This window comes from Undibacterium sp. 5I1 (genome assembly GCF_034314085.1).
Taxonomy (GTDB): Bacteria; Pseudomonadota; Gammaproteobacteria; order Burkholderiales; family Burkholderiaceae_D; genus Undibacterium.
In genome coordinates, this window is sequence record NZ_JAVIWI010000001.1 from 3,114,090 (window position 1) to 3,229,432 (window position 115,343).

The window sequence follows — 115,343 nt, forward strand, 5'->3', positions numbered from 1 at the left end:
CAATTTCTTCCAATAACCAAGTCCGAAACGCTCTGACTTGCGGCCGTTCCAAAGCATTCGCCGGATATACAAGGTAATACGACACGGGGCTGGGCAAGATAGTGCATTTAAACAGACCGAAGGTTTTAGCAATATACCTTCGGTCTAGCTTTAACTGAGATATGTAAGCCAAGTCCAAGTGCGCCGCACACGATGTTACACTTGCGCCCTATGTCTGCCATCTCCACCTCTCCTGTTTCTTCCCAGCTGCGCATCATTGATCGTGGTATTGAAGACTATCAAACCACCTATGACGCGATGCGCGCTTTTACCGATGCACGCACCGAACTGACGCCCAATGAATTCTGGATTGTTGAGCATCCGCCAGTGTTTACTCTCGGCCTTGGTGCAGATCAATCGCACGTGCTGGCAGCACATGAAATTCCGGTGATTCAAACTGATCGTGGCGGCGAAGTGACTTACCATGGCCCAGGGCAAGTGGTGATTTATCTGCTGATGGATTTACGCCGTGGCCACCCCAAAGCGCGCCTATTCGCGCGTGAGTTCGTGAATAAAATCGAGCAAGCGGTCATCAACACGCTGGCAGCGTATAATCTTGCTGGTGAACGCAAGCAAGGCGCGCCCGGTATTTACGTCAGCGATGGCGTCTGGCAAGGCGCAAAAATTGCGGCGCTTGGCTTAAAAGTCCGCGGCAATGGCTGCACTTATCACGGCGTATCACTCAATGTGACGATGGACCTGACCCCTTTTTCTTGGATTAATCCTTGCGGTTATGCCGGTCTTGCGACGATTGACATGACGACTCTGGGCGTCATCGTCCCGCTAGCCGACGTGCAACATGCGCTGGCGACTAATTTGCAAGACCTTTTGACCGTATCCTGACATAGCAACTGATCAGCACCATGACAACAGAAAACACTCCCGTCTCTACTCTGGCTCCCGCCTACGATCCAACCGAAAAACAAAAAGGCGCGAGCAAAACCGCGCGTATTCCCATCAAGATTATCCCGATGGAACGTTTGCCAAAGCCGGATTGGATACGGGTTAAAGCAGGCTCGCCGACGACACGTTTTTATGAAATTAAAGACATCCTGCGTGCCAACAATCTGGTCACGGTCTGTGAAGAAGCCTCTTGCCCCAATATCGGCGAATGCTTTGGCAAAGGTACTGCAACCTTCATGATCATGGGCGACAAATGCACCCGTCGTTGCCCATTCTGCGACGTCGGTCATGGCCGCCCAGATCCGCTAGATGTCAACGAGCCGCTCAATCTGGCAAAAACAATTGCACAGCTCAAATTAAGTTATGTCGTCATTACTTCAGTAGATCGTGACGATCTGCGCGATGGCGGTGCAGCCCACTTTGCAGAATGCATTACCAAGATCCGCGAACTCTCACCTAAAACCCGAATAGAAATTCTGACGCCGGATTTCCGTGGTCGTATGGATCGTGCACTAGAAATTTTGAACCTAGCACCACCCGATGTCATGAATCACAATCTGGAAACCGCACCGCGTCTGTATAAAGAAGCGCGTCCGGGATCGGATTATGAATACTCATTAAATTTGCTAAAGCGTTTTAAAGAGCAGCATCCAAATACCCCGACCAAATCCGGCATCATGGTTGGTCTGGGTGAAACCGATGAAGAAATTCTGCAAGTCATGCGCGACATGCGTACCCACAATGTCGATATGCTGACGATAGGCCAGTACTTATCACCAAGCGGCCACCATCTGCCAGTACGTCGTTATGTACACCCGGATGTATTTAAAATGTTTGAAGAAGAAGCCTATAAAATGGGCTTCGCGCATGCTGCAGTCGGCGCGATGGTGCGTAGTTCGTACCACGCTGATCAACAGGCACATGGGATAGGGTAGTTTTTAACTACCAACAATCAGTGACATCACTTGTGAAACTCTCTCGCCCATCTCGCCTGGTTGCAGCGTTTCTAACGCTGTTTAGTATGCTGTTTATGCAGCTTGCTTTGGCGTCGTATGTCTGCCCTGGCAAGATGATGGGTAATGTATCGAACGGTATGAGTGGCATGAGCAAAAGCGTCAGCACTATGCCGATGCTGAACTGCGAAGGTATGGACAGCGAGCAACCAGCGCTGTGCCACGCCCACGCAGAAGATGCACTCAGCAAACAATTTCTGGATAAGCCAATAGCACCGGATGTACCTGCCTTTATAATGGCCGGATTGGTGCTGACGCTCACAATCATCGATAGCGCAGAATTCCCGCAAGAACCTGAACCACAAAGTCTATTGCTAATGCGCTCTACCGCGCCGCCCATCGCTATCCGCAATTGCTGTTTCCGCATTTAAATCTCCAGATCGCTTAGCTTGTTGCCGTACGTCTTTTTGACGACAGTGCCGTTGATCGTTCTCTGGAGATTCCATGTCTTTCCCAATCTGCGTACCTTTACTTGCGCGCCTTAATGCTGACCATCATTCTAAGCTGGTCAATACTCTATCCCGTGCCGGAAAAATCGGCAAAATAATCACCGTGTTCGTGATTACGCTGTCGTCACTCAACGTCAAGGCCGCGGATATATCACTAACTATGCCAATGACGTCGCAGACTGCGCCACTCACCGTGCAGCTAACTTTGAGTCAAGCGCAGCAACTTGCGGTCGCCCGGTCACATCAACTGATTGCACAGGATTTAGCTGTTACTGCCTCGCGTGAAATGGCGATCGCGGCAGGACAATTACCTGATCCAGTATTAAAAGCCGGCATCGATAATCTGCCCGTCAACGGCCCTGACCGTGGCAGCCTGACCAGCGATTTTATGACGATGCGTCGCATCGGTGTGATGCAAGAACTGACCCGAGGCGATAAGCGCCAGTTGCGCGCCCAACGCTATGACCGGGCAGCCGATAAGTCGCTGGCAGAAAAATCCAACCTCATTACCGCTATTCAACGCGATACCGCGATTGCCTGGTTGGACCAATACTATGCAGAACGCATGGCTATCGTAGTCGCAGAGCAAGCAACCCAAGCCAAGCTTGAAATCGATGCGGCGGAAGGAAATTATCGCGCTGGTCGCGGCAGCCAGGCAGATATCTTTAGCGCCCGTAGTGCGCTAAGTATGGCGAATGACCGCAGCAGCGATATTCAACGCAAACTGCGCAACGCCAAGACGATGTTACATCGTTGGACCGGTGTTAACTCAGAGCTGAGCTCAGCGGAGCAACCTCAGCTTGAAACCATACGTCTGGATCAATCAACGCTAGACACTTCGCTCGCCCATCATCCACAGATCGCGGTATTGAACAGGCAAACAGAGCTGGCCGAAGCCGATGCCAAACTGGCAGAGGCGAATAAAAAATCGGACTGGTCTGTCGAGGTCGCTTTTCAGCAACGTGGTTCTGCCTATTCAAATATGGTGTCGGTCGGCGTATCGCTACCGTTTCAGTGGGATCAAAAGAACCGCCAGGATCGCGAGCTCTCTTCCAAACTAGCAATGGTCGAACAAGCCAAAGCCGAGCGTGACGAAATGCTGCGTGCCCACGTCGCCGAGACCAAAGCAATCATAGATGAATGGCAAACCGCGCTTGAGCGCATCGCCCGCTATGAGCGCGAATTAATCCCGTTGGCAGCAGAGCGGACGCAAGCCACGATGGCGGCATACCGGGGCGGCAAATCCAGCCTATCTGAACTCTTGTCTGCACGCCGCAATGAGCTTGATATGCGCCTGCAAGCGCTGGAACTTCAATCCGACACTGCCCGTTTATGGGCACAACTGAATTTTCTATTTCCGGCCGAAGTGTCAGGCATCCATTCGGCTCAGTCCATGAACAAGGATATCCAATGAAAAATAAAAATATCATCCCCCTCACCGCAGGACTCGTTGCTATCGGAATGTTGGCAGGATTTGGTCTCTATCGTCTCGGCCTCAGCCAAGGCATGAAAGCCACCGCAACACCCCCGACAAATACAGCGATGGCAGCAGCCCCAGGTAAAGATAAAAAGGTACTGTATTGGCACGATCCTATGGTCCCCACCCAAAAGTTTGATCAACCGGGCAAGTCACCGTTTATGGATATGCAACTGGTGCCGGTCTATGCCGATAGCGATAACAATAGCGGCAATGACGGCAATGGTGGTAGCGAAAACTCAGTCAGTATTAGTCCCCGTGTGCAGCAGAATTTGGGGATACGTACCGCACAGGTGGTCAAAGGCAATCTGAGCCTGGCAGTAGCCGCGGTCGGTAGCGTTGCCTACAACGAGCGTGAAGTAGCGTTAGTGCAGGCACGCAGCAATGGCTTTATCGAAAAACTGTATGTCCGCGCGGCCTTGGATATGGTCAAAAAAGGGCAAGCTCTGGCCGAATTATATGTGCCGGACTGGGTTGCAGCGCAGGAAGAATTTCTGACAGTAAAACGAATGCAGACGAGCGGCATAGAGGGATTACTAGAGGCCGCTAAACAACGTATGCGTCTGGCCGGCATGAGCGATGAACAAATCCATTTGGTAGAAACCAGTGGCAAGGTGCATCCACGCATCACCATCACAGCGCCGGTCGGCGGCGTCATTACAGAATTGTCCGCACGCGAAGGGATGACCGTCATGACAGGCGCACCGATGTTCCGCATCAACGGCCTGGCGACGATCTGGGTCAATGCTGATATTCCGGAAAATAGTCTGGCGCAGATACGTCCGGGTAATACGGTGGAAGCCAGCACCCCCTCCTTACCCGGCACAACCTTCAAAGGGAAAGTCAGCGCGATCTTGCCACAAGTCGATATCACGACCCGGACGCTAAAAGCCCGTATTGAACTGAACAATCCTTCCGCTCAATTGGTACCCGGTATGTTCGCTACTATTAAATTTAATTCCGACGCACACAACGATATTTTGCTGGTACCGACAGAAGCCATCATCCAGACTGGCACTCGCTCGGTCGTGATGATTGCTCAGGATAACGGCAAGTTTATGCCAGTGGATGTTGAGACCGGCATGGAAGCCAATAGTCAGACCGAAATCCGCAAGGGACTAGAAGCCGGGCAAAAGCTGGTTGTTTCGGGTCAGTTTTTGGTCGATTCAGAAGCTAGCCTGAAAGCGACAACGACCCGTATGAGCGACGCTTCTGCCAACGCTGCAATGACAACGACTGTGCCTGAACTTCCATCAGGAGCCAAAAAATGATGGCGAAAATAATCCGCTGGTCTATCGCAAATCGCTTTCTGGTATTGCTAGCGAGCTTGATGATGGCCGCATGGGGTATCTGGTCACTGTCACGCACACCCTTGGATGCGATTCCAGACTTGTCCGATGTACAGGTCATCATCCGCACCAGCTACCCGGGTCAGGCACCGCAGATCGTTGAAAATCAGGTGACGTATCCATTGACCACGACCATGCTCTCGGTACCGGGAGCCAAGACGGTACGCGGTTATTCTTTTTTTGGCGACTCCTTCGTCTACGTATTATTTGAAGACGGTACAGATATGTACTGGGCACGCTCACGTGTGCTGGAATACTTAAATCAGGTGCAGTCGCGTTTACCACCGCAAGCGAAAGCCTCGCTTGGCCCTGATGCTACCGGCGTAGGCTGGGTATATGAATACGCGCTGGTAGATCGCAGTGGCAAGATGGATTTATCGCAGTTACGCGCCTTCCAGGATTGGTTTCTGAAATACGAATTGAAATCCGTTCCTAACGTATCCGAAGTCGCCAGTATCGGTGGCATGGTGCGGCAATATCAGGTGCAACTCGATCCTGACAAAATGCGTGCGTATAACATCCCCCACGGCAAAATCGTAGAGGCGATACAGAAAGCGAACCAAGAAACCGGTGGCTCGGTATTAGAACTTGGTGAGGCCGAATACATGGTGCGCGCTTCCGGCTATCTCAAAAGCTTGGATGACTTTCGTAAGATTCCTCTGACTACCACCGACGCTGGTGTATCGGTGCGGCTAGGCGATGTAGCGCGTGTCCAGATCGGACCAGAAATGCGGCGTGGCATTGCCGATCTGAATGGCGAAGGCGAAGTCGCAGGCGGCGTGATTGTGATGCGCTCCGGCAAAAACGCCTTAGAAACCATCAAGGCCGTCAAAGCAAAATTAGAACAATTAAAAGCCAGCCTGCCGCCTGGGGTTGAGATCGTTACCACCTATGACCGCTCGCATCTGATCAAGCGTGCAGTCGATAATTTGCAAGAGAAATTGATAGAAGAATTTATCGTCGTCGCGCTGGTCTGCGCGATTTTCTTATTCCATTTGCGCTCAGCGCTAGTCGCTATCGTCACTTTGCCGATGGGTATTTTGATTGCGTTTACGGTCATGTATTACCAGGGAGTGAACGCCAACATTATGTCACTGGGCGGGATCGCGATTGCTGTTGGTGCCATGGTGGATGCAGCAGTAGTAATGATAGAGAACGCACACAAACATATCGAGGCCTGGAACCATACCCATCCGGACAAAAAATTATCCGGCGAGGAACATTGGCGGGTCATCGGCGATGCAGCGGCAGAAGTCGGTCCCGCACTTTTTTTCTCGCTATTAATTATTGTGCTGTCGTTTATTCCGGTATTTACGCTAGAGGCGCAGGAAGGACGTTTATTTGCACCGCTCGCTTTTACCAAAACTTATGCCATGGCTGCTGCTGCCGTGCTGGCGGTGACACTGATTCCGGTATTAATGGGTTATCTGATCCGCGGCAAAATTCCGGATGAACAAAAGAATCCGCTGAATCGTTTTTTTATTGCACTCTACCGCCCCTTGCTGGGTGTGGTACTGCATTCACCCAAAGCGACTCTGGTCGTAGCCGCCTTAGTCGTCGTTGCGACTCTTTGGCCAATATCACGTTTGGGCGGTGAGTTTATGCCGCCGCTGGATGAAGGTGATCTGTTGTATATGCCCTCTGCGCTACCTGGGATTGGTGCCGGTAAGGTATCCGAATTACTGCAACAAACCGACCGTCTGATCAAGACCGTGCCAGAAGTACAAACCGTCTTTGGCAAAGCGGGACGTGCCGAATCAGCAACCGACCCCGCGCCGTTGGAGATGTTTGAGACCACCATACAGTTCAAACCACGTGATCAATGGCGTGCCGGCATGACCACCGACAAGTTGATAGAGGAACTGGACCGCATCGTCAAAGTCCCCGGCTTATCTAACATCTGGGTGCCACCGATCAGAAACCGTATCGATATGCTGGCTACCGGCATCAAGAGTCCGGTCGGTATTAAAGTTGCCGGTGCCAGCTTAAAAGAAATCGACCGCATTACCGCCGACATTGAACATGTCGTCAAAAATGTAGCAGGCGTATCTTCAGCCTTGGCAGAACGCTTAAACGGCGGCCGCTACATTGACATCGATATCAACCGGGATGCAGCAGCTCGTTATGGCTTAAATATCGCGGATGTACAAAGCATCGTTTCAGCGGCCATCGGTGGCGACAATATTGGAGAAACCGTCGAGGGCTTACAACGCTTTCCGATCAATGTCCGCTACCCCCGCGAGCTACGTGACTCGGTAGAAAAATTACGCCAATTACCGGTACTGACCGAACGCGGCGCGCAGATCCAATTAGGCGATGTAGCTCAGATCCGCATCAACGATGGACCACCGATGTTGAAGAGTGAAAATGCACGCCTGTCGGGCTGGGTTTATGTCGATATCCGCGACCGTGATTTAAATTCGACGGTGCATGAGATGCAGCAAGCAGTCGCCAAACAAGTGAAACTACCCGCTGGTTATTCAGTCACCTGGTCAGGTCAGTTTGAATATCTGGAACGCGCCACCGCCAAGCTAAAAGTGGTAGTGCCAGCGACCTTACTGATTATTTTTGTGCTGCTGTATATGACGTTTAATCGTATCGATGAGGCCGCACTGATCATGGCGACCTTGCCGTTTGCACTGGCTGGCGGGATTTGGCTGCTTTGGTTACTTGATCATCACTTATCCGTTGCCAGCGGGGTAGGATTTATCGCTTTGGCTGGGGTCTCGGCAGAATTTGGCGTGATCATGTTGCTCTATCTTAAACAAGCGTGGGATGCTCGCGTCTATATCGGAAAAGAAACCGAGCAAGATTTATTAGATGCGATTCGTGAAGGCGCGGTGTTACGGGTAAGACCAAAAGCCATGACAGTAGCGGTGATTATTGCCGGGCTAGTGCCTATCATGTTAGGGCAAGGCACAGGCTCAGAGGTCATGCAACGCATCGCCGCACCGATGGTAGGCGGCATGATCACCGCGCCTTTATTGTCGATGTTTGTGGTACCTGCGGTATATTTTTTATTACGTCGAAAACAAATCAGAAAATTGGCAGAAACATCGGCAAGAACATCAGCAGGAACATTAGCAGATACAACAGAGCGACAAGGCTAAAGAGCCACCTAATTATAAGTTTGTAACACTTAGGTTTAGAAATCGCAGTTTAGCTATGTATGTGAATGTTAATATGATTTTCTAAGGTAACTCTCACGGGACAAGTTCTTATGACTTTATTAGCGAATATTCGAGTGCGCGATATGAGTGTAAAAACTCGTTTAACCTTGGCAGTCGCCTTATTTTTTACTCTGGCATTTGCCCTGCTCACCGTATTCTCTATATCCGTATTTGAAAGAACCTTAGAAAAAGTCATCGACGTTCGTCAGTCAAGTCTCATACAAAACACCGCAGATGAGATAGATCAAAAATTTGAATTGAGAAGAAGCACCTTAATCCGTCTGGCGGTTGACCTTGGCTCAGTGCCGAGGAATAACGACAACTTACAAAGTTTTCTTGAGCAACAACATAGCCTCGACGGCTTGTTTGATAATTTTGCGATCTTCGACCTCAAAGGAGACCTAATCGCAAATATGGATAGGCCAGAAACCCGCGGAAAATTAAATATCTCGACCAGAGACTATTTTCAGAAATCGATTGCAGAGGGCAAAGTCGTCATTTCATCACCGTTAAAAAGTGGTGTCTCAGGACGACCAATTGTCGTGATCTGCGTTCCTATTTTTGATCCTAGGGGGCAAATGATCTTGACCTTATTGGGCACCATAGAATTGACTGAAGACAGTTTTTTGGCCAACTTTGCTAATGAGAAAATTGGTGCTACAGGATATTTTTATATCGTAACTGCTAAAGGCTTTTTTGTAACTCACCCAGACCAGTCACGTATCTTAAAGAACACCAGCGATATTCCCGGTAAAAGTTACTCGCTAGATATGGCATTGAATGGGTTTGAAGGGACAACTATGTCCACTACACGGCAGGGACAAGATGCGATATTTTCTTTCAAACGCTTGAAATCTGTGGACTGGATTGTTGCCGCTGTCTACCCGTCTGAGGAAGCATTTAGCCCCATCGTAGAAGTCAAGCGCAGCGCTATTTTTGTCAGCATAACTTTATTAGTGATTCTATTGCCACTTGCCTGGTGGTTTATGTATCGGCAACTAGCGCCGTTACAGAAATTACGCAATAAAGTTATTAACGCAGACACTGATTTTGATATTAAGTTACGCCCAAAAAGCTACCCCAAGGATGAGATTGGAGAACTCGCTAAATCTTTTGACGATACCATGGCCAGACGGTTGCTGGCTGAATCCGCCTTAGTCGCAAGTGAGAATAAATTACGATTAATCGCAGATAATATGTCCGCCTTTATCGGCTACATTGACTACAACGAGAAATATACCTTCGTCAATAAACAAGTTGAAAAACTGTTTGGCATCTCTGCTAAAAAAGCCATTGGCAAGACCATCAAAGAAGTGATGGAGCCTGCTTTTTACAATCAAAATAAACCGTTTATCAATCAAGTCCTCAACGGTGACTGGACACGGTATGAACGTCAGGCGCACAGAAATGGCAATGCTGAATGGGATCGTGTGACGTATGTCCCGGACGTTAACGCAGATGGAATGGTCGATGGATTTTTTGTACTGGTTGAGGACATTACAGAATTTAAACGCATTCAGACAGAATTAACTGCCAGCGAAAAACGTACCAGAACTATTACCGATAATGTACCGGCACTGATTGGCTATATTGATGCTAATGAACGCTATCAATTCTGCAATCGGTTCTACAACATGATTCCAGGTTTAAATTCTGAGATGATGATAGGCCAGACGGTCAAAGACGTTTTTGGCGAAACGCCGTATCTGGAATTGAAGGAAAATATCCAGCAAGCACTGAAAGGAAAAGCGGTCTCTTTTGAGCGCTTTACCACCGAGCGCGGTCTCGCCAGATATCTGCAATATGAATATGTGCCCGACGTTAATCTTGATGGTTCTACGGTCGGTTTTTATACCATGGTCATTGATGTAACTGATCGTAAAGAGGCGGAATTAAAACAGCAGTCCAGCGAGGGATTGTTGCGTGCGATTGCAGACAATATCCCGGCATTCGTCAGCTTTATCGATAAAGAAGATCGCTTTCAATTTGTGAACCGGCCATACGAAGCCTGGTTTAATCTGCCACTTGCAGAGATACGCGGGCGCTCTGTGTTGTCACTACTGACTGAGCCAATTCAGCAACTACACACAGAGCATTTTCTGATTGCGCTTGCAGGTGAAAAAACAGAGTTTGAATTACAAATCAGTATCTCCGGGATTTTTAATCATTACAAAGCGACTTATGCACCGCAACGCGATGAGGCTGGAAACGTGATCGGCGTTAATTCATTAATTAATGATATTACCGACGCCAAAGCGATAGAAACACAACTTCTCGCGCTAGCAAGATTTGATACCTTAACCGGTTTGCCCAACCGTAATCAACTCAACGAAAGATTAGCGGAAGCTACCGCCAGATCAACACGAAATCAGCGATCCATCGCTGTCATGTTTCTTGATCTTGATCGTTTTAAATCCATCAACGATACCCTTGGCCATCACGCAGGCGATCTGGTCCTCAAAGAATTTGCGTTCAGATTAAAAGGCTGCATCCGCCAGACCGACATGGTCGGGCGCTTGGGCGGTGATGAATTTGTGATTGTTCTTGAGGGTTTAAATAGCCAGGAAGAAAGTGAAATTGTAGGATCAAAAATCATCCAGGCAATGACGACTCCCTTCAATATTGATGGCAACTCCAGAATCATCACTACCAGTATCGGGATTGCGATTTCTAACACCAAAAATTCCAGTGGCGAAGATCTCTTGAACAAGGCTGACGAAGCCTTGTATCTGGCTAAAAAAGCGGGACGGAATATTTTTAGAAGTCTTGAACTTTAACGGATGAAAAGGTAGACGTCACCACTCGTTAGCGATGCTTGGCGAGGTTTGCGAGTTAAACCCAGATTTTCCATTAGACCGCTACCACTTCGCAAAAAATGCAGACGGCGTGCGGTCTTCAGAGGGATAGCACCACCGCGATTTGAGTGGAAACGCTAAAGCGACAATTGCACCTTTGGCGAACTGCCTGGCGTTGTTCCAATGGAAAATCTGGGTTAAAGCAAAACTATCACTCTATAAGCAAACAAACAGGCAACTGATAGCAACAAACAAGCAAAGCTAGTTTGTATCATCGTCTCACTGAATAATCTGGCAGCACGTCTGCCCAGCAGCATGCCAAGTATCGTACTCAGTACAAAAAATGTTGTGAACTGCAAAGGGATTACCGCGCCATGTAGTACAGCGCTACCTACCCCGGCGCTGCCGACTAAAGCAATCACAAATAAGGAAGTCGCAATCGCGCCATGCATACTGAGGTTGGTGTAGTGCCGCAACATCGGGACGATAACAAAGCCGCCGCCAACGCCCAACAAACCCGTGACTAAACCTGCGATACCGCCGATTGAGGCAATGACTACGCTGGTAATCCAGGTCAATTCAAAACGCCCGGTGCTACTGTTGATACAGACCCGGGTTGGTGAATGCTGACCGGCAGCGGGATTAATTCTTCGGCTGAATAAGCGGCTGGCCACAAAAAATAAAATCGCAGCGAATAAACCCATCAACCAGACTTGTGGCAAGCGCTGTGCAGCTAGTACACCGACCGAGGTTAAGGGCATACCAACCAAGGCCATCAGTAATGCAGCACGGTAACGCACTAGATTTTTTCGAAATCCTTCTATTGCACCCACCGCAGCGCCAGCGGTGACGGCTAACAATGCCACGGGCATGGCTTGCTGCATTTGCCAGCCCATTGCCTCAACCAAAGCGGGTACCGCCAAAATGCCGCCACCTGCGCCAGTCATGCCCATGACTGCGCCGACGGTTACACCAATAATCAAAGCAATAAGCTGGAGCATGTGAGTATAGCCAGGTGGGTAGAATCAAGTGAAAATCGTCATAGAGGTTGGATCAAATAGCCAGGTTCAAATAAGCAAAGCTGTTTTTATTGATCAGATTGTTTTCGTGTAGAAGCATAGAATTTTTCTAACCAAGTAAACACCTGCATGCCGACCAGCATCGCCAGCACAAACAAGGCGCCTTTGCCAAAGCCGCCACCCAGCAAAACCAGCGCCGGGCCCGGGCAAATTCCGGCGATTCCCCAACCCATACCAAACAGCAGACTACCGAAAATGAGACGACGATCGATCTGCGTGCCAGTCGGAAAATGTATAGGCAAACCAAGCAGCGACTGTTGATGTTGGTGCTGATATTGACGCTGACGTCGACGCGCAAACCAAAATGCACCACTAGCTACCGCAATCGCACCCGCCATCACCAAGGCCAATGATGGATCCCAAGCGCCGCCCAGATCTAAAAAACCAAGCACTTTGACCGGATCAGCCATGCCCGCCAAAATCAGTCCCAGACCAAAAATCAGTCCCGCCAATCCAGAGAAAAATAGCGGCATCATAGAACTCCGGTTAAATTGGTCAAACCATGCCGGAGGATGAAAACGGTGACAAAACCGGCTGCCATAAACGCGATGGTTGCCATTAAAGAACGTGGCGATAAACGCGACAAACCACATACGCCGTGCCCGCTGGTACAGCCTGAACCATAACGTGTACCGATGCCGACCAGCAAACCGGCAATGATGATGGCCGGCCAACCAGACTCAATTTTTATTATAGGCAAAGTGGCAAATACGCCGTACACCAAAGGCGCGCTCAGTAAACCCAGCACAAACGCCAGACGCCACCACCAATCACCCCGCACCGGTCGCAACAATCCGGCAACGATGCCGCTAATGCCAGCAACCCGACCATTCATTAAGATCAGCAGCGATGCGGCGAGACCGATTAAAGCACCGCCAAGCAAAGCAGAAACCGGGGTAAAAACGGCCCATTCAATATTCATAAAAATAGTCTCATAAAATATACTCCCCAATATTTTCTTCAAATAATGCCGATCGTCCAGATAATACCTGGACAATTGAAATATACTAACCCTGAGTATATTCAGGACTTAGGACAATACAGGTCATACAAAAGCTGCAATAAATGCAGTACTTTTGGGTCGGCGACAGAGTAATAAATGCGCTTTCCGTCACGCCGCGTATCGACTAAACCTTCGGTTCGCAGCACGCCCAATTGCTGCGACAAGCTGGGTTGATGCAGATCTAGCAGCTCTTCCAGCTGGCTGACAGACTTTTCACCCTGACTAAGCTGGCACAGCAGCAGTAAGCGATCTTCATTGCCCAAAGCACGCAAGGTGCTGCTGGCAGCTTGCGCAGCGACACGCATTTGCGCAATATCAAACGCATGTCCGGCTGGCTCTGTTGATTCTGTTGATTCTGTTGATTCTGTTGATTCTGTTGATTCTATTGATTCTGTTGTTTGGGTAGTCATAGCAGCTCGTTACAATTTACTTGATTACATTATATAATTTGATATTATGTAAGTCAAAAGAATATTTACCCCCGATCATTAGGAATGAGGAAATCATGTCCGTGCAATTACAAAGCTTCTTTGATGCCACCACTTGCACCGCGACTTATGTGGTCTTTGATAAGGTAGCAGGCAAAACTAGCGGTCATGCTGCCGTGATCGACAGCGTCCTCAATTACGATCCCAAATCCGGGCGCACCAGTACCGCAGGTGCAGATCAGATTGTGGAATTTATTCGCAGCCAGCAATTGCAACTTGATTGGATATTAGAAACCCACGCGCATGCCGATCACTTATCGGCTGCACATTATTTGCGCCAGCAGTTAGGCGGCAAAATTGCGATTGGCGCACATATCCGTCAGGTACAAACAGTATTTAAAAAGCTATTCCATCTGGAGCCGGACTTCGCGGTTGATGGTTCGCAATTTGATGTGCTGTTTGAGGAGGATGAAGAATTCCAGATCGGCAATTTGACCGCCAAGGCCTTATATGTGCCTGGCCACACCCCAGCAGATATGGCATACCAGATCGGCGATATGGTTTTTGTCGGCGACACTTTATTTATGCCCGATGTCGGCACGGCGCGTTGCGACTTCCCGGGTGGCGATGCGCACTTACTGTATCGCTCCATCCAAAAACTATTATCGCTGCCGGAATCGACACGCCTCATGATGTGCCACGACTACCCACCGACCAACCGCGCAATCCGCTTAGAAACCAGTGTGGCCGAGCAAAGGATTAATAACATTCACGTACATGACGGCATCAGTGAGGCCGCGTTTGTAGCAATGCGCAACAAGCGCGATGCGGGTTTAGAGATGCCAATATTAATTTTGCCGTCGGTGCAAATCAATATCCGCGCTGGTGCTTTTCCGACAGCGGAAGAAAACGGGATTAGCTACTTAAAAATCCCGCTCAATGGCATATGAAGTTTTCTACATATAGTTTTCTACATATAGTTTTTTACTGCAGCGTCGCCAGATTTATTCACCAGTTTTATGTGCTCTCGACGAGCTCTTTAGGATAAATTCTGACCAGCACTATCCGTGGGCCATTCATTTTTTTCACTACCGCATCAAATTGTGGGAAGCCAATTTTTTGGCCCTCAATCGGTAAATCGCCCAAGGTATGCATGATTAAACCGCCGATAGATTCGACCTCTTCGCTATCGATGTCGATGCCGAGTGCAATGCCCAGAGTAAACAAAGGCAAACTGCCTTTGCCCATCATAGTACCGTCGTCCAACGTGACCCAATCGTTTTCATTCAAGCGGAATTCGTCACGGATTTGTCCAACCAAAGCGCCTAGCAAATTATCTAAAGTCAAAAAGCCCAGCGGCTTATTGTCTTTGTAACCGACGATCGCAAAATGCGGCGCACCTTTACGAAAGCGCCGGAATAATTCCAATGCCGGCATGGTCGGCGGAACAAATTCTACATAGCGCAAATGGCTGGTTAATTCATCTAACGATTTACCGCTTTGCTGCGCCAGAAATAAATCCTTCAGATGCAACATACCAAGGACTGTTTTGCCATCTGCCTCCAGATACGGATAACGGCTGAAGCGATTGCGATACGCAGTTTCCATATTCTGCGCCAAGGTTTTGTCCTTATACATCGCCACTACTTCGCTAAATGGACGCATCAGGTCAGAGACTTCCAGATCACCAAAATCCAGCATCTGCGCCATGATGCTCCACTCATCTGGCGTCAGTTTTTTACTGCCATGGCTGCCGCGCAAAATCAGCTTTAGTTCGTCCGGCGAGTAATGTGTATCGCCACCATGTGCGGCATCTAAGCCAACCCAGGTCAAAACTTTATTGGCGCTGGCATTGAGCGCCCAGATAACCGGGTACATCGTCCAATAAAATAAATACAGCGCGGGTGCAGTCCACAACGATACGGTCTCTGGCATACGGATCGCCATCGATTTTGGCGCCAGTTCACCAATCACAATATGTAAAAAGGAGATGACGAAGAAGGCAAAAATGAAGGAAATGCCATGAATCAATTCTACCGAGACGACGCCAACGGCAACCAGCAGAGGCTCAAGCAAGCGGGCAAACGCGGGTTCACCTATCCAACCCAGACCCAAAGACGCCAGCGTAATACCAAGCTGGCAGGCCGATAAATAAGAATCCAGATGTTGATGCACGGTACCAAGTAAGCGTCCACGCACGCCGCCGGTTTTGGCAATACTGCGCACTCTGGTTTGACGCAATTTGACCAACCCAAATTCGGCGGCCACAAAAAAACCATTCAACACCACCAAAAACAAGGCGGCGATTACGAGCAAAAGATTATCCAACACAAACTTTCTGTCAACGAACCAACCGCTAATGTAGACTAGATTGAGGGAACTTGCCTAGTAATTGAGGTGTCAATATGCGCTTACTAAGCAAGTATCGCTTGAAAATTGCTATGGTCGCCAATATATACTCGGATCAAGTATATTTAAGTTGTCCATAGAATCACTGGACAGTAGGCATATTTTTCAATAAAAATAGGGGAGTATATTGAAAATACTAGAAAAAACCGGCTCGGACAGATTAAATCAGATAGCATAAAAATACTGGCAGCAGCGAACATAGACAGACGTCGCATTCCGTAGCTGCAAGCTTGGCGTACAGAAAAATTCGGACTGTATCCTTAGGACTTTTACTGGTTTCGCGACCGCTCTCTACTCATCCCTGAGCTTACTTCCGCACATAATTATCGGCACTTAGTTACAAGCAATCGTGCCAAGATGACATAGAATCCGACAAAGCTCATCCGCAAGAAAGAAATGGAGAAAACATTGTCTATCGACAGCATCCTTATTCGCATCTCTCAAATCAGACAGCAAGACCCACTCTATCGAGATATAGATTGTTTGCGTGATCTGGTCGCAGCGCTACGCCCTCCTCGCGTCCACAATATTGGGCAAGCTACCGACAATATCCGTGCGCTGTGCTACCTGTTAAAGCAACATCCGGATTGGGCGCGCAGCCTGCGTGAATACATCGCGCAAGTGATCACGACCCGCAAATTGGTACATCTGTTTACCGACACTGGCATCACCCAAAACAAAGGATTTTGGGGTGCCGCCTGGCATCAATTGGCAGAGAAATTTTTGCCGCCGCTGGTCAATGACGACTACCTTAAAGATTTGTTCGGTCAACTATTTAATAACGCCAACGACTATCGCTGGGTATCGGGCGTCAGTGATGAAGTCTGGCTAGAGTTATTCATGAGTCTGGGTTTTAGAGTCTCCAACCCACGTCCGATCTATGCCGCAATGACGCAAGAAGTACTCAGCGCCGTACAAGTCTTGTCTTACCGTATCACTACGATTGGCCTAGAGGCAGAACTGGTCAGAAATTATCCAGATATAGAACGTTTTGAATCGCCATTTTTACGCCAGAACGACGCCATCAACGATTACATTGTTGGTCATAGTGATTGGTTAATCGATAAAGAAATAAGCCGCGAAGACAGTTTGCATATCGAAGTGTTACTGACGCAGTGTGAAGAAGTCGTAATCAAAATCAGACGTACCGCAGCGATGCAAGGCGTGTCCGTCAGCCTGACGCGTTTGCTGTTACGCCTGACACAAAGTATCGAGCGCTTACGGATTTTATTAACACTGCTGGATACCCGCAGCGCCAAATCTGCGGCGATGATCGGGGTCGCGCTGTTAAAAGAACTGGTATTAGCCGATAACAAAAACGGCAGTATCCGGGACCTAATCCAAACCAACACCGAATTACTGTCATTGCAAGTCACTGAGCATGCTGGTAAGAGCGGTGAACATTACGTCACGACCAATCGCAAAGAATGGTACGAAATGATGCGCTCGGCAATGGGCGCGGGATTTATTGTCGGCTTTATGGCGATGATCAAAATCCTGTTTGGCAAATTGATCATGGCACCGTTTGGCTATGCCGTTTTATATAGCCTAAACTATTCATTCGGATTTATGTTTGTGCATGTCTTGCACTTTACGATTGCGACCAAACAGCCTGCGATGACCGCTGCACTCATCGCCAAATCAATTGATAAAGGCAAGCAAAAACTCGATGAACTAGTCGAGCTGATTGTACAAGTATTACGTTCACAATTTATTGCGATTCTCGGTAACGTCGGGATTGCGATCCCGACTGCCTTTGCGATTGCCTGGGCATGGTTTGCGATCTCTGGTCATCACATGGTGACGGTCGATAAAGCCCACCACTTACTGCAGGATATTGACCCTATCCACAGTCTGGCACTTCCGCATGCGGCAATTGCCGGCGTGTGCTTGTTTTTGTCTGGATTGATTTCGGGCTATTACGATAATAAAGCAGCCTATTCGCGCATACCAGAACGCTTGCGCCAATTACGTTGGTTAAGAGCGATTTTGGGCGAATCACGCTTGCATAAAATGACCAACTATATCGGCAATAATCTGGGGGCATTAGCAGGTAATTTTTTCTTCGGTGTGATGTTGGGTACGATCGGTCAGTTGGGCGTGTTCTTTGGATTGCCGATTGATATTCGCCACATCACTTTCTCCAGTGCTAACTTTGCTTTTGCACTCGTGGCGATGGACAACCATATGCCTTGGCAAGTTGTGCTCACTTCACTTTCAGGTATTTTATTGGTAGGTCTGACCAATTTAGGTGTGAGTTTTTCACTCGCGATGATGGTTGCCTTACGGTCTAAGCGCGTGAGTTTTGGCCAAGGCCGGGCTCTGAATAAAATGCTGTGGAAGCGGTTTTTGTCAGGCACCAGAGACTTCTTCTTACCGCCGAAAGAAACACATAGTAGTGCAGCAGAAACTGTAGGTGAGCTAACTACAAAGGAGCAACATTCTGAAGACGAAAAATCGATTGATCAAAAATAACGTCAAAGATCATAAACTAAACGCTGTCCCATAATTTGGGATCTACGCAAAAACTGAAACCCATGACCACAGAGGCTCAGTGACACGGATGCACATAGATATAGAGTAACAACAGAGCAAGAGAAAGGTTGGTTTTCACTGTTCTCTTGCTGTTCTCTTGCTGTTCTCTGTGCCGCTGTGTTGAAAGGTCTTGATGTAAAAGCAGGTTAGAGTTTTTGATACTCAAATGATGGCGACGAAGAGTGATTTTTCTAAGCCCTCAGCTTGCTAATCTCCATAATCCGACACGAGAATGCCGGGCCAGCAGTGTAACCTGTCTCAGGCTGAAACCTGACGATCACATGGGATTTACCAGCACTGAGTGCTTCAGGAATAGTATAGGTTTGATCGAAAAATACACCCGGCTGGCGTCCATTAAGTTCAACTTTAGCTATTTCTTGTTGGTCGACCAAAATCGAGAAGCGCCGGTTGCGTTCTTCGCCCCAATAAGTTGCTTGTAATTCCAGCTTACCTGGTTTTACTTTCATCTTGAACGAAAAGAATCCGCCTGTGCGCGCATCCCGCCCATTGCGGCCACGATAAGAAACCGGATAAGAGATAGCTGATTCCAGTTGATGATCTCGTTCTGCCTGCATCTCGCCCAGATGCATGATATCCACTGATCGTTCTGCGATCGCCTTCAATTCTGCCAGTTCTTTGTGATATTGATCGGCCGCGACTAACCACTGGGCATCGGTAAAACGATTAAAGTAGACTGCTGCGCGTCGCTCATACATCGCATAAAACGGCTGCAAGCGCAAATCTTCCGGGCGCATGATGCCAGTGCTTTGATATTGCGCTTTGCTGCCATCCACCGGAGTGATTTTTTCTAATAACTTCGCACCTACCAATGCTGGTGCCTGCCCTTTGTAGTCTTTGTCTGCTGCGCCGAGATCCGCTGCCATCACAAGTGGTCCACGCACAAATGCGACGATACTTTCATCTTCTTTTGCTGGCTGTCCCAGCGCGTTTTCAAAACGCATGGTGATCGGTAATTGTAATCGTATCTTATCGTTCTTTTTCCAGCGCCGGTATATCAAACAATAGCCATTTTGCAGAGAAGGCTTGATGATTTCATCATTGACTCTTAACGAGAAATCCTTGGCCCAGCCGGGTATCCGCAAGGCGATTGCAAATGGTTTTGCTTCTTGCGTTTTGTCGAGATTCAGCTGGATATTGCCCTCGAAAGGATAATGTGTTGTCATCGTCAAGTTGACCGCCTGTTCGCGCCAATTCAGGCTCGAAGGGATATACAGATTGACGAATAAACAGTCTTTATGTGACCAGTAAATACTGTCGCCATGTTTGGCATGACTTTCCATACCGGATAACACACAACACCAAAAACTGTCTTCTTCTGTCGAAAACTCGCGCGGCATGCCCGACATCAGCGGCGTCATGTAGGTGAACATGCCGGTCTTAGGATTTTGATGCGCAAGGATATGGTTGATATGACCGCGTTCGTAAAAATCAAAGTAGGCTGCATTCGGACGCCAGCTAAAAAGGTGGCGCGTCAGCTTTAGCATATTGTAGGTGCCACACGCTTCACACGTTTGTTCAGAAATATGCTGGTGCACGGTGTCTGGCGCGTTAAAATATTCTCGGTCACCGTGCCCACCGATGACGTAACTATGATGTTGGGTCACACTTTCCCAAAACTGGATAGCGGCTTTTTCATAACCGCGCTCGCCAGTAATTTCAGCAAGACGGGCGAGACCAATTAACTTAGGAATTTGTGTGTTGGCGTGCAAGTTTGCTAGTTCGTCACGACCTTCACGCATCGGTACCATGGTTTTATTATGGTAGAGACGCTCTGCCAGTTTTAGCCAGCGCACATCTTTGCTGCGTACATATAGTTCTGCGAAACTCTCATTAATACCGCCATGTTCGCAATTAAGTACTTGTTGCACTTGTTCATCGTTGAGGGCAGCAAATACTTTATCAATGTAGGCAGCGAGTTTGAGTGCCACCGGTAATGCCTGGGTGTTGCCGCATAAAGATTGAGCATCAAGCAAACCCGCGAAAAGTTTGTGCCAGTTATAGAAAGGCACCCAACATCCGTTTAAATCGAATCCCGCTGAATGAATGTTTCCCGCCATAATTTCAGGGAAAATTTCTTTACCGTCGACGATCTCACCTGACTTTCGTTTGCGCATAAAGCCGGCAATGTAGCCCGCACTATCACCGCTGCCTTGAGCGTTTTGCGCAAGTTCTAGTTCGTTGAAAATATAGTCCACTCTCTTACGCATCTCGCTGTCGCCAGTTTGCGCGTACATCAACGAGAGTGCCGTAAGGTAGTGTCCCAAAGCTTCACCCGCAATGGTGTCTGCTTCCCAGCCACCATAGGCTTTATCTTTTACAGGCAATCCGGCAAATTGATGATAATTGTGTAAAAAGCGATCTGGCTTAAGGCGCAGTAAGTAAGCCTTATTGGCGACTACAGCATCATAATAAGGTGAGGGCAATAACCTGACTTGCTCTAGTGATATCGGAGCTGCTTTTTTGGGTAACTCAAACGGATAAGTTAGTTTGATGACTGGCGACGCGCTCGCAAACGACGTGAGAAAGGCACTGCCAGCGATACCTTGAAGCATTTGACGACGTGGCAGGTTTTTGGGCTTAGCCATAATTTATCAACTTTCTTATTTACCGGATAATTTTTTAGATTAATGAATTTGCTTCACCTGGAGATCTCCACATGAGATTTTAAATGAGAGTTGTTTTAGTGCAAGCTAATTTAATGAGATACCCCCCCGGCTTTGCTGGAGGTAGTTTAATTTCAGGTGAACAAGCATCATATGGAAAGCGTACTATCAGTGAGTTAGAAACGAAGTTGAAAACTAAGTAAGGAACTAAGTTAGAAACGTTTTCACTTAAAAGACCATGATATTTAGCGGCGTTAGTTTTTCAAAAAATATTAGTAATATTAGTAATAAAACGTCAACCTGAATGAGCATGATCGCGTTATTGTCGTGGCTTCATTTTTACGTATGCCCAAGCCTTAAGCATTGCACGGGTATCACGTCCATTACAATTCGACATCAAGGATTTTCATGCAAAGATCTTCTGCCGCTATCCTCGCAACCAGCCTTGCAATAAGCCTTACCGTCAGCTTGTCTGCACTGGCATCCCAATCCGCACTTGCCAGCGACTATTTGGCTTTATTTAAAGCAAAAAAATATGATGAAGTGGCGCGTGTCGCCAACGCAAAACTCAGCGTCGAGCCGAATAATGCAGATGCATTAATTGCCAAAGCCAAATTGATTTTAATCGAGGGTAAAGAAAGTCGTTTAGACGAAGCAGCAAAGCTAGCTGAGCAATGTATTAACGCCAATCCAAGCAATTCGGATTGTCAGGAAAGTCTGGGTGAAGTGTTAGGCACCAAGGCCATGCGCGGCGGGATTATGTCAGCGATTGGTTACGCTAGCAAAATACGTGATGCCTTCCAAAAAGCAGTCGAACTTAACCCTCAAAACATAGAGGCACGCAGCTCCTTGATGGAGTACTACATGCAAGCGCCAAGTATCGCTGGTGGCGGCAAAGGCAAAGCTGAAAAACTCATCGCAGAGACAGCCAAAATTAACCCGGCAGCCAGTACCTTAATGCAAGCCAAGCTGGATATCGCAGACGAAAAATTCAGCAAAGCAGAAGCGGCGATCTTGTCAGTTAATACGGCCAACTCCGAAGAACTTAGCGGTATGCAAGCCAACCTGCTACAAAGCCTGGGCAGCAATTATGTGCAGCAGAAAAAATATACGGATGCAAGCCGCGTGTTCCAAGAATCACAACAACGCTTCCCGGATAAGCAAGGCGGCTTTTATGGTATGGCTAGAAATCTGCAAGAGCAAGGCAAACACAAAGAAGCCATCACATTTTTTGAGAAAGCCCTCGCTATTGACGCGCAATCCTATACTTACTATCGCATGGGTCAATGTCTGCAAGCTTTAAGCGACAAAGCCAAAGCGATTGTGACATTTGAAAAAGCATTGAGCTTTAAACCAGAATTACCTAAAAAAATTAAAGAAGATGTTGAGGCACAGTTGAAACTGTTGAAGGGCTAGTATGTTTGAGCCGTAATTTTTCACAAACTTAATACTAAAAAAATCGTTCGTCGCGCTGTAATGCGTGACGAACGATTTTTTTATATCTTAGAACTTATAGCGCAGCACATAAAATTTAGGCATGCAACAACCGAATAAATCGTGGACCAATATACTTGCTCAACAGCCTTGTCTCTATCCCTTAGTCTGACCATATGACAATCATTACCATATCTTTTTTGCCATTTCTCTAAGCATCATTTACAGCGAAAAATTTTTGCTAACTTCAAGCCTAAATTGCTTGTAAATCTCCTATCAAAAATCACTCAAAAAAAATCTGCTAATTCTTCGAAAATAATCATGTAAACGATTTTTTGCTGAATTTAGCGACTAATAAGCACTTAATAACTGTCATTAACGAGTAATAAATCTGTGCATCTTAGAAAATTGTTTTTATTTAACAACGGTTTGCATCAACTTTTATTAAAAAAAACCCCAAATCCTTGACTTGATTTCCTCCTCATCGGTTAATGAGCAATCGTTTGCGCAAGCGATTGCTTTTTCTGATTTGCGAAATTCTTTTTCACGAAAGACAGCACGTAATCTAAAAACAGGCATTTGTTCGTAGAACTTTGGCGTCGACGTTGTTGGAGGAGCTTTAGAGTCAGTTATCGGCTCAGCGATAGGGACAAAGCAGTAAGCCATATTGATGTCGTATTAGTGATGTAAAAAAGTAAAAGATGTAGAACACAAAAATAACAAGAATAGGTCTGCAGCGAAGTATGTTGTCCTTCCCTTCTGACCGTAGCAATCTTGTTGCAGTTTTTTTATTAACTTGCTTCAGATTTACTTAACTTATTCGGTCCAGAACACATCGGACTTATTGATTAGCCATCTCAAGGGAGAAACAACTCGTGCATAACTCTACTAATAATTTCCATCACCGTATCAACTTAAAATCACTCGCTTATCAACTCAGTCTGATCTTCGCTTTAGGTGTGGCGGCAAGCGATAGCGCCTTTGCCTCGTACGCCGATCATCATGAATTTGACGCTACCTTACATGTACCTTTTCGTGCAGATGCCAGTTTGCGTACTGGCAATGAATCACGCTATTTCACAATGGAATTTGAATTTCCGCTGCTACAACAAGAGCAATCCGTTACCTGGCGTCTGGAACTATTAAACCCGGCCGGTAAAGTTGTTGATCGTTGGTACGGTGTAGAAAAACTCCTGAAAAAAACTATCACTACTAAAGTATTGTGGACGGGTCGCCGCTATGGTGCCAGCAGCTTACCTGACGGCTTATACCAAGTACGTTTGACTGCAACATCTAATGATACGACAAGTATTGCATCGTTGGCTTCTGGTAATAGCGCACAAGATAAATTGGTAGAGAGCGTCTTAGCGAAGTCCAAAACCGAAATCGTTACCCAGAACTGGCCTATGCAGGTAGGGACGCTAGTAATGCCATCAATGCCAAATTTTAAGGCATTACCTACCAAGGTAAAAGCTAACGGCACCGTGACCACAAATGCTAAAGCGCTTAGTACAATGGGCTCTGGCGGTACAGTTAGTTCTTTGGCTGTTACGGCACCAAGCAGTTTGCCGTACACCGTCTATTTCGGTAACTTGCATAGTCAGACAAATCATAGCGATGGTGGTGGCGCTCTGAGCTCTTGTACCGGCGCACAAAATCCGCAATCTGCTGCGCTTGGTCCGACCGATGCTTACCAATATGCGTTGAACCGTGGTCTGGATTTTTTGATGACCTCGGAACACAATCATATGTACGACGGGTCTGACAGCACCAATGCTTCTGCTGTACCAGCGACTGCAAAAAATCTATATCAATCTGGACTAACGGCGGCGACCAGCTTCAATTCTGCACATTCAAACTTCTTGGCTATTTATGGTATGGAATGGGGCGTCATTAGCAATGGCGGCCATATGAATATTTTCAATTCCAACGAATTACTGGAATGGGAATATAACAGCAGCAATCAGTTGATTGGCGACACCTACACAGCAAAAAGTGACTATGCCGCGCTGTATACTTTGATGCGTCAACGCGGCTGGATCGGCCAATTTAATCATCCAGCAGCTACAGGCCAGTTCAACGCCGGTGGCGTTGATTTGGGCTATACCGCTGATGGCGATCAGGCGATGGTAATGTGCGAAGTGCTGAACACTTCTGCGTTCTCAACCAATACCACCGAGACCGAAACTAGCCGTAGCAATTACGAAGCGGCCTGTAATAAAGCGTTGGAAGCTGGTTATCACGTTGCCTTCAGCACAGATCAAGATAACCACTGTGCTAACTGGGGTGCTTCTTACACCAACCGCACTGGCGTGTTGCTACCAACCGGAACGACCTTAAACACAGCCAACTTCCTGGCTGCATTAAAGGCGCGCCGTGTGTTTGCGACGATGGATAAAAATTCCCAATTGGTCTTGACTGCCAATGGCCATTTGATGGGCGAGCGCTTTACCAATACCGGTGCGTTAACTCTGGTCACTAACTTTGCCAGCAGCACGGGACGTACTGCTGCAACGGTAGCAATTTACGAGGGTGTGCCTGGACGTAACGGCACGGTCACACAATTGTCCAGCACTGCCACAACGACCATCACACCAGCAGTCGGCGAGCATTTTTACTATGCAAAAATCACTCAGGATGACGGCAATATTTTGTGGTCTGCACCGATGTGGGTAACGCAGTCCACAGGCTCCGGTGGCTCCAGCGATACAACGCCGCCAACAGTTAGTGCGACTGAAAGTGGCACCAGCGGCAATATCACTTTATCCGCCAGCGCCAGCGACAATGTCGGCGTCAGCAAAGTTGAGTTTTATGTCGATAGCGTTCTGAAAGGCACTGCCACCAGTTCGCCATATAGCCTGACGTTAAACTCCACGACACTGAGCAATGCTTCCCATTCATTGGTCGCCAAAGCCTACGATGCGGCGAACAATGTCGGCACTTCCAGCGCAGTCAATTTTACGGTCAGCAATGCGACTAGCGACACCACTCCGCCGACTGTCAGCGCGACCGAGAGCGGTACTAGCGGCACCATCACTTTGTCGGCAACGGCAAGCGATAACGTTGGGGTCACTAAAGTTGAGTTTTATGTCGATAACACTCTCAAAGGCAGCGCCACGACCACACCTTACTCACTGACGCTGAACTCCACTACGCTCAGCAATGCAAGCCATAGCTTAACGGCCAAAGCTTACGATGCCGCCAATAATGTTGGCACATCCTCAGCAGTCAATTTCACCGTTAATAACGCGGCGGCATCGACTCAGTTGATTGTGAACGGTGGATTTGAAAGCGGCGCAAGCTCATGGACAGCAACTAGCGGCGTAGTCAGTTCTGATAGTAGCCAGGCAGCACATGGCGGAACCTATAAAGCGTGGATGGATGGTTATGGTGCCACGCATACGGATTCCATTTATCAGCAAGTCACGATTCCCGCTACCAGCACAACGGCAACGCTGAGCTTCTGGCTGAAAGTCATCTCTGACGAAACGACCACCACCAATGCCTATGACACTCTGCAAGTGCAAATACGTAATAGCAGTGGCACGGTACTCGCAACACTGGCGACTTACTCCAACTTAAATAAAGGCAGTACTTACGTTAACAAAACCTTTGATTTGAGTTCGTATAAAGGTCAGACTATCCGCGTCTACTTCTTAGGCGTAGAAGGCAGCACAGTGGCAACTTCGTTCCTGATTGATGATGTCAGCCTAATTGCGCAATAAAAAAATCGGTTGAAGCTGGCAGTCTCCAGTTTCAACCGATCTATCAATTCAGCAGAATACAATCTAATTCAAAACAATCGCGCCAGTTTGGAATTTCCAAGCTGGCGTTTTTTATTGAAAACCTCTCACTGGTAAATTGGCACCGCGTTGTATCCAGTTCTTAGGAGAGTACACAGTGCGGCCATCGGTAACATGCAGCGTATAAGCATGGCGAGATACCGCAGAGCGGTTCGGTGCGCTGTAATGCGGCAACAAACCATGGAAGCAAACCAGGCTACCCGCTTTGACTTCTAAAGGCACCGCTGTACTATCATCCGGCCAAGGCATCGCGTCTAATTTCTCTACGCTGACGTGATCGCCCTCACGGATAAAACGTTCACGCAAGGGAGTTCTGTGTCCACCCGGTTCTGCCCACAAACAACCGTTTTCTAAAGACGCATCCTCCAGCGCAAACCAGAACGTAGTCACACTGATTGGCGTCGTATCAAAGTAAGTAGCATCTTGATGCCAGCGTACTTCGCCACCAATGCCTGGCTGTTTAAAGATATACATGGATTGCCAAATTTGCGGCTCCACCAGACCTAAATCCTGCGCCACTTGCGCCAACTTGGCATCACGTGAAAAAGCAATAAAAACCGGATCGATATCATGCAAGGCGTGGCCGATTTTGTTGATCGATAAAGATTTATCCTGCTTCAGTTCGCCGTCCGGATCAAATGCCTCTTCCTCAAAAAAGCAGCGCACCTTATCGGCCGAACCTAAAAAATAGTCGTCTGTCGATTTCTCTTGCTCTTGGGTAGTAAAGATGGACTTGCTCTCAGCAGTGTCAAACTGCTCCACAATCAAACCCGCGCGTTCGCGCAGCGCAGCGATCTCGGCAGCAGATTTAAAGTCCGGCACGATCAAATAACCATCCTGAATAAATTGCTCTTTTTGGGCGACGCTCAACATGATACTTTTCCCTCTATGTGTGGCAAACGATGAATTCTCTGCAAGTCAAATCAGATGTTACTAGCTGTATGATACAAAATTATACGCTTGGCAGAATGTTAGCTATTTAAAGAACCGGATCTCACCAAGGTTGGAACAAGCGCTCTAGTTTTATCAGTTATCGTGGCTAATTCCTTAAAACCAGGCAATTTTGTGTAAAATTGTGCCGCTTTGTCGTGCATCAGCTTCGACACTATTATAAGAAAGATATCGAGATGAATGAAGTCCCAATGAATAAAGTCGTCATCAGCGGCACTGGTCTGTTTACTCCATCCCAATCTATCAGTAATGAAGAATTAATCGCTAGTTTCAATGCCTATGTTAATCAATTTAATGCACAAAATGCGACGGCAATTGCCAGCGGTGAAGTAACTGCATTAGAAGAATCCAGCGTCGGCTTTATCGAAAAAGCCTCCGGCATTAAAGCACGCTTTGTCATGGAAAAAGAAGGCGTGCTCGACATCAATCGTATGACGCCGCGCATACCAGAACGCAGTGACGAAGCTCCTTCCATCATGTGCGAAATGGCCGTGATTGCAGCAACACAAGCGTTAGAACGCGCAGGTCGTACTGCCGCCGATGTCGATGCGGTCATTGTCGCTTGCAGTAATTTGCAACGCGCCTACCCTGCTATTGCAGTAGAAGTGCAAAGCGCATTGGGCATTGATGGTTACGGTTTTGATATGAATGTTGCCTGCTCATCTGCCACTTTTGGTATTCAGGCTGCGGTCAGTGCCATACAAAGCGGCCAGGCGCGTGCTGTGCTGGTCGTTAATCCAGAAATCACCAGCGGCCACTTAAACTGGCGCGATCGTGACAGTCATTTTATTTTTGGTGACGCATGTACTGCGATTTTGGTAGAGCGCGCAGATCTGGCAACGTCCGCTGATCAGTTTGAAATCATTGGTCTTAAATTAAAAACCCAGTTCTCCAATAATATCCGTAACAACTTCGGCTTCTTAAACCGTGCGGACGAATCCGGTATTGGCAAACCCGATAAGCTTTTCCGTCAGCAAGGTCGTAAAGTATTTAAAGAAGTTTGTCCGATGGCAGCCGCAACGATTACAGCGACGGTACAAAAAGCGGGGATACAAATCCCTGAAGTACAACGCTTCTGGTTACACCAGGCTAATCTAAATATGAATCTGCTGATCGCCCGCATGATACTTGGACGCGACGCAACGGCGGAAGAATCGCCAACAATTTTGGATACCTATGCGAATACTTCATCGGCAGGCTCCATCATCGCTTTTCACAAGTATCAGGACGATTTGGTCAGTGGCGCAGTCGGTGTGATTTGCTCGTTTGGTGCAGGTTATTCGATCGGTTGCGTCGTCGTTAAAAAGCTCTGATCGTAAGCATCCTTAAAACAAAAAAGCTGCGTTTAGGTCGCAGCTTTTTTTTTAATGGCGTCAATTTTTTTTTAAACTGCCAAGGCTTTTTCTAACAAGGCATGCAGCTCTGTAAAGGACGGTTCTCCGACATAACGCTTAAGAATATTACCTTGCTTGTCGATGATATAGGTCGTTGGCGTTAATTTAACTTCACCAAATGCTTTTGCTAAGGCGCCGTCAATATCTAAAGCTACGTTAAAAGGTAACTGCCGTGTCTCCGTGTAATTGAGCACATAGTTAGGAGGATCGTAGCTCATTGCAACTGCTACAAATTCCAAGCCTTGCACGTGATACTTATTGTAAGTTTCTATCATACGCGGCATCTCAGCGACACAAGTAGTGCAGGAAGTCGCCCAAAAATTGACCATGACGACTTTGCCGCGCAAACTCTGCGCACTAATTTTTTCACCTTTCAGATTTACAAAAGTGACGTCCGGCACAATCGCCTTATTTGACAGTGATTGATAAAACAAGACGCACAGCGTAATTAAAGCTACGCCAGCAATAACGGAAAAAATTCTGAACTTGATCGGGGAAGAAGGCGCCAACATAAGAAACCACCAGAGATGTACACAACAGAGTCGCATTATACGACCGATGCCGTATTATGGTGGCTGACTATCTCTTGCAAATTAATATGCTGACTGAAATAACATTGCAACAACGTAGACGAAAACTAATCAGTAGTTTGTTCACATTACTGATACCCAGCTTTGCCTGGTCAGAAAAGAGTAGCGTCGTCTTGCTGCTGGCGGAAGCAAGCCCTGATCAAAATCCACAAATTCCCGTCAATGATACTTTTCGCAAAACGATGGATTACGTCGAAAAAGAACTCGATGTTAACTTTGAAATACGGCACTATCCATGGAACCGCTTACTCAAAAATCTCAATCAAGGCGAGGGCTTAGCCTTTGGATTATCCAAGACCAAAGAGCGCCTGCGGACATTACACTTCTCTAACCCTGTATATACAAGCTATGTATGGATGATCACCTTAAGCAACAGCGTTTTTCCATACCAATCTATACAAGATTTAAAAGGTAAAAAAATTGGAATAATCCGTGGCTCTAGTTATGGAGATGAATTTGATGCACAAAAAAACAGTGCGTTCACTGTAGATGAAGACACCTACTCAATTACGTCACGATTACAAAAATTAATTAACAAGCGGACCGATGTTATTTTGGTAGGACATCGTAGCGATAACCCGACCAAAATCGAAAGCATCATCAACAACTTAATCCCAAAACTGTCACTAGAATCCGCCTTGCCAGCGGGTGTGAAGTTTGCCGTATTGCGCAAGCCACTGAGTACCGATCACATCCATTTCGCCATTTTAGCGAGCCAGGATAATGGGATCATCAACCGCATTAATACAGTGATCCATAAAGCAAAAAAAACTAGCGCACTGGAATAATCTGTACGCTAGTCTTCTAAGACTCTTTTAATAGCGCAGCAAGCGACTACTTCTTGGCACCAAAAACCAAAAGTAAACCACCAACAACAATCGCACCAATGCCAGCCCAGACTGGTACATTGACGGTTTCTTTTTCTTTTACAGATAATTCAATTGGCCCTACTTTTAACGCTGTGCTGTCTTTGGTATAGCTAAAGCCGCCATAAATTAAACCCAGCACGCCAGCCAGGATTAAAGCGATAGCGACGAATTTGATTGCATTCATTTTTTGCTTTCCTTGATCAGTGAAATCTCAGTTATACCTCAGTTCCACCTCAGTTAAAAATTAACGCCAGAAGGGATTTTCTGGCGGCATTACAAATCTAATGGCGCAGAAATCGTCTTGCCCGACACATGGGTAGTCAGCACAATCGCGGTCGAGGTCGAGCCAAATGCGTTCAGCGCATTGATGATGCGTTGCAGATGTTCGACATCGGTTGCCAGTACCCGCATCACAGCCCCGTCCTCACCCGTTACGGTATAGCAATCAATAATCTCCGGGCAGTCGGCAACGTATTGTGCATAGGGGCGACCTTGCTGAGTCGATAAACGTATCATCGCCGTGATCTGGTAGCCAAGTGCTTTGGGATTGATATCAGCGCGGTAACCACGGATTACCTGGGCGCTTTCCAGCCGTTTGATGCGTTCGGACACAGCCGGTTGGCTCAGATGGATTTGACGACCAATTTCTGCGTGCGTCATGCGGGCATCTTGCTGCAAGAGCTGTAGAATTTTTTGGTCAAAGTTATCGATTTTTTGGGTCACGATTTTTGAGTCACGAATTTTTGGTCACGATTTTCTGGTTACTTAATGATCGTCAGCGCTTGCCACAGGTTTGATAGGTGTCTGCCATGATATTCAAGCCAATCCATTGCAATCGCCCTATTTTGCTGATGGAATGCTCTTTAAAAGAGTGTGCTTACTTGTTACAGTGTAAATCAAATTTACCTAATCTTTTAAAGAAAATACTATGATTTCTCATCAGCAGATCGCCCGCATTGCGCAACAATTCCAGACTCCTTGCTGGGCTTATGACGCTAACATCATTCGCCAGCAAATCGCCCGTTTGCGCCAGTTTGATGTCATCCGTTTTGCGCAAAAAGCCTCAAGCAATATTCATCTTCTGAGCCTGATGCGGGAAGAAGGCGTCATGGTTGATGCAGTCTCGCTAGGGGAAGTAGAGCGGGCGCTGGCCGCTGGCTATGTTCCAGATGCGCAAGCAAAGCATGCGCCCATCGTTTTTACCGCTGATTTACTGGACAAGCATGCCTTAAAGCGTGTGGTAGAGCTGAACATCCCGGTCAATTGCGGCTCACCTCAAATGCTGGAGCAGTTAGGGCAAGCCCATCCCGGTCATGCGGTCTGGTTGCGGATTAACCCTGGCTTTGGTCATGGCCACAGCCGCAAAACCAATACCGGTGGCGAACAAAGCAAACACGGTATCTGGTATGAGCATCTGGCAGAGAGCCTGGCACTGATCGCGCACTATAAACTAACGCTGGTTGGCTTGCATATGCATATTGGCTCTGGCGTGGATTACGATCATTTGCAAAGCGTCTGCGATGCGATGATTGCTCAGGTTAAAACTTGTGCTTGCGATATGTCGGCCATCTCCATTGGCGGTGGATTATCTATTCCTTACCGTGATGGTGAAGCGGTGGTAGATACCGATCATTACTTCCAGATTTGGGCGAAAGCGCGCGAGCAAATTGAGGCGCATCTGGGTCACGGCATCAGCATGGAAATTGAGCCCGGGCGTTTTTTGGTCGCACAATCAGGCATCCTGATCTCTGAACTGCGTGCGCAAAAACAAGTCGGCAATAACTTCTTCGCCTTAGTTGATGCAGGCTTTAACGATCTGGCACGTCCCGCGATGTATGGCAGCTACCACCGTATCAGCGCCCACGCTGCGGATGGCACGCCACGCACGATGGACTTAAAAGCCACTGTCGTTGCTGGCCCACTATGTGAATCCGGCGATGTATTCACCCAAGAAGATGGCGGCGTCGTCACTACCCAAGATTTGCCTGCATGTGAGATCGGCGATTTGCTGGTATTCCATGACACTGGCGCTTATGGTGCCAGCATGTCATCCAACTACAATAGCCGCCCGCTGATACCCGAAGTATTGGTCGATGGCGACCAGATCAAGCAGATTCGTCGTCGCCAGACAGTGCAGGAGCTGATTGCGCTGGAACAAATTTGATCGTTTTTCTGAAAATAATTTATCAAATTCAATTAAATTAAATTAAATTTAGATCGTCCAATGATAATGCGGCTTCTGGAAGCTTTTCATGCCAGAAGCCGCATTATCATTGGACCTTTAATTTTGGAGGAGCTTCTACTTATTAAACACCAGTTTCAATTCATCACAAAGCCAACATCGGCAAGCAAAACCAAAACCTCGTGCCCTCGCCCTCGATACTGTCAAAACCTATCCTGCCGCCCATTTTTTCTATCAAGGTTTTGCTGATGTGCAAGCCCAGACCTGTACCGCCTTGGTTGCGGGTGCTGCTGTTATCGGCCTGCGCAAACTGGCCAAAAATCTTTGGTTTGAATAGTTCAGGAATACCGCAGCCTTGATCAATCACTTGCACCCGATAAGCACCGTCATGCAAATCAATCATGATCTTGATCGCCATCTGCGCCGAAGAGAATTTGATCGCATTAGAAATTAAATTGGCAAATACTTGCAGCAAGCGTCCGGCGTCGGCATCGACCATTGCCGCCGGTAAGTCGCTATTAAAATCAATGCTCACCTGAAACTCATCGGCATAGGCCTGATTGGCTTCTATCGACTGCTGCGCGAGCAATATCAAGTCGTGCCTTTGCAGATTCAGGATCAAAGCGCCCGCCGACAATTTGTTCATATCCAGAATATCATTGACCAAGGCCAGCAAGCGTTTGCTATTGCGGTGCGCCACTTTGATGAGCTGTTCTGCCTTTTCTGGCAATGCGCCGATGACGCCAGATTCCAGCAAACTTAAAGACCCGCGTATCGACGTCAGCGGTGTGCGTAATTCATGGCTCACCATAGAAATGAATTCAGTTTTAATCGTATCCATCATGCGACTCTCCGTCACATCCTGAAAAGTCCCTATCATGCGTACCGCTTGCTGATTTTCATACACGACTTCGCCGACAGAGCGACACCAGATCGCACGGTTTTTTGCTGTGGTGAGCGGGAATTCAATTTCAAAACCATTCCCGCTATCAATTGCTTTTTGGATTGCCTCTTGGACGATGGGGCGAACATGGGGTAAATAGAAATTAATCGCTTGTTCTAGTGTCGGCTGGAATCCCGGCTCTGTGTCATGAATCAAACACGTCTGATCAGACCAGGTCACTTCTGATGTAAGCAGATTAACGCCCCAGGCACCGACGCCTGCCAGACGCGCCGCAGATTGCAGCAAGGCTTCGCTGCTACGAATTTTTTGTTCATTTTCCCGACGCTCGGTGATGTCGGTTTGGATCGCAATAAAGTGACTTAGCTGGTTGGCCTGATCAAACACGGGTTGCATATTCAGACTGATCCAATACGCCTTCCCTTGCTTGTTGTAATGCAAAATCTCCGTCTTGCATTCGACCGCTTGCGCCAGGCAAGTCATGATGTAATCCACGGTGGCGCGGTCTGTGCCAGGCCCATGCAAAATGCGGTTAGGCTTTTGCCCCATCATTTCGTGCAGGCTGTAGCCCGACATCTTGGTAAAAGTCGTGTTGACCCACTCAGCCTCGCCTCGTGCATTGTTAATAATCACGCCATTATCGGTGTAGCGTGCGACCAAGGATAATTGTTCAAACTGACGGGCGATGGTGTTGAGGCGGGCTGCGCTATCTTCGGCAAGCGCCAGTTTTTTGACTAACACATTGGCTTGTAATTCTACTTCGACCAACTGTGCCAGAGTGCGTAAGCTCTCTTCATCGGCGCTGTCGAAATCCCGTGGCTGGCTATGCACCAAACATAGACTGCCAATCCGAAAACCGTTCGGACTACGCAAAGGCTGGCCTGCATAAAAACGAATATAGGGTTCGCCGGTAACGGCAGGATTGTCGCTAAACCGAGGGTCGGTCAAAGTATCACGCACAACCAGCGGCTGAGCATTCAGAATAGTATGGCCGCAGAACGAAGTGTTGCGAGGCGCTTCTTGTACGTCTAGCCCAACGGTAGATTTGATCCACACGCGGTCTTGATCTACCAGGTTAATCATCGCTATTTCTACCCTGAACAGGCGTTGCGCCAACAAGGTAAGCCGATCAAAACGATACTCTTTTGGCGTATCCAATACACATAAATCCCGCAGCTCTTGCAAGCGATCTGCATCGTTACTCGGGATTGGTGCTTCTAGCATGCAAGCTCCTGGATGAATGCCACGAAATCTATTTGTGGCCGGAGCTTAGAGCATACTCTGAGTGCCGTTTGTATGCTTCACATGCAGGCTGTTCTGAACTGCATTCAACGCCTAAGAGACAATTTTTTACAAAAAAATTCAATTAGTTGATAGATAAAAAACAAAATCCTTTGTCTATACATTCTGCGGCTTACCAAGCATTTTCATGCTGGAGACCTCATTCTGATTGGACATCTGTTTTTGACGTTTTATTTTAAGCAATCACTACTTCGATAAGCTGCGGCTTAATGACCAGCTAAAACTATTCCCGCCGAGCGCAAGATTACCCTGGCATTGTTTAAAAGCCTCGATAAAAGCATCGGTGTGTTCACTGGCATGATCGATGGTCTGGGTAAACGCCAGTGCTCTGATGACGCCGGGCGCGTTGGTAGTTAAAGTGGACGTCATCGTAGCGACAACCTGCTCTTTATCAACCAGCTCAGCAGCACAATCAAAGACAGCATCATCGGTAGATTCAAACGTGACGCTTAACTGGTAAGGGCCATCACCTATGGTTTTTGCCAACGCAGTTGGAGTAGAAGTTGATGCCGCAGAAGAACATGCTGACAAGAAAAAAACAGCGCAGGCAACAGCCAAAATCGTGGGGACAAAATACTTAATGACAGAACGAGACATGAATGATTTTTACAAAAACAAATAACACCAGACGGTAGTGTGGAGCGGCATTCTACCAAGCTATGCGGCGATATCCTGAAATTGCATGTAATTCAGTGTAATTCGATATTTTGCAATCTATTATGAAATCGAGCTCAGTACAAAAAATGTACGGCAAATAAAGTTGAAAGATTTCTCTTATTTCCAGCTGCCTAGCGAAAACGACTAGGTAAGATAGATATCAAGATTGCTAAGTTAATTTATAAAATGCAAACCAATAGAGTTATTAATTTTCACGCACATATCATGTTGTGTAAGATTAGACCTTGTTTTCGAAAAGCAGATTTCCAATTTGCTTCCGATCATTTATAACGAATTTTTTAAGGCCCTCAGATGTTCTTTTAAAGTAAAACTGTTACCTTAAAAAATTAATCCTTCCCAGAGAAAATAAGATGCGTGACCGTTTTTTGAACCTAAGATTGCTTGCACATGTATTCCCAACGGTGCTTCTTTGCGCTGTTTCTGGGTGTGCAACATATCAAGAAAATCCAACTCAGACAATTAATCTAGACCAAAAGCTGTCGCTTTTCTTAGATATCAAAAATGATGAAAATAAAACTTATAACGAGTCAAATATAGACCCGTTAATCATTAGTTTTTTTCGGCTGAACGGGAAACTCACGGGGAATTTTGACTCCGAGAAAAGCCATTTTTTTGAAGTAAGTCCAAATACTGAATTCGGTATAAATTGGCGTGAAATATTTGCTACTTTCTCTAATGGGATAAAGGATTTTTCAAATAATCCACCTTCAAGTCTTTACATGTTTCCAAAGGATGCAAAATTTGCACGGGTAGGAATACTCACATACAATAAATTTCTATATGAAAATAATTTTAAGCGTGACATCGGAGACACTTCCTTTACTGACTTAGTTAGCGGAGATGAATTGATTGTAATTGTCGTCGATAAACAGTGCGATATCATCGGAGAATTCAAAGATGAAAAAGAGCTAGCGTTGTTTGACGTACATATCCCAAATGCTGGAATACATTTTCTTAGAGTGCATCGCTCATCGGTTGGAATTCCTACCGTAAAACTAGCATCTGAAAAAATATTGCCAAGACTTATTGTCACTCCATATGAAAGTTATTTTTCTTGGATCAGAAGTAACCCTCGCAGCATGGGTATGGATCGAAAAATACCCCAAATCTCTGACTAATTTAGCACTCACACGGACTAACTAGATATAGCTCCGACTGAAGATGACTAGGAAAGTCAGCTCAATTAAGAGCCAATAATTTTACGGCTATCAACCACCAAAAAAGGAAGGTAAAAGCAAGCGCCTCTACCTTCCTTAACACTTCCTATGCAACAACTGCGTCTCGCTCATCATGGGTTTGAGGTTGACCATGCGCTTGATGAGCAATTGCCGCATGTCTGGCATACACAGCGCTGGCAAAAGCCCGGCCTTGCGACAGAGATCGCAGATCGGTCGTATGCCCGAACAATTTCTTGAGCGGGACATCAGCCACAACTTCTACCTGGCCTGTATGTTCCTCTATACCCAGCACCCGGCCATTACGACGTTGCAGATCACCGATCACATCACCGGCATTGGTCGCTGGTGCATCAACGGTGACTGTCATGACGGGTTCTAACAGGACTGGATTAGCGAGTTTCAGCCCGGATAAAACGGCTTCTTTCGCCGCCACCATAAACGCCATTTCACTGCTATCCACCGCATGATAATCACCGTCCAGCAAAGTGACTTTGATGCCCGTGACGCGATGCCCAAGCGGACCTTGCGCCAGTGCCTGCCGTATGCCTTTTTCTACCGCAGGGAAATATACATTGGGAACTACGCCGCCCTTAATGGCATTCTCAAATGCAAACTCACCATCAAACAGCGCCACCCTCATCACAACACGTGCATATTGCCCTTTGCCTCCAGTTTGCTTAGACACTTTGCCCTCAACCTCGACCGTCGGGCCTGCAATCGTCTCTTTGTAGGCCACATGCGGCGCACCGACTTTGACTTCTACACCGGCCTCGCGCCGCACTCTTTCAAGCACGACATCCAGATGCAGCTCGCCCATGCCCCATAAAATGGTTTCACCGGTTTCTGGATTGCCTTCCAGACGTAAAGACGGATCTTCACGACGAAAGCGATCCAGCGCAGTGATCATTTTTGCTCTATCGCTGCTATTACCCGGCTCGATCGCAAGAGCTACAACAGGTTCACCGGCATGGATGGTTTCTAACACCAGCGGCACTACTTTCGACGACAAAGTCTGGCCTGTCAGCACATCTTTTAAACCAGCGATAGCAATAATACTGCCCGCCTCCGCCTGGCTCACACCAGTGCGACGATCGGCATGCACAATATACAAACGCCCTACCCTGACAGGCGCCTGCAAACTGGCATTCCAGACCGTATCGCCCTCATGCAAAGTACCGCCGTAAAGTCGTACAAAGGACAAAGAACCATGCTCGTCATGTACCACTTTAAAGATCAGCGCAGCAAGTGGATCTGCCGCCCCTGTCGCAACTGGCACGGCGACATCATTCAATATCGCAGTCGGTGCAGCAACGTCATCCGGTGACGGCAACCAGTTAATCACCGCATCCAGCAATGGCTCTATCCCTGCATTTTTATAAGCAGAACCAGCCAGCACCGGAACAGCAGAACGCGACAAAGTCATCTGGCGCAAGCCTTGTTTAATCTCGGCAAGGGTGAGCGTGTCATTTGTCAGATATGCCTCTGTCAGATCATCATTGGCTTCCGCCGCAATCGCAGCCACATTGGCATAAGCATCTATTGCTTGCGTAGCCAGCTCAGACGGCAAATCACTTGCAGTCATCATGCCAGCGGCATCCCATGTCAATACGCGTTGATGCAATACATCAATCGCCGCAGAAAAAGTATCACCGGTACCGACCGGGATCATCAGCGCTACTGGACGCGCATGCAAGCGTGTTCGTACTTGTTCCATCACACGATTAAAGTCAGCGCCAAGCTGATCCATTTTATTGACGAAGATGATCATCGGCACAGCATGTTTTTCTGCCTGACGCCAGACTGTTTCTGTTTGTGGCTGGATACCCGCGACGCCGCTTAACACAGTGATCGCACCATCCAACACCCGCAACGAGCGCTCAACTTCAATCGCAAAGTCGATATGACCTGGCGTATCGATCAGGGTAAAAGTATGGCCGTCCCAGACACATTGCGTTGCCGCAGCACCGATCGTAATGCCACGTTCTTTTTCCAGATCCATATGATCCATCGTGGCATTGCCATCGTGCACTTCACCCGTGCGATGGATTTCACCCGTCTTGAGAAGAATGCGCTCTGAGAGCGTGGTTTTACCTGCATCAATATGGGCGATGATGCCGAAGTTGCGGGCGAACTGATGTGTAGAAGTTTTTACAGCATTGCTCAGTGTTGAGCGAAGAGGAGTGGTAGTCATGATGGTACTTTCAACATAGCGAGCGGTCGTGGAATGTCTTATGGGACAAGCGCCGCGGGAGCCATGCGACCACCCGTTGTTCAGTGGTCCCGCGCGCGTTCTTCGTCTGCTAACTTCATGATATATAGCTCCCGATTAATTAAACTGAAGTAAAAAATGAGTACAAGATAAGTAATAAAACTATGGGCCTAAAAACAAAAAAGACCCTAGTGGGCCTTTAATTTTTTTCATTAAGAATAATCTTAAGATGTCATTGAGGGCGCACTGTAGCAATCCGAAACCTTATAAAAAAGTTTCGAAACATCAGAGGTAAAAAAGAGAATGTCCATTGAGTTCATCAACACAGGATAGCAGGGATTATTTGAGAGTCAAGGTCGAATTACGCAATATGCTGTTTATTATTTGCGCAACATTAAATTGCGAACAATTTTATTCATGTGAAAAAATTAGCGACTCTACTTCTACATAAATGGTGACTTGATAAAAAATATCAATAACTACTTAAAGCGCAATCTCATCCAGATGCGTGGAACGAGTATCGGCTACCGGAGGATTATCCGCAGCACGATAGGTCGTCACCAGAGAGAATTTAGTCTGTGTCGTTTGATTACAGCCTGCTGCATGGAACAGATTGCTATGGAACAGCAACACATCACCCTGCCGCAAAGGCACTGTCTTCGCTTGCGCTAACAAACTTTGGTTCTCGGATAAGTCAGCACGCAAAAATAAGGCCGCATCTAATTGCGAAGCAGCGATCGCCAAGCGATGCGAGCCGGGTATCACTAACAGGCAACCATTCTCTACTGTCTCATCGCGTAATGCCAGCCAAGCAGACACCAGTTCAGCACGCTGAAAATGCCAGTAGCGGCTATCTCTATGCCATCCGGTCACACTAGAAAACCGCGGCTGTTTAGTCATAATGCAATTGTGATGCGACTGCACCAGACGCAAGCCCTCTCCCAAAATCTGCCGCAAAGGCTGCACCAACTGATCATTCATTACCCAGTCAGCTACCAAAGAACTGCGACCGATCACCTGCAACACCCGCCGTGCCGTCAATCCACCCTCAGCATCCCGCGACACTGGCGCGCCTGGGTAACGTGTATCCGCCTCATACTCAATCGGCGCAATGTGTGACGCCAATTGTTGCTGAGCAAACGCGATCATCTGTTCACAGATGCTGCCATCGACTTGCGCCGGCAATACCAGATAACCGTTTTGTTGAAATTGCTGAAGTTGTTCTTGAGAGAGCATGATCGTACCAAGCCAAATGAAAATCAGATCGACTATTGTGACATGAAGGGTGGGATTGATAACAGATACAGTCTTGTGCTAAGTGTACTGAACAGATTGATTGTTACTTCATCAAATGATGTTCGCAGTGTCTGTTGAATTTTAAAACACGTTTAATCAATCTATGATTCGGCTTCTTGCTGATCGAGTAACAATCTTGGCCCAGAACCCCGCTCTGACAACTCGTCTAATGGATTACGCAGCTTACAGGCGACTAGAGAGAGACAACCGCAACCAATGCATTCACTTAATTGCTCACGCAATTGGGTAAGACTAGCAATTCTCTCGTCCAGTTCAGCTTGCCACCGCGCTGATAGCCTCGCCCAATCAGCCGCTGTGGGTGTGCGTCCTTCCGGTAAAGCTGCCAAAGCGGTATTGATCGACGCCAGTGAAATCCCAATACGTTGGGCGACTTTTATCACTGCAACCCGACGTAACACGTCGCGTGAATATCGGCGCTGATTTCCGGCGCTACGCCTGCTTTTAATCAAGCCCTTAGATTCATAAAAATGGATGGCGGAGATTGCCACACCGCTGCGCGCCGCCACTTCGCCGACTGCAAGCGAGTGACCAACATCGCTAGGATTAATTTTAGACATAAAATCCTCTTGACCTAAAGTTAAGTTGAGGTTTTACACTAATTCTCATTGATTTTCAATTTCAATTAGGAAACCCGATATGAGTACAGTCATTATTCTCGGTAGCGCCCGCAATCAGGGAAATACCCATCAATTAGCAAGCTACGTTGCCAACGACATAGCGGCTACTCTGTTCAATTTATCGGACTATGAAATAAGTCCTTATGAATATGAGCATAGAAACAGAGATGACGATTTTTTACTCTTAATGAACGAAGTCCTGAAGTTTGAGCACATTATCTTGGCTTCGCCTATATATTGGTATGCGCCTAGTAGCGTGATGAAAGTATTTTTAGACCGACTGTCTGATTTAATCACCATTGAGAAGAGTCTGGGTCGTAAGCTGAGGGATAAGAGTGGCTCTGTCATTGCTACTGGTTGCGATCTTGTGCCACCTCCTTGCTTTGAGCAAATGTTCCAACTAACTTATCGGTACCTAGGTATCGATTATCGGGAGATGCTTTATTGTCCATGCATCGAGGATATAGAGATTCATCAGCATCATTTGGCGATCAATACCTTTATCAGAAAATCGTATGCTAAATGAGCCGATGTTTGCTTGCATATCGAAAAAATTGGCTGCACAAGTACCTCACTTCGTACAAATGCCATATGTTTTACTCGGGAATCTGGATGTTTACTTTGGAAGACTAATCATCGTAAGAGCCATCCCATACTGATGTTTAGACTACGTATTAGAGAGCGCAATTCCACCAATTACAAAACCCCTTGCCCCCACCCAGCCCCAGTGGCAAGATTAGCCAGTGTATTTGCAATAGAAACAGCAACCTACAAAGAGGTATCTCATGGCATCAGGCAAAATTTTAGTGGCGCAGGGTGGTGGTCCGACTGCGGTGATTAATCAGTCTTTGGTGGGTGTTGTGCAAGAGGCGCGGCGCTTTTCGCAGATTACTCGCATCTATGGTGCGCGGCATGGTGTGCGCGGGATTGTGGATGAGGATCTGGTGGATCTGACGCAAGAGACTACTCAGAATCTGGAACTGGTTGCTGCCACGCCATCGTCGGCCTTGGGTTCTACCCGTGATAAACCAGATGCGGCTTACTGTGCAGCGATTTTTAAAGTCTTGCAGGCGCATGAGATTGAGCACTTTTTTTATATCGGCGGTAACGACTCGTCCGACACCGTACGGATTGTCAGCTTGGAGGCGCAAAAAGCGGGCTACCCTTTGCGCTGTATTCATATCCCTAAAACTATCGATAACGACCTGGTCGGCAGTGACCATACGCCGGGTTTCCCTTCTGCGGCACGCTTTGTGGCGCAAGCATTTGCGGGAGCTAACTTAGACAATGCATCGCTACCTGGCGTGTATGTCGGTGTTGTCATGGGCCGGCATGCGGGATTTTTGACGGCGGCTGCGGCGATGGCGAAAAAATTCCCGGACGATGGACCGCATTTGATTTATTTGCCGGAACGGGTGTTTTCCTTAGATAAATTTCTGGCGGATGTCAAAGCGGTTTATACCCAATATGGTCGCTGTGTGATCGCAGTATCAGAGGGGATTCATGATGCCAGCGGCGTTGCCATTGCCAGCCTGCTCGCGACCGAGGTGGAACGGGATGCGCACGGCAATGTGCAGTTGTCCGGCACTGGCGCACTGGCAGACCTGCTGTGTGACGAGATCAAATCTAAGCTCGGCATTAAACGTGTACGTGGCGATACGTTTGGTTATTTGCAACGCTCATTTATTGGTTGCGTGTCGGATGTTGATCAGCGCGAAGCGCGTGAGGTGGGCGAGAAAGCCGTGCAATTTGCCATGTGGGGGCAGCGTGATGGTTCTGTCGCGATCAAACGTCAAGGCGATTATTCGGTGGATTACGAGTTATTGCCGCTGGATGCGGTGGCCGGTAAAACCCGGGTGATGGAGGATGAGTTGATTGCGGAGAGCGGCACAGATGTGACTGAGGCTTTCCGGCGTTATTTGCGACCATTGTTGGGGTCTGGTATGCCAGATGCGTTTCGCCTGCGTTTTAGTCCGGTGGAGAAGATATTAGGAGTTAAGAAGTAAGCTGCGCGGAAAAGCTGTATAGCAAAGGGATAGCGCTATCGGTAAAACTTGGGCATCTTTTTTTAAGTCAGCGTAGATAAGATTGCATGTCGGTGGGTTTTGACCTATATTAATACTCACTATGAGTATATTTAATTGTCCATATAATTGCTGGACAATCAGGCGGTTTTTAATAAAATGATGGGGAGTATATTGAAACATACTGCTATCCATGCACTTTAAAACAGTACCTTAAGACCGTACTTTAAAGTCGTACTTTTTGACTGATACAACTCTACGACGCAATGTTCTACGTTAAAGCATGGCCTTTTGCAGTCCCGCTACATCAGTAATTATTTTTTAGACACAGATCAAACTTATGCAAGCACGTCGCAATTTACTCAAAAAAACCTTGATGCTCACTGCCGCGGGCTTGGTAGTGGGTACGCGGCCACTCATCAGCCTTGCCAGCGATCAGGACAAACCGCATGAGCTTGCGCCGCCGCCAGATTTATTCGACTCGCAAGCGCTGGATATTGATTTTTGGGTACAACCACGAACACTGGATTTAATCCGCCCTGCCAGCGGTGAGCGAACTAAAATTTTGTACTGGAAAGATGGTGAAGTCAAAGAATCCGCCTACGAGCAATTGTGTCATCTGTTGCGTGACGTGAATGGCAAAAAAACCGCACCTATCGATCCTAAATTATTAGAAACTCTGTGGGCAACCCAAGCCTTTATCGCCCGTTTTGGTATGACCAAACCGCTAGAGATTTTATCTGGTTACCGCACGCCAGAATCGAATAAGCGTCTGATCGAAGAAGGGATTCCGGCTGCAAGAAAATCGCTGCATCTGGAAGGCAAGGCCGCCGATATCCGCATCGCGCAATTGCATGAAGAAGTACTGGGAGAATTGATACGCAGCTTCCGCCAGGGTGGTGTCGGTTTCTATTATCGTCCCAGCGCACGGGGCGGCTGGATACACACCGATACTGGTTTGCAAAGAACCTGGAAAGGTTGATGGAAAGGTTGGTATTAAGGTTGATAACTACAGTTTTTGCGAGCGGAAACCTCGTCCCAAAAGCAGCCGTCCACTGCCAGTGATCTTAATAGGGTATACGCCCGGATTCTTTTAGATAAGCGACCCAGCGGTGCGTAATCCCATACATCAAAGTCATGATGAAGACCCAGGCCAGATAACACCGGACTAGTGACGGGTGATATGTCGAGGGCACACCCAGTCGCGTATCATCAAAATTGATCTGCTGATCAAATAACAGTTGCATCGTGATCGCACCCAATACATGAATCAGCATCACATGAACGCAATAAAAAAATAAGGGATGGCTGCCGAACAAGCTCAGCAAGGGTACTTCTTGCTTCACATATTTGTCCATCAACGCCAGCAAAGCCAGGCTAATACTGAGGGTTACGCATAAATATAGCAGCGATGGCGGATACTTATGAATATCGACAAACGACATCAGACTCATCAGCCAGCCACTAGCCTGTGGCGACCAAGGATCTGGATCGCCGTACCAGTTGCCGCTGCGCAAAGCGATAAAACTCAACATCAACAATGTCGATATCAGCAACAAAGTTTGCTGACGCCGTGCAGATGGCTGCAACAGCAGCGGACCTAAACAATATCCTGCCGCCATCAAACCTATCCAAGGCATCAACGGATATAAAACAAAAATACCAAATTGATCACCTAACGGTATCCAACCGCCCTGATGCCATAATTTGAACATGGCAGTCGCGTCCGGGCTATGCAAACTGTCCAGCAAGTTATGCGGCAATAGTAAGGCAGCTGCGACCAGCAAGATGACTGGTCGAGGTAAAAACTGTAATGCTGCCATCACCATCATCGCCACGCCAAGAGCCCAAATCACTTGCAGGAACAAACTGTTGAGTGAAAATTGCCAGCTAAAATTAATCCAGGTCAGCTCCAGAAAAATCAGCAAAACGCCGCGGCTGAGTAGATAGCGCGCCATATTCCACTTGTCTTGATGCTGACTACGTAGAAATGCTGAGATGCCAGCTAACAACACAAACGTCGGTGCGCATAAGTGTGTAATCCAGCGCGTCCAAAACCAGCCTGGGGTGGTGAGCGTTAAATCAAGAGGATTAAAAGGCGTAGGTGCAAAAAAATCGCGTACATGATCCAGCGCCATCAGGACGATGACCAGACCACGCAAGACATCGATAGCAAGTAGGCGATTTGAAGTTTTCATCACGCTGTCCTCAGAGATATTGCAGCCTTTACTTCACAATAAACAGCGTGAATGCATGCCGAAGGAATAGAACTAAACTTGCTTTTAATCAATAGGTTAGAGGACAATATCCTGATGGTCAAGTGCAAGAAAACGTCTGTATAAAAAATATCTTCATCAGAGCACAGGTGACGAAATAATCACAAAAATAAATGCTGTGCAGCGTCGCGGTCATCATCCATCACCAGTTGGCCCGCTTTGCGCCATAATGTCACACCGTTTTTAGCCTCTCTTAAGATTCACACATCATGACTAGCCCAAACTTAGAAAATATTAATGTCACCTCGTTTGACAGCATGCCAACGCCAGAAGATTTGCATGCACGCTTGCCTTTGTCCGAGGCTGCCGCAGCCGTTGTCAACCAAGGTCGTGAAGATTTACGGAATATTTTAGAACGCAAAGACCCGCGTCTGTTTGTAGTAGTCGGCCCCTGCTCTATCCATGATCCGGTGGCGGGTCTGGATTACGCCCGTAGATTAAAAGCGCTGCAAGAAGAAGTGAAAGACACCTTACTGTTGGTGATGCGCGTGTATTTTGAAAAGCCACGCACGACAACTGGCTGGAAAGGTTATATCAACGATCCTGATATGGATGATTCTTTCCACGTTGATCAGGGTATGGAAAAAGCCCGCCAGTTTTTGCTGGATGTTTGTGAGTTAGGACTGCCCACCGGGACCGAGGCACTTGATCCGATCTCGCCACAATATCTGGGTGACTTAATCGCCTGGACCGCAATCGGCGCCCGCACAACCGAATCGCAAACCCATCGCGAAATGTCATCCGGCTTATCGACACCGGTCGGTTTTAAAAATGGTACGGATGGCGACATCAGTATTGCGATTAATGCGATTTTGTCGGCATCGCATCCGCATTCTTTCCTTGGTTTAAATGGTCAAGGACGCGTCGCTATTGTGCGTACCAGTGGTAACCAGCACGGCCATGTTGTATTGCGTGGTGGAGATGGTCGCCCCAATTACGATACGGTGTCAGTAGCGATGGCGGAACAAGCCTTGATCAAAGCAAAGTTGCCCGCCAACGTGGTTGTCGATTGTTCTCACGCAAACAGCTACAAGAAGCCTGAGCTACAACCTTTAGTCATGGCCGATGTGATTAATCAGGTCGTCAATGGATCTAAGGCATTAGTTGGCTTGATGATTGAATCCAATATCGTCGCTGGCAATCAGCCGATTCCAGATGATTTGTCGCAGCTAAAGTATGGTTGCTCGGTGACCGATGGATGCGTAGATTGGGCGACCACCGAGGCTATGCTGCGCGATGCAGCGACTAAGTTGCGGACGATTAAACGCTAATTTTGTTAATTTTTTTGCGCTCAATCTTCTTGGGCTGACTTAACTTCAACACTTAATCAACCCAAGAAAAAATCAACTCATCTCACACTGGCCGTTCTTGTTGCGCCCATAATTGTACCGACGGACGCCGCCACTGATGCTGTGCATATGCCAGTAATTTTTCAGGAACCGGATCGCCATTCAAGGCCAAGCGATTGATCATTAAAGCGAGATCGGTATCCGCAATACACCAAGCATCAAACAAGTTGATTGCTCCGTCCTTGATCAGATCATTGGCGGCGGTAATTAGCTTATTGGCAGATGCCTGCGCCGCGTCTGACAAGGGCGTGGTGATGGGCTTAAAAAATATTCCCTCCGTTGAGCGCTCTTCACGTATCGGCATAAAATCACTACGCAGCCAGGCTTGAATTTGCCTGGCTCTGGCTCTCTGTTGCAAGTCCTCAGGATAAACACGCGCATGCGCGGGAGCTGGAAATAAGTCTTCCAGATATTCGCAAATCGCTGAAGATTCTGACAAATAAAAACCCTCGTGTCCCAAGGTTGGTACGCGGCTAGAAAGCGACAGACTGGCAAAGTCAGCATGGTGATTTTCTCGTGCGCTTAAATTCACTTTTTTCATTTCAAAAGGAATTGCTTTTTCTGTCAATGTCACAAAACTAGACAGTGCATAGGGACTGGTCATTCGAGAATCGATATAGAGAGTGAAATGTTCTTGCGTCAAAACAGGCTCCTTTATTTTGTGGAAGTGATTGAGGAATGATTAAAAAATTATTTAGCTTAGGTGGGTGATTGTACGTGCGCTATTCGTTGCTGATATTTGTCAGATGAGATCAATAAAGAAAAGTTTCCTTTAATTTACCTTATCTCTGTTTAATACATACGCAACCTCAGTTTTACTCTTCATCTCGCCACGCACCCAGCCTTGCAAAGCATAAAACCGGTCTGCCCGCGTATCTGGTTGCGTACCTAATTTAATCTGGTTTGCGCCCCGCTGAAATAGCCAGTCGGTAGCGAGCGTGAGTAAGTTTTTACCGATACCGTAGCCTTCAAATTGGGGCAAAACAAATAGCGCCCAGATCGAGTTATCTTCGGACGCAGCATAAGAAAATCCGACTACCTGCTGATCCATTTCGGCGACCCAACCATGCCCCAGTTTATCCAGATAATCGATACACATCGCTGGCGTAACGGCATTGGGATTGGTCAAGACATTTTCTTTTACGGCAAAGCGGATTTCCATGATGACGGGGATATCTTCGATGGTGGCTATTCTGTAGCTCATGGACATAGTATTGAGTCTGATAAGTTAGACTGATAATTAAACAGACTCAAACAATAAGCTGTTCTGTCTAATAAAGCAAAAATCCCTTGATCAGCAAATGCTATTCAAGGGATTTTCTATATCGTACTACCTATGTTGATCGTCTTATTTTTTACCGCTACCATCCAGACTCAATGCGCCGCTGCCGTGGATGATGACAAATAACAGGCCGCCCATCATAGAAATATTTTTCATGAAGTGGATCATTTGATTTTGCGCCTGATCGGCTGGTACACCCCAGAAGTTATGGAAAATCACCGCAGCAGAGGCAGTAAAAATCAGCATCGCGGCGGCAGCCCAACGCGCTTTCCAACCTAGGATAACTGCTAAACCGCCGCCGAGTTCTACAATAATAGCGGCGATAGCGGCTAACTGTGGCAAAGGCAAACCTTTGCTGGCGATGTAGCCGACGGTGCCGTCAAAACCGGCAATTTTACCTGCGCCAGAAGCGACAAAAATCAATGCGATTAAGATGCGGCCAACTAAGGGGCCAAACTTATTCAGTGCGTTCATATTTTTATACTTTCTAAATAGAGATCAATACGTTATTGGAGAAGACACTAGTGCTTTAAAAAACTAAACCTGCTATTACTCAAAATTGACAGCAAATTACACCGTCAAAGTTCCTGCCCGAAAATCATTAATCGCCTGGAATACTTCTGCCTGACTATTCATCACAAAAGGACCGTATTGCACTATCGTTTCACGCAATGGCTGACCGGCGATGAGCAATGCACGAGTTGGACCCTTAGCGCGAATCCGTACACCGTCGCTGTTGCTGTCGTTACGCAAAATTGCCATACGTTGCTGCGCTACGGTTTTCTCGCCTATCTGTAATTCACCACGATAAACGTAGATAAATGCATTCATGCTGTCCGCCATCGTCTGGGCAAATTCAGCGCCGTCTTCCAGATTGATATCCAGATATAAGGGCTCGGTCACCGCACGTTGCATGGCACCTGTTACGCCATGACTGGCGCCTGCAATCACGCGCACCGTGGCACCATCGGTTGTAAATTCTGGAATATCCGCATGTTGGAAATCTTTGTACCAGGGCGTCATCATTTTGTCCTTAGCAGCCAGATTGAGCCAGAGCTGAAAACCCTCCATGCGCCCTTCTTTTTGCTCAGGTAATTCCGAATGAATCACGCCACGGCCAGCAGTCATCCACTGTACGCCGCCGTCTTCCAACAAACCCTCATTACCAGCGCTGTCATGATGGCGCATCCTGCCGGAGAGCATGTAAGTGATGGTCTCAAAACCACGGTGCGGATGATCGGGAAAGCCGCCGATATAGTCTTGCGGATCATCGGTACCAAACGCATCCAGCATCAAAAACGGATCAAGCCGGTACTGCAAGTTTTGCGTTAACACGCGAGTCAGCTTAACGCCATCGCCATCCGACGTCGCCAACCCAACGATGACTTGCTCCACCGTGCGTGGCTGAAGAACAGTTTCGGAAGTAATTGCAGATGTCATGATGGACTCCATGTTGATGAAAACAATATCAAATTAAAAAATATACTCATTATCAGTATATTTTAATTGTCCATATATTATTTGGACAATAAGGCATTTTTACTAAAAATAATGGGGAGTATATAAAAATCTACCCTCTCCCCATCTTTTTAGCCGGACTTTTAAAGCTGACTTAACAGCGGTGATTTAAGCAATGCCCGATATCAGTAAAGCATTATTATGCTGCAAGGGCCAATTCAATTTGCTGGATTTGCTCGTGCGCAGAAGCGAAAGCGGCTTTCTCTGCATCTGGCCCCATTGCCAAACCTTCAGCAAAAATAAACTGTACATCGGTCATACCCAAAAAGCCCAGGAAGGTTTTTAAATACGGTGTTTGCGTATCATTAGGCGTGTTGCGATACAAGCCACCACGGGTCAAGACAACGACGACTTTTTTGCCAGTTAATAATCCTTCTGGGCCATTTGCACCGTAGCGGAAAGTGACTTGCGCACGTGAGATGGCGTCGATCCAGTTTTTCAATTGCGCTGAAATACCAAAGTTGTACATCGGCACGGCGAGGACTACAGTATCGGCGGCCTGAATTTCAGCGATCAAAGCGTCATCCAGGGCAACGCGGGCAGCTTGTTCTGGCGAACGATTTTCAGCTGGGGTGAACAAAGCACCCAAAGCAGCGCCATCTAAAGCCGGATGCGGTGTCGCACCCAGATCACGCACGGTCAACTGTGCCTCTGGTGTGGCCGTACGCAAACGCTGTACGACGACATTGGCTAAATTGCTGGAATGGGAGGCATCAGCACGGACGCTAGAGTTGATTTGCAGGATATTCATTTTGGAACCTTTTCATGTGAAGTGGTAGTGCATGCACTGTAGCTGTTCCGAAATCAATGCAGAAGATCTTAATTTGGATATCATTGTGCCGATAATGGAACAATAAAGTACAATCGGATGCAAACAACGTAAAATCACACCCCCCCCGTTTACGCCCTTCAGCCACCACCCTTCAATGAAAGATCAGCATGAGCCTGGAAGCCAATGATTTACTGCTATTTGCCCGTGTGGTGGATGAAGGTAGTTTTAGTCGCGCCGCGGAGCGTTTGGGCTTGCCCAAATCCACCTTGTCGCGCCGGATCACGGAACTAGAGTCGCAATTGGGCGAACGCCTGTTATTGCGCACCACCCGCAAACTGAGCGTGACTGATTTTGGGCATGCCGTTTTAGTACATGCGCATCAGGTGACAGCAGAAGTGGAATCGACCATGGCCTTGGCACAGCACCGGCAAGTGCAGCCCAGCGGGCGCTTGCGGGTATCGATGCCGAATGATTTTGCGAACGATGTGCTGGCCAACTTGCTGGCGGATTTTATTGCGACTTATCCGGCGATCTCATTAGAACTCGATTTATCCGCACGACGGGTTGATCTGATCAGTGAGAATTTTGATGTAGCAATCCGCATGGGAGATTTACCCGACGACGCCACTCTTGCTGCCCGTCGTTTGCTGGTCGCTACGGTCGGCCTGTATGCCGCGCCCAGCTATCTGGAAAAACGTGGCATACCGCACGAGCCGGAGGCCTTGATGGAACATGATTGCCTGCGCATATTGACGCGTAATGGCGAGCCTGCCGTCTGGTCATTTATCCGTGGTGAAGAAAGCTGGAAAGGCTCGCCGCCCGCAAGGGCGATTGCAAATTCGCCAGACGCACTGGTACGACTGGCGCGATCAGGCGCGGGGATTACGATGCTGTCTGATTATTTTGCAGAAGACATGATCAAGAGAGGCGAGTTAGTCCAGGTGCTGTGTGACTGGCAGATGCCCTCCGTCACTGCATGGGCAGTTTTCCCCGGAAGGCGCTTAATGCCAGCCAGAACACGGGTGTTTTTGGATGCGCTACAAGCCCATTTTTCCGGGTCTGGCTGCCAAATAATAGAAAACCAAATCAGCGCAAGAAAATCTGCCAATAAAGCGCTTGTCTAATGCTGAAATAAGCTGAGATTGTTTTGCTTATTAATGTCGTCATCACCGCAAAAAATGGATTAAGGGTGATGGCTAATTTAAATAATTTTCAGAATACGCTGAGCGAGTATTCATACAAAAATACTAGCTCAGCGCAGATCATTAAAACTTAAAGTTACCTGCATCCAGCACTAAAGTCGCCGCGCCACAAGCTGGCGTGACAGCTTCACGATTACCGCTAGTGGTGGATTGATTGCTTTCCCACACATCAGCTACTGCGCCGTGTTTCATAAATTTATATTGAATCGCCGTCGATGGTGGCAACTGGATAGTCTGCGACCAAGGCACGTTAGCACCACTTCCCTCAATTGTCATACTGGTCGCTGGCGTCCAATTACTCAGCTCATTTCGGTTGCCCAATACATAGACATTTTGGCCAACAACGGTATTAGCGTTGGCCACGCGGAACTTGACGCTTACCGTTGTGCAGGTTGTTCCGCCACCTGTGCCGCCACCACCTGTGCCGCCACCGCCTGTGCCTGTGATTTTTTGGTTAATATGCAGAGCAACAGCGGGTACGGTAGAACCACCATTTGCCGCAATGCTGACGGTCGCAATCCCATTGCTGCCAACAACAACGCTGTCACTGGTGCATGCCGTTTTAGCGGCGTTCAACTGACCATGTACGACGTTGCAATAAGTACCCGCCGCCAAACCTGTTTGGAATGATGCATTCCAGGCTGAGGCATCATTATTGATCGCCACAAAACCATTCGCGCCACGGCTAAACGCAATCTGATTAATCGTGCCATTGGTGAAATTACCTACACCCTGACCAGATGTAGCGGCGCGAAAAGCCACCATATTAGCGATATCAGACCAGCGATGAATAAAATCCCAATCGACATTAATTTTGGGATTACCACTCGCATCAAACGGACTGGCACTTGGTGCGTTCTGATCCTTATTACTAAAGCGGAAACCCGAGTGAATTTGCGCATGCCCATACGGCCAGGCCAGCATAAAAATATTCGCCAGATCGTAGCGTTTTGTCCCCTGTGTATCATTCGTCACACCGGTGAAATTGCTGGCATTCATTGAATCACCGTTGCGCTCTGTGTCCCAATTATTTACAAAGACAGTGGCTTTAGAACTATCCACAAATCCCCATGTGCCGCCCCAATTGCCAGGTGTGCCCATATAAGTACGAATTTGTGAAAGTTGATTGCCATTGGTAGACCGGAAAGTCTCACGCATGGCCGCAGCAAACTTAAATTCATTGATGGTACCCGCCGAAAAATAGTCAGCGCGGTTGACGGTACCGTCCGCAATAATCTCCTGCGTTACCCAAACTGGCTCGCCAGCAGAAGTCGTGCTAGAGACGCTAGTAACAAATGCCTGCAAGTCAGCGGGTGCCATATGTTTAGCCGCATCAAAGCGGAAACCATCGACGCCCATACCCAACAATTTGGTCAAATAATTTTTGACCTGTCCGCGCACATACGTGCCTTCGGTTTTTAAATCCGGCAGACCGACCAAGCGACAAACGATGACGTTGTTGCGGTTATTGTTGTAGTCACTATCCTGGATATCACATGCCGGATGGAAGTCGTTTGTCCCAAAGTTAGGGTATTGCAAGCTAGTCGAATTCCAGGTCGATCCGTCCGAACCTGTACCCGATCCGGCCGCCATATGATTCACCACCACATCTGCATAAATCCGTACTTTTGCTGCATGACAGGTGTTGATCATGGACTGAAATTCTGCCTCCGTACCCATATTACTTTTCAGCGCGGTAAAGTTCACCGGCTGATAAATGTCGTACCAGGTATTCAGATTAGCAGATGCATGTGGCGGCGATATCTGCACACCGCCATAACCTTGCGGACCCAGCCAGTTTGTACATTCTTTAGCAATATCATTCCAACGCCAATGAAACATCTGCACCGAGGTATCAGCCGAATTAAAGTTAGCCGCTTGCGCTGGCAACGATGCACCCAGCATGCCAAAGGCAATGGAACTTGCCAACACACTGCGACCAAACAGGCGGCGCAATGCGGGTGTATGTTGATGACGACTTGTCGATTTAACGCGTGAATCTACTTTCATGTCTACTCCGTTATTTTTTAAGGTTTGGAAAGTCCCAAAATGCGCCGCGCCATGCCAGCCGTCTATGCGGAGTGCAGCTTGCGGTGTAAGGCAAATGGGTAACAAAAATGCGTAGCAAAAGACCATGCCAGCATGTACAGCCTGGAAGACAGCAGAGATAATTATGCTAAGGGATGAGAGCTACTTCCGATTATTAATGTAGCATAACTACATTTATTTAATAGGTAAAACATCATTTTTTTGAGAAAAATCAACCAAAGTACTTTGGATTTTGTAACTCAGCTACATTTATCGAGTGAGCATTATTACGCTTAACCGCTTTATAGATAAGCCAATTCAAGATGCCGCCGCCGATGGCAATTACTAGAGAGATTTTAACTATTTGAAATATCATTTCCATCTCTAAATCGGTCGCTAAAATTATCCCGAATGGGATAAGACAAAACAAGACGCTAATGAGAAGGATAGAGATACAAATACTTATTTGAGGCCGTTTAATAAACATGGAAAAAAATATCTCCATTACAGATAGAACGCCAACAGTAAGCGGCAATGCTATTGAAGCTACATTATTTGGTAAATGAAAGTCGAATTTATCCAAGAGAAATTTGGCAGCACAAAACAAACCAAAATTTATAAAAATACTCCATTGAAACGGAAGACGCGAAATCGCGAGTTTGAAATTCATCATTTATTCATTTAATTTTTTATGTGAGTTGTGAACATTTTATCCAAGTATTGCGCAATCGAATTACCGTAGAGAGGTCGGTTGCTAAAACGCATAAGAATTAATAAGCTTACTCCCTTCAAAAACAACCATTCCCGCAACAAGCCCGATTTAGTGCTTTTGAACAATAAACCTGCTGCTATACTCGTTTTCGCTCACGTTTTCGCTCTCTCACCCTAGACTCTTACATCAACGCCAATGTCGATATCTGATCCCGCTCAATTACTACAACGTATACCGGAGTTGCAGTCCTTAGTTGATGACCCGAAAATTAGCCGGGCGATTGAGAGTGGCGATCCGTTCAAAGTATATCGGGCGCTGGTGTTGGCGAAGTTATTCCGCCGTCTGCCCGAACACGCCGATGTCCTGCGTCTGCTGACCAGTGAACGGCGTTTGTTTGCCAAGCCACTCAGGGGGACACCATCGCTGGGCAATATCAACTCGGTCGGCTTTGGATTTGTTGGCAAGGCAGAAAAGGATCTGGACGATAGCTATATTGCTTTGCATGCGTTTGTCATTTTGTTTGTGATACCGCTGATACCGCTAGGTGCGTATGTCGTCAAAAGTACAGGGTCACGCAAATGGCAAATTTACGCCCGTGCGCCGCTGGGGATTTTAGGCTGGCTGTACACGCGTGGTCTGGCATTGAGCGCGGTGGTGTTGGTGCTGTCTGGCGCGGCGCATAGTTACCACGAATCTAACTCGCAAGACCTGCTGTTGCTCAATGGCTTTGATGTGCCGCTGACAGTCAATTTTGATCATCAGACCATCACTTTGCCGGCTCAGGGCAGAGCCACGGTCAATCTGAAAGCAGGAAAAGTTCACGGTACCGCGACTGCGACCAACTCCGCCAAAGTGACTGAAGCGGCTGAAGCGGCCGGCGTGATCGATCAATTTGATGAAACCCTCAACAGCAGCGACAGTTACAGTATCTGGAACATCGCAGGCGCTGCACCGCTGCTGCTAAATACGATCGTGTACAGCAAAGTCGCCCCCGAGAATCCTGAAAATCAAGGCAGCCAGATAGTGTATTGCGGCAAGCGTTTTATTGAACTGAGCAACGTCAAATACGCATTTGAAGAGCCGCCAAAAACCATGAGCATGAGTAAGCATGAATCCAGCATCAGCATTAATCATCTGACCGTCGCCACCAGCGACAAGACGCCAGGCGTGCTTGCTTGCATCAACTACGCGATGGATCATGGTTTAGAAAAAGAGATTGCCAGAGCGACCGAAGCATTGGCACAACTGCATGACTGGGACATACGCTACTCCAGCGCTGCGATTGTGACTGCGCAGAGTGTGTCTAACGCAGAGGCTATGCGAGTTGCTGGCCGTATCATGCAAGCCAAACCTGGCGATATGGTGTACGAGCGCATGGTGCAAAATATTCGTGAAGCAGCTGGTCAGCACGAAGCTTTGTTAAGTGAATATGGTGAACGCGCAAAACAGCAACCCGACTCCGCCAATGCACAATATTTGTTTGCCTCTTTACAGTCTGGCGATGAGGGAATTAATGCGATGCAGAACCTGACGCAAAAATTCCCGCAAGATCCCAATATTCTGCGTAGTCTGGTCTGGCGCAAAGCGGCGCATGGTGACTATCAGGGCGCAAACAATGACATCACGCGGCTGCATAAGTTATCCCCTAGCGATGCAGCGCGTTTGCTGGATGTTGAAGTCCGTATAAAGGTCGCTTTGCGTCGTGGCTTTGAGGCGATGAATTTACTCAATGCGGCGGTACGTGACAAGGTGGCAGATAACCGTGCCGGACATGCCGCAGACTTTGGCTTAGTTGCCCGTTATTTTGGCGCTGATCCTGAGATCTACCTGAAAGCCTTGCCGGGTGATGAGCAAAATTTTAGAGCCTTGGATTTTTATCGGGTGCGTTCTGGCTTGCCCGTGACATTGCCGCAAAACGCCCTGCTTCCAGAAATCAAATTAGCAATGGCTTTGCGCAATGCGCCAGCGACCGCCCTCACCATAGCGCGCGATCTCAGCCGCAACCAGATAAGCAGTTTAGGAACCGACCAGCTCACTCTGCTGTATGGCGAAGCTGTGCGTACCAACGACAAAGTATTGCTCACCAAGTTGCAAGGGATTTTACATTTATCAAAAACCGAAGAAACGGCTCTGCAAGGATATTTACGCGGTGAAGATATCTCGCTGGAGCAGTTTGATATTGAACTGGATATTCAGGCTGCCGCTTATCTGATCCGGTCCCGCAATACTCAACTGGCAGCGGCGGAGCGCAGCGCCCTGCGCGCCCGCGCCGCTAGAACCGATCTTCTGCATGGCGTCATCAGTACCGCACTCAATCAATGGCAAGGCTAAACCCATGGATACAACGACCAATTCCAAAATAAATAAATCCAGAACTAAAGGGCCTCAGATTGCTCAGCGCGCTAGCCTGGTGCTGGCCTTGTGGTTGGGTTTCTGGTTGCTCGCCATCGGCCTGGTGATAGGGCTGTTATGGATACCGTTCGCCCAATTGCATTACCGTTCATCGTTGCAGTTCACTGGCATCGTGGCAGGGCTTGCGGCTTTGAGTCTGGCGTATTCACTACGCCCTCGCCAACGTGAAAAAACTACTGCCTCCACTGCCAAGCCACTATCGCGCGAGACCGCAGCGCCGCTGTATGCCATGGTAGAAAAAATCGCTACCAGGCTGCATATTCAAGCGCCGGTCAATATCCATTTAATCGGCGCTGCCAGCGCATTCATTAGCGGCAAACGCAACTGGCAAGGCAAAATTAAAACCCTAGAGGTCGGCCTTGGCTTGCCCTTGCTTGGTACCTTGTCTGAGCAAGAATTAGGTTCTGTCATCGCGCATGAATTTGGTCATTTTGTGGCGGGTGATTTATCGCTAGGACCTTGGGTGTACCGCACCCGCATGTCGATTGCGCATACCGTTACCGATCTGGATGATTCTTTATTTTTTCTGGATCTGTTATTTAGCTATTACGGCAAATGGTTTTTGCGTTTGTCGTCCAGTGTCTCGCGCGCGCAAGAGTTTGCGGCAGATGCGCTGGCATCCAAAACCTTCGGCATCGTCGCTACCCGCACCGCGCTGGAAAAAGTCCATCTGATTGATCCTATGTGGTCGACCTATCTGGACTATGAGCTTGGTCCCGCCATCAACCGTGGCGCACGGATGCCGATTTTTGAAGGCTTCCGTCGCTTTAGCAAACTAGGTGTCAAGCGCGCTGCAGTGCAGGTGGCGATCAAACGTGCGGAGACCCGCAAGGCATCCGAGTTTGATACCCATCCGTCATTGGAAGAGCGGGTAAGTGCCTTGGTGCCGGGCGCCAAACCTAGCTTTCCTCCGCTGTCCCATTGCTGGGAATTATTGGGAGGCGAACAAGCTACCGAAGCCGCCTGGTATGCCTTGTTTGATGCCGACAAACTAACGACGAGCGACTGGGATGCGTTTGGCGAACAGGTGCTGCAAACACAAATCCAGCAACGTTTTGCTGGTAGCTGGATGGATCCCAAGCAACTGGCGTTCACTGAACTGGTGACAATGGCGCAGCGTCCCGAGGACTCTTGGGATAAATTAAAACCAGAAGGTGTGAGTTTTTTATCGCCGCAAGGCAAACGTAATCATGTGCTGGATATTTTAGAAGAATGGATTGCAGCCTGTCTGATCCATCGTGGCTTCAAACTCAAAGCGACGCCAGGTCAGCCCTGGGTAATGCTGCGTGAGGATAAAGCCATACAACCTGCGGAGCTGTTACAACAAGCCTTAGGCGGCTCGCTGCGGTCGGTACAGTTGGCGCAGTTTGACTTAAAAATTTGATTTGGAGTTTGATCTAGAAATTTGATTTAACCCAGATTTTCCATTGGAACAGCGACAAGTGTGCCTTTGGCGAACTTGTCGCTGTAGCGTTTCCACTCAAATCGCGGTGGTGCTATCCCTCTGAAGACCGCACGCCCTCTGCGTTTTTTGCGAAGTGGTAGCGGTCCAATGGAAAATCTGGGTTTAAGCTTGGATGCGCAGTGTGATCGGCTAAGATAATTTATGAGAATAATTTATGAGAATAATATATTTATACTAGGTAATAGTATTTTTAATCGTCCAGATATTATATGGACAATATGCCCTATTTATCAACATACTCCCCAATAAAATCGTTTATTGAGATAGATAACAGGTGAACTAATGAGCGTACTCCACCTGTATTTTTTTCCTTAAGACTGCCGCAACACCCGCATACAATCGGCATACCCAGCCTGAATACGATCTTGCTCCACATGCCGTCCGCGCTGCACTACCAGGCGACCGCCAACACGCACATCACGCACCAGATTATCGTTGCCTGCAAAAATCCAGGTATTGAGTAAATCTGCCACTGGCAAGCCTTGCAGATTAGGATGCTGATCATCCAGCACTAACATATCAGCCCGTTTACCAATCGCAAGTTGGCCAACCTGGCGACCGGATGCCTGCGCTCCGCCTTGCAAACTGGCATGCCATAAAAAATCACCAACGCGGCGCTGCCCTGTTTGACTGGCGATATTGCGGCCTTGCAGCCGCAGCCGCTGACCATATTCCAGCCAGCGCAATTCCTCGATGGGACTTTGCGAAGCGTGACTATCGCTGCCGATGCCAAAGCGACCTTGCGCAGCAAGGTAATCCGGCAGATCAAAAAATCCGTCACCCAAATTACCCTCCGTCGTTGTGCAGATACCCGCGACGGCCTTGCTGGCTGCAACCGCTGCTAGCTCAGCTTTGTCCAGATGGGTGGCATGCACCAGACACCAGCGATGATCGACTTGCTGGGTATCCAACAACAACTGCACTGGTCGTTTGCCGCTGTGCGCAATACAGGCATCGACTTCTCTCTGTTGTTCGGCAATGTGAATATGAATTGGCCTGTTCGCTGGCAAAGCAGCCACTAATTCCTTGATCTGTGCCACGTTAGCAGCGCGTAGCGAATGCGGTGCGACACCGACCTCAACCTGACCATTACGTGCGGTTTCTAACTGGCTGATCAACTGCAAAATCTGCTTGGTATTGGTAGAGAAACGACGCTGGTCATGCCGCAGCGGCACGTCACCAAAATCGGCAAAGCTATACAGCACCGGCAACATGCTGATTCCCATGCCGGTAGTATGTGCGGCAGCAATCACGCGTTGCGCGGTCTCTGCCATGTTGGCATAAAACCCGCCGTCAGGCGCGCGATGCAGATAGTGGAATTCGCACACACTGGTATACCCATGGCGCAGGCATTCCATATATAACTGGGCGGCAATCGCCTCCATCTGTTCAGGCGTGATTTGCAACGCCATGCGATACATCAGGTCGCGCCAGGTCCAGAAACTATCCGGTCCCTCGCCTGCGATTTCGGTCATACCCGCCATTGCACGCTGGAAGGCATGAGAATGCAAATTGATCATGCCAGGCAGGACAAATTCTTCCTGTACCTCGTGTGCGTCAGGCGTCGCATCACAAATGACTTCTGTAAGATCACCGTCTGCACTCCAACTCAATCTGACGTTCTTGGCCCAACCATCAGCAAGATAGGCATTGCGGGCAAATAAAGTAGCACTCAAGACTGCACCATGCTGGTTGAAGTGGGCGGATTCGCCTGAGGTTTTAATTGAAAGTGCGATTGCTGTTGCGCCCACTCCAGGCAGGTTGTGAGTAACTGTCGCAGTAATGGCTGCACTTGTGCCGCCAGATCAGGGCGATAGGCATAGGGTGCTGGCTCATCCATGTAGATGCACTGACTCATTTCTAGCTGCACTGCATGGACACCATCATGCGGCTGACCATAATTACGGGTGATGTAACCGCCTTTAAAGCGACCATTAAATATATGACTATAAGTTTGCGCCTCTGCTGACGTTTGCAGGCAATGCATCAGCGCTTGCTGCAAACCGAGATCACAGGATTTTTGATCTGCGGTACCAAAATTCAGATCAGGTAATTTGCCTTGAAAAAACCGCGGGACTTGCGACGCAATCGAATGAGCATCCCACAAAATCACTGTCCCAAACTGCGCACGCAAGCGGTCCAGCTCTTGCTGCAATTGATCGTGATACGGCTGCCAGTAAGTCGCAATACGTCGCTGCACTTCTGCCGCATCGGGCGTTTGACCTGCGGGATATAAAGCTTGTTTGGTAAAGGTATCGACCGGGCACAAGCCCGTTGTATCCAGCCCCGGGTACAGATTACTGTCATCGCGGGAACGATTCAGATCAATCACATAGCGTGAGTAATCGGCATGGATTACTGAGGCGCCCAAGTCTTGCGCCATGTTGTAGAGCAAGGGCAAATGCCAGTCGGTATCCGCTTTATCAAAAGCCACAGACTCTAACTGGGCGCTGACTTCGGGCGGGATGTTGGTGCCGACATGCGGCATAGAAATCAATAAAGGCACACTGCCTTGCTGGAAATGGAATACGGGTTGCATGATGAACTTCTCTTGAAAAAAACTCTCAGGTGTATCGTAATTGTAGTGACTTATTGCTGCCGGGATTGTTGTCGCTGAGTTCTTAGATATGAAAGACGTCTAAAAACTTTTAATGAGACCTGATCATGATAAGTAGGGTACGCGGAAGCGCACCGGCATACTTACTGTTCGTTACGGTTTGCTAAGGATTACTGCGGTACACACAGCGCATCCTGCTACAGCACGTCGATTAAACGGTTTTTAGACAGTCAAATGGAATGTCCAGTCGTTCTGCGGCTTAGCGGAGGTTTTCCTTCTGCAAGCCGCAGAAGTATTGGACTATCCTTTATAAATTCCACAGGCAAAATAAAGATCGTCGACTCGTTCTACGTAGGTGCTTTTTTGCTCTAAGACTTTGGTGATCGGGTTTGGCCACTTGTAGTCAACCCAGCCTTTGCCTTCTTTGCTGGCAGCGACTTCCGTCATTTTACGGACGAAAAAAACGCCGTCCACATCTTTCAATTCACCTAAACTTTTACCGATCAATTTAGGGTTAGCACCATGTGCCAGCGTCGGACCGCCGCCTTTGACCGTGCCGGCAAAGATATATAAATCTTTCACGAGAAACTGTCCTTTGGGATCATTGATCTCGGCAAATGTTTTTTCTTTACCATTGGCTTTGTAATAGGTAATTACCTTCTTTACCAGATCGGTTGCCTCTTGCGCGCTGCCGTGCTCGACAGCCAAGGCGCTACCGGTAAATGAGATGGCAAATACACCGGCGAATACGGTCGCTACCAATATTTTGATGAATGCTTTCATATTGTCTCCTGTTATATTATTAGAGTTGCCACAGAATTATTGAAAAAAACTGTTGGCGGTTTTAGCATAATCCATCCTTAAGTCAGACACAAACTACTTATGCATGAATTAGAACAACACGACATGTTAGAGACGGCAGAAGTTGTACTGGCTGTTACAACCCAAATGTAACAATGGATGGTTAATGCGCTTATAATTTTTAGGTAACTTTCTAAGACGTATTTAAGTTTTAACCTCAAGTTTTAATATCGAGTTTTAATAGATCGCCCCTATGAAAAATCCAGATAGCGACCAACCTGCGCAAGACCAGTCAGACCTTGTCGAAGACGAACTGGACGACGTGGATGGCGAGCCTCTGCAAGAGGCTAAGAATGCCTTATCGGATGCTTCAGCGGATACTTCATCAAGTGAGCCATCAAGTGGGCAGACAAGTGCGCCCTCCAACTTCGCTCCTATTTCTATTTCGACCAGGCTGCCCCGCGCCAACAATCGCATTTATAAACGTTATCTAGTTAAATGGCGCATGGCGATTGTGTATGAAGGTGGCATGGGCAAAAAGACTTTCCATGGACGCGTCAACGAGATATCGCTGGGAGGTTTGAGTATCCATTGCGATCACAATGTCTTTTATGAGGGTAAAGTGATTTTGCTACTGGCATTGCCGCCGCTGAATGCAGGCACTAAAGAGAAGATTCTGGAAATTAGTTGCCGCATGAATTACACCATCTTGTCGCAAAAATTATTTCGCATCGGTCTGGAGTTTGTGGATTTCCGCAGCGGCGATAAAAAATTGCTGGAAGAGAGGCTAGAGATTAGCAATGCGGGTGGAATTTCGTACTCAGAAATGTGAGTTTGAACCGAATCAAGCCTCACGTTTTTAGCGCCAGCTCTGTCACAAGTCCCACACCACTCTTACCGCCACTAATTAGCGGGCAAGAGCGTGCCTCATCAGCTTAGTTTCTGCTTAGTTTTTGCTTAATTTTTACTATATGCCGTGGATTGGCAGTTGCGTACATCTTGCTCTGAAAAGTCGAGTTTGATGATATCAAAGCGGGCTTTTTCTTCTGCACTGAGCGCACGTAATTGGTAAGCAAATTTGTTAGTAGTGAGGGTACGTGCGCCAATGCGGGCGCTGTGTACGCCTTTATTGCTGAGTTTATTCAAATGCGCTTTGGCCGCATCTTCGGTTTTAAATACGCCGAGTGAAATGCCAAATCGCAGATTTGATTGATCCACCACAATGAAAAAATCGGTGATGCCAAGGCGACGTAATTCACCGGCTTTTTTGTCGGCACCATCTTTGCTGCCTTGAGATGGAATAAAAACCATATAGGTCACGGTATCTGCATCGACCACATTAATCCGTGATTGACGATCACCGAGCGCCAAGGTCTTTAGTTTGTCTTCAATCTTGCTTGCATCTGCTTGTAAAAAATTACCGATTTGCAGACAAGCCTGCACATCATTTTTTCGCTCCTCGGGCACTTGCGCAGGTGCCAGCGCCAGGCTGGCAGAGATCACATGCAACTGATCGCTGTTCAGTTGCTTAACCATTCTTTGCGGCTCATGGGCATCCATGTCCCAGTTGCCAAGATAGCCTAGATTGAAGGCGATTAAAAACGCATTCAGTATTAGCAAGCTCCAGAAAAAAAATCTCAGCATAATTTATTCATGATTAGAGGTGGATGCGGTATTTAGCTTGTTAATGGTTGACTGCTCTTGCTAAAGCTGCGGTTGGCTGAAGTTGACAGTAGTGTGCATCGATGCAACTACGGCCAAACCCGTCAACACCAGATTATCCACATGCTGACAGGCAATGCCAAGATCCGGCGTCAAATGAGGAAGAAGATAAGTTGCCGCACCACCTGAAATGAGACAAGTCACCGGCGTATTTTGTAAAGCCTGCCAGCGTGCAACGGCGCGTTCTAAAGCACCGACCTGGGCATTTATGCAGCCGCTGACTATCGCAGACTCGGTATTATCGGCGAACAAATTTATCAGTGAAATACTCTCAGCAACATGGGGCAATTGCGCGGTATTTTTTGCCAGTGACTGCGCCATTAGTTTTAAACCGGGCAAAATCATCCCGCCGTGAAACACGCCATCGGCGCTCAGCGCATCTATCGTCGTCGCGGTGCCGCATGTGGCAACAATGAGCGATTGCTGCGGATACAAGGCATGCGCAGCAATGGCAGTGGCAAAACGATCGCAACCCAATTGCGCTGGATTGCGATAGCCGTTTTTAACCCCGGCAACTTGCGCTGCCGAGGCAAAAAATTCGGGCGCGAGCTTGGAGCTTGCTAACGAAAACGCTTGCTCCAGATAATTGATTAAAGTCGCTTTGAAGTCGCCGCCAGCAACATTAGAAATCACAATACGATTGATCAATATACCCTGCACTGGGAGTGCTTTCCAAGCAACGGGTAATTGGTCTGACTCTGCGTGACTGACGGAATCAAACAGCAACCATACCGGTACCGCACGCAAGGGCAAGTCAGTCAAACCGGATTCGGCAAGCACTGCCCATTTGATGCGGGTATTTCCGGCGTCGATTAATAGCAACATGCAGGCGTTTTCCTCAATCTACTGTTTGTGATGGCGCTTTGGTTCAGACGCCTTGGTTTAGATGCTTTGGTTTTTAGGACTAGCACTCTTTACGTTCTGTATTTTTATGGAACCGGACGCAAGGATACATCACCTGCCACGACGGTCACCTGCCCTTGCTCGGTTTGTAATACCAGACAACCCGTTGCATCTACGCCCAATGCGATCCCTGCATGCCGTTGCTCACCGCCATCCAGTATCAACACATTTTGCTGCGCATAAGCATGCAGCGCATTCCAGCGTGCGGCAAAGGCTGAAAAACCGTGTTGCTGGAATTGTTCTAAGGCCTTTGCCAGCGCATTAAGCAAATGCGCCATCAGTAAGTTTCTGTCCATTTGTGCCAGCCATGGCGCATCGGCTACGGCTTGGCCAATCTCGGCTTCCAGCGCCTCGGGCACGCGCAAGTTGAGGCCTATACCGATCACCGCCCACATCGCGTCGTCATTGGTGCTGGCGGTTTCTATCAATATACCAGCCAGCTTTTTTTTGTCTTTGAGTATGTCATTTGGCCATTTCAACTGCACCGGCACACCAAGGCTCAACAAAACCTCGGCCACTGCGGTACCAACCGCTAACGGCAAGCCAGATAAACTTTGCGCACTGCCAGCTTGTACACCACGTTTAAAACGCCACGCCAAAGAGAATGTCAACACGCCGCCCGGTGCTGAATGCCAGACACGACCAGCACGTCCGCGACCAGCGGTCTGACGCTCCGCAATCCTCAGCAATGGCGCTTGCAAGTCGCCTAAACGCGCCATCAGATCAGCATTAGTTGAGCCGGTTTCAGCTACGACTTCAACATCTACCTGCGCACCATACTGATCGCGCAGAGGCAAAATCTGGTTGGTACTTAATGGGCTGAGTGTGCTGAGTGTGCCGGGTGTACTTGTGATTGTTGTTGTCATACGGATAGGACTGCGTGATTTAAAAAATGCGTTGCTGGCGAATAAGAACCAGAGCTTAAAAACCGATCAAAAGAATAGACGAACACAGCCAGAAAAGCGAAATAGTTTTTCTGAATAAAACAATATACTCCCCCTCATTTTTTATAAAAATGACTGATTGCCCAAGCTTTATATGGACAACTTAAAATACTCATTACCAGTATATTAAATTTACGACTAACAGCTTCGGCAGATTTTACAGATAATCAAGTATTCATATCAAACTTCGCCGCGCTTGCTGGTGGCGCATTTGTATGCAAATTTCTAAACAATTTACAAAATAAAAACGGCACCGGAGACTAGCTGCGGTGCCGTTTTTTGCAATTACATTGGCTTAGCTTGCTTGCAAATAATGCATGCCTAGCATTAGATTACGCTTCGCCGTCTGCTGCATCGGATGTTGCCGTTTCTGGCATTGGCGCGAATGCTGCTTTTTCTGCTTGCAACAAGGCTGTGCGTTCATCGGCTTCCCAAGTTTCTTTCAACTTGCGAGCGCGGTGGAATGCCAAGCCTGTACCTGCCGGAATCAGACGACCAACGATGACGTTTTCTTTCAGGCCGCGCAGGGTATCTTTCTTGCCCATAATCGCTGCTTCTGTCAGAACGCGTGTAGTTTCCTGGAAGGACGCTGCCGAGATGAAAGAATCTGTCGACAAGGATGCTTTAGTGATACCGAGCAAGATATTTTCATATGTCGCAGGGATACCGCCAGCAGCAGCAACTCTATCGTTTTCACCTAACAAATCAGAACGTTCAACTTGCTCACCGATGATGTAGTTTGCATCGCCTGGGTTAACCACAACAACGCGACGCAACATCTGACGTACGATCACTTCAATGTGCTTGTCATTGATCTTAACGCCTTGCAAACGGTACACGTCCTGAACTTCATCAACGATGTAACGTGCCAGCGCTTCGATACCCAACAAACGCAGAATGTCTTGTGGATCGGCTGGGCCGTCAACAATCATCTCACCTTTGTTCACAACTTGACCGTCATGTACCAAGACTTGTTTGTCTTTGGTGATCAGGAATTCGTGTTTCTCGCCGTCCATGTCGGTGATTTCCAGACGTTGCTTACCTTTGGTTTCTTTACCAAACGCAACCGTACCTGTGACTTCAGCCAACATACCTGCATCTTTTGGTGAACGTGCTTCAAACAACTCAGCAACGCGCGGCAGACCACCGGTAATATCACGAGTCTTTTGTGATTCAGTCGGGATACGTGCCAATACTTCACCAACGTGAACTTGCTGACCATCTTTGACCGTAATCAGAGCACCGACTTGGAAGCCGATCGTTACTGCGTGCTCGGTACCAGAGATCTTGACTTCTTCACCTTGTTCGTTCAACAGTTTGACCTGTGGACGAACCGCTTTGCCTGCAGTACCGCGACGTTTTGCATCGATTGCGACCAGTGTAGACAAACCAGTGACATCATCGACTTGTCTAGCAACGGTAACGCCTTCTTCGACGTTTTCAAACTTCACAGTACCGGTGTATTCAGTAATGATAGGACGTGTCAGTGGATCCCAAGTCGCCAACGCTGTACCAGCTTTGATGACCATACCATCTTTAACGATCAATGTTGCACCGTAAGGTACTTTATGACGTTCGCGCTCACGACCGTGGTCATCCGTGATCAAGACTTCGCCGGAACGGGAAATCACAATCTGGTCGCCTTTGCCGTTAGTCACATAACGCATGGTAACGGTGAAACGAATCGTACCGTTGGACTTAGCTTCAACGGAAGACGCAATCGCTGCACGGGATGCGGCACCACCGATGTGGAAGGTACGCATTGTCAACTGAGTACCTGGCTCACCAATCGACTGCGCAGCGATAACACCAACTGCTTCACCCGCATTGACCATAGAACCACGACCGAGGTCACGGCCGTAACACATAGCGCACAAACCATAGCGTGTGTCGCAAGTTAGTGGCGTACGTACTTTGACTTCGTCGATACCCAGACGTTCGATCTCTTCTACAGCGTTTTCATCCAGCAAGGTACCTGCATCATACAAATTGGCCTGTGTTTCTGGATTGACGATATCGTTGGCTGCAACACGACCCAAAATCAGATCACGCAAAGGCACGTTGACTTCACCGCCTTCAACAATCGCTTTCATTGACGCACCGTTGGCTGTACCGCAATCATCTTCGATCACGACCAGATCTTGGGTAACGTCAACCAGACGACGTGTCAAGTAACCGGAGTTCGCTGTCTTCAACGCGGTATCGGCCAGACCTTTACGTGCACCGTGAGTGGAAATAAAGTATTGCAACACGTTCAGACCTTCGCGGAAGTTCGCGGTGATCGGTGTTTCAATAATCGAACCATCCGGTTTCGCCATCAGTCCGCGCATACCTGCCAACTGACGAATCTGTGCAGCAGAACCACGCGCACCGGAGTCAGCCATCATGTAAATCGCGTTGAAAGATTCTTGCGTACCTTTAGTACCATCACGGCGAATGACGTCTTCTACCTTGAGTTGATCCATCATGGCTTTACCGACTTCATCACCGGTCTTGCCCCAGATATCGACAACCTTGTTATAACGCTCACCAGCAGTTACCAAACCGGACGCATATTGCTGCTCGATCTGTTTCACTTCATGCTCAGCCGCTGCAATCAGGGTAACTTTTTGCGGTGGTACCAACATGTCATCGATACAGATTGAGATACCAGCGCGTGTCGCGAGGCGGAAACCCATTTGCATCAGTTGATCAGCAAATACAACCGTTGCACGCAGGCCGCACTTACGGAACGATGTATCGATCAGTTTGGAAATTTCTTTTTTCTTTAACGCACGATTGAGTACGGTGAACGGCAAACCTTTTGGCAGAATTTCTGACAAAATTGCGCGACCAACCGTGGTTTCGTAACGTTTGATGGTTTTGACGAACTCACCCGTTTCCAGATCTTTTGGAAATTCTGTAATACGCACGGTGATACGTGTGCTGAGTTCGACTTCCTTGTTGTCCCAGGCGCGGATCGCTTCTGAAACATCAGGGAACATCATGCCCTCGCCCTTACCGTTAATTTTTTCACGGGAAGCGTAGTACAGGCCCAATACGATATCTTGCGAAGGTACGATAGACGGTTCGCCGTTAGACGGGAACAGAATATTGTTGGATGCCAGCATCAGTGTGCGGGCTTCCATTTGCGCTTCGATCGACAAAGGAACGTGAACCGCCATTTGATCGCCGTCAAAGTCGGCATTGAATGCGGCGCAGACCAGTGGATGCAACTGGATCGCTTTACCTTCAATCAACACTGGCTCAAACGCCTGAATACCCAAACGGTGCAATGTCGGCGCACGGTTCAACATGATCGGATGTTCACGGATTACTTCTTCCAAGATATCCCAAACCACTGGCTCTTGGATCTCAACTAATTTTTTTGCTGCTTTGATCGTTGTTGCCAGACCCATTAATTCCAATTTATTGAAAATAAAAGGCTTGAACAATTCCAACGCCATCAACTTAGGCAAACCGCACTGATGCAATTTCAGTTGTGGACCAACCACGATAACGGAACGGCCAGAATAATCGACGCGCTTACCCAACAAGTTTTGACGGAAACGGCCGCCTTTACCTTTGATCATTTCAGCCAATGATTTCAGCGGACGCTTATTCGCGCCTGTCATTGCTTTACCGCGACGACCATTGTCTAACAATGAGTCGACGGCTTCTTGCAACATACGCTTTTCATTGCGGGTAATGATTTCTGGTGCGCGCAACTCCATCAGGCGCTTCAGACGATTATTACGGTTAATGACGCGACGATATAAATCGTTCAGATCGGAAGTCGCAAAACGACCGCCATCCAACGGTACCAACGGACGCAATTCTGGCGGCAATACTGGCAGTACTTCCATGATCATCCAGTCTGGCTTGATACCAGAACGTTGGAATGCTTCGAGTACTTTCAGACGCTTGGCGTATTTCTTGATCTTGGCTTCAGATTTTGATTCTTTCAGTTCAACACGCAAAGTCTCTGCATCACGGTCGATGTCGATAGAACGCAGCAATTCACGGATACCTTCTGCACCCATGAACGCCGTGAACTCATCACCATGCTCTTCATACTTAGCAGCGTAATCATCTTCCGACATGATCTGGCATTTTTTCAGCGGAGTCATACCAGGATCGGTCACAACATAGGCTTCAAAATACAAAACACGTTCGATATCCCGCAAAGTCATATCCAGTACCATGCCCAAACGGGATGGCAGTGACTTCAGGAACCAGATGTGTGCAGTTGGAGAAGCCAACTCAATATGACCCATGCGTTCACGACGCACTTTAGCCAGAGTAACTTCTACACCACATTTTTCGCAGATAACACCGCGATGCTTCAAACGCTTGTACTTACCGCACAGGCATTCATAATCTTTGATAGGGCCAAAAATTTTGGCGCAAAACAAACCGTCGCGCTCTGGCTTAAAAGTACGATAGTTGATGGTTTCCGGCTTTTTTACTTCGCCGTAGGACCACGAACGGATTTTCTCGGGAGACGCGAGACCAATTTTGATCGCGTCGAATTGTTCGTTAGGCTGAACTTGCTTGAATAGATCGAGCAGTGCTTTCATGTGTGTCACTCCAGTGAGGTAAACGCTAGTGCTGGATGGTACAAGAGTTTTTTGCTTAAACCCTGTTCGCATCAACGGGAGAGCCTAGGTTTTAAGTAGGTTCCGCCAATACCGGGAACAAAAAATTCTAAACGGCTATAAATACTAATGCCGTCTCCAAGTATTTGCTCAGAGACGGCCAATACTGCTAGTTGTCGCTTAATCCCGTGAGAGATCGATATCGATACCGAGGGAGCGAATTTCTTTGACCAACACGTTGAAGGATTCCGGCATACCGGCATCGATCACGTGATCGCCCTTGACGAGATTTTCGTACACTTTGGTACGACCATTCACGTCATCCGACTTCACTGTCAACATCTCTTGCAAGACATACGATGCGCCGTACGCTTCCAAAGCCCAAACTTCCATCTCACCGAAACGCTGACCACCGAACTGCGCTTTACCACCGAGTGGCTGCTGAGTAACCAGAGAGTAAGGACCAGTCGAGCGAGCATGCATCTTGTCATCAACCAAATGGTGCAATTTCAGTACGTGCATATAACCAACCGTCACGCTACGTTCAAATGCTTCACCAGTGCGACCATCATACAAAGTCACTTGGTTCTTCGAAGGTGTCATACCGAGTTGCTTAGCGATATGGTCAGGATAAGCCAAATCAAGCATGCGACGAATTTCGCCTTCATGCGCACCATCGAACACCGGTGTTGCAAACGGAACACCGTTTTTCAGGTTACTTGTCAATTCCAAAATATCGGAATCAGAAAAACCATCGATGTCTTCTTTTTTACCAGATTCGTTATAAATCTGTTTCAAGAAGCCACGTAGCTCTTCGATTTTCACTTTGGCTTTTAACATTTCACCAATACGCAGACCCAAACCTTTAGCTGCCCAACCCAAATGTACTTCCAGAACCTGACCAACGTTCATCCGTGAAGGAACACCCAATGGGTTCAACACGATGTCAGCTGGAGTACCATCGGCCATGTAAGGCATGTCTTCGATAGGAACGATACGTGAAACCACACCTTTGTTACCGTGGCGACCCGCCATCTTGTCACCAGGTTGCAAGCGACGTTTAACAGCAAGGTAAACCTTGACCATTTTTTGTACGCCCGGTGGCAGTTCATCGCCCTGTGTCAACTTGGTACGTTTTTCTTCGAAAGCCAGATCGAACTGATGACGTTTTTCAGCGATGGAATCTTTAATCGCTTCCAAAGCTTTAGCTGCATCATCATCCGCCGGACGAATATCAAACCAGTGATATTTATCCAAATCAGCTAAGTATTCCTTAGTAATCTTGCTGCCTTTTGCTAATTTAGCTGGGCCGCCATTAGCTACTTTGCCGATCAACATACGTTCCAGACGTTCAAAGGCATCACCTTCAACAATACGTAACTGATCATTCAAATCAAGACGATAGCGTTTCAGCTCATCATCAATAATTTGTTGAGCACGTTTGTCGCGTTGGATACCTTCACGAGTGAACACTTGAACGTCAATAACAGTACCAACCATGCCAGACGGCACACGCAAGGAAGTATCTTTAACGTCGGATGCTTTTTCACCGAAAATCGCGCGCAGTAGTTTTTCTTCTGGTGTCAGTTGTGTTTCGCCTTTTGGCGTTACCTTACCAACCAATGTGTCGCCAGCAGTTACTTCAGCACCGATATAAACGATACCGGCCTCATCCAGACGTGCCAACTGATTCTCAGCCAGATTAGAGATATCACGAGTGATTTCCTCTGCACCTAACTTGGTATCACGAGCAACAACAGATAACTCTTCGATGTGAATCGATGTGTAACGATCATCAGCTACTACTTTTTCAGAGATCAGAATCGAATCTTCAAAGTTATAACCATTCCATGGCATAAATGCAACCAGCATGTTTTGACCGAGAGCCAATTCACCCAGATCGGTGGAGGCACCGTCAGCCAAAACGTCCCCCTTCGCAACCATATCGCCGACTTTGACGATAGGACGTTGGTTGATATTGGTATTTTGGTTAGAACGTGTGTACTTGATCAAGTTGTAGATGTCTACACCGACTTCACCAGCTTGTGCTTCAGCATCATTCACACGAATAACGATACGACCCGCATCGATGTAATCGACTTTACCGCCACGCAATGCTTGTACTGTTGTACCAGAATCGACTGCGACAGTACGTTCGATACCTGTACCGACAAATGCTTTTTCAGGGCGCAAGCAAGGAACTGCTTGACGCTGCATATTGGCACCCATCAAAGCGCGGTTCGCGTCATCGTGCTCCAGGAAAGGAATCAAAGATGCTGCGACAGAAACTACCTGACCTGTTGCCACGTCCATGTACTGGATACGCTCTGGAGAAACTAGAATCGTTTCACCCGCTTCACGGGCAGACACCAATTCATCAACTAATGTGCCAGCACCGTCAATCGTCGCATTCGCCTGAGCAATAATGTAACGACCTTCTTCAATCGCGGACAAGTAATCGATTTGTTGCGTGATTTTACTATCAACTACCTTACGATATGGCGTCTCTAGGAAACCATATTCATTCAAACGAGCGTACAAGGCCAGTGAGTTGATCAAACCAATGTTTGGCCCCTCTGGTGTCTCGATCGGGCAGACGCGGCCATAGTGAGTCGGATGAACGTCACGCACTTCAAAACCTGCACGTTCACGTGTCAAACCACCAGGTCCAAGTGCAGATATACGGCGCTTGTGCGTGATCTCAGACAATGGGTTGGTTTGATCCATAAACTGAGACAGTTGTGAGGAACCAAAAAACTCACGAATTGCAGCAGAGATAGGCTTGGAATTGATCAAGTCATGCGGCATCAGGTTGTCGGCTTCAGCCTGACCCAGACGCTCTTTGACCGCACGCTCAACACGCACCAGACCAGCACGGAATTGATTTTCAGCCAACTCACCAACACAACGAACACGGCGATTACCCAAGTGATCAATATCGTCGACTTCACCGCGACCATTGCGCAGTTCCACCAAAATCTTAATCACTGCCAGTACGTCTTCGTTAGACAAGGTCATCGCGCCAGTCAACTCATCACGACCGATACGGCGGTTGAACTTCATACGACCAACAGCGGATAAATCGTAACGATCTTCGCTATAGAACAAGCCATTGAACAGGGCTTCGACTGAATCTTCTGTTGGCGGTTCGCCTGGGCGCATCATACGATAAATTGCGACGCGAGCAGCCATCTGATCCGCTGTATCGTCAGCACGCAAAGTCTGAGAAATATAAGAACCTTGATCCAAATCGTTGGTGTACAAAGTCTGGATAGTTCCAACCTTCGCGTCACGCAAGCGACCCATCAATTCTTCTGTCAATTCATCATTTGCATTAGCAATAACTTCACCAGTATCGCCATCGACGATATTTTTAGCTAATACGCGACCCAACAGATAATCTTCTGGAACCGAAATATGCTTAATACCAGCAACATCGATCTCACGTACATGCTTGGCATTGATACGTTTATCTTTGGCGACAATGACTTTACCGGCTTTATCAGAGATATCGAAACGTGCAACCTCGCCACGCAGACGCTCAGAAACGAATTCCATTTCAGCGCCGTCATTATGCAAAGTAAAGTTATCAAATACGAAGAAGTTTGCCAGTATCTGCTCGTTGTTCATGCCAATAGCACGCAACAAGATAGTGACCGGCATCTTGCGACGACGATCGATGCGGAAGAACAAAATATCTTTAGGATCGAACTCAAAATCTAACCATGATCCACGGTAAGGAATAATCCTTGCCGAAAATAATAATTTACCTGATGAGTGAGTCTTACCTCTGTCATGCTCAAAGAACACGCCAGGGGAACGGTGCAACTGAGAAACGATAACCCGCTCAGTACCGTTGATAACGAAAGAGCCTGTAGTCGTCATGAGTGGCAATTCACCCATATAGACTTCTTGCTCTTTCATTTCTTTAACAACTGGTTTAGTTGGCGATTCTTTATCAAGAATTACCAAACGTACCTTGGCACGTAAAGGAGATGCAAAAGTAAGGCCGCGCTGCTGACATTCCTTGACGTCAAAAGCTGGATCACCTAAAACATAGGATAGAAATTCTAGACGTGCGAACCCGTTATGCGACACGATCGGAAATATAGAGGTAAAGGCTGACTGCAAGCCCTCATTTTTACGCGCAGACGCTGTTTTGTCGGCTTGTAAAAAACCTAAATATGACTCGAGCTGGGTCGCCAGCAGGAACGGAACGTTGTGAACGTTAGCGCGTTTCGCGAAAGACTTACGAATGCGCTTCTTCTCAGTAAATGAGTAGTGCATGGACACTCCGTTAGTGACAAGGAAGGATGGAGAATTCAGGATTCAAAATGCAATTTCAGTTGAACTTGCAGAAAGAAACCTCAAGTCTCAGCCCTTAACCTTATGAATTTCCAGAACAAAAAAATACAACTGAAACGACATTATCTAAACAACATCATTACAACGACAAAGAAGCCAAAGAGGAACCTTCTCTTTCGAGAAGATTCCTGCCTTTGACTTAGGCAAATCCCAAGATCTGCCTTATTTTTACAAAATTACTTAATTTCTGCTTTCGCGCCAGCATCTTCCAATTTCTTCTTAGCAGCTTCAGCATCAGCTTTAGAAACAGCTTCTTTAACTGTTTTCGGTGCACCATCAACTACGTCTTTGGCTTCTTTCAAGCCCAAACCTGTCAATTCACGAACTGCTTTAATTACGCCAACTTTATTTGCGCCAACTTCAGTCAGAACCACGTTGAATTCTGTTTGCTCTTCTACAGCAGCAGCTGGACCAGCGGCTGGACCAGAAGACATTGCAGCAGCAGATACGCCAAATTTTTCTTCGAATGCCTTAACCAAGTCGTTCAAGTCCATTACGGACATCGCGCCTACGGCTTCCAGGATATCGTCTTTGCTAATTGCCATTTGAAACTCCAATTTATAAATTACATTAATTCAGTATTTGACGAAAAATCTTATTCAGCAACGGCTTCAGTAACTTCTGCTACTGGTGCTGCAGGTGAATCAGACTCTTTCTTTGCTGCGAGAGCTGCCAAAGCGCGTGCGAAGCTGGATACAGGAGCCTGCATCATACCTAACACTTGCGCCAACAACACTTCACGAGCAGGAATGCTTGCCAATGCCATAACGCCAGCTTTATCTAGCGATTTACCAGCATAGTTGCCTGCCTTTACGACTAGTTTGTCATTGCTTTTTGCAAAATCTTGAACAACTTTTGCAGCTGCAACAGCATCTTCCGAGATCGCATAGATCAACGGACCAGTCATTTCAGAAGCGAGGCTTGCAAACACAGTTCCCTCAACAGCACGACGTGCAAGTGTATTTTTCAATACACGCATGTACACACCTTGAGCACGTGCGTTAGCACGCAATTGCGTCAAATGACCGACCTGGATACCACGATATTCAGCTACGACGATAGTCTGAGCAGTTGCTACTTTTGCAGAGACTTCAGCGACGACGGCTCTTTTATCATTCAGATTGAGACTCACGGTCAACCTCCAATTATGATACTCAGTCTTCACATCAGGATGATGTGTCTCCCTCATATCGTTTCGAACACGGCGTCCGAAGTTAGGAGTTTTACTGGATTAACAGTATGTAACTACAAAACTTACCCGGGTACACCATCTGCGTTGGGTACTTGAGATTACTCTCTTGCGATTTAACTTAACTTATTAGAAATAAATTAAGCCCAACGGTCTTTGACACTCTGACTAATTAAAATTTATTAGCCAGCCCAAAGATTGGCCGTACATCTTTATCAATGTACGGACTTAATTCTTAATTAACCTGCCAGATTGCTATGGTCAACGCGTACACCAGCACCCATTGTGGATGACAGAGAAATCTTACGCAGATAAACACCCTTGCTGGAAGCTGGCTTCGCTTTATTCAATGCCTCAACTAACGCTACCAAATTTGCCTTCAGATCACCATCAGCGAAAGATTTACGACCGATAGTTGAATGGATAATCCCTGCTTTATCTGTACGGTATTGAACTTGACCTGCTTTTGCATTTTTAACTGCTGTCGCAACGTCTGGAGTCACAGTACCAACTTTTGGATTAGGCATTAAACCACGTGGGCCTAAAATCTGACCTAAAGTACCAACGATACGCATTGTATCTGGAGATGCAATAACGATGTCGAACGGCATATCGCCGGCTTTAACACGTTCAGCCAAATCTTCCATACCAACGATGTCAGCACCGGCAGCTTTTGCTTCCTCAGCCTTAGCGCCTTGCGCAAATACCGCAACGCGAACTGTTTTACCAGTACCGGAAGGCAATACAACTGAACCGCGAACTACTTGATCCGATTTCTTTGGATCAACACCAAGTTGGATTGAAACGTCGATGGATTCATTGAACTTTGCTGTTGCGCATTCTTTGATCAAAGTTACCGCATTATCAAAAGAGTAAACTTTTAAACGATCAACTTTAGTTTTGAGCAATTTTGCTTTTTTAGATAACTTAGCCATTACAATCCCTCTACCGTGATACCCATGGAGCGCGCAGAACCCGCGATAGTGCGCACTGCTGCGTCCATATCAGCGGCAGTCAAATCAGCGCGTTTTGTTGTCGCGATTTCTTCTGCTTGCTTACGTGTAATGCTACCAACTTTATCAGTATGAGGCTTCGCTGAACCTTTAGTGATACCAGCTGCTTTTTTGATCATATAGGTTGCTGGAGGCGTCTTCATCACGAAAGTGAAAGACTTATCAGCAAATGCAGTGATCACAACAGGAATCGGCATACCTGGTTCCACACCCTGGGTCTGGGCATTAAACGCCTTGCAGAATTCCATAATGTTCAAACCACGTTGACCCAAAGCTGGTCCGATTGGCGGGGATGGGTTTGCTTTACCAGCTGGTACTTGCAGCTTGATAAAACCAATAATTTTCTTTGCCATGATGGCTCCTTCATTAGTTGAGTAGTAGCGCCCGGCATAGCAGTAAATGCAATGATGGGCTCCTCTGTTTACCGCTTTTCAGTTTTTAAATTATTACTAACCTACCGTACTGAATGACGTTAATTTTTTACACTTTTTCTACCTGACCAAAATCCAGCTCTACTGGAGTTGCTCGTCCGAAAATCGTAACAGTGACTCGAACTTTCGATTTCTCGTAGTTCACTTCCTCAACATTACCGTTGAAGTCAGTAAATGGACCATCTTTAATTCGAACAACTTCACCCACTTCATACAATATTTTTGGTCTTGGCTTCTCAACGCCGTCTTGCATTTGCTGCAAAATCTTATCAACCTCACGCTGAGGGATAGGCGCAGGCTTATTTGATTTTCCACCTATAAAACCTGTAACCTTGTTGGTATTTTTGACCAAATGCCAAGTATCGTCAGTCATTTCCATCTCAACGAAAACATAACTTGGAAATAAGCGGCGCTCTGTTACTGCTTTTTTACCGTTCTTTACTTCAATAACTTCTTCGGTAGGAACCAAAATCTGTCCGAATTTATCTTGCATTTCTGCACGCTCAATGCGCTCCATCAAGGCGCGCTGTACGCTTTTTTCCATACCAGAATAAGCATGAACTACATACCATCTTTTAGCACTTTTAGGCACAGAAACACTAGGTTCCGCACCATCTTGATCTTCCTGAATGTGCTCAGTCATTATGATTTCCATCCAAGAACTACATCTAACAATAGAAATTCGAGAAATTTATCAGTGCCCCAGAGAAAAAGAGCCATTACCAATACAAATCCAAATACAACAGCAGTAATTTGACCAGCCTCCTTACGAGTAGGCCAAACAACCTTTTTTACTTCGCGCACTGAGTCTTTGGCAAAAGAAACAAAGTTACGCCCTGTTTCTGACGACCAGATCAATCCAACAGCAACCAATAAACCAACAACTAACGCTGCCGCACGAATATAACCCGGCTGATTCACAAGGACATAAAAAGCAGCAACACCAGCAACCGCAGCAACAATCGCCAGAATGATTTTATATTTATCATTCGTTGTGCTTACAGTTTGTACGGATTGGTTAGACATACTTTATTTACTTTCGGCGCCTTGTGGCTTTGATGGTGGCAGGGGCGGTAGGAATCGAACCTACAACCTTCGGTTTTGGAGACCGACGCTCTGCCAATTGAGCTACACCCCTACAACTTAGAACGACTTGACGAATATAGCGGCCTTGGCAAGCCGCTATATTTACTTCGAAATCAACTCAAAAACTTCTACGAACTCTGACTGAATTAATCGGCCAAGATTTTAGCAACAACACCCGCACCAACTGTACGACCGCCTTCGCGAATCGCGAAGCGCAAGCCTTCTTCCATCGCAATCGGGTTGATCAGCTTGACTGTAATAGAGACGTTGTCACCTGGCATGACCATTTCTTTATCCTTCGGCAACTCGATCGAGCCAGTTACGTCCGTTGTGCGGAAGTAAAACTGTGGACGGTAGTTGTTGAAGAATGGTGTGTGACGACCACCTTCGTCCTTGGACAAGACGTAGATTTCACCTGTGAAGTGGGCGTGCGGCTTAATGGAACCTGGCTTTGCCAACACTTGACCGCGTTGTACGTCTTCACGCTTAGTGCCGCGCAACAATACACCAACGTTGTCGCCTGCTTGACCTTGGTCGAGCAATTTGCGGAACATTTCAACGCCTGTGCAAGTTGTAACTGCAGTGTCGCTGATGCCGATGATTTCTAATGATTCGCCAACTTTGACGATACCGCGTTCGATACGGCCTGTTACGACAGTACCGCGACCGGAGATGGAGAAGACGTCTTCTACTGGCAACAGGAAGGCGCCGTCAACAGCACGTTCTGGTGTTGGGATGTAGCTGTCTAGTGCATCAGCGAGTTTCATGATGGCTTCTTCGCCCAGTGGACCTTTGTCGCCTTCGAGCGCCAATTTTGCGGAGCCTTGGATGATTGGCAGGTCGTCGCCTGGGAATTCGTATTTGGAGAGCAATTCGCGCACTTCCATTTCAACGAGTTCTAACAGTTCAGCGTCATCGACCATGTCGCATTTATTCAGGAATACGATGATGTAGGGAACGCCAACTTGGCGTGCCAACAGGATGTGTTCACGAGTTTGTGGCATTGGACCATCTGCTGCGGAGCAAACCAAGATCGCGCCGTCCATTTGTGCTGCGCCGGTGATCATGTTTTTAACATAATCGGCATGGCCTGGGCAGTCTACGTGGGCGTAGTGACGATTGGCTGTTTCGTATTCTACGTGGGCTGTGTTGATCGTGATGCCGCGTGCTTTTTCTTCTGGCGCTGCGTCAATTTGATCGTAGGCTTTGGCTTCGCCGCCAAACTTCTTGGACAATACTGTCGCGATCGCTGCCGTCAATGTGGTTTTACCGTGATCTACGTGACCAATTGTGCCTACGTTGACGTGCGGCTTGGTGCGCTCAAACTTACCTTTTGCCATTTTAGACTCCTAACGATTTTGATGAGAATGCTCAGGCACACGCCCGACAACTTTTCGATTTGAAAACAACACAGAAACATGGTGCCCTTGACGTGGATCGAACACGTGGCCTCTCCCTTACCAAGGGAGTGCTCTACCACTGAGCTACAAGGGCAGCTTGCTTTGCGCAGCATTTATGCTGCACAAAAATACAAAACTGGAGCGGGTGAAGGGAATCGAACCCTCGTCATAAGCTTGGAAGGCTTCAGCTCTACCATTGAGCTACACCCGCAGGGGCCACCACTTCAGCCGCACAATTCACGTACAGTAATTTTTTCCTGTGGTGGAGGGGGCTGGATTCGAACCAGCGTACTCAGAGAGAACAGATTTACAGTCTGTCGCCTTTAACCACTCGGCCACCCCTCCGCAGGGAACCCCGAATTATGGAGATGTTCGATTCGACTGTCAACAGCTTTTTTGGAATGCGGGCTGATTTTTCTCTTGGTTTGGTTTTAATGCTTTTGAATTTTGCTTTTGTGTCTAATACACGACGCGAACTCTTAGCCATCAGGAAACAATACTAGGCTTGCGCAAAATAAACACTTATAAGTAAATGATCAGAGAAAGTGCCGCGTAAATACGCTAGGATGTTTTGCTATCTGTGCATCTAAACATCGAATCTAATTCCATTGTCCTAAACAAAATTATGCCCCCGCCCTCCATTTTATTGATTTGCGCCCATCCTGCGCTGCATCGCTCCCGCGTCAACCGGAGGATGATTGATGCCGCAAAAACATTGCCTCATGTTCACATACACAATTTATACGATCATTATCCAGATTTTTTTATAGATGTTGCAAATGAGAAATCTTTATTGGAAAAAGCCGATCTGATTGTTTTTCAATTCCCAATCCATTGGTACAGCGTACCCGCTCTTCTTAAAGAGTGGATGGATGTCGTGCTGGAATATGGCTGGGCTTATGGAACCGACGGCACCGCGTTAAAAGCTAAAGATTTTTTGTTGGCCAGCACCACCGGAGGCAGTAGGCAAGATTATCAGGCGGACGGAACCCATCGCCATGAATTCGACTTATTCTTACCTCCCTTGCAACAAACTGCACATTTATGTGGAATGAACTGGCGCACACCACATTTGCTGTTTGGCGCTCATCAGGCCGACGAGGTTACCGTCAATCAGCACTGCCAAGAGTATCGCGACTTGTTAAATACCTATCCTGATTGGATACCGAAGATCACGACGCCATCGAACCCAATTCATCACCCCGCATCAGCGCAAGAGGCTCCTTGATGGAAAATAATTTGTTACTTAATGCACTGATTTATCTGCTGGCAGCCGTGATTGCCGTACCAATTGCGAAGCGTTTAGGCTTAGGTGCAGTGCTGGGTTATTTGCTGGCAGGTATGGCGATCGGTCCGTGGGGCTTTCGGTTGATTGAAGATGTGCAGGTCATTTTGCATTTTTCAGAATTCGGCGTGGTGCTACTGTTATTTGTCATTGGGCTTGAATTAGAGCCGAAGCGATTATGGGCAATGCGACGTCCCATCTTTGGCTGGGGCGGAGCACAAGTGATTGGCTGCGCTGGCGCTCTATTCCTAGCCGGTCTTGCATTTGGTGTCGACTGGCGAACTGCACTGATCGCGTCACTGGGTTTGTCGCTATCGTCCACCGCCATCGCGCTAGCAACGCTGGAAGAACGTAATTTAATGACGACTCCCGCTGGTAGCGCTAGTTTTTCTATTCTTTTGTTTCAAGACATTGCAGCGATTCCGATGATTGCGCTGATTCCCTTACTGGGAGTCGCAGATGCGCAGGGCGAAACCGAAGGCTGGTTGGGTGGCCTCAAAGTCATCGGCGTCATCGCTGCTCTGATTGTCGGTGGTCGCTATCTAATCAGACCCATCATGCGCATTATCGCCAAAACCGGGATGCGCGAAATCTTCACTGCCTTTGCTTTACTCCTGGTGATCTCGATTGCATTGCTGATGGAATCGGTCAATATGTCGATGGCACTTGGCACTTTTTTAGCGGGCGTGTTGTTGGCAGAATCTGAGTATCGGCATGCGCTCGAAAGCGATCTTGAGCCATTTAAAGGCTTGTTGCTTGGCTTGTTTTTTATTGCCGTAGGTATGTCGGTCGATTTTGGATTGTTTTTAACCAAGCCGCTACAAATTATCGGTCTGGTCTTGGTATTTTTATTCCTGAAAATGTCGGTGCTGTACTTCCTCAGCGTGCGCTTTTCGATTCCCAAAGTTCAACGCTCCCTGTTCACTTTTTTGTTAGCACAAGGTGGCGAATTTGCCTTTGTCGTGTTTGCCACCGCGACTAGCGCCAAGGTATTTTCCGCTGAAACCTCCGCCCTACTGGTCGTCGTGGTTGCCTTGTCGATGGTGGCGACGCCGCTATTGCTCGTGATTTACGATAAGTGGATAGAACCGCATTTACGCAACTTGTCGAAACCACCGGACGACGAAATCACCTCACAAGATAATCCGGTCATCATTGCCGGATTTGGACGCTTTGGACAAATCATCGGCCGTTTGCTGTATGCCAACCGGATTACGTCCACAGTTCTGGATCACGATCCAGACCAAATCGAATTACTGCGTAAATTTGGCTTCAAAATATTTTATGGCGATGCGACTCGCGCAGATTTGTTGCTGTCCGCAGGTGCCGATAAAGCCAAAGTCCTGGTGATTGCGATTGATGATGTGGAAGATAGTCTGGCACTGGTTGATATCGCCAAAGAACATTTTCCGAACCTGAGTATTATTGCCAGAGCCCGTAATGTCGGGCATTGTTACCAGCTAATGGACAGAGGCGTAACGATTTTTGAACGGGAAACCTTTGAGGCATCATTGCAATTAGGTCGGCAAGTGCTAGAGCATCTTGGCTTTGGCGTGTATCAGGCGCGGCAAACAGCGATGCGCTTCCGCTCGCACAATATTAAAACGATCCATGCGGTTTATCCGCACTACAAAGATCAACAGCAAGTCGTATCGATTGCCAAACAAGCGCGGGATGAGCTGGAGGAAATGTTTAACCGCGACAAGGAAGCGCGTGAGGCGGCGCATAAAAGCGGTTGGGATGCGTCCTGAGTTTGACAGAAATCGTATGCTGTATAATCCGAAACTTATTTCATTGGGGAGTAGCCTGCTTCAGCGTTTTGTCAGCAATTTGCTTAACAACGCAGAAGAAAACGCATCAACATACTTGACAACCGTCATGGTGCGTTTGGCCTTAGTAAGTGCGAGCATGAGCTTGGTTATTGGTTGAACTGTTAGTTGAATTATTAGTTCAGCATTAGCAGCATCAGCTAATCCGTATTTACAAAGATTGGGCAAGACCTTTGATATATGCACCTTACTTACCTAGGATTGGGCGAGAGGTGCATTTATCATTGGTTTTTATCTCGCCCGATCCGCACATCTCATGGAAGCTTTCTTCGTCTCTGCCCTTGCCATCACCATTGGTGAAATTGGCGACAAAACTCAATTACTCGCGCTGCTTCTGGCTGCTCGCTATAAGAAACCCATCCCCATTATTTTAGGGATTTTAGTCGCAACACTGGCGAATCATGCTCTGGCTGGTTTGTTAGGGCAATGGGTTGCCAGCCACGTCTCCCCTACCATTTTGCGCTGGGCATTGGGCTTATCGTTTCTGGCAATTGCGGCCTGGACGCTGAAGCCAGACGAGATGGAAGAGAATACCGTTACCGAAGGTCGTTATGGTGTTTTTATAGTGACCTGCATCACATTTTTTCTGGCAGAAATCGGCGACAAAACGCAACTTGCAACGGTCGCCTTAGCTGCCAAATACAGCAATCTTGGTCTGGTCGTTGCGGGTAGTACCTTGGGTATGTTGATAGCCGATGTGCCTGCGGTGTTCCTTGGCAAAGTCGCCTCGCCAAACTTTCCGTTCAAGCTGGTACGTTGGATCGCCGCCGCTATTTTTGCAGTTCTGGGTATCGTCGTATTGACGGGACTCGGCAATCAATTTTTTTGAATTTTTAGAGTAGATAAGATCGACATGACGACATTTAGCTTACCCGCAGGAACACTGGTCAAATACGGCACTGTCTCCACCCAGTTGTATCCGATCTTGCGTAACGGCATTCACGCTAGCAGCACCCGCCAAAGCTTGCATACCGGAGCTGAACAAGCTCATGTCGAGAACGGCATCTACGTCGGCGAACTGATGGCCTACTTCGCCGCCTGCATCGCCTTCCGTCAAACCACCAGTGAATTGCATGCGGCACATGAAGCAACGCTGGGCACCTTTGTCCAAGCATTGCAGGAGGTGCGCGGAGAAAAACCGAAGATGCCAGAACTGGAAGACATCGCAGTGCAAGCCGGTTTGCCAGTGGTGTTGGAAATCGAGTTGGGCGAAGCCTGCGTACTGCATGCCGATCAACAATTTATCGAAGCCGACAATGCGGAAAAGAGCTGGAAGCTCTGGCGCAGTGTCGCGATTGCCCGCGATGGCGGCATTCCTGCAAGCTGGGTCAAACGCTTCTATTTTCCGCGCTTGCTGGATTATCGGGATGTGGGCAGTTCACGTAACCCTAAGATGCTGGAGCAAACAACCGACAGCGCATTGATGGTCGGCGGCTTGATGCAGTACTGGCACAAAGATACGCCCGGTGATTTATTGCTGGCATTTAAACAGCAATACAAGCGTACCAATTTCTCGCAAACTAGTAATTTTGATGACACCGCGCTGGAACGTTTTTTCAATCTCAACGCCATGCTTGATCCGGCAACGCGTTTGTTGAATCAAATGAGCATCTGGCAAGACATTGATGCGCTCGCCAAGAAGCAAGAAATTCCACTGGACTAAGCTGAGCGAAATCGCGTGTGTGTATTGAAAGGAATAAGGGGATTATTTAATATACTCCCCTTTATTTTATTAAAATATGCCCTATTGACCAAGTTTTATATGGACATCTAATATATACCTACCCAGAGTATATATTATATTGTCTATACCAATCAGTCACAAACTGAAGTGAATTGAGTCGCAATTTAAGTACCCGGACTGCGCTTAACAAAAAATAACGCAGCGCCAATCGCCATTAAAATCCCACCGAAAAAGCGATTCTGCTTTTTCACTAAACGTGGATCGCGGAAATAGCGTTGCATCGATGACGCTGCCCATGCATAGCTATGCATCACCACTAAATCTACAGCGCACATCGTCATCCCCAATATCAATAACTGAGGCAACAAGGGCGCGTCGTGGCTAATAAATTGCGGCAATACCGCCACCATAAAAATGATCCCTTTTGGGTTCGTGGCATTGGTCAAAAATCCAATTAAAAATCGCTTACGCAAATCCGGCGCCACCGACGCTTGCGAAGACAAAGCGCCGTAATTGGCACTGACATCGACTTTGGCGCGCCATTGGCTAATGCCTAAATAAATCAAATACACGGCACCGATGATTTTGACAGCGCTGAAAGCAAATTCCGACGCCATCAAGATCGATCCTACGCCAGCACCGGCAATCGTAAACACCAATAGCAAACCGGCTTGCAAGCCCATGATTGTTCCGCTCGTTTTTTTAACTCCATAATTTAAGCCATGCGCCATCGAGAGTACAGCACCAGAGCCTGGGGAAATCGCAATCAGGCAGGCTGCGAAAAAAAAGGTGAGCCAGAGGGTAAACGTCATGATGAGTCCGTAAGTATTTTGAGCAAGAGCGAATAAGCCAGGCAGCAAGTTTGCTGGGGGGTCTATTTTAATCTGTGGAAGAAATTCGAGGACAAGCGCATCACAAAATAAGAGAAATAAAATTTTTACGCTTACTTATTTTGCTATTGGACTGGCTTTACTTAGCCACGCATCATGGCGGCTAATAATTGACTCTTTAAGGTTTTAATCAATGCAGTTTCGTCAGGAGGGACGCCCTCTTCTGCCGCGATTGCACGGTCTGCATAAAAAAATCCCAATGCTTTTTTCTGGATGACGAGCGGTAATACGATAAAGCTCAGGGCATCTGGTAACAGCGCACGATGCCAGCTTGGGAGCAGTTTTTGTATCTTCGGAGCGGTCGCATCAGAGATCATCAAATCCGCATTATTGGTCATGGCCAAATGAAACACGTCTTGCTCTACTTTCATCGGGAATACAAAACCCCGCTGTCGCTCTGCATACAGTTCGCCAACTGATACACGTGCCATAAAGCTGGAACTGGACGGGTCTCGCAAACAAACCGTGGCGAAGCGAAAACCCATGCTGCTGTACAAGGTCTCCAGCACCAGCAATATCATGTCATTGAGTTTGATTTGATCAGACGCCAGCATTTGCGTGACGTCTTGTACCCCTGCCAGCAAGAGGTCACGCGCATTGCGTGGCTTGCCGCTAGCGTAGCGTTCAGCCTGCTGCATTTGATCTGCATTAAAACTTTTTAACAAAAATTCGCTAGGGAATTCGCCGTCTGCAGAGAGCGTTTCGTCGATATCGCCAGCAGCTGGAAGAGCGATGTCCATACTCTCTGCTAGTTGTCTGGTTTCTTGCGTCACTCGCGCCAGCATTTCTTCCAGCTTGGCTTGATCGAGCTCTAAGACTTTGCCAAATTTTTGCAGTAAAGGTTTGCAGCGTGCACTCAGATTATCTGTGCCTGTGGTGAGCACCAGACTCGCTACGCCATCACTAAAGGTGGCGACTTGCTTAAGCCACTCGTTACGGTGGCTGGCTTTTTTTTGTTCACCGGCGGGTAACGCACCCAGTGATTGAATAATGGTGTCGGGAATTTTCCAATCCTGCAATGCCATCTCGCCAAAACGGTCATAACTACAACCTAACAACAAGCTGGAGGCATCGGCAGCATTCGCCTGCCCGCTTGTCTGCATGGCCTGTATACGTCCGTATAAAACATGATCAAACGAGGCGACTAGAACCCGGCCAATATTTTTAAACAAAGCGGCAACAGCGGCTTCTTCTGCATCTTGATAATGACTACGCTGCGCCAGTTCACGTCCGACGATACTGGCGCAAAGCGCATGTACCAGCTCTTTGCGGACACTTTGCGCATGTTTTTTATCTTTAAAACAATCCACCAGCAACATCGCCAATGCACCGGTTTTTACCGTGTCAAACCCGAGCAAAAAAATCGCTCTTGAAATCGTAGTGACTGGGACGGTAGCCCGGGTGCGGTAATGAATAGTGTTTGATAAACGCAATATTTTTTGCGTCAGTGCTACGTCAGCCAAAACAAAATGTGCCAGCTTGGCAATCGAATCTTCGCCAGACGAAGTGATCTCCACCACCTTGGATACGACTGCGCCCAAGGTCGGCAAAGTAGCATCTTCTGCAATTTTTCTGAGCAAGCGATCACGCGCAATTTCTGGCGCATTCTGCTCTAAATTAACGGAGGTATCGATAGGCATAGATAACAATAAGTAGGTACGCTGGCGATTGGCTTGCTCGTTTTAGATCGTGCTTTGGTTGTGCTTTGGTTGTGCTTTGGTTGTGCTTTGGTTGTGCTTTGGTTGTGCTTTGGTTGTGCTTTGGTTGTGCTTTGGTTGTGCTTTGGTTGTGCTTTGGTTGTGCTTTGGTTGTGCTTTGTTTTACTTTGATTATGCGTAATTCGATGACGACGCCAAACTCAATGCGTCCTACTTTGCTTCTCTTTTTGTTCTTAATTTATGTATCTATTTCACTTTTCTTACTGCGGTAATACCATATTTCTTTTGAAGCTCATCATACAAACCCTGAATCGCTTTGAGTCGCGGGTTCATCGGATCCAGGCGACGCGCAGATTCAATTAAATGTTTGGCCTGCTCCCCGATCTGATTGTCCCAACCCAGATTCTCCAGACACTTCAGCGCTGCCAATGCCGCGTTCATCACGACTTGCGGATTATCCGGCGATTTGCGGGCGGCGGTTGTGAGTAATTCTACCGAGCCGCGGAAATCACCTTGCTTGGCTTTTTGCACACCTTGCGCTACCAAGTCCATGACTTCTTTTTGACTTTGCTGTGCCAGCTCTTTTGCCAGATGTCCTTTGCCTACGCTCTCAAATACACCGATCGCGCGGGTCATCATTTTTTGGTTAGTGGCATTGCGCATCACGTCAAGAATAACCTCAGTGGCCTCACCCTCTTGATCATTTTCTAGACAGCTTTTGGCTAAACCTAATTTAAGATTAGTCGACAAGCCTATATTTTCGCGGCTGGCGGCAACTGCTGCGCCCAACTCATCACCGAGGCGCGCATCACCCGTAGCGGCATGGATTTTAGCGGTAGAAATCGCACGGCAGGCGGCAGTCTTTTTCAGCCCGACCATGTTTTTTTCCATGTCACGGATGACTGATTTGGCTTGCTCGTTATCGCCTTTTTTGACTAAGGCATCGACTAATTTGACATGATCTTCGGGGTCGCGAAATTCTGAGAATTTGGCTTTAGCGACGACTTTTTTAAAAGTGGCTTCGGCAGTTTCTATATCCCCCGTTTCTAAGGCGATTTCACCCAGGCGACGCAAGCGACGTACTGCGTGGGGCGATACTTCGATGGCAGTTTCCAGCACTGTCTGCGCCTCGGGTAACTCGCCGATCGCTTCGTGCGTTTTAGCCAGCCAGTCGTAGGCGTCCATGTATTTGTTATTCTCAGCAACCAGCGTTTTGAGAATATCTTCGGCCTCTTCAAAGCGCCCTTGCATAAATAAAGTTTTGGCTAAACCGAGTTTGGCCCAGGCTACCGCTTTCATTTCAAACAAAGCGGTGTAGAGCGCCTCTGCCTCGGCGGCTTCGCCCAGAACGACATGCAACTCGGCACGCCAGCGCATGAAGTCAACGACGTATTTGGGATAATCGCGCTCGCCGTGATGGCAGGCGGTAATTGCTTCGACCAAAGCACCTTGCTCCATCAGAGCGAAGATTTCGACAAAGGCTTTACGTTTTTCGATTGCCTTGATCACACGCTCTAGCAGCATGTCGGCGGTAAAGGGTTTTAATAAATAATCGGAAGGTGCCAGCTCTGCCGCGCTAACCACTTTGGCGTAAGCGCGCTCGGCCGTGACCATAATAAAGATGGTGGAAAGCGGTGTCAGTTTGTGGTGGCGCACGTCTTCTAATAATTGCTGACCATCCTGGCCTACGCCGAGATCGTATTCACATAAAATCAGATCAAACACTTTGGATTGGATAGTACGGATCGCTGTACCAGCGGTCAAAGCATGTTCAATTTTAGTTATGCCGCATAAATTCAGCATATTGTGCAAACTGACCCGCATGCCTGCATGCGGCTCAATGAGCAATGCTCTTATTTCAGCTAAATCGCTCATGGACACCTTAGGTATTCGTTATTTTTATCGGGATGCTGACTTGCCGCCTGCAACTTGGATTTCGCTTGAATTTTAGTTTTAGCCTTAGTTCTAACCTCGGTTTTAAACTTAGTTTTAAACTTAGCTGCAACCAAACTTCGTTGCTCGGGCGCAATGTGTTTTAAATTGACGGTCTCAATGTCCAAAACTTTAACCTATCCAAAATGGCTTTGGGCAATTTTCAAGCTAGCTTCACGCTAAAACCACATTCAACTGGTTTATGGAGGCTAACTCAGTTGCGAACTCAGTCGCTACATGAGTGACTAAGTAAATAAGCAACTAACGGTCAGACGTGTCAGCTTATTTGAGGAAGCGCGCCAACAAGAGCACGACTAAGGACAAAATAATGGTCGAGGCAAACGGCAGAGAGAAAACCCGACCAAACAATTTAAAGCGCACATCGCCAGGCAAACGCCCTATCCCCAGTTTTTCTAACCAAGGTAATAAGGCGCTAAAGACAATCAATGCGATAAAAATCGTGAGTACCCAACGTATCATTGCCAAGCCTCTGAAGTGAGGTTAGAAAATACGGCTAAATTGGCGATGAATATCATATACTCCCAAAATTTTTTTCTAAATACTGCTGATTGTCCAGACTTTAATTGGACGATTAAAATATACTTAATGGGAGTATATAGATATCGATCACTTCATCATTCTGCTTAAAGTGCGCTTTATCGACTCTTTAATTGCAGGAATTACTATAAGCGATGACTACGGTCGTGTCGCAATAGTCTGGCATCCAGTTCCACTCCCGCACCAACCACCAAGACTTTAAACAACTCCCCCATCTCGGCAGGCGAAATCAGCTTTTGCAGAGCGTTGGCTTTTGGCAGATACGCCATGGGGTCGCTGGCGGAGGTGCGCATAAGCAATTCACCGATGCCGGCTTCCAGCAAAAATCCCGCCTGGCTGACATAAGCTAATAATTCCAGCCCACCTGCTTGTGCTGCCAGCGCCATGCTGGTGAAATCCACATGCGCCGTAATATCTTGCAAACCCGGCAAATAAAATGGATCGGGATGCGCATGGTGCCGATAGTGACACATCAGCGTGCCCTGCGTACGTTGATCCAGATAGTATTCACGCGCAGGAAATCCATAATCAATCAGAATGGCGAGCGCGCCTTTGCCGATGAGTTCTCTCCCCTTTTTCAGCATTGCAGCCAGGCTGCGCATAAAGCCTGCGGCAACCGGATGGAGTTCCGTCATGTATCCCAGCGGAAGCTGATCAGCGCCGGGGATTTGTGCCAGCAGCTGCGACTGCAACTGAGCATCCATCGCGCGGTCAGAAAAAATCAACTCCGAGCCGTGCTTGATCGTACTCTCTGCCGAGGTGTGCTCAGGCTCAGCTTGATTGCGTAGGGCCACACCGACTTCGCGCCAGCCCCGTTCTGTCTTCACCACCAAATGCACTGGCATAGCGTCCAGCACCTCGTTACCCAGCACAACACCACAAAAAGCGTCGGGCATTTGTTGCAACCATTGCACCTGCGGGAAATTTTTCAGCAGGTCTTCTTGTCTTGCTCTTAGCTCGCCAGACAATTCCACGATAAAATAGCGCTCAACGGCAATCCCAGCAGCCTGACATTCTGACAAGAAGTCAAACGCCAGCCTCCCGGTACCCGCCCCGAATTCCATCACTTGCGCGCTGGTTTGCGCTAATAAAGAGGCTGCCAGTTGCGCCAAGGTCGCACCAAATAGCGCTGACATTTCTGGCGCGGTTGTAAAATCACCGTCTTTGCCTAGTTTTGCCGCACCACCGCTGTAATAACCCAGATCCGGCGCATACAAAGCCAGTTCCATATAGCGAGCAAACGAGATCCAGCCTGCATTTGCGTCAATCTGTTGAATAATGTGCTGCTGTAAAGCCTCAGAGGCCGCCTGGGCATCGGCGCCGGGTGCAGGTAATGTAAGTTGCTGTCGTGTGGAGTGAGATAGTCGCATAGCCGCATTGTATAAAAATCGTCGCCTTCAAGGTGTAATTAAAGGTGAAATTTAAGATTAAAAAGAATCAGCCGAGTAAGAAAGTATCGCCATGACAATTACCATTACAGCCGCTGATTCAGCCGCTCCTTCAGTATCTGCTACAGCATCTGATACCGCATCCGCTTCAGCTCCCAAGACAGAAGCGGTCATCAATTCGCCATCAGGTTTGACGCGAGTGGTATTGGTCACCGGCGCCGCCAAACGCATCGGTCGCACCATTGCGCTGACTTTGGCGCAGCGTGGCTGGGATGTTGCAGTACATTATGGTCGCTCAGAAGAAGAAGCGCTTGGTGTGGTGGCAGAGATCAAGGCCATGGGCAGGCGCTCAATTGCCTTGCATTGTGATCTGGCGAATGAAACTTCGGTCAAAGAGTTGCTACCCAGAGTCATCGCGGCCTTTGGCAACGTGCAATGCGTTGTAAATAACGCCTCGCTATTTGAGGAAGATAGTATTAGCGATGTCTCCAAACTGCGTTTAGATAAACATATGCATGCCAATTTGTTAGCTCCGCTTTTGTTATCACGGGCTTTACATGCAGCCACGCCGGATGGGCAACAAAGCTGCGTGATTAATTTGCTGGACCAAAAGCTGCAAAATCTGAATCCTGATTTTTTGTCGTACACCCTATCCAAAGCAGCCTTGCAATGCGCCACAACGACCTTGGCGCAGGCACTCGCGCCCAAGGTGCGCGTGGTTGGTGTGTCGCCCGGGATTACGATGGTGTCCGGCCACCAGACTGCTGACGATTTTGCGCAAGCACATCAAGTCACGCCGCTGGGTCGCTCTAGTACACCTGAGGATATCGCCAATACGATTTGCTTTGTCGCCGACATGCCTGCGATTACGGGCACGACCATCATGGTGGATGGCGGCCAGCATTTGCTGCCGTCTGCACGTGACATTATGTTTTTAGCGACCTCGGCGACACCTAAATAAAGATCTTATTCCTTACCTGTATTCGACCTACTGTAGTTTTACAATTCCATAATTCCATAATTCCATTACATTGAACTGACCCCATCATGCTATCTGTCCTCCACTATCCACAACTCGCCGATTGCCGTCGTTTATTTTTGCGTAATTACGAAGTCATGATCAATATCGGTGTGCACGATTTTGAGAAAAAAGGCGAGCAACGCGTGATCATCAATGTAGATTTATATATTCCGCTGGCGCTCTCCACTCCGTCTGCAGATCATCTGGACGAAGTAGTAGATTATGATTTTATCCGCGAAACTATTGCGCAACGCATGGCACAAGGGCACGTTCATTTACAAGAAACCTTGTGTGACGATGTCACCAAAAGTATGCTGGCACATCCTCGCGTGCGCGCAGTCCGGGTCTCTACCATGAAGCCCGATGTCTACCCCGATTGCGAAGGTGTGGGCGTAGAAGTATTTCAAATTAAAACCGACATTTAAGCGCCATCATGCAAGCACAAGAAACCACTTTTGCCGATTTGTCTGATTTGTCTAATTTATCTAATAACGGCGCGATGCCAGTGCAGACACCAGTTAGCCAAAAGTCGCAAGAAAAAATCACTTACGAAAATAATAAGCTGCACAAGCGCCTGTGCCGCCAGGTTGGTCAGGCGATCGGTGATTTTAATATGATAGAAGACGGCGACAAGGTCATGGTCTGCCTGTCCGGCGGCAAAGATAGTTATGCCATGCTGGATATTTTAATGACGCTGCGTGAACGCGCGCCGATCAATTTTGAGATCATCGCCGTCAATCTCGATCAGAAGCAACCTAACTTTCCCGAGCATATTTTGCCAGCGTATCTGGAAAAACTGGGCGTCCCTTACCACATCGAAAATCAAGATACCTACAGCATCGTCAAACGCCTGATCCCGGAAGGCAAAACTACCTGCTCGCTATGCTCCCGCCTACGTCGTGGTATTTTGTATCGGGTTGCAGATGAACTGGGCGCGACTAAAATCGCTCTCGGTCACCATCGTGACGACATTTTAGAAACCTTTTTTCTGAATATGTTTTTCGGCGGCAAACTCAAAGGCATGCCCGCCAAATTGCAATCCGACGATGGCAAACATATTGTGATCCGCCCGCTGGCGTATGTGAAGGAAGAGGATTCAGAACGCTACGCTCAGGTCAAGCAATTCCCGATTATTCCCTGCGACCTCTGCGGTTCACAAGAAAATCTGCAGCGTAAGCAAATCAAAAATATGTTGCGTGGCTGGGAAAAGACTAATCCTGGTCGCGTAGAAAGTATATTTTCGTCACTGACCACGGTGGTGCCATCGCACTTGATGGATAAAAATTTGTTTAGTTTTACAGATTTAAAAATCGATGGCGTAGCAAATGCCAACGGCGATATTGCCTTTGATGACGAGCCCTGCGCAACGCCCTCAAAGAATGTGATTTCTTTCAATCTTGGTATGGAAGAGTAATCTGTACTCAAAGCGCCAATTGAAACTCTGGAGAAATAGCACTGAGTTCAACTAAGATTAAGTTGTTTCTATAAAAAAATAGGCACTTTATAAAAGTGCCTATCAAGTCAGTCACATGCGCTCTAAACATGCACTGAAGATACTACCCCGAGAAAAACTTTGCAGCTGATGTGAGAACCAGGTAACTGGATTTCACATCAACGATTACATCAATACCTCAACAACATCCATTAGGAATGGTAAGCCGATTCACCGTGGCTGGTAATGTCCAGACCTTCGCGCTCTTCATCTTCAGGTACACGCAGACCGATTACCAGATCAACTAATTTGTATGCGATGTAAGAAACAATACCCGACCACAGTATTGTCGTACCAACTGCAGTTGCCTGGATTTGAACCTGACCAATGATGGAGTAAACATCGGTGGACATTTTGTTCGTGACGTAATCCATGATTCCCTGACCACCGAGTGCAGGTGATGCAAACACACCTGTCAACAAAGCACCCAAAATACCACCGACACCATGCACACCAAACACGTCCAATGAATCATCTGCACCCAGTAAGCGTTTCAGGCCATTGACGCCCCACAGGCAAATCACACCTGCCAGCAAACCAATGATCAGGGCGCCCATAGGACCGACGAAACCGCAAGCTGGTGTAATCGCAACCAGACCGGCAACCGCACCGGAAGCACCACCCAGCATCGATGGCTTACCTTTAGACATCCACTCACCGAAAACCCAGGAAACAGTCGCAGCAGCAGTAGCCAGCAAGGTATTGATGAACGCCAGTGCAGCGACATCGCCTGCTTCTAAAGCAGAACCTGCATTGAAACCAAACCAACCCACCCACAATAATGACGCACCGATCATGGTCATTGTCAGGGAGTGTGGTGCCATCGATTCTTTACCGTAACCAACACGCTTGCCGATCAAATAAGCACCAACTAAGCCTGCTACCGCAGCGTTGATATGAACGACAGTACCGCCAGCGAAGTCCAACGCACCTTTTTGGAACAGGAAGCCGCCTTTTGCAGTTTCAGTCGCCAAAGTCGCAGCATCTTTAATCGCATCAGGACCCGTCCAGAACCAGACCATGTGCGCGATCGGCAAGTAACTGAAAGTGAACCACAATACGATAAACAGTAAAACGGCGGTGAACTTAGCGCGCTCAGCAAATGCGCCGATGATCAGGCCGCAAGTAATTGCTGCAAAAGTCGCCTGGAAAGCCACATAGACAAATTCAGGAATCACAACACCTTTGCTGAAAGTTGCCGCAGTCGCGAACGTTGCTTTGGCCGGATCCCAAATACCGTTGAGGAACAGGCGATCAAACGAGCCAATAAATTTGCCACCTTCTGTGAATGCCAATGAGTAGCCGTAAATGCACCAAAGTACGATAACCACTGCAAAAATCATGAAGACCTGCATTAAGATTGACAGCATATTTTTAGAACGAACCAAGCCGCCGTAGAACAAAGCCAAGCCTGGAATTGTCATCAAAATGACTAGCAAAGTAGATACCATCATCCAGGCAGTATCGCCCTTATTGGCAACAGGTGCAGGTGCAGCAACAGCGCCTGAAGCGGCTGTAGCATCTGTCGCCGCTGCCGGTGCTACTGGCGCCACGGCAGCACTGGCAGCGGCGGATGCCATTTCAGCAGGCACTGATGCAACGGCTGGCGCAGTAACAGCAGCAGTAGAAGCTGGTGCATCCACTTTGGCAGATGCTTCATCGGCTGCGATTGCCGACGATGCAAAGCCAACGGACAGGAACAAGGCGCTAGTTATCAACGCTTTGCAGAATGTTTTTTTCATGTGTGATCTCCCTGATTCCACGATATCGGTCACAGTGCGTCGTTGCCGGTTTCACCGGTACGAATACGCACAACTTGTTGCAAGTCATAGACAAAAATTTTGCCGTCGCCGATTTTCCCGGTACGAGCAGCAATCTCTATCGCTTCAATAGCACGATCAACAATCGCATCATCTACCGCAGCTTCAATTTTTGTCTTGGGCAAAAAATCGACCACATATTCGGCACCACGATACAACTCGGTATGCCCTTTTTGACGTCCGAAACCCTTGACTTCAGTGACTGTAATCCCTTGCACACCAATAGCAGACAGTGCTTCTCGCACCTCGTCTAGCTTAAAGGGTTTAATAATGGCGGTAATCAGTTTCATGCTGACCTCTATTTAATAAATGTTTTAGAACGACTTCAGTGCGGAGAAAACTAAGCTTGTCTTACCAGTAAATTTACCTGCAGGTGTGTAATATAACTTCTCATCAGCATTGGTTGCGATAGCGGCAAGGCTAAAGGTGACGCCAACAAATTCTTTAGTTACGCCAATCTTCCAGTCGGTGTAAGCAGAGGCAGTATTATTTTTGACGGTTTGATGACCCACATGCAAATTCAGGGTGTAACCGGCATCTGGCACGATATCCACATTGGCACCGATGTCTAAGTAACCACTATTTTTACTATTAACAAATCCAAACAAATTTGTTACTGAATGAGAGTATTTGACATATACCGGACCATAACCGAGTTGGCCGTAGATCTCAGTTGTGTTTGCGTTAGCAAACCCAGGAACACTACTCAAACCATTGGATGGATAGACATATGAGAGAACGCCAACATCGTAAGAGACATCTTTAACGATTTCGCCACGCTTACCGCCGTAAATATCCCATTCAACATTGCCGCTACCACCAGCATCTTTAGTCCATTTAATTGTCGATAACCATGTGCCCGCGTAAAAACCAGTAGGATTGTGGGTGTAATCAGCACCACCTTGTAGCGCAGGGTCGAGACGAGTTTGCGAAATACCACGATAGCGGTAGTCACTTACACCACCGATATTGAAACTAACTTCATTGTCTGGCTTAGCGTCTTCTGCATGAGCCAGACTAGCGCCAAAAGATGCTGCTACTGCAACTGCTAATAGTAATTTTTTCATGGACTTTCCCGTTTTTAGTTATGTTGCGGCTTAAAAAACTTTTACTATTTGCATCCATTAGCAGGAGTCGTGCCAAGCCACCATTTAAACAAAATAAAATTTGCCATTTTTGGAAAAAATCCGCAGCAAACACAGCATTAAATTGCAATTAGGCAGCTGTCAGTGCTTACGTGATGAGTTTGATACGTTATGATTCCATACAAGTTACAATGCAAATAGATGCAAAGTAAGCAATCTATTTTTACCCCAGCCAATAAACGCACCAAATAAAAGCAAATTTAAGTTCTCTGTTTATTTTTACGCCCCATTTAAGAGCATAAAAACTACTTCTAAGGATTAATATGAACAAGCAAGATTTTTTTAGTGATATTCAAACCAAAATTAACCAGGTGTTAGAAAATTCACCAGCCAAAGACATTGAAAAAAATGTCAAAGCGATGATGAGTCAGGGTTTCTCCAAACTAGATTTGGTGACCAGAGAAGAGTTTGATATCCAGGCGCAAGTCCTAGCAAAAACTCGTGCCAAGTTGGAGGCATTAGAAGCGCGCATCGCTGCGCTGGAAGTACCGGCCGATAAAACTTAAACACTAAGCTCAAACAATAATGTCACTCGCCGTACTAAAAAGCCGTGCCCTTACCGGGATGGAGGCACCAGAGGTCACTGTGGAGGTGCATCTGGCAAATGGTCTTCCCGCGTTCACGATTGTTGGTCTGCCCGAAACTGAGGTCAAAGAATCTAAAGATCGTGTCAGAGCGGCTTTACAAAATGCGCGGTTCGATTTCCCTACCAAAAGGATTACGGTCAATCTGGCACCCGCAGATTTGCCTAAAGAATCTGGCCGGTTTGATTTGCCGATTGCCCTAGGTATTTTGGCGGCGTCTGGTCAAATCCCGGGGGACGCTTTAGATCAGTACGAATTTGCAGGGGAATTATCGCTATCTGGTGAGTTGCGCCCTATCCGTGGCGCGCTGGCGATGACATTTGCGATTTGTAAAAACACCCAAAATCCACGCGCTTTTATTTTGCCTCGCGCTAATGCGGATGAGGCCGCACTGGTCAAAGACGCCACCATCTATCCGGCGGATTCGCTACTACAGGTGTGCGCCCACTTCGCCGGTTTTGATGCAGCGGCGAAGCTCAAGCCGCATCAGGTGACTACGGTTACGCAACGTCAGCCTTATCCCGACTTTATGGAAGTGAAAGGGCAACTGCAAGCCAAGCGCGCTTTAGAAGTTGCGGCAGCAGGCATGCATAGTGTTTTGATGGTGGGGCCGCCCGGTACCGGAAAATCTATGTTGGCGGCGCGCTTCCCGGGGATTTTGCCAAGCATGACAGATCAGGAAGCATTGGAATCTGCCGCGGTGCAATCCTTGACGAGCGGCTTCTCGGTGTCTAAATGGAAGAACCGCCCTTTTAGGTCGCCGCATCACACAGCGTCTGGGGTTGCACTGGTTGGCGGAGGTAGTGTCCCGCGCCCCGGAGAAATCTCGCTCGCTCATCGCGGTGTATTGTTTTTAGATGAGCTGCCTGAATTTGACCGTCGTGTTTTAGAAGTCTTGCGTGAGCCGCTGGAGTCTGGTCACATTACGATTTCGCGAGCGGCGCGGCAAGCGGATTTTCCGGCTAAGTTCCAACTCATCGCTGCAATGAACCCCTGTCCATGTGGCTATTTTGGACATACCAATGGCAAATGCCGCTGCACACCGGACAATATCGCTCGTTATCAGGACAAAATTTCTGGTCCTTTGCTGGATCGTATTGACATGCAAATCCAGGTCGGCGCATTGCCGCATCAGGATTTATTGAAACAAGCGGACGGCGAAACGACTGCCGCAATTCATGCGCGGGTTGAGGCGGCTTTTGAGCGGCAAATCGCGCGCCAAGGTAAAACCAATAACCATTTATCGACGACAGAGATTGATCAGTATTGTCAGCCCGACCAAGCTGCCGAGGAGCTTTTGCGAAATGCCATGATCAAACTCAACTGGTCAGCACGGGCCTACCATCGGGTGCTGAAAGTAGCGCGCACGATTGCCGATCTTGCCAATATTGCGCAAATAGGTCAGCCACATGTTGCTGAGGCGATCCAGTATCGCAGAGCATTAAAAGAGCGCTGAAGAACGTTGGGAGCGAATTAAGAACCGGCTGGAAACAGTGAATTCAGGCTTATCCCTTGAAATGCGCCCATTCGCAGCAAGATAAGTTTCATTGTATGCACCGCATTTACTCTATTACTCTGCGCACACCTCTCCAAGGAGCAATCCATGTCCCCCAGCGAAATTCAATTATTGCAAACTTTTTTAACGCAACTGGTGCAAACCCAGGCCTTGAATAAGGATCAGCAGGCACAAAGCATGATTGCCGATGCCATCGCACGCCAGCCGGATGCGGCTTATTTGTTGGTGCAACGTAGCTTGTTGTTAGAACAAGCGGTGTCCAACGCGCAAAGTCAGATCGCACAGTTACAAGCGGAAAACGCGGAACTCAAAGCCACGCGTGGCAATACTGCCAGTGGATTTTTGCAAGCCACCAATACGGCTTGGGGCAACAGCGTCAGTAGTCCGCCAATCAACGCACCAATCAGCTCACCGTCGGCAGCTTCCTCCATCAATGCGACCAGCGCAACAAACGGGACGCCGTTGGCAAACCCGACCGCGCCAGCTCTGGCACCCGCATTTACGAACCAGATGGCATCTGCGCCAAGCTCTGGCTTCTTCGGCGGCAACGCCGGCAATATGCTGGGCACCGTTGCGGCAACTGCTGCTGGTGTCGCAGCAGGCGCATTTTTGTTTCAGGGAATAGAGAATTTAGTTGGCAACCATCACGGAATGAATGCCGGAACGAATCGAGAAACCAACCCGGCAGCCAGCCTCAGTAATGCTGACAGCGGTTTCATCCCGAATTCCTCTAGTGAAGATAAAACTGCTGCCGATAACAGCAATAGCAGCAATAGCAGCAACCATGACAGCAACAGTTTGGCCGATGCCAGTGGAATTGACGATATCAGCAGCATGGATGACAACGCTGGCGCTGACATCTTAGATGATATTTAAGCTGGAGCGCTTAATCAGGTCTCGGATAAACCTCGCGGGACAGCATTTTCCCGCTTTGATCCAGCTTGATTAATACCATCTCACCGGCGGCGGTATCTACCCCAGAATACGCCGAGATATTGACTTGATGCGTGACTAAAATCAGTGCTTTTGAGCCTTTGGTTTTGATCGCGCTTTGAATAAACGTCGGTAAATCACTGGGCGCTAAGGTCGCACTATTCTTCTCTTCAAAAGTCGATGCCAGCGCGTTTTCTGGCGTGACTGGTCCAAAACCCAAGAGACGCGCCGTATCGCTCGTCCGGCACCAAGGACTCGCATACACCGCTGCGGTTTGTATGCCCTGCTGTTTTAACCACTGACCAATTCGTTTTGCCTGGGTGATGCCTTCATCGCTGAGGTTTCTTTGCGTCTTACAATCGCCCAGCTTGAAATTGGCGGGATCACCAACGCCGGGCGCTCTGGTATGGCGCATCATTAATACATAGTCTGGGGTTGCTAACTTCATTGCTAACTTCGTTGCTAACTCAGTTGATAACTTAGCCGCAAGCTTTTGAGTTAGCGGAGGAGTCGGCTGCGGAGCTGGCTCACTGGTTTGGCAACAGGCATTACCTGCGAAAAAGAGTGACAAAATTAGGAGTAATCGCTTCATCGGTGTGTCCCTTGCAATCTGGTTTTTCATCAAAATCAATCAATAAATCTCTATGAAACAAAATATACTCCCAGTAGGTATATTTATATTATCCATATAAAATTTGGACAATAAGCCGATTTCAAATAAAAATAAGGGGAGTATATTGATCTATTCTACTTTTACTCAATTATGGAATCGCCAGTAAAGTCGCCTGCAACAGCCCTGCAGCCGGACCTTTGTTGGCCCAGGTCTGGCTTAAATCGACATCGCCGTTGGTGCTGATCATGATCAGATAAGCTTCGTTTTTGATGTCCACCAAATTGAGTGTGCGGATACCGCCTATCCAGCCTTGGCGCTCGACGATCATGCTGGCGGGTTTATCCGCCTTGGCAGAAAATGGATAAGACCAGACGCCCAATGCACCGCCAACGGCATTCGGTTTCACCATCTCAGCGCGGCTGGCTGGGGACAACAACCTGCCCCGGCTAAAGGCCTGATCAAAAGCCAATAAATCCCGCAAGGTCCCAAAAGTCGCTCCCGCGGCACCGTAGCTGGCAAAGTTGATTGGGATTTCTGGATTGCCGCTGACGATGCCATGCACATGGCTTAGATCGTCGTAATTTGGCGGACTGTACATACCGGAATGGGTCATTTTGGCGGGATTGAATATCTTTTGCTGCAATAACTTTTGATATTTGATGCCAGTAACTTTTTCTAGCAGCGCACCTAAGACGATGAAATCGCAATTATTGTAATCAAATGCTTCACCTGGCGCGCGCTGCAAAGGGGCGGCGCAGACTGTTGTGGCGTTTAGCTGCATGTCACCGGATGCTGGTGTGCGGGCGAAATAAAACTGCGGTAACTTATCTGGATTAGCCAAGCCAGACATATGCAACATCAACTGCCGGAGGGTGATTGCCCGCGCTGCCTCATTAGGGAAATCCGGCCAGAATTTGCCCAGCGGCATATCCAACGCCAGCTTACCGGCATCCACCTGCTGCATCACCATGACCGAGGTGAATAACTTGGTAATTGAGGCGTATCGAAACACGCTGTCTTTGCTCAAAGCAGGCTGCCCGGTTTGCGGCTCGCCGACGACTTTCTCTAACAAGACCTGATCGCCGTGCGCAGCTAATACCAAGCCCTTAAATCCGTCGGCCTCTAATTTGCTGACTGCGGCCTCAAGCCCGGGATTTAGGGCTGGATCAGATGCGGTATTGGGCGCTGCCAAAGATAAAGACGAGACCGACGACAGAGATAACAGAGCGCTAACGCATATGCTTACGACTAAAAAAAGCTTTTTCCGGGACTTCATCAGACCTGACATGGCGACTCCAGACAAGATTAAAAGATCAACTGACGGCTGCTATGTTGCGTCATCAGGACTTACGCAAACCGCCCTAGCTTAGCCACAACTGAGTTACAGCCGAGTTGCAGCCGAGTTACAGCCTGTTACTAAATTTGCAGATTCAGCGAAAAAACCATGATAACTTTTTTCCTTGTGCTGCGTTGTAACTAGACGGCAAAGTCGCTTTCTATACCAGATGCAAATACTGCAAAGCGGGCGGGTAGCAATTTCACATCAGTTAAATTTCATCTGATTATCGATTTACGAAGGTCGATCATGACAACCAATTCTCTCACTCTGGCGCGCTGCGGGATCAAGCTCGCTAACATCACCAACATCGCCGGCTTAGGCTCACTATTATTACTGGCAAGCTGCGCGAATACGCCGCAAAACCAAACCACGCAAGTTAGTAACGCCCCCGTAAGTCATGTGCTGGAAGCCGCACACGTAGACGCAGACAAACTACTCAACCGGATTACCTGGGGCGCCAATGCGTCGTCCTCACAAGAATTGCGTGCGGCGGGCATGGATCGTTACCTTGAGCAACAATTGCGCGGCCGTGTTGCCATCTTGCCGCCGGCAATACAGGCACAAATTGATAGTATGACGATTACCCAGCGGCCTTTTGACCAGTTAATGCAAGATCTGGAAACCCGTCGTATCACCGCAGAAAAACAAAAGGGTATTGACGACACGCTGGGCAAAGATTACCAACAAGAATTATCCCGTCTGGCGAAAGAGGCCGCAACCAGATCACTATTGCGCGCAGTGTATTCACAAAACCAATTGCAAGAACAGATGAGCTGGTTTTGGATGAATCATTTTAATATTCATAACGGCAAAGCCAACGAACGCGCCTTGTTGGGCGACTTTGAAGAACGTGCGATTCGCCCCAATGCTTTGGGCAATTTCCATGATTTATTACGCGCCACGGTATTGCATCCGGCGATGTTGCGTTATCTTGATAATGACCAAAATGCGGTCAATCGTATCAACGAAAACTATGCCAGAGAATTGATGGAACTACACACCATGGGTGTCGGCAGCGGCTACTCCCAAGGCGATGTGCAAGAACTTGCGCGAGTGCTGACTGGTTTTGGGGTCAACCAAAATCCCGACACGCCCAAGATGAAAGCCGAACTGCAACGACTATATGTACGCAACGGTATTTTTGAATTCAATCCACAGCGCCACGATTTTGGCGATAAAAAAATACTCAACAAAGTCGTACATGGTCGCGGCCTGCCAGAGTTGGATGAAGTCATCACCTTGCTCAGTCGCCAGCCTGCAACGGCGCAATTTATCAGCCGCAAACTTGCGATTTATTTTGTCTCTGATACACCGTCCGATGCGCTGGTATCCAAAATGGCACAACGGTTTTTACAGACTGATGGCAATATTCCAGCGGTCTTGCGCAGCATGTTTGAGTCGCCAGAATTTATCGCCTCGCTGGGCAATAAGTTTAAAGATCCTATGCATTATGTCGTCTCTTCAATACGTCTGGCTTACGACGGCAATCCCATCATGAACACCGGCCCGATGCTGAATTGGCTCAATATGCTGGGGCAACAGACTAATGGTAGGCAAACCCCCGATGGCTATTCCATGCAAGAAAGTGCCTGGGCCAGCGCTGGGCAAATGGCGATGCGTTTTGATGTCGCAAAATCGCTGGCAAACAATAATCCTGGCTTATTCAAAATAGATAACCAGCCAGCACCGCCACGCCCACCGCAACCAGCCTTAGTTAACTCGCCTTATGTCAAAAATTGGGCGAATAGCTTCAGCGTGGGAACCCAACAAGCACTGATGCAGGCTAATTCGCCACAAGAATGGAACGCGTTTTTTCTGGCGTCGCCAGAGATGATGCGTCGATGATTTGCTACCCAGTTTCACTAAACGATAGCCCAAAAATTGGTTAGCCGCGCAGTCCAATGACTTAGCAGACCAATATCAGCACACCAGTAAAAAGGAATTATCATGAACCGTCGTGATCTACTCAAAGCATTTGCCGCACTGTCTGCCACCAGTATCAGCAGCAGCCTGTTTGCCGCACCAGCGACCCAAAATCGATTACTGATTGTATTTTTGCGTGGGGGATACGATGCCAGTAATTTACTGATCCCGACGTCGAGTAATTTTTATTACGAGGCGCGTCCCAATATCGCTATCGCCCGCCCGATGAGTGGAAATAACCCCGGTGCCACTGCAGACCTGAATGCCGCATTGGAACTGAATGCGGACTGGGGCTTGCACCCCGCTTTGCGCGACAGTATTTATCCCTTATATCAAAAAGGAGAAGCTGCCTTTATCCCATTTGCGGGTACGGACGATCTTTCGCGTAGTCATTTTGAAACCCAGGACAGCATAGAACTGGGGCAGCCTTTGGTTGGTACACGTAATTTTCATTCGGGTTTTTTAAATCGTCTGGCGGATGTGTTGAATGGTACGCCAGCCATGTCATTTACCGATCAATTACCGATCGTCATGCAAGGCAAGGCGCGTATTGCCAACACGTCACTAAGGTCGCCTGGCAAATCCAATGTGGATAATCGCCAGAGTAAAATCATTACGCAAATGTATAGCCAGACCGGTCTGGCGCAGCAAGTCACCGAAGGCTTTGCGGTGCGCGAAGAAGTCTCGCGCGAGATGCAAGAAGAGATGAATTCAGCTAACCGCAATGCGATCTCGACCAAGGGCTTCGAACTGGAAGCAAGACGCATCGCCAAAATGATGCGAGAAAAATATGCGCTCGGCTTTGTCGATGTCGGTGGTTGGGATACCCACGTCAATCAAGGCGGTGCCAGCGGCACATTAGCCAGTAAATTTGATGAACTGGGACGCGGACTGGTCGCATATCAGCAAGAAATGGGCGACGCCTGGCGCAATACGACGGTGGTGGTGCTAAGTGAATTTGGTCGTACTTTCCGCGAAAACGGCAAGCGCGGCACCGATCATGGGCATGGCAGTGTGTACTGGGTTTTAGGTGGCGGTATCAAAGGTGGCCAGGTCGCCGGTGAGCAAATTCAGCTGGAACAACCCAAATTATTCCAAAACCGCGATTACCCCGTATTGAATGAATATCGCGCCGTATTGGGCGGATTATTTGCGGGTATTTACGGCCTGAATGCCAGCCAGTTGGACCACGTATTTGCCGGAGTCAAAGCACGTAATATTGGTTTAGTCTGATGCTGGATCGGCAGTTGGTGGTGAGTTTGACGAAGGTGACATGGGCGATGGCAAAGCCAAGGACGAGATCGGCAATTCAATATAAAAACATGTCCCCGCTTCTGCGTGCTGGCCTTCATATCCGATCTCGCCATGCATTTGATGCATGATCGCCTGGGTGATCGCCAACCCCAGTCCCGTGCCACCTTTGGCGCGGGTGTCAGAAGAATCTGCCTGCGAGAATTTTTGAAAAATCCGCTCGCGGAAATCTTCAGGAATACCGCTACCCTGATCGATCACTTCTACCCGCACTTTATTCACCCCAGATAACTTCACCAAGAGTTGTACATCCGCACCCTTAGGAGAATATTTACAGGCGTTTGACAGCAAATTGGCCATCACTTGCTGAAACCGCCCCTCGTCTACATTGACCGATACCGCCGGAATCTCTTCGCTCAGCGCAATCCGCACGCCCAAGTTTTGAGCAAATGCCTGGTTAGTTTGTACCGCGCTGATTAATAAGTCACGTAATGGCAAGGTCTGGAAAGAGAAATCCATTTTGCCCGCTTCGATTTTTTGGCTATCTAATAAATCATTAATTAAGCGCGTCAGGCTCTCGCTATTTTTATGTGCAATCGTAATCAGCATCTGCGCTTTTTCTGGAATGGCACCAACCACGCCGCCTAGCAGCAAACTTAACGAGCCGCGTATCGAGGTTAACGGTGTGCGCAACTCATGGCTGACGGTAGAGATAAATTCACTCTTCATCTTCTCCATCTTGCGTCGCTCGCTGATGTCACGCACGATGACGATCAGTTTGCGATGTCCTGATATCTGGTAGCGGCTGATCGATAATTCAGCGGGGAATAAGCTGCCATCTTTGCGCATGCGCTCGGCCTCCAGATAAATCATCCCTGAGCTCACAAACTCGGGATAACTCATCGCCAGCGCCATCAAGTCTTTACTGTCGGGCGGGGTAAAAAACTCTCCGTGCTTGCCAACGACATCTTCAGGATCATACCCATACATCGCTAAAGCAGCTGGATTGGAGGTTTCAATATTACCGTTCTCATCGACCATGATGATGCCATCGGCTGCGTTTTGAAATACCGCCAGAAACCGGTCAGACGACTCTTTTAACTCGCGTTTTTGCTGCGTCAGATCTTGTAATAAAGTCGCTTGATTACGGTTGATCACTTCGGCCTGACGCTTTAATTCTTTAGTAATTTCTAAATCAATTTCGCGCCGTTTTAACAAACTAAGCAATAAAGTAAACGCCATGATGACCGCGATCACACCGCCCAAAGCTACGGCAACAATCACGCCGCTGGTACGGCGCCAGTCAGTAAGATAAAGCTCTTCTTCAATCGAAAAATTAATGATCAAAGGATATTTATCCAGTGTCTGGATCGCCGCCATACGCATCAGCGGCTTTCCACCGTCTGCCATTCGTTCAGTATTGGTAATGATCACACCGGATTTCTTTTTCTGATCATGTACTAACTGGTAGGTGCTACCCGTCAGGCTGCGCTTACCCATCAGATCATCACGCTCTGGCCAACGTGTCAGAAAGGTAAAATCATCCCGGAACAAAGTCACCGCGGCACGACCACCAATACTAATTTTTTCGTAAAAACTGGAATAAAAGGAGGGCGACACACCAATAGCAGCGATACCAATAAACTCGCCATCGCTGCCCGTTAAGCGACGGCTGATAAAAAATGTCCATTGACCAGTGGCTTTATTGCGTGTGGAGGTACTGACGTACTCTTTAAGGCTAGCGTCATTTTTTTGTGCGACAAAATAATCGCGGTCGGCACCGTTGAGTGCAACGGAGGGGAAACTACGTGAATTGGCAATCAAATTACCATCAGCATCAAGTATAAAAATCACATCGATCTGCGGCGATAACTTCTTTTTTTCAGCCAATACCTGATGAAACTCCAGCGTGTTGACATGGGTATTTAAATACGCAGAATCGATAGTCCAGCGATCCTGTATTCGCTCCACCACATTATCTAAAGCGAGGTAGGCAGTGCCCATTTGCTGGGCCGTATTTTCGGCCAGCATCAGGCTGAATGCCTCGGTCTGCTTTTGCCATTTTTCAACCTCTTGACCGCGCAATACCCAGATGGAGGCAACGGCAGAAACGATGATCGTCAGCACCAGAAAAATGCCAAGTGCGGCAGCCAAACGACTGGTCTGTTTTCCGTTACTTTTCATTCGAATGGTTTTATCCTGGCAGCACAAAAATTTATCATCGACTTTCGCTATCGTACACCGACTCATGCGGATTCAGATTGGATAGTCAGCATGAATAGTAAAAACAGTGGATGAACCGATAATAATGAGTATCAACGGACTGTCGCCGGCACATCAACTGCACATCAAGCACCCGTCACTTATCGGTATCAAGCGAGCTCTCATTTTTTAGAAAAGTTGGAAGCAGGCTGGACTGTCACAAAATCCTAATAGGTAGAAATGATACGTTTTTACCATCAAAGTATCATGAATAATCATAAATAATCACAAGTGATTGTCGCAGCCAGATTTATGTGCCATTGTTGCACTGAGGGCAAGAGTTAAAATCACAGATCCATCCGCATGGAGCTTGCGCAACATGACTAAGACGATGTTGCCCAAATCCTGACAATGACAAGGAGCGTGTTCAATGAAAAAACTTATCTTAGCAAGCAGCCTGATGTTGGTTTCTACCTCTGGCATGGCAGCCATCAAACCTTGTGCAGAAATCAAAGAAAAGATTGAAGCAAAGCTGGAGGGGAAAGGGGTTAAAAACTATAGGCTGCAAGTAGTCAGTGCAGATACAGAAACCAAAAACCGGGTAGTCGCAAGCTGTGACGGCGGACGTAAAAAAATCATTTACCAAAAATCTCACAAAGCTGACGTCACGGAATAGCGTCTCAGGCAAGCCGGTTTGAAAAACAAACTTCTTAGGACTTACGCAATTGGGACGGTTTTGCGTAAGTCCTGACTTCTACGCCGACAAACCGGGCTGCCAGATATCTACACTAGTTCAGCTCAATTAGCTGCGCTTGCCACGGAAAATCGCCAAGCCTTTGGAAGCTTGGGCTTGCACGGCATTTTTCACCAGCGGCGTCCAGCCCAGTAACCAGCCTTTCAAACCCAAAGCCTGGCGCGACCATTTCCATAAATCAAACTGATCCGTGTGCTGTACGATTTTGCCATCGCGGAAAGCAAAGCTGGCATGAATATCATTGATCACTGTGTTACCAGTTTGCGAGAACGTATAAGTTGCCACCCAATGCGCCTGCCCGCGCTGATCGTCGGCTGAGATACCGTCAAACACGACAGAAAAATTCTGCGCTTTGCTAGTCAGCATGCGCCACATATCCGCCGCCTCTGCACCCTGCAAAGAAGGAAAAACCGGATCAGAAAAAATCACGTCAGCGGCGTAGCAAGCCGCCATCGCTTCGGCATCCAGACGCTGGAAGGCGGTATAAAACTGGGTGATTAATTGGGCATTCGGATGCATGGGATTTCCTTTTCGCGGATCAGGGCACGGCTGGTTTGACTACATCCTTGGTCATGATTCATGGGGTGAATTTTATATACTCCCCCCTTATTTTACAGAAATCGCCTTACTGACCAATGATTATATGGACACATTAAAATACTGTATAGGAGTATCTATTTTACGTAGATAAATATTTTGATGCATCGCCCGCAATCATGCAGTGGCGGCAAATCAGGTTTACTCCACCGGCCACCACTTAATGCTTGGCGGATTTGCCTTTGGCACTAGCACTTTCGCTAGCACTGTCCGATGCCGATGCGCTGGCGGAAGACGCGCTAGCCGAAGCACTTGCACTCGCATCCATCTTGGCATGCGCCTCTGCATCTGTTATCTCCGGCTTGACGGTCTCAATTTTATTCTCGCGCATGTAGTCGCTCATCTCTTTCCAACCGGCATACACAGCAGACCTGGAAGCCTCGGGATTAAGCACATAACAATCTTCCAGCGCGCGGCCAGAATGACGACATGCGCCGCCAGTGGCACGGCCATCGGCCTCTTTGGCGGCGGCCTCTTTAGCGGGATCAGGCAGCCCAAGGCGATCGCAACCCGCCAGCAAAGTCAAAGAGCAAACGCCGAGGCAAAGAGAGGAACGAAGTGACATCGCAGCACCGATCAGATATGGGGATAGCTGCATGGTAACAAATCCTGCCAAGCATTTCATCTTATCTTGGCGGATTTGTTTGCTTGCGCCAGAAACCCCACGTCAACCCAGATTTTCCAGTAGAAGAGCGACGAGCGTGCCTTTGACATGCTGAGTTGCTAGATTAGACGACGGCGCAAATCGCACAATTAGTCGAGTAGGCGTTCTTTTGCAGGTTTGATTTTTTTGTCCATTTAGTCATACAGTTTATTTGACATATTTAAGCAAAGGCAGCTCATGTTCATGCACATTTCAAGAGATTTAGCGCAAGCTTGCGATTTTTATTCCGTCAGTTATTATTGCAAAATTCAAATTAAATCACGTTAGCGCTTTCAACTAACAACACCGTTATCAATATATGCAAAATCCATATACACCTCCGTTAGCAAATTTAGAACTTCCTCCATCCGAAGAAAACAACTCTGGCCAAGGTCGTGGAGTAGTGCCACCGTATGGCGTCAAAGGTTGGAGTTGGGGGGCTTTCTTCCTCAATTGGATCTGGGCAATTTTCAACAAAACATGAATTAGCCTTCTTTGTCTTGTCCCATATATTGGCTTCATTGCTAGCTTTTATCTTGGTTTTAGAGGGGGAGAGCTTGCATGGAAAAATAAACGCCGGGATAGCCTAGAGCACTTTAATCGTGTCCAGAAAAAGTGGTCTGTTTGGGCACTGGCAATAATTATCGGCACTGCCGTCATCGGAATCTTGGCCGCCATTGCACTTCCTGCCTATCAGCAGTATGTTCGTCACGTACATGGGGGCTAACAATTCAATCCAGCCCGCGTAAGTGCGATTAGCGCAGCATAATCGCACTTACGCCGAGTCATCAGATAATTTCTCTTTGTTCGCACGTCTGGCATCTTCACGATTTTCTCGTCAGATAAGCCTAACTTTCGGCGAGCGATAACCTACTTTGCTGTAAGGCTTACGACGCAGGTGTTCATAAATATTTCAAAAGAAGCAGAACAAACTGCTCATTTTTATCCCATCGATTATTATTGCAAAATGAAAATTAAATCACGTTAAACCAGAGGATAAGCACTTTGACCAACACATGGATACAACACCCCGTTCATCTACGCGGTGAAAAGGTGGAGCTTTGCCCTCTTGAAGCAGATCAACTTGACGAACTTTTTAAAGTTGCCTGCAACCCGGAAATTTGGAAGCAAACGTCGGTTGATTACTCGAATCCAGAGATTTTTTATCCGAACTTCAATGCAGCACTAAGTGATCGTAACGCTGGCAAAGCATATCCATTTTTGATCGTTGATTTGATTGATTCGCGAATCATCGGAACGACGAGGCTCCTAGAAATCCACTCGCTGGATAAAAAACTAGAGATCGGCATCACTTGGATTGATACCGCATATTGGGGAACAGGCGTTAACTTGGAGTGCAAGTTTCTATTGCTTCAGTATTGTTTTGAGCATCTTTTGGCGAATCGAGTCCAGTTCAGGGCAAAGGCTGATAACACCAGATCGCGCAAAGCTCTGGAAAAAATTGGCGCCATTTTCGAAGGTATTCAAAGAAAGGACAAAGTTGAGCCTAATGGTAAGCCAAGAAATACTGCTTTCTACAGCATCACGAATGACGAGTGGTTAGAGGTTAAATCGTCTCTAACCGATAAAATTCAAGCAAGGTATGCGTTGGCTTAACCCATGGTTTAACCGCATTTGCTCCAGCATGGCAGCGCATGAAATTGATAGTAGTTATTGCTAGCTTTCAATTCTCTGGATTCGCCGGAATATTCTACGTTAGCTACCTCAGTTTGAATTTGTCGTCCTTGGCAAATATAGATACTCTTAGTGAGTATTTATTTTCTGTCCATATAATGATTGGACAATCTAACATGTCTCACAAAATTAATTGGGAGTATATACATTTTCACTTAATAGCGATCAATGTAGACAGTCTAAAAATTAGATTCTTTTCCTCAACAAACTAGTTCGGGCAGTTACAGCCGTCCCCGCTACATCTGCTGAAAAAGGTGCGCATGGTTGCGGCTGACTTCTAGTTTTTCTGGATGATTTTTTAGTTGGATTAATTGCCGTCCGCGGAAATCGCGCGTCACTTCGGTAATCGCATCGACCCGTACTAAGGTCGAGCGGTGGATGCGCCAGAACTCATCTGGGTCAAGTTCATCCTCCAGCTCTTTGAGGGTTTTTCGGATCAACACTTCGGTAGTTTCTGTTTGTACCCGAGTATATTTTTCATCCGACTGAAAAAACAAAATCTCCCTCGTGCTGATCATGCGCAGGCTGCTGCCGACGCTAGCTTGTATCCAGCGCAGATAGTCGCGCTTGGCTTGCTTTTGCTGCGCAAGCTGGCTCAGCAAATCCATGATCTGCTGGTTTTGTTCAAGATTCTTTGTTTGGTTTTGCGGCGCTTGTGATGGTGTGGCTTGTGCGGTCAAGGCCAAGCGCTTCTGCAATCGCTCGCAGGTTGCGCGCAATCGGTCTGCATCGACTGGCTTGAGTAAATAATCTAAAGCGCCCTGTTCAAACGCCTGCACCGCATACTCGTCATAGGCAGTGACGAATACGATATGCGATTGCCCTACCAGTTCACGTGCGGCCTCGATCCCGCTTTGTCCCGGCATGCGGATGTCGAGAAAAATAATGTCCGGGCGGTGTAAATTCGCCAGTTCGACCGCCGCCATGCCGTTGCCCGCCTCGGCAATGATCTGCAACTCTGGCCAGACTTCGCGCAATCTGGCGCGTAACTGATCGCGCATCGGAGGTTCGTCATCCACGATGAGCGCGGTGAGAGGTGTCAGAGGGGTCGAAGGGGGCGAGATTGGATTCGTCATTTTTTGATTCACAAAAATTCTGTCAAAATTTACTCTACAAATTTAGATTTTGTACTTGTTGATTCAATAGGACTTAAGCACGTCCTGAATACGGTATGCGAATACTCACAATCGCTCCACCGGTAATCGGTGCCTCAATCATTAGCTGCGCATCTTGTCCGTATAAAATTTTTAGTCGCTCACGGATATTACTTAAGCCTATGCCATCATCGGCGTGGACGTTAAAGCCAATGCCGCTGTCTCTGACATTGACTTGCAAATAGTTGCCTGCGGCAGCGGCGCTGACATGGATTATGCCGCCTTCGGTCTTCGGTTCCAGACCATGTTTGATCGCATTTTCAACCAGGGTTTGTAACATCATCGACGGGAAAGCAGCGTCTGCCAGATGCACCGGAACATCGAAATTGACTTGCAAACGTTCACGCATCCTGGCTTGCATAATATTGAGGTAAGCCCGCGATAGCGCAACCTGCTGCCCTAATCTGCCACCGCCCTGCTCGCGCATTTGCGGTAAAGCCGAGCGCAGATATTGAATCAGATGGGCGTGGATTTGTGCGGCCTGTAGCGGATCGGTTTCTATCAGCTGACCAATCAGGGCTAAGGTATTAAACAAAAAATGCGGCTCGATCTGTGCCTGCAAGGTTGCTATCTGCGCTTCCATCAAACGTCGCTCCAAGGCTTCGACATTGGCCTTGGTAGTGGCATCGGCCGCTTTTAAATCAGCCTGACGCTTGCCACCTGCCAGCACTTTGATTGCGACCGAGCTGATGGCAAAAAACGCGCCTAATTCAGGTGTCCGCAATATCGGGCCGACGACCATCATCACCGCAAAACAAACAATGGCCAGATTCTGCCAGGACACCACCGCCAGCCAATCAAAAAACCGCCACCACAATACGGTTGTGGTTTCAACGATGTCTAAAACGATCGTCAAAATACGATTATTTCCATTGGATTTCATTGTCCACCGCCGCTCTGATCGCCCTGATCAGGATGACTCCCCGCTACTGAACGGGAATGCTCAAGACGTGTGGCGCGTTGACGACTTTTTCTGGTGGCTAAGACACTCACCAAAATTAAGAGCTTAATCATTAAAAAGCTAAGAAATAAAACCAGAGCCAAAGGCAAAATGGTCAACACGATGGCTAATGCAATTGACAAGGTGAGCAATTGCGGCGCAGGCAAGCGGCGCACCCAACGCAGACCGGTGCGGGCAAGATCGATGACAGTCGTCCACAATTCGCTCAATAAAGCGGTAACAGCGTCGAATGTGCTTTCTGGTTTTTGTGTTTGCGAGTTGGTTTGTTGTGTTTGCTCTTGCATGATCATGCTCCATTGGTTTGTTAGAAGTTCGCAAGGCATTGCTGCCGATATGCACACTATATTGAGGACCAGCCACCGTCACCAGCACCATACGACCGATTGCTGACTTAAGGGTTTTATTGGTCGATGTGCCGGATAAACGGTAGTCAGGCAAAAACCCAATGCTATCTGTACAAGGACTTCGGCCTTATCTCTGGCTAAATAGCTAATTGGCGCTTGTAACATACAATAGGAGAACTTCTGTAAGAAAAACATTATCTTAGCTGCGTCCGGTTTAACCAAATCATTTGAACTGCCCTTAATTTGAACTTCCCTTATTAACTGATTGTACAAATGCCTTTATTTTTATCCTCAAAAATGCCAAGTCGTTACCCTCACCTGATCGCACTTGCTTGTGCATTTTTATTGTGTGCTTGCTCACCTAAATTCGATTGGCGTGAGGTTCGCGGCAGCGATGTACCTTACACAGTTTTAATGCCCGCCAAGCCCGCCAGTTTTTCACGCGATATGCAGTTGGAGGGTACGCAATTTAAAATGGAAATGACAGGCGCAGACGTAGACGGCGTAAGCTTTGCCATCGGTACCGCTAAAATTGAGGATGCGAGCAAAATTGCTATGGTATTGGCAGCCATGAAAAATGGCATGATCAATAATATCCACGGGTCCATCGTGAGCGAAAAGCCAGGCAAACTTGAGCATTCAGTTGATGTTGAGGCGCACGGCAATTTGCAAAATGGTCAGCCAGTGCTATTGGTCGCGCGGTTTATTACACGTGGACCCTGGGTGTATCAGGCGGTGATTATGGGGCGAGAAAAAGCCGTCACCCCTGATGTGATTGATACTTTTATGACCTCATTTAAAATTAATTAAGTCATTGATTAAGTAAGTAATCGGACTTACGCAAAACCATTATCTTTTTATCTTTGAGACTCACACTGTATGAAATTACCAGAACTTGATACCGCAACAGTCGACCGCGTCATACAAATGGCGTGGGAAGATAGGACGCCGTTTGAGGCAATCCAAGTACAATTCGGGCTGGATGAAAAAAACGTGATCGCTGTCATGCGTAAGTATATGAAGCGATCTAGTTTTGAGATGTGGCGCAAACGGGTCACAGGACGCAGTACCAAGCACCTAGCCTTGCGCGATCCTGAAGTGACGCGCTTCCGTTCAGAAGATCAGCGTACCCGTTGATGTGACTTAAATAAGCTGAATGGGTTAAGAATTGCCGGGGCTAATTTTTAGGCATATCATTAATCCGAAGCTTAACTGAACTATTCATCAACCGGCACCAACGAAAAAAACTGTTATAGCAAGGCCGCGATAGCGGTTTTGTGCAAGCTCTGCCAGACTCCAACAAATTCAATCAAAAATAGCATCAGCTCATATTTATCAATAGGGAAAATCATGTTAATCACGTTCAAATCGAAAGCCGCCACCGAAGTCACCATGTACAAAGAACATGCGCGTCGGATATTGGACATGCTGAATAAAAATGTCGATCAAGGCATTATCACTGCAGCAGAAACTGCGCATGCGATCCAGGTCATCGAGGCTGCGGTTGCTGACAGCAAGGCACATAGTGTGTCGGAAGAATTGCAACGCGATATTGATGCGCACCACCACGACGATCAGCATGATAACGAGCATGAAAAAACAGAGACCGTCAGCTTCTCCAGCCGCGCGTATCCTCTGCTTGAAATGCTGCATGCAGCGCATAAAATGCAAAGAGAAGTAATGTGGGGCGTTTAGTTTAGTCCCGCGCCGGAGGCAGCAATGACATCGCATATTGATAAAACGCTAGAGTTTAGTTTGTCCGCCAGTGACGGCACGCCGCTATTTGTGCGTGACTGGCCATTGTCTCAGGCAGATGACAAAAAACCGGTGCACGATGGCATTGTGATCATGCATGGTCTGGGCGAGCATTGTGGTCGCTATGCACATGTGGCGCGGTTTTTTAACGCATTGGGATTTGCGGTACGCACTTATGATCATCGTGGCCATGGCGCATCTGGTGGTGCGCGTGGCGATAGTCCTGACGAAGAATCTTTGCTGCGTGATGCCAGACTGGTGATTAATGATTTCAGCAAACATCTTACTGCGCCGCCGCTATTGTTAGGGCATAGCATGGGCGGCTTGTTTGCAGCGCGTTTTGCGACTGCTGGTTTGGCGCCTATCCGTGGATTGATTTTGTCCTCCCCAGCGTTGGCATTACCGATGTCTGGCATGCAGCTGGCATTACTCAAAGTTGCCAGTACCTTGTTCCCTGGTCTTGGTGTTTCTAATGGTTTAAAAACAAAGTATTTGTCGCATGATGCCGAGGTAATTCAGGCCTACATCAACGATACTCAGGTGCACTCCAAAATCAGCGCCCGCTTATTAAATAGTATGCTGGCCTCGATGGAATACGCCCATGATCACGCGCCACAACTTAAAATCCCCGTGCTAATGATCGTGGCAGGTGATGATCACCTGGTTGACCCCGAGGGCAGCCAACGCTTTTTTGTCCGCTTACCGGAAGAAACTGCGCAAGCGTATTTTTACGATGGCTTTTATCACGAGATTTTTAATGAGCTGGAAGCCACCCGTGTCTTTGACGATGTGCGGACATGGCTGGTGCAGCGACATTTCATCGCAGCCTGACCCCAGCTTAGTCACAAAACATAAATACTCCCAGTAGGTATATATTAGTTGTCCATATAAAACCTGCCTGATACATCATTTTTAAGATAAAAATGAGGGAGTATATTAAAATCTAGGATATTTGATATTGGCTGATATTGAGTTATTAGTCATTCTCACGATCTCCTCCTTGCCTTTGCAATTCTCAGTGGCGAACGGTTTTACCTCAAAAGCTGGCTGACTGGAACGCGTTTTTAGCGAATACGCTGGCGCGGCTGTTACACTGGCAGCCAAAATTGTCTAAACGAATGCACATATGCTACAACCGCCAAGAAAAACCTTAAAGATCACTAAAACTGCCGCATCAGGCGCTGTCCAAAAGGACAATAAGACCAATAAATCAGGCAGGCCAGCGACCTCTAAGCCATATGCAAAGTCCGGCCAACCGGCACGGTCGGCACCATTAGCACCAGGGCCAAAATCCTCCCCGTCATCTGATGGCATTGCAGACCAGCGTAGGCTCGGCAAACCGGCGGCAACTGATGCAGCAGCGGCAAGACCTGTAGTGCCAGCCTCATTAAGCCCGTCAAGCTCATCAAACGCCCCTAGCGCGCAGCCAAACGCTTATGTGCACGACACATCGGGCATAGAGTATCTGGATATAAAAGCAGATTCGCTCGCCTTTAGTCTGGTGGGGGCGGCGCAAGCCGTAGCCTATGTATTAGACGGCGTGGCATTGCCACAAGCCTTGGCTAAAGTGTTTACACAAAGCAAGGCAACGCCGCAAATTAAAGGGGCGATTCAAGACATTTCTTATCGCACTATGCGTCAGGTTGGTCGG

General features: G+C 47.7%; 96 protein-coding genes, 4 tRNA genes and 1 riboswitch (1 of these 101 only partly in view). Of the genes, 42 read left to right on the top strand and 58 right to left on the bottom strand.

What is annotated here, in order from left to right:
- Positions 1-210: 210 nt before the first annotated feature.
- From lipB to RGU72_RS13785, 7 genes are all read left to right on the top strand, one after another.
- Positions 211-882, top strand: coding sequence for a lipoyl(octanoyl) transferase LipB (lipB, locus tag RGU72_RS13755; protein WP_322120266.1), 672 nt, complete (start codon positions 211-213; stop codon positions 880-882).
- Positions 883-902: 20 nt separating this feature from the next.
- A complete protein-coding gene (gene lipA / locus RGU72_RS13760) occupies positions 903-1,877 on the top strand; it encodes a lipoyl synthase (protein ID WP_322120267.1) in 975 nt (324 codons plus the stop codon).
- A gap of 32 nt (positions 1,878-1,909) precedes the next feature.
- Positions 1,910-2,326 carry a hypothetical protein gene (locus RGU72_RS13765; RefSeq protein WP_322120268.1) on the top strand — a complete coding sequence of 139 codons (417 nt, stop codon included), beginning with the start codon at positions 1,910-1,912 and terminating at the stop codon, positions 2,324-2,326.
- Between the two features lie 73 nt (positions 2,327-2,399).
- A complete protein-coding gene (locus RGU72_RS13770; protein ID WP_322120269.1) occupies positions 2,400-3,818 on the top strand; it encodes a TolC family protein in 1,419 nt (472 codons plus the stop codon).
- A complete protein-coding gene (locus RGU72_RS13775; RefSeq protein WP_322120270.1) occupies positions 3,815-5,152 on the top strand; it encodes an efflux RND transporter periplasmic adaptor subunit in 1,338 nt (445 codons plus the stop codon). The genes RGU72_RS13770 and RGU72_RS13775 overlap by 4 nt, the downstream gene beginning before the upstream one ends.
- Positions 5,149-8,340, top strand: a complete 3,192-nt coding sequence (locus RGU72_RS13780) for an efflux RND transporter permease subunit (protein WP_322120271.1) — start codon at positions 5,149-5,151, stop codon at positions 8,338-8,340. Before RGU72_RS13775 ends, RGU72_RS13780 begins: the two co-directional genes overlap by 4 nt.
- Positions 8,341-8,450: 110 nt before the next feature.
- Positions 8,451-11,177 carry a diguanylate cyclase domain-containing protein gene (locus tag RGU72_RS13785; protein ID WP_322120272.1) on the top strand — a complete coding sequence of 909 codons (2,727 nt, stop codon included), beginning with the start codon at positions 8,451-8,453 and terminating at the stop codon, positions 11,175-11,177.
- A 215-nt stretch (positions 11,178-11,392) separates the two neighbouring features.
- Here the strand turns inward: RGU72_RS13785 and RGU72_RS13790 are convergent, their stop codons facing one another.
- The 4 genes from RGU72_RS13790 to RGU72_RS13805 all read right to left on the bottom strand — a co-directional run bounded on the left by RGU72_RS13790 (position 11,393) and on the right by RGU72_RS13805 (position 13,687).
- Positions 11,393-12,196, bottom strand: coding sequence for a sulfite exporter TauE/SafE family protein (locus RGU72_RS13790; protein ID WP_322120273.1), 804 nt, complete (start codon positions 12,194-12,196; stop codon positions 11,393-11,395).
- An 86-nt stretch (positions 12,197-12,282) separates the two neighbouring features.
- Positions 12,283-12,750: a DUF6691 family protein gene (locus tag RGU72_RS13795; RefSeq protein ID WP_416200126.1), complete on the bottom strand. Its 468-nt coding sequence runs from the start codon at positions 12,748-12,750 to the stop codon at positions 12,283-12,285.
- Positions 12,747-13,196 carry a YeeE/YedE family protein gene (locus tag RGU72_RS13800; RefSeq protein WP_322120275.1) on the bottom strand — a complete coding sequence of 150 codons (450 nt, stop codon included), beginning with the start codon at positions 13,194-13,196 and terminating at the stop codon, positions 12,747-12,749. The genes RGU72_RS13795 and RGU72_RS13800 overlap by 4 nt, the downstream gene beginning before the upstream one ends.
- 101 nt (positions 13,197-13,297) lie before the next feature.
- Positions 13,298-13,687, bottom strand: a complete 390-nt coding sequence (locus RGU72_RS13805) for an ArsR/SmtB family transcription factor (RefSeq protein ID WP_416200127.1) — start codon at positions 13,685-13,687, stop codon at positions 13,298-13,300.
- A gap of 95 nt (positions 13,688-13,782) precedes the next feature.
- Here RGU72_RS13805 and RGU72_RS13810 point away from each other — a divergent pair, with 95 nt between their 5' ends.
- A complete protein-coding gene (locus tag RGU72_RS13810) occupies positions 13,783-14,655 on the top strand; it encodes an MBL fold metallo-hydrolase (protein ID WP_322120276.1) in 873 nt (290 codons plus the stop codon).
- 67 nt (positions 14,656-14,722) lie between these two features.
- On the opposite strand, the gene RGU72_RS13815 is transcribed toward RGU72_RS13810, so the two are convergent.
- Positions 14,723-16,033 carry a hemolysin family protein gene (locus RGU72_RS13815; RefSeq protein WP_322121643.1) on the bottom strand — a complete coding sequence of 437 codons (1,311 nt, stop codon included), beginning with the start codon at positions 16,031-16,033 and terminating at the stop codon, positions 14,723-14,725.
- A gap of 489 nt (positions 16,034-16,522) precedes the next feature.
- On the opposite strand from RGU72_RS13815, the gene RGU72_RS13820 reads away from it, so the two are divergent.
- Complete coding sequence (locus RGU72_RS13820) at positions 16,523-18,589, top strand: site-specific recombinase (RefSeq protein WP_322120277.1); 2,067 nt, start codon at positions 16,523-16,525, stop codon at positions 18,587-18,589.
- Between the two features lie 251 nt (positions 18,590-18,840).
- Here the strand turns inward: RGU72_RS13820 and RGU72_RS13825 are convergent, their stop codons facing one another.
- Positions 18,841-21,255 (bottom strand): beta-L-arabinofuranosidase domain-containing protein, encoded by a 2,415-nt coding sequence (locus tag RGU72_RS13825; RefSeq protein ID WP_322120278.1) that lies wholly within the window; start codon positions 21,253-21,255, stop codon positions 18,841-18,843.
- Positions 21,256-21,681: 426 nt separating this feature from the next.
- On the opposite strand from RGU72_RS13825, the gene RGU72_RS13830 reads away from it, so the two are divergent.
- Entirely contained in the window at positions 21,682-22,689 is a 1,008-nt protein-coding gene (locus RGU72_RS13830; protein ID WP_322120279.1) for a tetratricopeptide repeat protein, read from the top strand.
- Positions 22,690-23,789: 1,100 nt separating this feature from the next.
- The gene (locus RGU72_RS13835; protein ID WP_322121644.1) at positions 23,790-26,432 is read left to right on the top strand and encodes an Ig-like domain-containing protein; all 2,643 of its coding nucleotides are present in this window, start codon (positions 23,790-23,792) and stop codon (positions 26,430-26,432) included.
- A 111-nt stretch (positions 26,433-26,543) separates the two neighbouring features.
- On the opposite strand, the gene RGU72_RS13840 is transcribed toward RGU72_RS13835, so the two are convergent.
- Entirely contained in the window at positions 26,544-27,383 is an 840-nt protein-coding gene (locus RGU72_RS13840; protein ID WP_322120280.1) for a phytanoyl-CoA dioxygenase family protein, read from the bottom strand.
- Positions 27,384-27,652: 269 nt separating this feature from the next.
- Here RGU72_RS13840 and RGU72_RS13845 point away from each other — a divergent pair, with 269 nt between their 5' ends.
- A complete protein-coding gene (locus RGU72_RS13845; protein ID WP_322121645.1) occupies positions 27,653-28,774 on the top strand; it encodes a beta-ketoacyl-ACP synthase III in 1,122 nt (373 codons plus the stop codon).
- Between the two features lie 71 nt (positions 28,775-28,845).
- Here RGU72_RS13845 and RGU72_RS13850 read toward each other — a convergent pair whose 3' ends face one another.
- A complete protein-coding gene (locus RGU72_RS13850) occupies positions 28,846-29,367 on the bottom strand; it encodes a TlpA disulfide reductase family protein (RefSeq protein WP_322120281.1) in 522 nt (173 codons plus the stop codon).
- Positions 29,368-29,453: 86 nt separating this feature from the next.
- Between RGU72_RS13850 and RGU72_RS13855 the strand changes: the two genes are divergently transcribed.
- A complete protein-coding gene (locus RGU72_RS13855) occupies positions 29,454-30,233 on the top strand; it encodes a substrate-binding periplasmic protein (RefSeq protein WP_322120282.1) in 780 nt (259 codons plus the stop codon).
- 46 nt (positions 30,234-30,279) lie between these two features.
- On the opposite strand, the gene RGU72_RS13860 is transcribed toward RGU72_RS13855, so the two are convergent.
- Together RGU72_RS13860 and RGU72_RS13865 are read right to left on the bottom strand one after the other, a co-directional pair.
- Entirely contained in the window at positions 30,280-30,498 is a 219-nt protein-coding gene (locus RGU72_RS13860) for a hypothetical protein (protein WP_322120283.1), read from the bottom strand.
- 89 nt (positions 30,499-30,587) lie between these two features.
- Positions 30,588-31,037 carry an Lrp/AsnC family transcriptional regulator gene (locus RGU72_RS13865; protein WP_322120284.1) on the bottom strand — a complete coding sequence of 150 codons (450 nt, stop codon included), beginning with the start codon at positions 31,035-31,037 and terminating at the stop codon, positions 30,588-30,590.
- 205 nt (positions 31,038-31,242) lie between these two features.
- On the opposite strand from RGU72_RS13865, the gene lysA reads away from it, so the two are divergent.
- Positions 31,243-32,478 (top strand): diaminopimelate decarboxylase, encoded by a 1,236-nt coding sequence (lysA, locus tag RGU72_RS13870; RefSeq protein ID WP_322120285.1) that lies wholly within the window; start codon positions 31,243-31,245, stop codon positions 32,476-32,478.
- Positions 32,479-32,641: 163 nt separating this feature from the next.
- Here lysA and RGU72_RS13875 read toward each other — a convergent pair whose 3' ends face one another.
- Entirely contained in the window at positions 32,642-34,621 is a 1,980-nt protein-coding gene (locus RGU72_RS13875) for an ATP-binding protein (protein ID WP_322120286.1), read from the bottom strand.
- A 264-nt stretch (positions 34,622-34,885) separates the two neighbouring features.
- Positions 34,886-35,296 carry a hypothetical protein gene (locus RGU72_RS13880; RefSeq protein ID WP_322120287.1) on the bottom strand — a complete coding sequence of 137 codons (411 nt, stop codon included), beginning with the start codon at positions 35,294-35,296 and terminating at the stop codon, positions 34,886-34,888.
- 431 nt (positions 35,297-35,727) lie between these two features.
- Here RGU72_RS13880 and RGU72_RS13885 point away from each other — a divergent pair, with 431 nt between their 5' ends.
- Entirely contained in the window at positions 35,728-36,495 is a 768-nt protein-coding gene (locus RGU72_RS13885) for a hypothetical protein (protein WP_322120288.1), read from the top strand.
- A gap of 145 nt (positions 36,496-36,640) precedes the next feature.
- Here the strand turns inward: RGU72_RS13885 and fusA are convergent, their stop codons facing one another.
- From fusA to soxR, 3 genes are all read right to left on the bottom strand, one after another.
- The gene (fusA, locus tag RGU72_RS13890) at positions 36,641-38,746 is read right to left on the bottom strand and encodes an elongation factor G (RefSeq protein ID WP_322120289.1); all 2,106 of its coding nucleotides are present in this window, start codon (positions 38,744-38,746) and stop codon (positions 36,641-36,643) included.
- 501 nt (positions 38,747-39,247) lie between these two features.
- On the bottom strand, positions 39,248-40,000 hold the full coding sequence (locus RGU72_RS13895) for a phytanoyl-CoA dioxygenase family protein (RefSeq protein WP_322120290.1): 753 nt from the start codon (positions 39,998-40,000) through the stop codon (positions 39,248-39,250).
- A 161-nt stretch (positions 40,001-40,161) separates the two neighbouring features.
- Entirely contained in the window at positions 40,162-40,638 is a 477-nt protein-coding gene (gene soxR / locus RGU72_RS13900; protein ID WP_322120291.1) for a redox-sensitive transcriptional activator SoxR, read from the bottom strand.
- 79 nt (positions 40,639-40,717) lie between these two features.
- Here soxR and RGU72_RS13905 point away from each other — a divergent pair, with 79 nt between their 5' ends.
- From RGU72_RS13905 to RGU72_RS13915, 3 genes are all read left to right on the top strand, one after another.
- The gene (locus RGU72_RS13905; RefSeq protein WP_322120292.1) at positions 40,718-41,224 is read left to right on the top strand and encodes a flavodoxin family protein; all 507 of its coding nucleotides are present in this window, start codon (positions 40,718-40,720) and stop codon (positions 41,222-41,224) included.
- 259 nt (positions 41,225-41,483) lie between these two features.
- A complete protein-coding gene (locus RGU72_RS13910; protein WP_322120293.1) occupies positions 41,484-42,704 on the top strand; it encodes a 6-phosphofructokinase in 1,221 nt (406 codons plus the stop codon).
- A gap of 358 nt (positions 42,705-43,062) precedes the next feature.
- The gene (locus RGU72_RS13915) at positions 43,063-43,704 is read left to right on the top strand and encodes a YcbK family protein (protein WP_322120294.1); all 642 of its coding nucleotides are present in this window, start codon (positions 43,063-43,065) and stop codon (positions 43,702-43,704) included.
- A gap of 85 nt (positions 43,705-43,789) precedes the next feature.
- Here RGU72_RS13915 and RGU72_RS13920 read toward each other — a convergent pair whose 3' ends face one another.
- A complete protein-coding gene (locus RGU72_RS13920; protein WP_322120295.1) occupies positions 43,790-44,920 on the bottom strand; it encodes a DUF1624 domain-containing protein in 1,131 nt (376 codons plus the stop codon).
- Positions 44,921-45,207: 287 nt separating this feature from the next.
- Between RGU72_RS13920 and RGU72_RS13925 the strand changes: the two genes are divergently transcribed.
- Entirely contained in the window at positions 45,208-46,269 is a 1,062-nt protein-coding gene (locus tag RGU72_RS13925; RefSeq protein WP_322120296.1) for a 3-deoxy-7-phosphoheptulonate synthase, read from the top strand.
- An 82-nt stretch (positions 46,270-46,351) separates the two neighbouring features.
- Here RGU72_RS13925 and yfcF read toward each other — a convergent pair whose 3' ends face one another.
- From yfcF to RGU72_RS13950, 5 genes are all read right to left on the bottom strand, one after another.
- Positions 46,352-46,990: a glutathione transferase gene (gene yfcF, locus RGU72_RS13930; RefSeq protein ID WP_322120297.1), complete on the bottom strand. Its 639-nt coding sequence runs from the start codon at positions 46,988-46,990 to the stop codon at positions 46,352-46,354.
- 129 nt (positions 46,991-47,119) lie between these two features.
- Positions 47,120-47,557 (bottom strand): GNAT family N-acetyltransferase, encoded by a 438-nt coding sequence (locus tag RGU72_RS13935; protein ID WP_322120298.1) that lies wholly within the window; start codon positions 47,555-47,557, stop codon positions 47,120-47,122.
- A 138-nt stretch (positions 47,558-47,695) separates the two neighbouring features.
- Positions 47,696-48,103, bottom strand: a complete 408-nt coding sequence (locus RGU72_RS13940) for a DoxX family protein (RefSeq protein ID WP_322120299.1) — start codon at positions 48,101-48,103, stop codon at positions 47,696-47,698.
- Positions 48,104-48,199: 96 nt separating this feature from the next.
- Positions 48,200-49,069 carry a pirin family protein gene (locus RGU72_RS13945; RefSeq protein WP_322120300.1) on the bottom strand — a complete coding sequence of 290 codons (870 nt, stop codon included), beginning with the start codon at positions 49,067-49,069 and terminating at the stop codon, positions 48,200-48,202.
- Positions 49,070-49,286: 217 nt separating this feature from the next.
- Positions 49,287-49,898: an FMN-dependent NADH-azoreductase gene (locus RGU72_RS13950; protein WP_322120301.1), complete on the bottom strand. Its 612-nt coding sequence runs from the start codon at positions 49,896-49,898 to the stop codon at positions 49,287-49,289.
- A 188-nt stretch (positions 49,899-50,086) separates the two neighbouring features.
- Between RGU72_RS13950 and RGU72_RS13955 the strand changes: the two genes are divergently transcribed.
- Positions 50,087-51,043 (top strand): LysR family transcriptional regulator, encoded by a 957-nt coding sequence (locus RGU72_RS13955; RefSeq protein ID WP_322120302.1) that lies wholly within the window; start codon positions 50,087-50,089, stop codon positions 51,041-51,043.
- Between the two features lie 141 nt (positions 51,044-51,184).
- Here the strand turns inward: RGU72_RS13955 and RGU72_RS13960 are convergent, their stop codons facing one another.
- Both RGU72_RS13960 and RGU72_RS13965 read right to left on the bottom strand, forming a co-directional pair.
- On the bottom strand, positions 51,185-53,131 hold the full coding sequence (locus RGU72_RS13960; protein WP_322120303.1) for an alpha-amylase family glycosyl hydrolase: 1,947 nt from the start codon (positions 53,129-53,131) through the stop codon (positions 51,185-51,187).
- A 250-nt stretch (positions 53,132-53,381) separates the two neighbouring features.
- The gene (locus RGU72_RS13965; RefSeq protein WP_322120304.1) at positions 53,382-53,819 is read right to left on the bottom strand and encodes a hypothetical protein; all 438 of its coding nucleotides are present in this window, start codon (positions 53,817-53,819) and stop codon (positions 53,382-53,384) included.
- 237 nt (positions 53,820-54,056) lie between these two features.
- Between RGU72_RS13965 and RGU72_RS13970 the strand changes: the two genes are divergently transcribed.
- Complete coding sequence (locus tag RGU72_RS13970; protein ID WP_322120305.1) at positions 54,057-56,192, top strand: hypothetical protein; 2,136 nt, start codon at positions 54,057-54,059, stop codon at positions 56,190-56,192.
- A gap of 4 nt (positions 56,193-56,196) precedes the next feature.
- Positions 56,197-57,657 carry a M48 family metallopeptidase gene (locus RGU72_RS13975; protein ID WP_322120306.1) on the top strand — a complete coding sequence of 487 codons (1,461 nt, stop codon included), beginning with the start codon at positions 56,197-56,199 and terminating at the stop codon, positions 57,655-57,657.
- Between the two features lie 392 nt (positions 57,658-58,049).
- Here the strand turns inward: RGU72_RS13975 and RGU72_RS13980 are convergent, their stop codons facing one another.
- From RGU72_RS13980 to RGU72_RS13990, 3 genes are all read right to left on the bottom strand, one after another.
- On the bottom strand, positions 58,050-59,414 hold the full coding sequence (locus RGU72_RS13980; protein WP_322120307.1) for a formimidoylglutamate deiminase: 1,365 nt from the start codon (positions 59,412-59,414) through the stop codon (positions 58,050-58,052).
- The gene (hutG, locus tag RGU72_RS13985) at positions 59,411-60,277 is read right to left on the bottom strand and encodes an N-formylglutamate deformylase (protein ID WP_322120308.1); all 867 of its coding nucleotides are present in this window, start codon (positions 60,275-60,277) and stop codon (positions 59,411-59,413) included. The genes RGU72_RS13980 and hutG overlap by 4 nt, the downstream gene beginning before the upstream one ends.
- A gap of 318 nt (positions 60,278-60,595) precedes the next feature.
- Entirely contained in the window at positions 60,596-61,078 is a 483-nt protein-coding gene (locus RGU72_RS13990; RefSeq protein ID WP_322120309.1) for a cache domain-containing protein, read from the bottom strand.
- 271 nt (positions 61,079-61,349) lie between these two features.
- Here RGU72_RS13990 and RGU72_RS13995 point away from each other — a divergent pair, with 271 nt between their 5' ends.
- Entirely contained in the window at positions 61,350-61,928 is a 579-nt protein-coding gene (locus tag RGU72_RS13995; protein ID WP_322120310.1) for a PilZ domain-containing protein, read from the top strand.
- A gap of 125 nt (positions 61,929-62,053) precedes the next feature.
- Here the strand turns inward: RGU72_RS13995 and RGU72_RS14000 are convergent, their stop codons facing one another.
- The 16 genes from RGU72_RS14000 to RGU72_RS14075 form a co-directional block, all read right to left on the bottom strand.
- Positions 62,054-62,740 (bottom strand): SPOR domain-containing protein, encoded by a 687-nt coding sequence (locus RGU72_RS14000; RefSeq protein WP_322120311.1) that lies wholly within the window; start codon positions 62,738-62,740, stop codon positions 62,054-62,056.
- Between the two features lie 60 nt (positions 62,741-62,800).
- Positions 62,801-63,643 carry a type III pantothenate kinase gene (locus tag RGU72_RS14005; protein WP_322120312.1) on the bottom strand — a complete coding sequence of 281 codons (843 nt, stop codon included), beginning with the start codon at positions 63,641-63,643 and terminating at the stop codon, positions 62,801-62,803.
- Between the two features lie 104 nt (positions 63,644-63,747).
- Positions 63,748-64,587, bottom strand: a complete 840-nt coding sequence (locus RGU72_RS14010; RefSeq protein ID WP_322120313.1) for a biotin--[acetyl-CoA-carboxylase] ligase — start codon at positions 64,585-64,587, stop codon at positions 63,748-63,750.
- A gap of 410 nt (positions 64,588-64,997) precedes the next feature.
- Complete coding sequence (rpoC, locus tag RGU72_RS14015) at positions 64,998-69,224, bottom strand: DNA-directed RNA polymerase subunit beta' (RefSeq protein ID WP_322120314.1); 4,227 nt, start codon at positions 69,222-69,224, stop codon at positions 64,998-65,000.
- 198 nt (positions 69,225-69,422) lie between these two features.
- Positions 69,423-73,529, bottom strand: a complete 4,107-nt coding sequence (gene rpoB / locus RGU72_RS14020; protein WP_322120315.1) for a DNA-directed RNA polymerase subunit beta — start codon at positions 73,527-73,529, stop codon at positions 69,423-69,425.
- A gap of 254 nt (positions 73,530-73,783) precedes the next feature.
- The gene (gene rplL / locus RGU72_RS14025; RefSeq protein WP_322120316.1) at positions 73,784-74,152 is read right to left on the bottom strand and encodes a 50S ribosomal protein L7/L12; all 369 of its coding nucleotides are present in this window, start codon (positions 74,150-74,152) and stop codon (positions 73,784-73,786) included.
- A gap of 50 nt (positions 74,153-74,202) precedes the next feature.
- Positions 74,203-74,739 carry a 50S ribosomal protein L10 gene (gene rplJ / locus RGU72_RS14030; protein ID WP_322120317.1) on the bottom strand — a complete coding sequence of 179 codons (537 nt, stop codon included), beginning with the start codon at positions 74,737-74,739 and terminating at the stop codon, positions 74,203-74,205.
- A 296-nt stretch (positions 74,740-75,035) separates the two neighbouring features.
- Positions 75,036-75,731, bottom strand: a complete 696-nt coding sequence (rplA, locus tag RGU72_RS14035; RefSeq protein ID WP_322120318.1) for a 50S ribosomal protein L1 — start codon at positions 75,729-75,731, stop codon at positions 75,036-75,038.
- On the bottom strand, positions 75,731-76,162 hold the full coding sequence (gene rplK / locus RGU72_RS14040) for a 50S ribosomal protein L11 (RefSeq protein WP_186886082.1): 432 nt from the start codon (positions 76,160-76,162) through the stop codon (positions 75,731-75,733). Before rplK ends, rplA begins: the two co-directional genes overlap by 1 nt.
- A gap of 127 nt (positions 76,163-76,289) precedes the next feature.
- Positions 76,290-76,883, bottom strand: a complete 594-nt coding sequence (gene nusG / locus RGU72_RS14045; protein ID WP_322120319.1) for a transcription termination/antitermination protein NusG — start codon at positions 76,881-76,883, stop codon at positions 76,290-76,292.
- Complete coding sequence (gene secE / locus RGU72_RS14050; RefSeq protein WP_322120320.1) at positions 76,883-77,266, bottom strand: preprotein translocase subunit SecE; 384 nt, start codon at positions 77,264-77,266, stop codon at positions 76,883-76,885. The genes nusG and secE overlap by 1 nt, the downstream gene beginning before the upstream one ends.
- Positions 77,267-77,302: 36 nt before the next feature.
- Positions 77,303-77,378 (bottom strand) — tRNA-Trp (locus RGU72_RS14055).
- A gap of 94 nt (positions 77,379-77,472) precedes the next feature.
- Positions 77,473-78,666, bottom strand: a complete 1,194-nt coding sequence (gene tuf / locus RGU72_RS14060; protein ID WP_322120244.1) for an elongation factor Tu — start codon at positions 78,664-78,666, stop codon at positions 77,473-77,475.
- Positions 78,667-78,745: 79 nt separating this feature from the next.
- Positions 78,746-78,820: transfer RNA gene (locus RGU72_RS14065), tRNA-Thr, on the bottom strand.
- A 43-nt stretch (positions 78,821-78,863) separates the two neighbouring features.
- Positions 78,864-78,937: transfer RNA gene (locus RGU72_RS14070), tRNA-Gly, on the bottom strand.
- Positions 78,938-78,986: 49 nt separating this feature from the next.
- Positions 78,987-79,071 (bottom strand) — tRNA-Tyr (locus RGU72_RS14075).
- A 280-nt stretch (positions 79,072-79,351) separates the two neighbouring features.
- Between RGU72_RS14075 and RGU72_RS14080 the strand changes: the two genes are divergently transcribed.
- From RGU72_RS14080 to RGU72_RS14095, 4 genes are all read left to right on the top strand, one after another.
- Positions 79,352-79,954, top strand: a complete 603-nt coding sequence (locus RGU72_RS14080) for an NAD(P)H-dependent oxidoreductase (RefSeq protein WP_322120321.1) — start codon at positions 79,352-79,354, stop codon at positions 79,952-79,954.
- The gene (gene kefC / locus RGU72_RS14085) at positions 79,954-81,762 is read left to right on the top strand and encodes a glutathione-regulated potassium-efflux system protein KefC (protein ID WP_322120322.1); all 1,809 of its coding nucleotides are present in this window, start codon (positions 79,954-79,956) and stop codon (positions 81,760-81,762) included. Before RGU72_RS14080 ends, kefC begins: the two co-directional genes overlap by 1 nt.
- A gap of 33 nt (positions 81,763-81,795) precedes the next feature.
- A riboswitch (yybP-ykoY riboswitch) is annotated at positions 81,796-81,927 on the top strand.
- Positions 81,928-82,096: 169 nt separating this feature from the next.
- Entirely contained in the window at positions 82,097-82,669 is a 573-nt protein-coding gene (locus tag RGU72_RS14090) for a TMEM165/GDT1 family protein (RefSeq protein ID WP_322120323.1), read from the top strand.
- Positions 82,670-82,693: 24 nt separating this feature from the next.
- Positions 82,694-83,503, top strand: coding sequence for a hypothetical protein (locus RGU72_RS14095; protein ID WP_322120324.1), 810 nt, complete (start codon positions 82,694-82,696; stop codon positions 83,501-83,503).
- Between the two features lie 185 nt (positions 83,504-83,688).
- On the opposite strand, the gene RGU72_RS14100 is transcribed toward RGU72_RS14095, so the two are convergent.
- The 5 genes from RGU72_RS14100 to RGU72_RS14120 form a co-directional block, all read right to left on the bottom strand.
- The gene (locus RGU72_RS14100) at positions 83,689-84,336 is read right to left on the bottom strand and encodes a LysE family transporter (protein WP_322120325.1); all 648 of its coding nucleotides are present in this window, start codon (positions 84,334-84,336) and stop codon (positions 83,689-83,691) included.
- A 161-nt stretch (positions 84,337-84,497) separates the two neighbouring features.
- Entirely contained in the window at positions 84,498-86,054 is a 1,557-nt protein-coding gene (locus RGU72_RS14105) for an HDOD domain-containing protein (RefSeq protein WP_322120326.1), read from the bottom strand.
- Between the two features lie 264 nt (positions 86,055-86,318).
- Positions 86,319-87,947 carry a tetratricopeptide repeat protein gene (locus tag RGU72_RS14110; protein WP_322120327.1) on the bottom strand — a complete coding sequence of 543 codons (1,629 nt, stop codon included), beginning with the start codon at positions 87,945-87,947 and terminating at the stop codon, positions 86,319-86,321.
- A gap of 339 nt (positions 87,948-88,286) precedes the next feature.
- Positions 88,287-88,484 carry a DUF2905 domain-containing protein gene (locus RGU72_RS14115; protein WP_322120328.1) on the bottom strand — a complete coding sequence of 66 codons (198 nt, stop codon included), beginning with the start codon at positions 88,482-88,484 and terminating at the stop codon, positions 88,287-88,289.
- A gap of 203 nt (positions 88,485-88,687) precedes the next feature.
- On the bottom strand, positions 88,688-89,932 hold the full coding sequence (locus tag RGU72_RS14120) for a class I SAM-dependent methyltransferase (protein ID WP_322120329.1): 1,245 nt from the start codon (positions 89,930-89,932) through the stop codon (positions 88,688-88,690).
- Positions 89,933-90,023: 91 nt separating this feature from the next.
- Between RGU72_RS14120 and RGU72_RS14125 the strand changes: the two genes are divergently transcribed.
- The 3 genes from RGU72_RS14125 (at position 90,024) to ttcA (ending at position 92,385) form a co-directional block, all read left to right on the top strand.
- Positions 90,024-90,911 carry an SDR family oxidoreductase gene (locus RGU72_RS14125; protein WP_322120330.1) on the top strand — a complete coding sequence of 296 codons (888 nt, stop codon included), beginning with the start codon at positions 90,024-90,026 and terminating at the stop codon, positions 90,909-90,911.
- Between the two features lie 86 nt (positions 90,912-90,997).
- The gene (locus RGU72_RS14130; protein ID WP_322120331.1) at positions 90,998-91,396 is read left to right on the top strand and encodes a dihydroneopterin aldolase; all 399 of its coding nucleotides are present in this window, start codon (positions 90,998-91,000) and stop codon (positions 91,394-91,396) included.
- Between the two features lie 74 nt (positions 91,397-91,470).
- Entirely contained in the window at positions 91,471-92,385 is a 915-nt protein-coding gene (gene ttcA / locus RGU72_RS14135; RefSeq protein WP_322121646.1) for a tRNA 2-thiocytidine(32) synthetase TtcA, read from the top strand.
- Between the two features lie 230 nt (positions 92,386-92,615).
- Here the strand turns inward: ttcA and RGU72_RS14140 are convergent, their stop codons facing one another.
- From RGU72_RS14140 to RGU72_RS14150, 3 genes are read right to left on the bottom strand one after another with little or no spacing between them, the layout of a single operon-like run.
- Positions 92,616-94,205 carry an ammonium transporter gene (locus RGU72_RS14140; protein ID WP_322120332.1) on the bottom strand — a complete coding sequence of 530 codons (1,590 nt, stop codon included), beginning with the start codon at positions 94,203-94,205 and terminating at the stop codon, positions 92,616-92,618.
- A 29-nt stretch (positions 94,206-94,234) separates the two neighbouring features.
- Positions 94,235-94,573 carry a P-II family nitrogen regulator gene (locus RGU72_RS14145; RefSeq protein WP_322120333.1) on the bottom strand — a complete coding sequence of 113 codons (339 nt, stop codon included), beginning with the start codon at positions 94,571-94,573 and terminating at the stop codon, positions 94,235-94,237.
- Between the two features lie 24 nt (positions 94,574-94,597).
- Complete coding sequence (locus RGU72_RS14150) at positions 94,598-95,350, bottom strand: TorF family putative porin (RefSeq protein WP_322120334.1); 753 nt, start codon at positions 95,348-95,350, stop codon at positions 94,598-94,600.
- A gap of 341 nt (positions 95,351-95,691) precedes the next feature.
- Between RGU72_RS14150 and RGU72_RS14155 the strand changes: the two genes are divergently transcribed.
- From RGU72_RS14155 to RGU72_RS14165, 3 genes are all read left to right on the top strand, one after another.
- On the top strand, positions 95,692-95,934 hold the full coding sequence (locus tag RGU72_RS14155; protein ID WP_322120335.1) for an accessory factor UbiK family protein: 243 nt from the start codon (positions 95,692-95,694) through the stop codon (positions 95,932-95,934).
- A 19-nt stretch (positions 95,935-95,953) separates the two neighbouring features.
- Positions 95,954-97,468 (top strand): YifB family Mg chelatase-like AAA ATPase, encoded by a 1,515-nt coding sequence (locus RGU72_RS14160; protein ID WP_322120336.1) that lies wholly within the window; start codon positions 95,954-95,956, stop codon positions 97,466-97,468.
- A 147-nt stretch (positions 97,469-97,615) separates the two neighbouring features.
- Positions 97,616-98,404, top strand: coding sequence for a DUF2076 domain-containing protein (locus RGU72_RS14165; protein ID WP_322120337.1), 789 nt, complete (start codon positions 97,616-97,618; stop codon positions 98,402-98,404).
- A gap of 10 nt (positions 98,405-98,414) precedes the next feature.
- On the opposite strand, the gene RGU72_RS14170 is transcribed toward RGU72_RS14165, so the two are convergent.
- Both RGU72_RS14170 and RGU72_RS14175 read right to left on the bottom strand, forming a co-directional pair.
- Positions 98,415-99,053 (bottom strand): histidine phosphatase family protein, encoded by a 639-nt coding sequence (locus tag RGU72_RS14170; RefSeq protein WP_322120338.1) that lies wholly within the window; start codon positions 99,051-99,053, stop codon positions 98,415-98,417.
- A 169-nt stretch (positions 99,054-99,222) separates the two neighbouring features.
- Positions 99,223-100,362 carry a serine hydrolase domain-containing protein gene (locus tag RGU72_RS14175; RefSeq protein ID WP_322120339.1) on the bottom strand — a complete coding sequence of 380 codons (1,140 nt, stop codon included), beginning with the start codon at positions 100,360-100,362 and terminating at the stop codon, positions 99,223-99,225.
- Between the two features lie 297 nt (positions 100,363-100,659).
- Here RGU72_RS14175 and RGU72_RS14180 point away from each other — a divergent pair, with 297 nt between their 5' ends.
- Together RGU72_RS14180 and RGU72_RS14185 are read left to right on the top strand one after the other, a co-directional pair.
- Positions 100,660-102,258, top strand: a complete 1,599-nt coding sequence (locus RGU72_RS14180; RefSeq protein ID WP_322120340.1) for a DUF1800 domain-containing protein — start codon at positions 100,660-100,662, stop codon at positions 102,256-102,258.
- Positions 102,259-102,360: 102 nt separating this feature from the next.
- The gene (locus RGU72_RS14185; RefSeq protein ID WP_322120341.1) at positions 102,361-103,569 is read left to right on the top strand and encodes a DUF1501 domain-containing protein; all 1,209 of its coding nucleotides are present in this window, start codon (positions 102,361-102,363) and stop codon (positions 103,567-103,569) included.
- Here RGU72_RS14185 and RGU72_RS14190 read toward each other — a convergent pair.
- Positions 103,561-105,771 (bottom strand): ATP-binding protein, encoded by a 2,211-nt coding sequence (locus RGU72_RS14190; protein ID WP_322120342.1) that lies wholly within the window; start codon positions 105,769-105,771, stop codon positions 103,561-103,563. The genes RGU72_RS14185 and RGU72_RS14190 overlap by 9 nt on opposite strands.
- 448 nt (positions 105,772-106,219) lie before the next feature.
- Here RGU72_RS14190 and RGU72_RS14195 point away from each other — a divergent pair, with 448 nt between their 5' ends.
- Entirely contained in the window at positions 106,220-106,465 is a 246-nt protein-coding gene (locus RGU72_RS14195) for a DUF1161 domain-containing protein (RefSeq protein WP_322120343.1), read from the top strand.
- Positions 106,466-106,591: 126 nt separating this feature from the next.
- Here RGU72_RS14195 and RGU72_RS14200 read toward each other — a convergent pair whose 3' ends face one another.
- Positions 106,592-107,062 carry a nuclear transport factor 2 family protein gene (locus RGU72_RS14200; protein ID WP_322120344.1) on the bottom strand — a complete coding sequence of 157 codons (471 nt, stop codon included), beginning with the start codon at positions 107,060-107,062 and terminating at the stop codon, positions 106,592-106,594.
- A gap of 238 nt (positions 107,063-107,300) precedes the next feature.
- The gene (locus RGU72_RS14205; RefSeq protein WP_322120345.1) at positions 107,301-107,738 is read right to left on the bottom strand and encodes a hypothetical protein; all 438 of its coding nucleotides are present in this window, start codon (positions 107,736-107,738) and stop codon (positions 107,301-107,303) included.
- Between the two features lie 1,050 nt (positions 107,739-108,788).
- Between RGU72_RS14205 and RGU72_RS14210 the strand changes: the two genes are divergently transcribed.
- On the top strand, positions 108,789-109,400 hold the full coding sequence (locus RGU72_RS14210; protein WP_322120346.1) for a GNAT family N-acetyltransferase: 612 nt from the start codon (positions 108,789-108,791) through the stop codon (positions 109,398-109,400).
- A 314-nt stretch (positions 109,401-109,714) separates the two neighbouring features.
- Here the strand turns inward: RGU72_RS14210 and RGU72_RS14215 are convergent, their stop codons facing one another.
- From RGU72_RS14215 to RGU72_RS14225, 3 genes are all read right to left on the bottom strand, one after another.
- Positions 109,715-110,554: a LytTR family DNA-binding domain-containing protein gene (locus RGU72_RS14215; RefSeq protein ID WP_322120347.1), complete on the bottom strand. Its 840-nt coding sequence runs from the start codon at positions 110,552-110,554 to the stop codon at positions 109,715-109,717.
- A 73-nt stretch (positions 110,555-110,627) separates the two neighbouring features.
- Positions 110,628-111,515: a sensor histidine kinase gene (locus RGU72_RS14220; RefSeq protein WP_322120348.1), complete on the bottom strand. Its 888-nt coding sequence runs from the start codon at positions 111,513-111,515 to the stop codon at positions 110,628-110,630.
- A complete protein-coding gene (locus RGU72_RS14225; protein WP_322120349.1) occupies positions 111,512-111,877 on the bottom strand; it encodes a hypothetical protein in 366 nt (121 codons plus the stop codon). The genes RGU72_RS14220 and RGU72_RS14225 overlap by 4 nt, the downstream gene beginning before the upstream one ends.
- Positions 111,878-112,234: 357 nt before the next feature.
- On the opposite strand from RGU72_RS14225, the gene RGU72_RS14230 reads away from it, so the two are divergent.
- The 5 genes from RGU72_RS14230 to rsmB form a co-directional block, all read left to right on the top strand.
- Positions 112,235-112,747: a hypothetical protein gene (locus RGU72_RS14230; RefSeq protein WP_322120350.1), complete on the top strand. Its 513-nt coding sequence runs from the start codon at positions 112,235-112,237 to the stop codon at positions 112,745-112,747.
- Between the two features lie 69 nt (positions 112,748-112,816).
- A complete protein-coding gene (locus RGU72_RS14235; RefSeq protein WP_322120351.1) occupies positions 112,817-113,074 on the top strand; it encodes a TIGR03643 family protein in 258 nt (85 codons plus the stop codon).
- A 213-nt stretch (positions 113,075-113,287) separates the two neighbouring features.
- On the top strand, positions 113,288-113,632 hold the full coding sequence (locus RGU72_RS14240) for a DUF1840 domain-containing protein (protein ID WP_322120352.1): 345 nt from the start codon (positions 113,288-113,290) through the stop codon (positions 113,630-113,632).
- Positions 113,633-113,656: 24 nt separating this feature from the next.
- Entirely contained in the window at positions 113,657-114,523 is an 867-nt protein-coding gene (locus tag RGU72_RS14245; protein ID WP_322120353.1) for an alpha/beta hydrolase, read from the top strand.
- Between the two features lie 295 nt (positions 114,524-114,818).
- A protein-coding gene (rsmB, locus tag RGU72_RS14250; protein WP_322120354.1) for a 16S rRNA (cytosine(967)-C(5))-methyltransferase RsmB crosses the window boundary here: on the top strand, positions 114,819-115,343 show its beginning. Its footprint extends 1,200 nt past the window's final position; 525 of the gene's 1,725 nt are visible here — the first part of the coding sequence; its start codon is at positions 114,819-114,821; the stop codon falls past the right edge of the window.

Bases quoted from the DNA above. Each gene is read 5' to 3' on its own strand.
- lipB (WP_322120266.1), top strand. From the start codon at position 211: ATGTCTGCCATCTCCACCTCTCCTGTTTCTTCCCAGCTGCGCATCATT.
- lipA (WP_322120267.1), top strand. From the start codon at position 903: ATGACAACAGAAAACACTCCCGTCTCTACTCTGGCTCCCGCCTACGAT.
- RGU72_RS13770 (WP_322120269.1), top strand. From the start codon at position 2,400: ATGTCTTTCCCAATCTGCGTACCTTTACTTGCGCGCCTTAATGCTGAC.
- RGU72_RS13775 (WP_322120270.1), top strand. From the start codon at position 3,815: ATGAAAAATAAAAATATCATCCCCCTCACCGCAGGACTCGTTGCTATC.
- RGU72_RS13780 (WP_322120271.1), top strand. From the start codon at position 5,149: ATGATGGCGAAAATAATCCGCTGGTCTATCGCAAATCGCTTTCTGGTA.
- RGU72_RS13785 (WP_322120272.1), top strand. From the start codon at position 8,451: ATGACTTTATTAGCGAATATTCGAGTGCGCGATATGAGTGTAAAAACT.
- RGU72_RS13790 (WP_322120273.1), bottom strand. From the start codon at position 12,196: ATGCTCCAGCTTATTGCTTTGATTATTGGTGTAACCGTCGGCGCAGTC.
- RGU72_RS13795 (WP_416200126.1), bottom strand. From the start codon at position 12,750: ATGATGCCGCTATTTTTCTCTGGATTGGCGGGACTGATTTTTGGTCTG.
- RGU72_RS13800 (WP_322120275.1), bottom strand. From the start codon at position 13,196: ATGAATATTGAATGGGCCGTTTTTACCCCGGTTTCTGCTTTGCTTGGC.
- RGU72_RS13805 (WP_416200127.1), bottom strand. From the start codon at position 13,687: ATGACTACCCAAACAACAGAATCAATAGAATCAACAGAATCAACAGAA.
- RGU72_RS13810 (WP_322120276.1), top strand. From the start codon at position 13,783: ATGTCCGTGCAATTACAAAGCTTCTTTGATGCCACCACTTGCACCGCG.
- RGU72_RS13825 (WP_322120278.1), bottom strand. From the start codon at position 21,255: ATGGCTAAGCCCAAAAACCTGCCACGTCGTCAAATGCTTCAAGGTATC.
- RGU72_RS13830 (WP_322120279.1), top strand. From the start codon at position 21,682: ATGCAAAGATCTTCTGCCGCTATCCTCGCAACCAGCCTTGCAATAAGC.
- RGU72_RS13835 (WP_322121644.1), top strand. From the start codon at position 23,790: ATGGAATTTGAATTTCCGCTGCTACAACAAGAGCAATCCGTTACCTGG.
- RGU72_RS13840 (WP_322120280.1), bottom strand. From the start codon at position 27,383: ATGTTGAGCGTCGCCCAAAAAGAGCAATTTATTCAGGATGGTTATTTG.
- RGU72_RS13845 (WP_322121645.1), top strand. From the start codon at position 27,653: ATGAATAAAGTCGTCATCAGCGGCACTGGTCTGTTTACTCCATCCCAA.
- RGU72_RS13850 (WP_322120281.1), bottom strand. From the start codon at position 29,367: ATGTTGGCGCCTTCTTCCCCGATCAAGTTCAGAATTTTTTCCGTTATT.
- RGU72_RS13855 (WP_322120282.1), top strand. From the start codon at position 29,454: ATGCTGACTGAAATAACATTGCAACAACGTAGACGAAAACTAATCAGT.
- RGU72_RS13860 (WP_322120283.1), bottom strand. From the start codon at position 30,498: ATGAATGCAATCAAATTCGTCGCTATCGCTTTAATCCTGGCTGGCGTG.
- lysA (WP_322120285.1), top strand. From the start codon at position 31,243: ATGATTTCTCATCAGCAGATCGCCCGCATTGCGCAACAATTCCAGACT.
- RGU72_RS13875 (WP_322120286.1), bottom strand. From the start codon at position 34,621: ATGCTAGAAGCACCAATCCCGAGTAACGATGCAGATCGCTTGCAAGAG.
- RGU72_RS13880 (WP_322120287.1), bottom strand. From the start codon at position 35,296: ATGTCTCGTTCTGTCATTAAGTATTTTGTCCCCACGATTTTGGCTGTT.
- RGU72_RS13885 (WP_322120288.1), top strand. From the start codon at position 35,728: ATGCGTGACCGTTTTTTGAACCTAAGATTGCTTGCACATGTATTCCCA.
- fusA (WP_322120289.1), bottom strand. From the start codon at position 38,746: ATGACTACCACTCCTCTTCGCTCAACACTGAGCAATGCTGTAAAAACT.
- RGU72_RS13895 (WP_322120290.1), bottom strand. From the start codon at position 40,000: ATGCTCTCTCAAGAACAACTTCAGCAATTTCAACAAAACGGTTATCTG.
- soxR (WP_322120291.1), bottom strand. From the start codon at position 40,638: ATGTCTAAAATTAATCCTAGCGATGTTGGTCACTCGCTTGCAGTCGGC.
- RGU72_RS13905 (WP_322120292.1), top strand. From the start codon at position 40,718: ATGAGTACAGTCATTATTCTCGGTAGCGCCCGCAATCAGGGAAATACC.
- RGU72_RS13910 (WP_322120293.1), top strand. From the start codon at position 41,484: ATGGCATCAGGCAAAATTTTAGTGGCGCAGGGTGGTGGTCCGACTGCG.
- RGU72_RS13915 (WP_322120294.1), top strand. From the start codon at position 43,063: ATGCAAGCACGTCGCAATTTACTCAAAAAAACCTTGATGCTCACTGCC.
- RGU72_RS13920 (WP_322120295.1), bottom strand. From the start codon at position 44,920: ATGAAAACTTCAAATCGCCTACTTGCTATCGATGTCTTGCGTGGTCTG.
- RGU72_RS13925 (WP_322120296.1), top strand. From the start codon at position 45,208: ATGACTAGCCCAAACTTAGAAAATATTAATGTCACCTCGTTTGACAGC.
- RGU72_RS13935 (WP_322120298.1), bottom strand. From the start codon at position 47,557: ATGTCCATGAGCTACAGAATAGCCACCATCGAAGATATCCCCGTCATC.
- RGU72_RS13940 (WP_322120299.1), bottom strand. From the start codon at position 48,103: ATGAACGCACTGAATAAGTTTGGCCCCTTAGTTGGCCGCATCTTAATC.
- RGU72_RS13945 (WP_322120300.1), bottom strand. From the start codon at position 49,069: ATGACATCTGCAATTACTTCCGAAACTGTTCTTCAGCCACGCACGGTG.
- RGU72_RS13950 (WP_322120301.1), bottom strand. From the start codon at position 49,898: ATGAATATCCTGCAAATCAACTCTAGCGTCCGTGCTGATGCCTCCCAT.
- RGU72_RS13955 (WP_322120302.1), top strand. From the start codon at position 50,087: ATGAGCCTGGAAGCCAATGATTTACTGCTATTTGCCCGTGTGGTGGAT.
- RGU72_RS13960 (WP_322120303.1), bottom strand. From the start codon at position 53,131: ATGAAAGTAGATTCACGCGTTAAATCGACAAGTCGTCATCAACATACA.
- RGU72_RS13965 (WP_322120304.1), bottom strand. From the start codon at position 53,819: ATGAATTTCAAACTCGCGATTTCGCGTCTTCCGTTTCAATGGAGTATT.
- RGU72_RS13970 (WP_322120305.1), top strand. From the start codon at position 54,057: ATGTCGATATCTGATCCCGCTCAATTACTACAACGTATACCGGAGTTG.
- RGU72_RS13975 (WP_322120306.1), top strand. From the start codon at position 56,197: ATGGATACAACGACCAATTCCAAAATAAATAAATCCAGAACTAAAGGG.
- hutG (WP_322120308.1), bottom strand. From the start codon at position 60,277: ATGCAACCCGTATTCCATTTCCAGCAAGGCAGTGTGCCTTTATTGATT.
- RGU72_RS13990 (WP_322120309.1), bottom strand. From the start codon at position 61,078: ATGAAAGCATTCATCAAAATATTGGTAGCGACCGTATTCGCCGGTGTA.
- RGU72_RS13995 (WP_322120310.1), top strand. From the start codon at position 61,350: ATGAAAAATCCAGATAGCGACCAACCTGCGCAAGACCAGTCAGACCTT.
- RGU72_RS14000 (WP_322120311.1), bottom strand. From the start codon at position 62,740: ATGCTGAGATTTTTTTTCTGGAGCTTGCTAATACTGAATGCGTTTTTA.
- RGU72_RS14005 (WP_322120312.1), bottom strand. From the start codon at position 63,643: ATGTTGCTATTAATCGACGCCGGAAATACCCGCATCAAATGGGCAGTG.
- RGU72_RS14010 (WP_322120313.1), bottom strand. From the start codon at position 64,587: ATGACAACAACAATCACAAGTACACCCGGCACACTCAGCACACTCAGC.
- rpoC (WP_322120314.1), bottom strand. From the start codon at position 69,224: ATGAAAGCACTGCTCGATCTATTCAAGCAAGTTCAGCCTAACGAACAA.
- rpoB (WP_322120315.1), bottom strand. From the start codon at position 73,529: ATGCACTACTCATTTACTGAGAAGAAGCGCATTCGTAAGTCTTTCGCG.
- rplL (WP_322120316.1), bottom strand. From the start codon at position 74,152: ATGGCAATTAGCAAAGACGATATCCTGGAAGCCGTAGGCGCGATGTCC.
- rplA (WP_322120318.1), bottom strand. From the start codon at position 75,731: ATGGCTAAGTTATCTAAAAAAGCAAAATTGCTCAAAACTAAAGTTGAT.
- rplK (WP_186886082.1), bottom strand. From the start codon at position 76,162: ATGGCAAAGAAAATTATTGGTTTTATCAAGCTGCAAGTACCAGCTGGT.
- nusG (WP_322120319.1), bottom strand. From the start codon at position 76,883: ATGACTGAGCACATTCAGGAAGATCAAGATGGTGCGGAACCTAGTGTT.
- secE (WP_322120320.1), bottom strand. From the start codon at position 77,266: ATGTCTAACCAATCCGTACAAACTGTAAGCACAACGAATGATAAATAT.
- tuf (WP_322120244.1), bottom strand. From the start codon at position 78,666: ATGGCAAAAGGTAAGTTTGAGCGCACCAAGCCGCACGTCAACGTAGGC.
- RGU72_RS14080 (WP_322120321.1), top strand. From the start codon at position 79,352: ATGCCCCCGCCCTCCATTTTATTGATTTGCGCCCATCCTGCGCTGCAT.
- kefC (WP_322120322.1), top strand. From the start codon at position 79,954: ATGGAAAATAATTTGTTACTTAATGCACTGATTTATCTGCTGGCAGCC.
- RGU72_RS14090 (WP_322120323.1), top strand. From the start codon at position 82,097: ATGGAAGCTTTCTTCGTCTCTGCCCTTGCCATCACCATTGGTGAAATT.
- RGU72_RS14095 (WP_322120324.1), top strand. From the start codon at position 82,694: ATGACGACATTTAGCTTACCCGCAGGAACACTGGTCAAATACGGCACT.
- RGU72_RS14100 (WP_322120325.1), bottom strand. From the start codon at position 84,336: ATGACGTTTACCCTCTGGCTCACCTTTTTTTTCGCAGCCTGCCTGATT.
- RGU72_RS14105 (WP_322120326.1), bottom strand. From the start codon at position 86,054: ATGCCTATCGATACCTCCGTTAATTTAGAGCAGAATGCGCCAGAAATT.
- RGU72_RS14110 (WP_322120327.1), bottom strand. From the start codon at position 87,947: ATGAGCGATTTAGCTGAAATAAGAGCATTGCTCATTGAGCCGCATGCA.
- RGU72_RS14115 (WP_322120328.1), bottom strand. From the start codon at position 88,484: ATGATACGTTGGGTACTCACGATTTTTATCGCATTGATTGTCTTTAGC.
- RGU72_RS14120 (WP_322120329.1), bottom strand. From the start codon at position 89,932: ATGCGACTATCTCACTCCACACGACAGCAACTTACATTACCTGCACCC.
- RGU72_RS14125 (WP_322120330.1), top strand. From the start codon at position 90,024: ATGACAATTACCATTACAGCCGCTGATTCAGCCGCTCCTTCAGTATCT.
- RGU72_RS14130 (WP_322120331.1), top strand. From the start codon at position 90,998: ATGCTATCTGTCCTCCACTATCCACAACTCGCCGATTGCCGTCGTTTA.
- ttcA (WP_322121646.1), top strand. From the start codon at position 91,471: ATGCCAGTGCAGACACCAGTTAGCCAAAAGTCGCAAGAAAAAATCACT.
- RGU72_RS14140 (WP_322120332.1), bottom strand. From the start codon at position 94,205: ATGAAAAAAACATTCTGCAAAGCGTTGATAACTAGCGCCTTGTTCCTG.
- RGU72_RS14145 (WP_322120333.1), bottom strand. From the start codon at position 94,573: ATGAAACTGATTACCGCCATTATTAAACCCTTTAAGCTAGACGAGGTG.
- RGU72_RS14150 (WP_322120334.1), bottom strand. From the start codon at position 95,350: ATGAAAAAATTACTATTAGCAGTTGCAGTAGCAGCATCTTTTGGCGCT.
- RGU72_RS14155 (WP_322120335.1), top strand. From the start codon at position 95,692: ATGAACAAGCAAGATTTTTTTAGTGATATTCAAACCAAAATTAACCAG.
- RGU72_RS14160 (WP_322120336.1), top strand. From the start codon at position 95,954: ATGTCACTCGCCGTACTAAAAAGCCGTGCCCTTACCGGGATGGAGGCA.
- RGU72_RS14165 (WP_322120337.1), top strand. From the start codon at position 97,616: ATGTCCCCCAGCGAAATTCAATTATTGCAAACTTTTTTAACGCAACTG.
- RGU72_RS14170 (WP_322120338.1), bottom strand. From the start codon at position 99,053: ATGAAGCGATTACTCCTAATTTTGTCACTCTTTTTCGCAGGTAATGCC.
- RGU72_RS14175 (WP_322120339.1), bottom strand. From the start codon at position 100,362: ATGTCAGGTCTGATGAAGTCCCGGAAAAAGCTTTTTTTAGTCGTAAGC.
- RGU72_RS14180 (WP_322120340.1), top strand. From the start codon at position 100,660: ATGACAACCAATTCTCTCACTCTGGCGCGCTGCGGGATCAAGCTCGCT.
- RGU72_RS14185 (WP_322120341.1), top strand. From the start codon at position 102,361: ATGAACCGTCGTGATCTACTCAAAGCATTTGCCGCACTGTCTGCCACC.
- RGU72_RS14190 (WP_322120342.1), bottom strand. From the start codon at position 105,771: ATGAAAAGTAACGGAAAACAGACCAGTCGTTTGGCTGCCGCACTTGGC.
- RGU72_RS14195 (WP_322120343.1), top strand. From the start codon at position 106,220: ATGAAAAAACTTATCTTAGCAAGCAGCCTGATGTTGGTTTCTACCTCT.
- RGU72_RS14200 (WP_322120344.1), bottom strand. From the start codon at position 107,062: ATGCATCCGAATGCCCAATTAATCACCCAGTTTTATACCGCCTTCCAG.
- RGU72_RS14205 (WP_322120345.1), bottom strand. From the start codon at position 107,738: ATGCAGCTATCCCCATATCTGATCGGTGCTGCGATGTCACTTCGTTCC.
- RGU72_RS14215 (WP_322120347.1), bottom strand. From the start codon at position 110,554: ATGACGAATCCAATCTCGCCCCCTTCGACCCCTCTGACACCTCTCACC.
- RGU72_RS14220 (WP_322120348.1), bottom strand. From the start codon at position 111,515: ATGAAATCCAATGGAAATAATCGTATTTTGACGATCGTTTTAGACATC.
- RGU72_RS14225 (WP_322120349.1), bottom strand. From the start codon at position 111,877: ATGCAAGAGCAAACACAACAAACCAACTCGCAAACACAAAAACCAGAA.
- RGU72_RS14230 (WP_322120350.1), top strand. From the start codon at position 112,235: ATGCCAAGTCGTTACCCTCACCTGATCGCACTTGCTTGTGCATTTTTA.
- RGU72_RS14235 (WP_322120351.1), top strand. From the start codon at position 112,817: ATGAAATTACCAGAACTTGATACCGCAACAGTCGACCGCGTCATACAA.
- RGU72_RS14240 (WP_322120352.1), top strand. From the start codon at position 113,288: ATGTTAATCACGTTCAAATCGAAAGCCGCCACCGAAGTCACCATGTAC.
- RGU72_RS14245 (WP_322120353.1), top strand. From the start codon at position 113,657: ATGACATCGCATATTGATAAAACGCTAGAGTTTAGTTTGTCCGCCAGT.